Genomic DNA, 114,550 nt, shown 5'->3' on the forward strand with positions numbered 1-114,550 from the left:
ATGCTGGAGGTCTTCAACAACCTCTTCATGTCGATCGCCGAACAGATGGGCGTTACGCTGCAGAACACCGCCTATTCCGTCAACATCAAGGAAAGGCTGGATTTCTCCTGCGCCGTCTTCGACCGCCACGGCGCGCTGGTCGCCAACGCGCCGCACATGCCGGTGCATCTCGGCTCAATGGATCGCTCGGTCGAAACCATCATCCGGCTGAACTCCGGCGACATCCACCCCGGCGACGTCTTTGCGCTGAACGCACCTTACAATGGCGGCACGCATCTGCCCGACATCACCGTGGTGACGCCGGTGTTTTCCCTCCCCCTTGAGGGGAGGGTGGCCGCGCAGCGGCCGGGTGGGGTCCTCTCAGAAGGCACCACAAGAGCGTCGAGCACTGCCGCAACGACCCCCTCCGGCGGCTCCGCCGCCACCTCCCCCTCAAGGGGGGAGGAAGTAATCTTCTACGTAGCCTCACGCGGCCATCATGCCGATATCGGCGGCACTGCCCCCGGCTCGATGACGCCGCTTGCCACCACGGTCGACGAGGAAGGCGTGCTGTTCGACAATTTCCGCGTCGTCGATCGCGGAAAATTCCGCGAGGCGGAGCTGCAAACGCTGCTCACCGACCACCCCTACCCCGCCCGCAACCCGCACCAGAACATCGCCGACCTAAAGGCGCAGATCGCCGCCAATGAAAAGGGCGTGGCGGAACTGCGCAAAATGGTCTCCCATTTCGGCCTCGATGTCGTCGAGGCCTATATGGGCCATGTCCAGGACAATGCCGCCGGAAGCGTGCGCCGCGTGCTGGAAAGGCTGCCTAACAGCTCGCAGTATGAATACCCGACCGACACCGGCCAGGTGATCAAGGTGAAGATCACGGTCGACCGGCAAAAGAGCGAAGCGACCGTCGACTTCACCGGCACCTCGCCTGTCATGAAGAACAATTTCAACGCGCCCGAGCCCGTCGCCCGCGCCGCCGTGCTCTATGCCTTCCGCGTCATGGTCGAGGACATGATCCCGATGAATGCCGGGTGCCTCAGGCCCATCAACATCATCATCCCCGACGGCTCGATGCTGAAGCCGGCCTACCCCGCAGCAGTCGTCGCCGGCAATGTCGAGACCTCGCAGCATGTCACCAACGCGCTGTTCGGAGCCATGGGCGCCATGGCCAATGCGCAAGGCACGATGAACAACCTGACCTTCGGCAACAAGCAGTACCAGTATTACGAGACGATCTGCTCCGGTTCGCCGGCCGGACAGATGAACTCCGGCCGCGGCTTTGCCGGCACATCCGGCGTCCACACCCACATGACCAATTCGCGCCTGACCGACCCGGAGGTGCTGGAATTGCGCTTTCCCGTGCTGCTCGAGGATTTTCACATTCGCGAAGGCTCCGGCGGCAAAGGCAAATGGGATGCCGGTGACGGCACCAGGCGCACCATCCGTTTCCTCGAAAAGATGGAATGCGCCATCCTGTCCTCGCACCGCAACCGCCCGCCGCAAGGCCTCGACGGCGGCGGTGACGGCGAGGTCGGCTCGACCAAGGTCCGCCGCCAGGACGGCAGCGTCGAGACGCTGAAGGCCTGCGACCAGACCGTGCTCGACGCCGGCGACGCCGTCATCCTGACGACGCCGACACCCGGGGGATTTGGCAAGGCCTGAACTCGCGTCAACAGGCTGTCACCCGCCTGTCATGCCCCTGAGTTACCCGCTTGCGGCAAAGCAAATGGGGAATCACTTTGCCATGACGGACGTCTCCTCGGATCTCGTTTTTCGCCGCGGCAAGGAAGTTGGAAAAGCCGTCTACCAGAACCGCCCGCTGTCGAAGGCCGGCATCTCGGAGCGGCTGTTCGCCCTCTTGTTTTCCGGTCTCGTCTATCCGCAGATCTGGGAAGACCCTGAAGTCGACATGGAGGCCATGCAGCTTGGCCAGGGTCACCGCGTCGTCACCATAGCGTCGGGCGGCTGCAACATCCTCGCCTACCTCACCCGCTCGCCTGAACGCGTCGATGCGGTCGACCTCAACGCCGCCCACATCGCCTTGAACCGGATGAAGCTGGAGGCGGTGCGGCATCTGCCCTCGCAGGGCGATCTGTTCCGTTTCTTCGGCGCCGCCGGCACCAGCCACAATTCGCAAGCCTATGACCGCTTCATCGCGCCGCATCTCGACCCGGTCAGCCGCCACTATTGGGAGCGTCGCAGCTGGCCCGGCCGCCGGCGCATCACCGTCTTCGACCGCAATTTCTACCAGACCGGCCTGCTCGGCCTGTTCATCGCCATGGGCCACCGCATCGCCAAATTCTTCGGCGTCGATCCCGCCGGTATCATGGCGTCGAAGAGCCTCGCCGACCAGCGCCGCTTCTTCAACGAAGAGCTGGCGCCGGTCTTCGACAAGAAGCTGTTGCGCTGGGCTACCTCGCGCAAGGCTTCGCTGTTCGGCCTCGGCATTCCGCCGGCGCAGTACGATTCGCTGATCACCTCGGGCGATGGTTCGATGGCCAGCGTGCTGAAGGCCCGGCTGGAAAAGCTCGCTTGCGATTTTCCACTGAAGAACAACTACTTCGCTTGGCAAGCCTTCGCCCGTCGCTATCCCAATCCGGGTGAGGCCGCCCTGCCCGCCTATCTAGAAGAGGCCAACTACAAGGCGATCCGCAACAATGTCGATCGCGTCGGCATCCACCACGCCAATCTGATCGAATTTCTGGCCGGCAAGGACGCAAGCACCGTCGATCGTTTCGTCCTGCTCGACGCGCAGGACTGGATGACGAACGACCAGCTCAATGCCCTTTGGTCGGAGATCACCCGCACCGCCTCGGTCGGCGCCCGAGTCATCTTCCGTACCGCCGCCGAGCCCAGCCTGCTGCCGGGCCGCGTCTCGATCTCGCTGCTCGACCAGTGGACCTACGAGGACGAGGCCTCGCGCGACTGTTCGGCCCGCGACCGCTCGGCCATCTATGGCGGCTTCCACCTCTATGTGAAGCGCGCGGCATGAGCGCGAGCGAGCTGCCGGCCGACCATGCCGAACTGATGGACGGCGTCTATCGCTGGCAACGCCATATCTACGACCTGACCCGCAAATACTATCTGCTTGGCCGCGACCAGATGATAGCCGGGCTGGATGTGCCGGCGAATGGCAGAGTGCTCGAACTTGGCTGCGGCACCGGCCGCAACATCGCGCTTGCCGCCCGCCGCTATCCCGACGCCCGCCTCTACGGCCTCGACATCTCGGCCGAGATGCTGGAGACGGCGAGCAAGGCGATCGGCCGCGACGGCCTGTCCGGCCGCGCCGTGCTGGCGCGCGGCGACGCCACCGATTTCGACGCCAAGACGCTGTTCGGCGTCGAGCGCTTCGACCGCATCTTCGTGTCCTATTCGCTGTCGATGATCCCCGGTTGGGAAAAGACGGTTTCGGCAGCCCTTGCGGCACTCGCGCCCGGCGGCTCGCTGCATGTCGTCGATTTCGGCCAGCAGGAAGGCTTGCCCAACTGGTTCCGGACATTGCTGCGCGGCTGGCTCAAGAAATTCCATGTCACCCCACGTGAATCATTGCGCGAAGTCTTGGAATCGGAATCTCGGCGAACCGGCGCAAGCTTCTGTTTCCGCGCGCTTTATCGCGGCTATGCCTGGCTGGCGGTCGTCAAGATCGCGCACTCTTACCTCCCCCTCGATGGGGGAGGTCGCGCTGAAGGCGCGGGTAGGGGTGAAGTGCCAGGCACCCCGCCCGGCGCTACGCCCCCGCCCTCCCCATCAAGGGGAGGGTAAAGGGAGCTAGCGCAGTGCCTTCATCAGCGCGCCGACCATCACCTGCGGCCGGTAGCCGAGCTTGGCCGGCGTCAACCCCAGCCGCACCACCACCAGTTGCTCCGACGGGATGATGGCGACCGTCTGGCCGTCATGGCCCTCCATCCAGTAGGTATCGTTGGGCAGGCCGGCGGCGACGCCGGCGCCGGGATTTCCTTCGTCCCCCGGGGCTTCGATCCAAAGTTGCCCCTTGCCGTAGACTTTCGAGGCCGGTGCCGGTTCGCGCATCCAGTCGACGAAACCGGCCGGCAGGATCTGGTTGCCGTTCCAGACGCCGCCCTGCAGCAGGAATTGGCCGAACCGCGCCCAGTCATGCCCCGTGGCATAGAGGTAGGATGAGCCGACAAAGGTACCCTCCTCGTCGGTTTCGAGCACCGCGCTTTGCATGCCGAGCGGCCCGAACAGCGCTGTCCTTGGCCACATCAGCGCCTTGTCCTTGTCGCCGATAGCATCCTGCCACAGCCGCGACAGCATCACCGCCGTGCCGCTCGAATAGGAAAAGACCTTGCCGACGTCGCCGGTCAGCGGCTTGGCCTCGGCGAAGCCCGCCATATCCGGTTCGAGGTAGAGCATGCGCGTCACATCGGCGACGTCGCCATAATCCTCGTTGAACTCGAGCCCGCTCGACATCGCCATCATGTCGGCAAGGCTGATGGCGGCGCGGCCGTCCGCCTTCCATGAGCCGAACAGACCCTGATTGGTCACCGCCATCTTGCCGTCCTTGACCAGCGTGCCGACGAGCGCGGCGTTGACCGTCTTGGTCATCGACCAGCCGAGCAGCGGCGTTTTCGCCGAAAAGCCCTCGCCATAACGCTCGGCAACAATGCGGCCATTTTTGACCACCACCACGGCGCGCATGCCGATGCCGGTCATCGCCGCACCGTCGAGGATCTTGTTGATTTCGGGATTTTGCGAGGCGTCGACTCGATCTCCCCTGGGCCACAGATCGCCCTTGGTGGCCGCCGACGCCTCGGCAGGGATTGACGTGCGCCGTGCCTCGCCGACGTCGCCATCGGGAACCGAGGCGCAACCCAGGCCGGCGCGCGCAACGGCAACGCTCTTGCCGAGGAAGCCAAGCAGCCCGGCCGAGACGGTCCCCCTGTTCTTGTCGACCGACACCTTCATCAGCCTGAGAAGCGGATGGCCGGGCGCCTGCACGTCGATGGCAAGCACCTCATTGGGATCACGGCCGGCGATAAAAACATTCGAGCAGACAATCTTGGCGGAATAGCCGGAACCGACGCGGATCAGTTCGGGCGGCGCGACGTAGAGCCAGGCAAACAGGGCGGCTATGGCCAACACGACCAGGCCGAGCAGCCATTTGATGATCTTCACGGCGATCCGCATCTTTCCGTCCCTGCTTTTCCGCTGCCCGTGGCTTGCGGCCCGATTTATGTCATCGATTTGCCGCCATTGCTTCCGCAAAATCGGTGTTCTTGTCGAGCGCCGTCAACCTGTTAACAACCATGATCGGCGATCACTGATGCATGTCGCCCAAAAGTGCGCAGCGGTTTTGGGACGACGACATGCACGAAAATAGCGTATCAGGCGATGCTGTGGGGCGATCGCCTGAGGGGCACCTGCAACGACAACCCAACAGCGACCGGCTGATTCCGGCTCGGGAAATGCGATGCGCCGTTTCGCGGCCCTCATCACGTTGACGCTGCTGGCCGCCTGCTCGACCGCCGGCGATCTCGTGCCCTCGATATCGCCATCCAGCAGCCCGACGGTTGCCGTGCGCGCACCGCGTTTCGAAGACTCCAAGCCGCATGAATGGGATAGCGGCGCGCCTTGGAACTATGCCGTTCACGGAACCGACGTCTCCAAATACCAGACCTCGGTCGACTGGCCGACGGCCAAGGCCAGCGGCATCTCCTTCGCCTTCATCAAGGCGACCGAGGGCGGCGACCGTTTCGACGAGTATTTCAACGAGCATTGGTCGCGCACCAAGGCCAATGGCATTCCGCGCGCGGCCTACCATTTCTTCTATTTCTGCACGCCTGCCGCCACCCAGGCGCGCTGGTTCATCCAGAACGTGCCCGTCGACCGCTCGGCCATGCCGCCGGTGCTCGACATGGAGTGGAACCCGCAATCGCCGACCTGCCGGCTGCGCCCGGATTCAGCGACGGTGCGGGCCGAAATGACCACCTTTCTCGAGATGATCGAGCGGCACTATGGCAAGAAGCCGATCATCTACACCTCGGTCGACTTCTTCGACGATAACGACCTTGCGACCTTCCGCGGCTATCCCTACTGGCTGCGCTCGGTGGCCGGCCACCCCCGCCAGAAGTACGGCAGCCACCCTTTCACCTTCTGGCAATACACCGGAACCGGTATCGTGCCCGGCATGAACGGCAAGTCCGATATCAACGTCTTCAACGGCACTGAGGCAGCCTGGAAAAAGTGGCTGCGGCAGAACACCCGTTGACACCGGCTCTGCCGCCTGCTTTTCGACGTCCCATGCGCACCTACCTGCAACCACTGGGATATCCACGCCGGAAACAGTCGAGGAGCCGACTGCGCTCCGGGCTGCTCGCGGCCCTGCTGCTCGGCGCTGCGGCGATGCCGGCGGCGGCGCAGGAATGCGGCGGCGACTTCGAAACCTGGAAGCAAGGCGTGGCGGCGGAAGCCAAGGCAGCCGGTGTCGGCGCTGTCGGCCTTGACGCGCTGGAAGCCGCCACCATCGACGACAAGGTGCTCGCGCGTGACCGCGCCCAGGGCGTCTTCGCCCAGACCTTCATTCAGTTCTCCAACCGCATGATCTCGGCCTACCGGCTGAAGCAGGGCGCGGCCAATCTGAAGAAATACGCCGAAATCTTTGCGCGCGCCGACCAGCAGTTCGGTGTCCAGGCGCCGATCATCACCGCCTTCTGGGGGCTGGAGACCGATTTCGGCGCCGTACAGGGCGATTTCCACACGCTGAGCGCCTTGGTGACGCTGTCGCATGACTGCCGCCGCCCGCAGCTGTTTCGGCCGCAACTGGTGCCGCTGTTGACGCTGATCGATCGCGGCGTCGTTCCGGCCGACGTCACCGGCGCCTGGGCCGGCGAGATCGGCCAGACGCAGATCCTGCCTTCCGATTATCTCGCGCGCGGAGTCGACGGCGACGGCGACGGCATCGTCGACCTCAGGCGCAGCGTACCCGACGTGATCATGACCACGGCCAACAAGGTGCTGTCGCGCGGCTGGAAACGCGACCAGCCCTGGATCGAGGAAGTGCGCGTGCCCGAGGACATGCCCTGGGAGCAGACCGGCCGCACCAACAAGTTGCCGCTGTCGCAATGGGCCGCCTGGGGCGTCACCAATCCCGATGGCACGCCGCTGATCGACAATGGCCTGAAGGCCGGCCTGGCGCTGCCGATGGGCCGCAAAGGTCCGGCCTTCCTCGCCTACGACAATTTCGACGTCTATCTCGAATGGAACCAGTCCTTCACCTACGCGCTGACCGCCGCCAACTTCGCCAGCCGGCTGGCCGGGGCAAAGCAGTTCGACCCGCGCAATCCCGAAACCGGGCTCAATGGCGACCAGATGAAGGAATTGCAGACCAAGCTCGAAGCCAGGGGCTATGACGTCGGCACCGTCGACGGCATTCTGGGCACCAACACCCGCGAAGCCATCCGCAAGGAACAGATGCGGCTCGGCATGCCGGTCGACGGCTGGCCGACGCCGGAGCTTTTGGGGAAACTGTGAGTAGAATCTGCCCAAGCTGGGTTCCTTATTCCCTACTCCTTGCCCGGACGAAGTCGATAAATGCCCGCAAAGCCGGGGGGACGTGCCTCGAACTCGGGTGATACAGGAAGAAGCCTGGAAAGCTGGGCGACCAGGGCTCTAGAAATCTCATCAGCCTGCCCGCATTGATCCAGGACTGGACCTGATAGTCGATCATGTAGGCAACGCCTGCTCCACCCAGCGCCGCGTTCAGCATCAGCTCGGTGTCGTTAACAGTCAGGCTGCCCTCGACGGCGATTTCCAGAGACCGTTTGCCGCGCGCGAACTCCCATCGATAGAGGTTGCCGCCACCAGGCCACTGGAATGTTATGCATTGGTGCTGATGCAACTCCTGCGGATGGCGCGGTATGGCCCGATTTTCGAGATAGACGGGAGCGGCCACCGCCGCCATCTGCAAATCCCCGCTCAGTTTCACTGCCACCATGTCCTTCTCCAGCCGCTCGCCAAGCCTGATTCCGGCATCGAACCGTCCTCGAACAATGTCGGTCAGCGTATCGTCGACGATGACGGTCAGCGCGATATCAGGATAGGCGCGTTGGAAGTCGCCAAGGATCGGGCCGATGAACCGCACCGCGGCAACACGCGGCACGTTTATTCGTAGCGAACCCGCCGGCCGATCACGCGCGGCTTGAATGTCCGCTACGGCGCCCTCCAGCTCTTCGAACGCAACGGCAAGGCGCGCAAACAGCGTCTCGCCGGCACCAGTGGGTGAAACACTACGCGTCGTGCGATTCAGCAACCTGATGCCGATGCGAGCCTCCAGTTGCCGAATCGACTGGCTGAGCGCCGGCGGGGAAACACGCAGCCGGGCGGCGGCGCGGACGAAACTACGCTCTTCCACGATTGCGGCGAATGCCTTGAGCTCGGCGAATTCAGAACCGCGCATTGTGTATCCCTAGATTAACAAGCTAGTCAGATAATAGGCCATTATCTGATCAGTTGCATGGCCCTATTTCTCGACTAGCGGACCCGTCAGATGAAACCGGCACGGGCCTGAATGATTGAAGGAAACGTATCATGCCCAAGTCCTTGCAAGGCAAAACCGCACTCGTCACCGGCAGTTCGCGCGGCATTGGGCGAGCCATCGCCGAAGGACTCGCCTCCAAGGGCGCTGCCGTCGTCGTCAACTATGTCGGCAACCACGAAGCCGCTGACGAGGTCGTGGCCGCCATCGCCGGCAGGAGAGGAAAGGCGATCGCCGTCCAGGCCGACATATCAAGCGTCTCGGATATTCATCGCCTGTTTGACGAGGCTGAGAGTGAGTTCGGCGCGATCGACATCGTGGTTGCCAATGTCGGCGTCGCCGTCATCAAGCCTCTGACGGAGGCAACCGAAGCCGATTTCGACCATGTCTTCGGCACCAATGCCAAGGGCACCTTCTTCGTGCTTCAGGAAGCAGCGCGCCGTGTGCGAAACGGTGGCCGCATCATCGCGGTCTCCACCGGCGGCACCAAGATGTTCTTCACGCAAACGGCGCTCTATCTCGGCAGCAAGGGCGCCGTCGAACAATTCGTCCGTGTGCTCTCGCGTGAACTCGGACCGCGCGGCATCACCGTGAATGCGCTGTCGCCTGGCTTCACCGACACGGACCTGCTTCCCGAGCGCGATCGCGCCGTGGCGGCCGGCATGTCTCCATTTGGCAGGATCGGCGCGCCCCGCGACGTTGCCGATGTCGCGGTCTTCCTGGCCAGCGACGAGGCCCGCTGGCTGACCGGCGAGAATATCCAGGCCGGTGGAGGCGTCGCCTAATCCGCCATTGTCTCCAGGCTGGCGAATCCCTGCGGCGCATCGCCTTCATCGAAGGGTGTCGTCACCTCGACGAAGGTATCGGGATAAAAGCCGTTGAAGCGGGTTCTCAGCGACAGCGAATAGGCACCGATATGGCCGATCTCGATCCAGTCGCCGGTGTCGACGGTTTCCGGCAGCCAGAACGGCCGCGACAGGATGTCGACGGAATCGCAGGTCGCGCCGCAGACCTTGAACGGCACGATGTTCTTCTCCTCGCCATTGCGCGAGCGGATCGCCGGATCGGGGATGAAGCGGGCCGGCAGTGTGATCTTGCCGGTCCAAGAATCCGACAGCGACGCCCAGATGCCGTCATTGATGTAGAGCCGCTTGCCCTTGCGCAGCAGCACCCGCACGATCAGCGACAGGCAGCGCGCCACGATCACCCGGCCGGGCTCGGCCACCAACGGGATCTGGTCGAACTGGTATTCCCTCAGGTCGCCCGACAGCCGCGACATGATCTGGCCGAGCGACGGCATCTCGATCTGCTTGCGATTGGGGTCATGGCCGTACTCGGCGGGAAAGCCGCCGCCGACATCGAGGCCCGCAATGTCGAAGGTCAGCCGGTTGCGCACCCAATCGGCGGAGGCCAGTGCCCGTTCATAGGTGTCGGGATCCTCGATCTGGCTGCCGACATGGAAGCACAGGCCGACCTTGTAGCCGGTGCGGTTGAGCCGCTCGGCGAGTTCCACCGCATAGGCCGGCCCGGCGCCGAATTTCTTCGACAGTTCATAGGCCGCCGAACCCTTGGTCTGGATTCGCACGAACACGCTGATGGAGCCCGGATCGATGTCAAGCGCCCGCACCACCCGCGTCAGCTTGGTGATCTCGTCCTCATGGTCGAGCGAAATGACCCGGATGGCGTATTTTTCCAGCGCAAGCTTGATGTCCGACTGCGCCTTGACCGGATGCATGTAGAGCATCTCGGCGTCGGGTGAGACGGCGCGCACTGCGGCGAACTCGCCGGGCGAGGCCACATCGAAAGCGGTGACGCCGGCTTCGACCAGCGCCTTCAGCACGATCTGCTCGCCATTGGTCTTGACTGCGTAGGCGGTCTTGCCGGGAAACATGCCCATGAACTGTTTGGCATCCGCCTTCAGCACCTGCGGGCGAAAGCAGTAGACCGGATCGTCCGGCCGAAGCGCCAGCGCCGCCTCGCGGGCATTCTCGAATCGCTGCATGGACGAATCCCCTGACTTCTCGGCTGCGCACAATTAATCCAAGCTAGCGGCCAAAGAAAACAATTCTGTGTCTGGCGGGCACTGACCCAGCGGCGCACCCTCCTGGCAGCACTGTTGCCAGCAATCAGGTTTCGGGTGGCTCTTGTCGCCGGACCCGATATGCCTTCTGCCTGAGTGGCTGGCATTGATGCCGCGGGGAAGGACGTTCACGATGGCAATAGCCACGACAGCCGTGCAGCGCGGACCGATGACGCTGAGGGACTGGGGACAGCTTCTGCTGCTCGGCGCCATCTGGGGCGGCTCGTTCTTCTTTGCCCGCATCGCCGTTGCCGAAATGCACCCGCTGGTGCTGGTGCTGTTTCGCGTTGCCATCGCGGCCATTGCACTGCAGCTCTATCTCGGCATTCGCGGTCCGTCCTTCCGTCTCGCCTTCCCGCATGCCGGCCTGTTTTTCCTTTTGGCGCTCGCCAACAATGTCGTCCCGTTCTCGCTGATCTTTGCCGGCCAGACCGCGCTTGGCGCCGGCGTCGCCTCGGTGCTCAATGCGACGACGCCGTTCTGGACGCTGATCCTCGCCAACGCGCTGACAGCGGACGAAAAGCTCTCCTGGAACAAGCTTGCCGGCATCGGGCTCGGCATTGCCGGCACCGCTGTCATGATCGGCCCCGGCCTGCTGGCCGGGCTCGGCGGCCCGGTCTGGGCGAAATTCGCGCTGATCGGCGCTTCGCTGTCTTACGCCGTCGCGCTGATGATTGCCCGCCGCTTCAAGGGCGTGCCCTCGCCGGTCATCGCCACCGGACAATTGACGGCGTCGACCATCATCATGATCCCGGTGGTGCTGCTCACCTATGGCCCGGCCGGCCTGTTCTCGGCCTCGCCGCCGGTCTGGACGGCGGTGCTGGCGCTGGCGCTGCTCTCCACCGCCTTCGCCTACATCCTCTATTTCAACCTCGTCGCCTCGGCCGGCGCCACCAACGCCTCGCTGGTCACGCTCATCGTCCCGGCCAGCGCCATCCTACTCGGCCTCCTGTTCCTCGGCGAGCGGCTCGCTCTGTTCGAGTTCTGCGGCATGGCACTGATCGCGCTTGGCCTGGTGACGATCGACGGGCGGTTGTTTGGTCGGCGCTAATGCCTGTCGACCAAAAGTGCGCAGCGGTTTTGGGACAACGACGCGCTTTAGGTCTGGTAGCGCTGCCATGCCTCGCTTTCGCCACGGCGCGTCACAATTTATTCACAGGCTGCCAGCGGCTTTTGCCGAAGAGTTTCAACGCTTAACGACAGGTGGCAGGTCGCAAATTCCACAATCGCGTCGCATTGCAGCATATTTTCCGCTTGCCTGTGGCACAAATGCCCCTAGACTCCACCCATAGCTCTTGAAGAGGAGACTATGACATGGGACTTACGAGGCCAATCAACGCATTGATGATCTGTGCTGCATTTGCCTTCATTGGCGCCCTTATCATAGGTGTTCTTCCGTAACCGCCGGAGCGGAAGAACAGCAGCAATAGCCCACAAATTCGAAAGGCCGGGTGTTTCGCCCGGCCTTTTGCATTTCAGATTTCATACCACGATGAAGCTCAGGCGGCGGCGGATCCAGCTGCCTCTGTTTCGTGGGAGCGGATGCCGATCATATGGCAGATGGCAAACACCAGGTCGGCCCGGTTCATGGTGTAGAAATGGAAGTCGCTGACGCCGCGCTCGACGAGATCGAGCACCTGCTCGGCCGCCACGGCAGACGCCACGAGCGCATGCGTCTGCGGATCGTTGTGCAGCCCTTCGAACCGCTCGGCCAGCCATGCCGGCACCAGCGCGCCGCAGCGTGCCGAGAAATTGGCGACCTGGGTGAAATTGTGCACCGGCAGGATGCCGGGCACGATCGGGATGTAGATGCCGGCGCGGCGCGCCTTCTCGACGTAACGCTCGTAGAGATCGTTGTCGAAGAAGAACTGGGTGATCGCCCGCGTCGCGCCATTGTCGGCCTTGCGCTTCAGCATGTCGAAGTCGGTGGCAAAGTCCGGACTTTCCGGATGCTTTTCGGGATAGGCCGAGACCGAGATGTCGAAATCGCCGGCGTCCTTCAGCGCTCCGACAAGTTCGGCGCCATTGGCATAGCCATCGGGATGCGGCCGGTATGCGGTGCCGACGCCGGCCGCCGGATCGCCACGCAAGGCGACGAAGCGCTTCACGCCCATATCGGCGAATTCGCGGACCACGGCATCGACCTCATGGCGGGCGGCGTCGACGCAGGTCATGTGAGCCGCCGGCGTCAGCGTCGTCTCGTTCAGGATGCGCTTGATCGTGCGCGCTGTGCGTTCACGCGTCGAGCCGCCGGCGCCATAGGTCACCGAGACGAATCTCGGCTTCAGCGGCTCCAGCCTGGTGACGGTGTCCCAGAGCCTGGCTTCCATCTCGTCGGTCTTCGGCGGGAAGAACTCGAAGGAAACGCGCACCTTGTCGCCGATGTCGGGACGGCGGGAAAAGCGGAACTGGTTCATCAGGCGATTTCCCCCATAGGGTACGCTTTGGTGGGTTGGGTGTCATTTGAAGGCTCGGCCATCAGCATGCGGCGGTCGCGGCCGAGCCACAGCTTGACGGTCAGCCTGGCTTCGTTGCCGCCGCGCGGCTCGAATTCCTGGGCATCCTCGAGATCGAGCCCGGCCTCGGCAAACCATTCGGAGATCTGGCGGTCGGAAAAGCCCAGCCTGACATGCGCATGCTGGTCGCGCAGGAATTCCAGCGCATGCGGCGCGAAGTCGACGATCACCAGCCGGCCCGCCGGACGCAGCAGCCGCGCCGCCTCGCGAATGGCGCGTGCCGGATCGTCGAGATAGTGCAGCACCTGATGGATGGTGACGAGGTCGAAGGCGTCGCGCTCGACCGGCGGCGCGAAAATGTCGCCTTGGCGGACCTGCGCATTGGCGATGCCTGCCTTGTCGAGATTGGCCCGCGCCACCGTCAGCATTTCCCGCGACATGTCGATGCCGACACCGCGCCGGTAGAGCGGCGAAAATATCTCCAGCAGCCGCCCGGTACCGGTGCCGAGGTCGAGCATCGACTGGAATGGCCGCTTGCCGACCAGCTTGAGGAGTGCGGCTTCCACGGCGCGGTCCGGCACATGCAGCGAGCGGATGTGATCCCAGCTGGCGGCGTTCTCGGAGAAATACTCGGCGGCACGGTCCTGCCGCTTGCGCTTGACCGATGCCAACCGCTCGAGATCGCGCTCGACCTGCGGATCGGCGCCGCGAATGCCGGAGACCAGCCCCATGACGAAGTCGCGCGCGGAATCCGTATCCGACAGCCGGAAGAAGGCCCACGAGCCCTCCTGGTAGCGGCCGATCAACCCGGCCTCCAGCAGCAGCTTCAAATGCCGCGACACCCGCGGTTGCGACTGGCTGAGGATCTCGGTGAGGTCGGACACGGTGAGATCGCCGCGCGACAGCAGCGCCAGGATGCGGAGCCGGCTCGATTCGGCCGCAGCCTTCAACGTATCAACCATCGTATCGAGCGAAACATGCATCGGCGCGTTCTCGTTGAAAAAGATATAAACATATGTTTATGTCAGCTTTGACGACATGGCAAGGCCTATGTCGCATCCTGACAAGAAAATGCCGCACACATGATCCCCGCCTGAGAGAACCGCTTTTCCCTGACGATCAGCTGGAAACTTGTGCTAGGGCGAAAGCCATGTTCGAGAAGCGCGACGGCGAAAAGCTCCTGCAGGCCGACCCGGCTGACATGCCGGCGGATGGCCATATCGTGTTTATCGGCCGCATCGCCTCGCCATGGACCACGCGCGAAAGCTGCCCGAAGAACATGCGCGCCGCCCGCGAGACAGGACAGGCGGCCACCGTTCTCATCGACCCACCCTATCGCGACGGCCTGCTTGCGCTGGAGCGGGCCAGCCACATCGTCCTCCTGTCCTGGCTGCATCACGCGCCGCGGGCACTGATTGTCCAGAGACCCCGCCATGCGGCTGAGCCGAAAGGCGTTTTCTCGCTGCGCTCCCCTGCCCGGCCGAACCCAGTCGGGCTGCATATCGCCAGGCTGATCGCCGTCGACATCGACCACGGCCGCATCGCCATCGACGCCATCGATGTGCTCGACGGCACCCCGGTGATCGACATCAAGCCCTATTTCGCCTCGACCGACGCCTTTCCCGAGGCGACCATTGCCGGGCGTGACGAAAAATGAGCGCGCCCACCGGCCGCCGCCGCGCCATCGCCAAGGCGCTGACCGCACTGCTGCCCCTGGCGCCCTATGCCGATATGGAGAAAATCCGCACCGAGGCCGGCGCCGTGCACATGAAGACGCTGCCGCCGGGCATCGCGGTCTGGCTGGCGACGATCGCCCATATCAGGCACGGCCATACCGACTATGAAAAGCTGCTGGCCGAGGGCTATGACCGCGACTCGGCGCGGTTCTTCGTCATCGAGCAAACAAACATGGTGCTGACCCGTTGGCGCGCCACGCGCCTGCTCGATGCAGAGGACGAAGAGGAATAACTTCAGCTACCGTCGCTTCAATACGGCAACCGCATTGTAGGGCTGGCCGTCGGCCTGGCCAACCCAGGTCCAGGACAGGTTCCCTTTGAAAAATCGGACGGTGATGCCGCCACCGTCGATGCACTTGTCCTGGCCGTAGCTGATGTTTTCCCGGTATTCCGCCGAACTGTCGTCGCGAGAAATCTGGGTCAACGATCCGCCGCAGCCGAGCGACGGATAGTCGATCGACGCGGCGCCATCGCCGATTGTCATTGCGATCGCCCAATCGGCGCCGGCAGCACCGGCCGGACTTTGATGACCGCTGCCGGTCCAGACGCCGTTGAGCCCCGCCGCGTTGACCACGCAAGGCACGTTCTGAAAGATCGGCGTCAGCTCGCTGCCCGTCTTCTCGCAACGATAGGTCTGGCCGTTCTGGCACAGCGCCTCGCCCTCGCGAGCGCATTGCGCGAAGGCATGGCCAGTGACGAAGACGAGGAAAATTGCAAAGCTGATGGTCCGAAAAGATCTGCCCATTTTGCCCCTCCCGGCCGGATATTTTCAAGCCGGACCATAGGGCATATCGAATGTGCTACCTAGGACAAACAGCGATGGTTGGGTGGCCCTATGCCGCCTGCAGGGGACCACTAGCTTGAATCTGCCGCATCAAGCCGAAGGGACCAATCGCCATGAACCGAAGCGCAGCAGCCGGTAGCATTGTGCCATTGCCGGCTTTGTCGGATCGCCATATCGATCCGCATTCTTATCCCGACGGCATCGCCTTTCTCGATGGTCAGTATCTGCCGATGTCGCAAGCCAAGATCTCGGTGCTGGATTGGGGCTTTCTGCATTCCGACGCCACCTACGACACCGTGCATGTCTGGGACGGGAGCTTCTTCCGACTCGACCTGCATCTCGACCGCTTCTTCGCCGGCTTGCAAAAACTGCGCATGACGATCCCGTCCGACCGCGATGGCGTGGCCGAGATTCTGCACAATTGCGTGGCGCTGTCGGGCCATCGCGCCGCCTATGTCGAAATGCTGTGCACGCGCGGCGCCTCGCCGACCTTCAGCCGCGATCCGCGCCAGGCGGTCAACCGCTTCATGGCCTTCGCAGTTCCCTTCGGCTCGGTCGCCAATGCCGAGCAGTTGCGGCGCGGCCTGCATGTCGCCATTAGCGACAAGGTGCGCATTCCGCCGGTCTCGATCGATCCGGCGATCAAGAACTACCACTGGCTCGACCTCGTGCGCGGCCTCTACGACGCTTATGATCGTGGGGCCGAAACCGCATTGATTCTCGACTTCAACGGCAATGTCGCCGAAGGCCCCGGCTTCAACGTGTTCTGCGTCAAGGACGGCAGGCTGTCGACGCCCGCTGTCGGCGTGCTGCCCGGCATCACCAGGCGCACCGTCTTCGACCTCTGCGCCGAGGCAGCGCTTCCCACCACGGCCGTCGACGTCAGCGTTGCCGCGCTGAAGGCTGCCGACGAAGTCTTCATCACTTCCACCGCCGGCGGCATCATGCCGGTGACAGTGATCGACGGCGCTGCTGTCGCCGACGGCAAGATAGGCGGGATCACAAAGCGCTTGATGGCGCTCTACTGGCAAAAGCATGACGACCCGGCCTGGTCGAGCCCGGTGCGCTATCCCTGACCGGCGAAGGTCCTGCTCCACACGATGTCGTGACCAAAAAGATTCCCCCTCGCCTCTGGAAATTCGCTCGACGCACCGTATATCGCGGAAGCGGAGAAGCCTCCGCTTCCAGTTCACGGCCCGCATGGGCAAGGATTCCACGTCATGACAAGCAAGGTTTGGTTCATCACCGGATCGTCGAAAGGCTTTGGCCGAGTCTGGGCCGAGGCCGCACTCGCTCGCGGCGACCGTGTCGCCGCAACCGCGCGCGATGCCGGCACGCTCGCCGACCTCGTCGCGAAATACGGCGATAATGTCGCCGCGATCAAGCTCGACGTCACCGACAAGAAGGCTGTCGATGCGGCCATCGCCGAGGCGCACAAGCGCTTTGGCCGGCTCGACGTCGTCATCAACAATGCCGGCTATGGCCATTTCGGCGCCATCGAGGAAGTCAGCGAACAGGAAGCCCGCGACCAGATCGAAACCAATGTGTTCGGCGCGCTCTGGGTCACCCAGGCGGCTTTGCCGATCATGCGGGCGCAGGGCTCCGGCCATATCATCCAGATCTCGTCGATCGGCGGCGTCAACGCCTTTGCCTCGCTCGGCCTTTACCATGCCTCGAAATGGGCGCTCGAAGCCTTCAGCCAGTCGCTCAGCATCGAGGTCGCCGAATTCGGCATCCATGTGACGCTTGTCGAACCGGGCGGCTTCTCCACCGATTGGTCCGGCGCCTCGGCCAAGGTCTCCAAAGCGATCGAGGCTTACGCGCCGGCCCGCGCCAAGATGGCGGAACGCCGCGCCAACTCGGTCGCCGGCGACCCCGAGGCCACCGGACCGGCGATGCTTGAAATCGTCGACGCGGCCGAGCCGCCGCTGCGCGTCTTCTTCGGCGATGGCGGCCTGCCGATGATCAAGCAGGAATACGCCAACCGCATCGCGCTGTGGGAAAAGTGGACTACGTTTCCGTCGAGGCGCAGGGCGCCAAGAAGAACCGCAAGGCGGCCTGAGCGCGTCTTGAAATCCGGCTGCGTCGCCCCGGCGGCGCAGCCCTTGCCCTAGCCCGGTGCTAGGATCGATAAATCCACTGCTCGGGCACGCGCACCGAGATCTCTTCCCCTGTTGTCATACGACCCGGTTTCTCGACCCAGGCAACGAGGCCGCGCAGCCGTTTCGCCGCCTTCGGGAAGGCCAGCGCGCCGGCCTCCGGATCGGCCATCCCGGCGTTTTCGGCAATCGAACGTCCGGCAAGCCGGCAAGGTCCGTTCTGCGCATCAACCTTGATCGTCACGCCATCTCTGAAGAACAGCAGCGTGCCTGACGGCAGCATCGAGAGATGCGGCACGCCTTCGATCAGCAGATTGGCGCCGATCCATTCCGGCTTGATCTCGGCCAGCCCCATCCGCTCGGCAACGACGCCGAGTTCATTCGCTGCTACGATTGATATCTGCCGCTCGTTGCGGATTTCGGTGCCGCGCGGATACCAGGGTTCGCGACCGCCGGAACGACGGGTGGCGCCGGCGTGGAAGTCGCCGTCGATGCCTTCGAAACCGAGTTGCAATCCTTCCACTGGGCGCGTCTGGAAGTGATTCGACGGTGCGGCGTAGAGCGCCGTCACCCTGGCTACGAGTTTTCGCGCTGAAATGATCTCGATCGGAGCCTCAGGGAAAAGATCCAGCATGGCTTACTCCTTGTGCAAGGTCGCATTAGCGATAGCCATGAGCCCGGTCCAGTCCAAAGCAATGATGATCCGATCAAGCGGGCTGATGGCAGCCGATCACGATCTTCTTACCGCGGATCGCATATCCTATCGTACTGCGCCGCATTGCCGCCGTGCTGCACCGGTCTCATGGTGAGACAAGTCTGCGGAGGTTTCCATGCGTCCCGGGACTGCAATCGCGCTGCTTTGGCTGATCTGGGTCGTGTCCTGGTTTCTAGCCGCCTTCTGGGCCGACCCGGCGAAAAAGCGTGCCGGCATCCAGGAGGAGCTTCGCTATCGCGCTTTGTGGTTGATCGGCGCGGTGCTGCTGTTCATTCCCGCGCATGGCTATGCCGGCCGGCTGCGATTCTGGTTTCCGACCCTTGCCGAAGCGTGGATCTGCGCAGGGCTTGTTGCCGTTGGCCTGTTGTTCGCCTGGTGGGCGCGGTTGCATCTCGGCCGTCTCTGGTCGGCTTCGGTGACGGCCAAGGCCGAGCACCGTGTCGTCGACACCGGTCCCTACAGAATGGTCCGCCACCCGATCTATACCGGACTGCTTCTGGCGATCCTTGCCACAATGGCGGCCAAAGGCACGGTCTGGGGCATCGCCGGCGCGATTCCTCTCACCATCGGCATCGTCATGAAGGCAAGGCTGGAGGAACGCTTTCTGCGCGGAGAACTCGGCAACGCCTATGACGATTATGCCCGCAGCGTACCGATGCTGGTGCCGTTCATGCCGGCCTGATTACAGCATCCGCAAAAGCGCGCCGCCGATCGAATAGCCGGCGCCGAAGGCGCACAGCACGCCGAAATCGCCGGGCTTCATGTCGGCGTGGTTTTCCGACAGCGCGATGATGGCGCCGGCGCCGGCGGTGTTGCCGAGCCGCTCCAGCACCATCGGCGCGCGGTCGTGGTCGACCTCGTGGCCGAAGGCCAGTTTCAGGATCATGGCGTTCATGCGCGCATTGGCCTGATGCAGCCAGAAGCGCCTGATGGCTTGCGGCGTCAGCCCGTGCTCGGCGAGGAATTCGACAATGAATTTGTGGCCGGCGACGGTGACTTCCTTGAACACCTTGTTGCCGACCTGCTTGATCAGATTGCCTTCGAGGTTGATCATGTAAGGATCGTCCTGGGCGGTGCGGGTGTGATAGCCCAGATTGGTGCGGATATTGTTCGACATCTGCGTCCAGGTGCGCGTGTCCAGCACCTCGAAGCGCCCCGGCCGCTTCTCGCCCCTGGCCAGCCCCTCGACCAGCATCGCCACCGACGCATCGCCGAAGATGAAATGCGTCTGCCGGTCGCGGAAATTGAGATGGCCGGTGATGATCTCCGGCGTGACCACCAGCACGCGTTTGTGCGCGCCCGCCCGCACCAGATTGGCCGCAATGTGCAAGGCGGCCGCGGCCGATGAACAACCAAGCCCCATGTCGAAGCCGGCGCCCTTGGTGCCCAGCGCCTCCTGCATTTCGATGGCGATCGCCGGATAGGGCCGTTGCTGGTGCGAGGCCGAGCAGATCACCAGGTCGATGTCGGACGGCTTCAGGCCGGCATGGTCGAGCGCCTTCCGGGCCGCGGCCACTCCAAACTCGGCCTGCAGCGACAGCGCATCATCGGGCCGCGCCGGAATGCGCGGCGCCATGCGGGTCGGATCGAGAATGCCTTCGCGCTCGATGACATGCCGGGTCTGGACGCCTGAGGCATGGACGATGAAGGCGCTGTCGGATTTCTGCAGCAGCGTCTCATCCGGGCCTTGCCGGCGCGCATTCTCCGTGTCGACCCAAGCGTTGAAACTGGCGACCAGTTCTTCATTGGTGATCTTGGCTTCAGGGATTTCAACGCCGATGCCGCTGATGATGACGCGATGCATATCCAGTCCGTCCATGCGCAGGCGTTGTCGTTCTCATGTGAACGACCAGGGGGCGCGACACAACACTTTTCTCACCCCACCGGTTTACGCCGGCTTAAACCATAGGCTGTGGCCGGATGTCATCGGGAGTGCTAGCCGGCCCGCTTGGCGACGATGAAAATGCGCGGGAAGCGCAGCAGCACCTTGCGGTTTGCGGTCTTCGGATAGGCCTTGGCAATTTTGGCCGTGTAGCTGTCGAGGAAGATCTTGCGCTCGTCGGCGTCCAGCGGATCGAGGAAAGGCTTCAGCCCCGTCGACTTCACCCATTCGACGATCGCCTCGGCGTCGGTCAGCGGATGATTGTAGGCCGTATGCCAGATATCCACCCGGTCGGAGAGCGGCGACAAGAGATCATAATAGAACGACACCGCCGGCAGCGGTCCGCGCGCAGCACCTGCCATCTTGGCGGCGAACGGCATTTCGGCGGCCGTCTCGCGCATCACCTGATGCGACGGCTCAAGCAGATTGTCGGGCATCTGGACGGCGAGCGCGCCACCGGGGGCGAGAAAGCCCATCAGCCGCTGAAACACTACCGGGTGGGTGGGCAGCCACTGGAATACCGCGTTGGCGAAGATGACGTTGACCGGCTCGGCCGGTCGCCATGTCGAGGCATCGGCGAGGTCGAAATTGACGCTGGGCAGGCGCGCCTTCGCCTTCTCGATCATGTCGGGAGAGGTGTCGAAGCCGCTGATATCAGCATCCGGCCAGCGCTCGACCAGCAGCTCGGTCGAATTACCCGGGCCGCAGCCGATGTCGACCACCCGGCGCGGGAAATCCACCGGCACCTGCGCAACAAGATCGCGCGCCGGCCGTGTGCGCTCATCCTCGAATTTCAGATATTGGGCGGCTGACCAGTCGGTCATTCAAGCTTTCCTCGTATCAGTTGAGAAATTCGCCGCCCCGGTTGCTCCCTTACCGCGTCAGCCTCTTGTAGGTCATCCTGTGCGGGTTGACGGCTTCGGGGCCGAGACGACGGATCTTGTCCTGCTCGTAGTCCTCGAAATTGCCCTCGAACCATTCGACATGACTGTCACCTTCAAAGGCCAGGATGTGGGTGGCCAGCCGGTCGAGGAACATACGATCGTGCGAGATGATGACGGCGCAGCCGCCAAAGTTTTCCAGCGCGTCTTCGAGCGCCGCCAGCGTTTCGGTGTCGAGATCGTTGGTCGGTTCGTCGAGCAGCAGCACATTGCCGCCGGTCTTCAGCATTTTTGCCAGATGCACGCGGTTGCGCTGGCCGCCGGAGAGGTTGCCGACCTTCTGCTGCTGGTCGCCGCCACGGAAGTTGAACGATGCGCAATAGGCGCGGGTGTTGGCTTCGAACTTGCCGAGCTTGACCACTTCGGCGCCGCCCGAGATTTCTTCCCAGACGGTCTTTGACGGATCGAGCGCATCGCGGCTCTGATCGACATAGCCGAGCTTCACCGTTTCGCCGATGCGGACAGAGCCGGCATCCGGCGTTTCCTGGCCGGTGATCATGCGGAACAGCGTCGTCTTGCCGGCGCCGTTCGGGCCGATGACGCCGACGATGCCGCCTGGCGGCAGCTTGAATTCCAGGCCTTCGATCAACAGCGTGTCGCCAAAGCCCTTCGACAAGCCTTCCGCCTCGATCACCACATTGCCGAGCCGCTCGCCATGCGGAATGACGATCTGCGTATCGCTCGGACGCCGCTTGTCGGCTGCATCCAGCAGCTCCTGGAACGCCTGGATACGCGCCTTGGACTTGGTCTGGCGGGCTTTCGGGCTGGACTGGATCCACTCGCGCTCGCGGCCGATGGCGCGCTGGCGGGCGTCGTCCTCGCGACCTTCCTGCTTGAGGCGCTTGGCCTTGGCTTCGAGGTATTTGGTGTAGTTGCCCTCATAGGGAATGCCGCGGCCGCGATCGAGCTCGAGGATCCATCCCGTGACATTGTCGAGGAAGTAGCGATCGTGGGTGATGATCATCACGGCGCCCGGATAGGCGCGCAGATGCTTTTCGAGCCACGCCGTGGTTTCGGCGTCGAGATGGTTGGTCGGTTCGTCGAGCAGCAAGAGGTCGGGCTGACGCAGCAGCAGCTGGCAGAGCGCGACGCGGCGGCGCTCACCGCCCGAAAGCTTGGTGACCTCGGAATCCTTGGGCGGGCAGCCCAGCGCTTCCATCGCCATCTCGACCTGCTGTTCGAGATCCCACAAATTGAGCCGGTCCATCTCGTCCTGGAGCTTGGCCGACTCGTCAGCCGTCTCGTCGGAGTAGTTCATCATCAATTCGTTGTAGCGCTCGATGATGGCGGTCTTGGCGGCGACGCCTTCCATGATGTTCTCGAACACCGTCTTGTTGGCATCGAGCGCCGGCTCCTGCGCGAGATAGCCGACGGTGGCGCCTTCGGCGAGCCACGCTTCGCCGTTCCACTCCTTGTCGAGCCCGGCCATGATCTTGAGGATCGTCGACTTGCCCGAGCCGTTGGGGCCGAGGATGCCGATCTTGGCGTCGGGATAGAAGGAGAGATGGACATTCTCAAGCACCTTCTTGGTGCCATAGGCCTTGTTGAGGCCGGCCATGTGATAGATGAACTGGCGTGCCACGCGCGCTTTCCTTGATGATTGACCGAAAATGTCGGATTGAATGGAGGTTGGCCGCTATGTAGGCGATGCCGGGCCGAACGGCAATCGCTTTTGCCATTTCAAGCCGGGTGTACACCGCACGTTAAGTTTTCCGCCGGTTGTAGGGAGCGTTGAAATCCCCGGTTAACCCTTCAGCGTCAAAACAGGATCGATCGCTGGCCTGTCGCGATCGAAAGTAGAGATCGGACCGAAGGTAGTGCTGAACAGTTTCCTGCTCCTTGCCGAAGCGGTCGTCTACTTCAGCGTCATGGTCACGCTGTTCCGCTTCAGGGATCGCATCGGCCTCGGCGTCTTCGTCTGCGCGCTGGGCGCCATGCATTTCCTCGAAACCTATCTCGCCAGCGTCTTCTATGTCGCCCTGCCCTTCGGCATGGTCTCGCCAGGCTCGGCGGTGCTGTTTTCCGGCAAGCTGGTGATGCTGCTTCTGCTCTACATGAAGGAAGATGCGGCCACGGTGCGCCAGCCGATCTATGGCCTTTTGCTCGGCAACGCCTTGATGATCGGGCTGGTCCTGATCCTGCGCCTGCACGATATTTCAGCCCTTTCCGACGGCAAGCTTCCCGATATCGGTTTCATCGACCAGTTGGGCTGGCTGATGGTGTGGGGCACGACGCTGCTCTTCATCGACGCCATCCTGATCATCCTGCTTTACGAAAAGCTCGGGCGTTATCTGCGCAAGGCGCCGTTCTCCCGCATCCTGATTTGCGTCGCCTGCGTGCTCACCTTCGACCAGGCCGGATTTTTCACCGCCCTGCATTTCGTAGCAGGCGCACCGATTGCGGTCTTCTTCGGCGGCTGGTTGGCCAAGATGGGTGCCGCTTTTGCCTACAGCGCCATGCTTGTCGCCTACCTCAGATGGTTCGAAACGCGTCAGGTCGTGGCACCCCGCGGGCTGTCCGACGTCTTCGACACGTTGACCTATCGCGAGCGCTACGAAGCCCTGGTCGAACATGTCGGCCGCGACGGCCTCACCGGCCTGTTGCACAGGGGACGCTTTGACAGCGACGGCGAACGTCTGGTTGCCGTCAGCCTGCGCACGGCCCAACCGCTCAGCCTGCTGATCGTCGACGTCGACCATTTCAAGTCGATCAACGATCGCTTCGGCCATGCCGAGGGCGACAGGGTGCTGAGATCGATCGCCCAGGTGCTGACCCAGGCGGCCGGCGCACACGATCAGGTTTTCAGGATCGGCGGCGAGGAGTTCGCCATCCTTTGCTCGCAGCCGCATGCGGTCGCCAGGTTGCTCGGAGAAAACCTCCGCCAGGCCGTCAAGGCGTGCGTAAACCGGTTCGACATCAGCGTCAGCGCCGGCATCGCCACTGTCGATGAGACCGTAGGCTCGCTTGCCGATCTCTTCGCCCTTGCCGACGAGCGTCTCTACAGGGCCAAGTCCACCGGGCGTGACCGCGTCGTCGGCGAAGCGCATGACGATGCCGAAGACCTAACTGCGTGGACATTGCCCACGCGTGGCGTCAGCGGATAAGGCTGTCAGCTCCGCTTGCGCTGCTGCAACGCGCCGACCGCAACTGAAACGGCTATCAGCGCGATGGCCAGCCATTTCAGCACGGTGATGATCGGACTGGCATCGATGTCATAAGCGATGAACAACAGAATGCCGGGCACCAGCAGGCCGCACATGACCAGCATGATGCGGTTGATCTGCCAAGACACTTTTGCTGCCAGCGCTTCGTCACCGGCTTCGCCGACAAGACCGGCGCGCATCTCCCGAGAGATGGCCAACGCGCTCGACAGGCGCATGGAGATCGGCAAGCCGAGCCCGATTATGAGGAAGGCACACGCCGCCAGCAGAGCCGAGAATTTGAGCGCGCTGGTGTCGGCCGGCACCGGAAACAAAAGTGTCGCCAGCGGCAGGAAGACACAGACGATGCCGAGCGCGGCAATGGCGATGAAGATCGCGGCATTGACCCAAGTGAACAGCTGGTAGCGGCTTGCCCCGATCGGCGCGGCAAGCACGCGCATGCGCGCCCACTCGGCATCGGTATAGGAAAAGCCCGGCCATTCCATGCGGCCGTCTTTAATGGCGGTCATCCCCCTGGCCCAGAAAGCCAGCCGCGCCAGCGCGCCTGATGTCATGCCACTCATCGCCACCCCCGCCGAATGAAACACATCCAGACCATATCACCGCGTCACTGCCAAGCGACAGACGGATATCCTACTGGAACCCGGCCGCATCGACCGAGCCCTTCGGACAGCCCGCCTTGGTCGTCGGCGCCGAGGCGAGCATGAGAGTGCCCAGCGAACTGTCGGGGCCGATCGGGCCGGTCAGGCCGAGCGTCAGCTCGCCGATCAGCCGCCTGCCGCTCGACGGATCGACCAGGCAGGAGACACGCACCCGCGCGCCCGACCCGGCGCCGAAGGCGCTGTCGAAGGCGCTGCGGATCTGGTCCGAAGTCAGCTGCTTGCCGACATTCCTGGTGAAGAGCTCGCGCACCGGCGAGGCATTCACCGCCCGCATCAGGTTCAGCGCCTCGGCAAAATACTCCTGCTGGCTCTTGCCGTAGCAGGTGCCGTGCTTGATCCATTCATGCCGTTCGAGCTTGGAGGCGGTGCCCGGCATAACCTGGTCGAGCTCGGCGCGCGTAGCGGCATCGAGATCGACCGGCGGCAGGTCTGCCCAATGGGCCGGATTGTCATTGGCCTTGTCGCTCGCCGGCACCTGGCAATAGAAATTGCCGTTCGGCTGCGGCCAGAGCCCATGCAATGTGAAATGCGACGCGTCGAAGCCGCCCGCCGTCTGCGCCTGGCATTCGGGCTTGCTCGACTTGGTTTCGCAGAAGGCCGGCTGCCAGCTCAGCGCGAAAACATATTCGGGTTTTCCTGAAGCCGGCGCCGCAGGCTTGCCCTGATCGGCGGGCGCGGCCGGCTGGGCGGCTGCGCTGCCGCCGGTGACATGACCGCAGCTGATCTTGACCCAGCGACGCTCAGGATCGGCGCCCGGCACGCGGATGAGGTAATGCGTCGGCGCATCCTTGTTGCCGGCCAGGAGGTCGTAGCTCTGTCCAGTCGTTGTCGCGATATTGCCGGGGTTCTTGCCGCTCTTGATTGCCTGCGTTGCTGGACAGGCAGCATCGGCCACGAAGGAGCCGCTCATCTTCACATCGGCGCGCGCTAGGCCGACACCGCCCAGCGCCACCAACACCGCACCCCATATCGCCGATATCCGCATTCCAGCACTCCTAGCGTTTCATAGCGCAAGCTAGAAACGTGTGACATGTCAGAATTACGATTTCTTTCGTCCGCCGCAAAAAACAATCGCTCGGTCGATCAGACCCCGCCCTCCTCGACCCGCTTCGTCAACATACGCAGCAGATCAAGCGCGGTCTCAAGCACGCGAGGCTCGATGCCCTCGCTGATGCGGTTGGCCCAGACATGCTGGCGCGTGCCGATATCCCTGATCGCGGCCCGGCCCGCATCGGTCATCGCCAGGAGCTTGGCGCGGCGGTGCGCCGGGTTGTCCGCATAGGCGGCGAGCCCTTCGGCGGCCAGAATGTCGGCAAGGCGCTGCACGCTCTGACGGGCAAGCCCCATGTCGCGGGCAATGTCGGCCACCGATTTTGGCTCCTTCAGCACCGCGCCCAGAACCTGCCAGCGCGCCGCCGTCAACCCGGCAGGCTCCGCCAGCCGGTCGGCCGCGTCGAGAAACCCGCCATTCAGCCGGAACACGGCAAGCACCATTTCGGTGAGCACATCTCCGGCTTCGGTCCTGCTTGTCATTTCTGGCCGGCCTCGATGGTGGAAACGAAAGTGTTGACGGCTTCAGCCACCGCCTCCGGCTTGTCAAGCATCACCCAATGGCCGGAACCGGCGACGGTTCTGTGGCCAATTCCGCTGCGCAGCCGAAACAGGGCCGCCGCATTGTCATTGGCCTCCGTGGCCAGCACGAAGATCGGTCCGTGATAGGCGTCGAGCGTCGGTTCGGGATTCCATTCCGCCAGCGCCTTGCCGACGCCTGCCCGAGCCGCCGGATCGACCACCGCCGCATCGGCGATGACCTGTTTGCGGACATCTGGTTTGGAGCCGGCGATCGAGGTGTAATAAGCGCTCAGGACATCGCCGCCGTTTGGCCCCGCCAGATCGCGCACGAACCCGTCGCGAATCTCTTTGGGCAGGGCGCGCGGATCGGTCGCCGGATCGATCAGCAGGATGCCGGCAACACGGTCGGCATGGCCGGCGGCATAGGCGAGCGCGGCCCCACTGCCGCCGCTATGTGCAACGAGGACAAACCGCTTCAGGCCGAACGCATCGGCCACCGCACCAATATCGTCGGCACGGCCATCATAGCCGTAGTCGGCATCAGCTGCAGGCGCCGATGCGCCATGGCCGCGAAAATCGAAGGCGACCGCCTCACGGCCACCTGCGGTGAGCTGCATCACCCGGTTCCACTGTGTGGCGCGGCTGCAATCGCCATGCGCGAACAGGATCGGCAGGCCGCCGCCGGATTTGATGTCGTAGCCGGCAAGCTGGCCCTGCGGGCCGGCAATGGTTGAGGTCTTCATGGTCGTCTCCCTGGTCTGGCTGGAAGCAATGCCGGGCAGGAGCATTGCGGATGAAAGGCTCGCCAGCAGAAACGCGCGGCGCGAAACGGTCGAAACGGTTTTCATGCTCATGTTCCCGATGTAATTTGACAGCATGCTGTCATATAGCCAAATTGACAGCACACTGTCAATAGTGACGCCGGCTGATTTCGACCTCCCCTTGACGTCGGTCACGCCGTCGCCCAACAGTCGCCAAGGGAGCGAGACATGGCATTTGACAAGCAGACGACGCTGGCCTCACCGACCGGGGCCACGCTCAATCTCTATGTGAAGCACGCGGGGGGCTCTCCACGCGCGGTAGTCCAGGTCAATCACGGCCTGGCCGAACACGCCGCGCGCTATGCCCGCTTCGCCGATTACCTCAGCACCCGCGGCTTTCATGTCTACGTCCACGACCATCGCGGCCATGGCGCGACCAAGGCGCCCGATGCCCCGCTCGGCAGATTCGCCGGCACAAGCGGCCCGGCCAAGGTGATCTCCGATGTCGACGCAGTCCACGATTTGATTGCGAAGGAGCAGCCCGGCCTGCCGGTCATCCTGTTCGGCCATTCGATGGGTGCGTCGGTGGCGCTCAACTACCTGCTGGCGCACTCGCCGCGCGTCCACGCCGCGGCGATCTGGAACGGCAATTTCTCACAAGGCCTGCTTGGTCAGCTTGCACTCGCCATCCTCGCTTATGAGCGCTTCAGGCTCGGCTCCGATGTTCCCTCACGCGTCTTGCCCAAACTGACCTTCCAGGCCTGGGGCAAGGCGGTGCCCAACCACAAGACGCTGTTCGACTGGCTGTCGCGCGACGAGGCTGAAGTGGCCAAGTACATTGCCGACCCGCTGTGCGGCTGGGATGCCTCGATCTCGATGTGGCGCGACGTCGTGGAGATGACGCAGAAAGGCGGCATGGATGCGGGCTTTGCCGGCATCAGGCGCGACCTGCCCGTCAGCATCGTCGGCGGCGAGAAGGATCCGGCCTCCGAGTATGGCAAGGGCATCGATCATCTCGCCAAACGCATGCGCGCGATGGGCTTTTCGAATCTGGTTTCAAAAATTTACGCCGACACCCGCCACGAAAGCCTGAACGAGGTGAACCGCGACACCGTCATGAACGATTTTGCCGCGTGGGCCGATGGTGTGTTGAAACGCTGACATCGCTGGCCCACCGCAAGGCCCGTGACAGCGGCATCCCGGGTTGATAGAGGCTGCGGTTCCGACCCGTTTTAGGTGATTTATGGCTGAACCTCCGCTGAAAGGCGTCCGCGTCGTCGAACTCGCCCGCATCCTGGCCGGCCCGTGGGCAGGACAATTGCTGGCCGATCTCGGCGCCGATGTCATCAAGGTCGAGAGCCCCGATGGCGGCGACGATACCCGCAAATGGGGTCCGCCCTTCGTCATGAGCCATGATGGCGAGAACCTGTCGGCCGCCTATTACCACTCCTGCAATCGCGGCAAGCGCTCCATCGCGGTCGATTTCTCGACGCCCGAAGGGGCCGAGACGGTGCGCCGGCTGGTTGCCACGGCCGACGTTCTGATCGAGAACTTCAAGTTCGGCGGCCTCAAGAAATACGGGCTCGATTACGAGAGCCTAAAGGCGATCAATCCAAAGCTCGTCTACTGCTCGATCACCGGCTTCGGCCAGGACGGGCCTTACGCCCCACGCGCCGGCTATGATTTCATCATCCAGGCCATGGCCGGCATGATGTCGATCACCGGCGAGGTCGGGCGCGAGCCGCAAAAGGCCGGGGTCGCTATTTCCGACATCTTCACCGGCCTCTATTCGGTGATCGCCATCCAGGCAGCGCTTCGCCATGCCGAAAAGACCGGCGAAGGCCAGCATATCGATATGGCCCTGTTCGACACGCAGATTTCCGCACTCGGCAACCAGAACCTCAACTATCTCGTCTCCGGCAAGGCGCCGGTGCAGATGGGCAATGCGCATATGAACATCGCGCCCTATGAGGTTGTCCCGGTCAGGGACGGTCACATAATCCTGGCGGTCGGCAATGACGGCCAGTTCGCCAAATTCTGCGCCGCCGTCGGGCTCGACCATCTCTCAGCGAATCCCGATTTCGCCACCAATCCGGCCCGCGTCGCCAACCGGGTGAAGTTGCGCGAGCACTTGATCGAGACGCTGAAGAATTGGGATCGAGACCCGTTGCTGGCCAAGCTCGAAGCGGCAAGCGTGCCGGCGAGCCCGATCAACAATATCGGCCAGATGTTTGCCGACCCGCAGACGATCGCACGCGGCATGCGCCTCGACCTCGACGATGGCCATGGCAATCGTCTGCCCTCGGTGCGCGCGCCGATGGTGATGTCCGGCACACCGCTGGTCTATGAACGCCCTTCGCCACGCCTTGGCGAACATACCGAAGAAATTCTTGCCGAACTGGAGAAGTCTGGACGATGAAGACCGGTGGACAACTGATTGTCGACGCACTCGAGGCGAACGGCACCGACCGCATCTTCTGCGTGCCCGGCGAATCCTATCTCGCGGTGCTCGACGCATTGCATGACTCGCCCATCCGCACCATTGTCTGCCGACAGGAAGGCGGCGCCGCCATGATGGCCGACTGCCAGGGGCGGCTGACCGGCCAGCCCGGCATCTGCTTCGTCACCCGCGGCCCCGGCGCCACCAATGCGTCGGCCGGCATTCACATTGCCATGCAGGATTCGATACCCGTCATCCTGTTCATCGGCCAGGTCGCCAGCCACGCCAAGGAGCGCGAGGCTTTCCAGGAGGTCAACTACAAGCGCTTCTTCGGCGACATCGCCAAATGGGTGGTGGAGATCGACGATGCCGCGCGCATCCCCGAACTCGTCACCCGCGCCTTTGCTGTCGCGACATCGGGCCGCCCCGGCCCCGTCGTCGTCTCGCTGCCGGAGGACATGCTGACCAGTCTTGTCGACGCGCCCGCGGCCTTGCCGCACACGCCGGTCGAAACCCGGCCCGGCGAAGCCGAACTCGATGCTTTGGAAAAGCTTCTGGCCAAAGCCAAGCGTCCCTTCGTCATCCTCGGCGGCACACGCTGGGACGAGGAAGCGGTGGCACGTATGCGCACCATTGCCGAGGCCTGGTCGCTGCCGGTCGGCTGCTCCTTCCGCCGCCAGATGCTGTTCGACCATCTGCACCCGAACTATGCCGGCGATGTCGGCATCGGCATCAACCCGAAGCTGGCCACCGCCATCAAGCAGGCCGACCTGGTGCTGCTGATCGGCGGCCGCATGGGCGAGATGCCGTCCTCCGACTATACGTTGCTGAAGAGCCCTTACCCCGACCAGACGCTGGTCCATGTCCATGCCGATGCCGGCGAACTCGGCCGCGTCTACCGGCCGACCCTGGCGATCAACGCTTCGCCTTCGGCCTTCGTCGAGGCTTTTGCCAAGCGCAAGCCAACCTCCACGCCAGCCTGGGCGGATGAGACAGCGAAAGCACACGCTGCCTACCTCGACTGGTCGACGCCGCCTGAGACCGGCCCCGGCCCGGTCCAGATGGGGCCGATCATGAACTATCTGGAAAAGATTTTGCCCGATGACGCCATTTTCACCAACGGCGCCGGCAATTACGCCACCTGGGTGCACCGCTTCCACCGCTTCCGCCGCTTCGCCACCCAAGGCGCGCCGACCTCCGGTTCGATGGGTTACGGCACCCCGGCTGCGGTCGCCGCCAAGGCGCTCCATCCCGACCGCACCGTGATCGCCTTTGCCGGCGACGGCTGCTTCCTGATGAACGGACAGGAATTCGCTACCGCCGTGCAATACGACCTGCCGATCATCGTTATCGTCGTGAACAACGGCATCTACGGCACCATCCGCATGCACCAGGAGCGCGACTATCCCGGCCGCGTCGTCGCCACCGATCTTAAGAACCCTGACTTTGCCGCTCTTGCCCGCGCCTATGGCGGCCACGGCGAGACGGTCGAGAACACGGCAGATTTTGCCCCCGCCTTCGAGCGGGCCCGCGCCAGCGGCAAGCCGGCGATCGTCGAAATCAGGCTCGATCCCGAGGCGATCACGCCGACGCGGACGATGACGCAGATCCGCGACAAGAGCTGAGTGCCGACAAAGGGTATAGGCCGAGTTCCGTCACACACCCCTCTGTCCGGCAGGACAGAGGGGGGTGCTGTCCCGCCGACCTTCGTCAGCAGTCAGACCGCTGCCAGCGCCTGCGTCAGGTCGGCGATAAGATCGTCCGGATGCTCGACGCCGATCGACAGCCTGACCGTCGTCTCCAGCACGCCGATGCGCTGGCGCACGTCGAAGGGGATGCCGGAATGGGTCATGGCCGCCGGGTGGCTGGCGAGTGACTCCGTGCCGCCGAGGCTCACCGCCAGCTTGAATATTTGCAGCCCGTTGAGAAAGGCGAAGGCCGCCTTCTCTCCGCCTTTGATATCGAAAGAAAATGTCGAGCCGGCGCCGCTGCATTGCGCTTTGTAGGCCCGTCCCGCTGCCGTGTCCTCGCCCAGGAACGGCAGGTAATGCACCTTCTCGACCTTGGCGTGATCGCGCAGGAATTCGGCCACGAGCCGCGCATTGTCGTTGGCGCGCTCCATGCGGATGGACAGCGTCTCCAGCGAGCGGCCGAGCATCCAGCAGGAATGCGGGTCGAGTTGCGTGCCGATGGCGCCGCGCAGCGCCTTGATCGGCTTGGTCACCGCCTTGCTGCCCATCGCCGCACCGGCGATCAGGTCGGAATGGCCGCCGACATATTTGGTCAGCGAATAGACGGAGACATCCGCGCCATGTTCGATCGGTCGCTGGAACACCGGGCCGAGCAGCGTGTTGTCGCAGACGATGATCGGCGTTGATCCTTGGCTTGCGCCGATCTCGTCGGCAAACTTCCGGATCAGTGCGATGTCGACCAGGCTGTTGGTCGGATTTGACGGCGTTTCGATGAGAATGACCGAGACACGCCCCTTCGCCACCGCTGCATCAGCAGCGGCCCGCACCGCCTTCTCGTCGACGCCGTCGGCGAAGCCGACCGCGCCGATGCCGAAGCCGGACAGCGTGCGCGTCAAAAGCGTCTCAGTGCCGCCGTAAAGCGGCTGCGAATGCAAGATGACATCGCCCGGGCGGGCATAGGCGAGCAGCGTCGTGGCGATCGCCGACATGCCCGACGAGAACAGGATGCAGGCGTCCGTTCCCTCATAGACCGCCAGCCGGTCCTCGACGATCTCCGAGTTGGGATGGTTGAAGCGCGAATAGACCAGGCCGGACGCCGTGCCGCTCGGCGGCTCCTTGCGGCCGGATGTGTAGTCGAAGAAGTCGCGCCCCTCCTCCGCCGATTTGAACACGAAGGTCGAGGTCAGGAACACCGGCGGCTTGACGGCGCCCTCCGACAGCTGCGGATCGAAGCCATAGCTCAACATCAACGTTTCCGGATGGAGCTTGTGGTTGCCGATGTGGGTTTTCGACGGGCGCGGCGCGGTCATGGCTTTTCCTGCATCTGGAGGAGTCTCGTGCAGCAATTTATGCGATCCCGGTCCACCAGTCCTTGCTATTTTCGGCCTCGCATGGCTGCATCCCGGCAACAAATTGCCGAGCGAGAGCAAAAGTGCAGCAGAAGATAGCCGACGATTTCGACCGCAAGATCCTGCGCGAGCTGCAGGCCGACGCCCGCATCACCAACAATGAGCTTGCGGAGCGCATCGGCCTGTCGCCGTCGCCATGTTTGAGGAGGGTACGCCGGCTGGAGGAGGCCGGCATCATCAGGGGCTATACCACGCTGGTTGATCCCTCAGCCTTCGGCTGGAACATGGTCGCCATCGCCACCGTTCGGCTCAGCCGCCAGAACGAGGACGAGATCGTCATGTTCGAGGACGCCATCCGCGGGTGGGAGGAGGTGCTGGAATGCCACCTCGTCACCGGGTCGCGCGACTATGTGCTGAAGGTGGTGACCGGCAGCCTCGAACAGTACGAGCGCTTCATCAAGGAAAAGATCGCGCGGCTGAAATGCGTCGCCTCGATTGAGACCAGCTTCGTCATGAACACCATAAAGGAACGGCGCCTCTGACATTTGGTCAAAGGCGCCGCTCTCGAGGTCGAAATTGCCTGGCCAGGCTTATTTGATCGCCTTGTCGGTGATGGCCGTGGTGTAGGCGCCGGTCGGCGCCTTGGTGATGATCTTCTGGTCGAGCAGCGCCTTGGCGGTGCGCTCGTAGGTCGCCGGGTCGAGCTTGCCGTCGGCATTGTCGATCAGCTTGGCGACTTCGCTCATCATCCGCTTCTGGTGGTTTTCGTCCTGGCCACCGCCGTCCATGACAATGCCCGCGGCCTCGTCATTGTTGTCGATGGCATATTTCCAGCCCTTCATCGAGGCGCGCACGAAACGCACCATCTTGTCTTCGAAAGCCGGATCCTTGAGCTTGTCTTCCGAGGCATAGAGCCCGTCCTCAAGCAGGTCGTTGCCCATCGCCGAGTAGTTGAACACGGTGAGCTGGTCCGGCTTGTAGCCGGCATCGATCAGCTGCCAGTACTCGTTGTAGGTCATGACCGAAATGCAATCCGCCTGCTTCTGGATCAACGGCTGCACGTCGAAGCTCTGCTTCAGAACCGTGACGCCATCCGGGCCGCCTTCGGTCTTCAGGCCGAGCTTGTTCATCCAGGCGTAGAATGGATATTCGTTGCCGAAGAACCAGACGCCCAGCGTGTGACCCTTGAAATCGGCTTCGGTCTTGATCGGGCCGTCCTTCGGGCAGACCAGCTCCATACCGGCCTTCTTGAACGGCTGGGCGATGTTGACCAGCGGCACGCCCTTTTCGCGCGCGGCGAGCGCCCCGCCCATCCAGTCGACGATGACGTCGGCGCCACCGCCGGCGATCACCTGCTCGGGTGCGATATCGGGACCGCCCGGCTTGATGTCGACGTCGAGGCCTTCTGCTTCATAAAAACCCTTGGCCTTGGCGACATAGTAGCCGGCAAACTGCGCCTGCGTGACCCATTTCAGCTGCAAGGTCACCTTGTCGGCGGCCATTGCCTGGAACGCGGCCAGCGACATCGCGCCGGCCAGCATCGGAATGATCAGTCTTTTCATGTTTTTACCCTCTGAAGTTAACACCCGAACCCACCGCCCTATCCACCACGGACAGAGGGATGCCAAAACGTGACGGCTCTCTCGACGAGAGCGACCACGCCATAAAAGACCGAACCCGCCAGTGCTGCAACTGCGATTTCGGCCCAGACCATATCGATGTTCATCCGCCCGACCTCGGTCGAGATGCGAAAGCCCATGCCGACCACAGGCGTGCCGAAGAACTCGGCGACGATGGCGCCGATCAGCGCCAGCGTCGAGTTGATCTTCAGCGCGTTGAAGATGAAGGGCGCTGCCGCCGGCAGCCGGAGCTTCAAGAGTGTTGGCCAGTAGCCCGACGCATAGGTGCGCATCAGGTCGCGCTCCATATGGCCGGAGGCGGCAAGACCGGCAACCGTGTTCACCAGCATTGGGAAGAAGGTCATGATGATGACGACCGCGGCCTTGGACGGCCAGTCGAAGCCGAACCACATCACCATGATTGGCGCCACACCGATGATCGGCAGCGCCGAGACCATATTGCCGATCGGCAGCAGACCGCGGCGCAGGAACGGCACGCGGTCGGCCGCAATCGCCACCAGGAAGCCGGCGCCGCTGCCGATGACATAACCGAAGAGCACCGCCTTGAAGATGGTCTGCCTGATATCGGCGCCGAGCACCGGCAGGGAACTGGCGATGCGCACACCGATGGCGCTCGGCGGCGGCAAAAGGATGAAGGGAATGCCGGCGCCACGCGTCATCGCTTCCCATATGATCAGGATCCAGGCGCCGAAGATCGCCGGGATGATGAGGCGCAGCGCCATCCGCGCCCCTTTTGCCATCGGGCGAAGCCCCGACAGCACCGCCACACAGCGCCATGCCAGCAGCCAGGCAGCGGCGAGCAGCAGGAAATACGGCGCCAATGCCGTGCCTTCGAAACCTGTAATGCCCGAGATCAGCATCCAGGCGACGAGATGAGCGCCGATGAACAGCACCGCAGCCTCGGCCAGCGGCGAAAATCTGATCATCGAGATCAGCCCTGCCAGCACGGCCAGGCCGATCATCGGGGTCTTTATCCCGAAATAGGGGTAGTCGAAGCTTGCCGTCGGGTCTGCAAGGGCGGCCGCTTCCGGCTTCGACATCGCACCGAGCGCGACGGCGACGAGGCACAGCGCAACGGCCAGCACGGCTTGCCAGGAGGGCTTCAGCCAGTTCATGCCGGCCTCCCGCCCATGGCGCGGTCAACGAGGCGCCCGGCTATGCCGACCACCATGACCAGAAGGGCCGCCACCACCGAGCCCGCCACAAGGGCGGACCAGATGTCGATTGACTGGCTGTAATAGGCACCTGCCAAAAGCTTGGCGCCGATGCCGGCGACAGCACCGGTCGGCAGTTCGCCGACAATGGCGCCGACCAGGCTCGCCGCCACCGCCACCTTCATCGAGGTGAACAGGAACGGCACCGAGGCCGGCACCCGCAGCTTCCAGAAGGTCTGCGAGACACTGGCATTGTAGGTGTGCATCAGGTCGAGATGCATGAGTTCGGGCGAGCGCAGGCCCTTCACCATGCCCACCGTCACCGGGAAGAACGACAGGTAGGTCGAGATCATCGCCTTTGGGATCAGACCGCTGATGCCGATCGCCCCCAGCACGACGATGATCATCGGCGCCACGGCCAGAATGGGAATCGTCTGGGAGGCGATGATCCACGGCATCAGGCTGCGGTCGAGCGTCGCCACATGCACGATGCCGACCGCGATGACGATGCCGAGCGCCGTGCCGAAGGCGAAGCCGAGCAACGTCGACGACAGGGTCACCCAGGCATTGTAGACAAGGCTGCGGCTCGATGTGATGGGCCGCAGGAAGGTGTCCTCGAAGAAGTTCACCGCCACCTGATGCGGCGCCGGCAGCGTCGGCTTGGGCTGCGACAGCGTCTTGCCGATGATTTCGACGGTGTCGTGGGTTTCCCCGGCGCGCCGGTCGAGGTCGCGCTGGAAGGGCGCGTTTAGGATGACGGCGAAGACATACCAGAGCACCACCACGCCCAGGAGGATGGAGGTCACGGGGATGAGTTTTTCGCGGAAGGTGTCCATCTAGCGCGCCTCGCCAGCGGGGCGCCCTCCTCTCCCCAACGGGGAGAGGGTGGCCGGAGCGAAGCGGAGGTCGGGTGAGGGGGTAGAAATCTTTCCGTCGAGACAAGCCAAGATCGTATCCAGGACCGCTCGGCGCTCAGCCAAAACTTCGTGATTCCAGAAGCGCAGAACCGAATAACCTTGTCCGTTCAGCCAGGCTGTCCTGGCGGGATCGGTCAGTGATTCCGCGTGTTGGCTGCCATCAAGTTCGACAATCAGCCCCTGCTCGCGGCAGACGAAGTCCGCGATGAAAGGTCCGAGCGGCACTTGCCGCACAAATTTGTAGCCGTTGAGATGACGTCCTCTCAATTCCCCCCAAAGCCGGTATTCAGCTTCGGTCTCGTCAAACCGCAGCTTTCGGGCGCGAGCGGTTGCCCCGACATTTCTCTTGGTCGGATCCGTCGGCGCCGCCCCCTCACCCGACCTCCGCTTCGCTCCGGCCACCCTCTCCCCGTTGGGGAGAGGAGCCAGCCGGTCGTTCGCCCCCTCAATCATCATAGCTGTGCCCTGCCCTCAAGCCATCGCGTACCCTGGCCGCGATCGCCAAAAATTCCGGCGTCTCGCGGATGTCCAGTGGCCGCTCCTTTGGCAGCGTCGATTCGATGATGTCGGTAACCCGACCTGGGCGCGGCGACATGACGACGATGCGCGTCGACAGATACACCGCCTCGGGGATGGAATGGGTGACGAAGCAGATCGTCTTGTTGGTGCGCGCCCACAATTCCAGAAGCTGTTCATTGAGATGATCGCGCACGATCTCGTCCAGCGCGCCGAAGGGCTCGTCCATCAGCAACAGGTCGGCGTCGAAGGCGAGCGCGCGGGCGATCGAAGCGCGCTGCTGCATGCCGCCGGAAAGCTGCCAGGGGTATTTCTTCTCGAAGCCGGAGAGGTTGACGAGCTCCATCGTGCGCTTGATGCGCTCGGCCTGCTCCGCTCTCGAAAGGCCGATGACCTCCAGCGGCAGCGCCACGTTACGCTCGATCGTGCGCCACGGGAAAAGGGCTGCCGCCTGGAAGACGTAGCCATAAGCGCGTTTCTCGCGCGCCTGTTCCGGCGTCATGCCGTTGACCGAGATCGTGCCCGATGTCGGTTTCTCCAGATCGGCGATGACGCGCAGCAAGGTGGTCTTGCCGCAGCCCGATGGGCCGATGAAGGAGACGAACTCACCCTTGCCGATGGTCAGGTCGACATTGGAGAGCGCCTCTACCGGACCGTCATTGGTCTGAAAGGTAAGGCCAAGTTTGCTTGCCGAGACGACGGCTGGCGATTGTCCCGTCATCGCTTGCTGCCTGCCTCTCGCAGCCGCCCAGGATGAAATGCCGTTGCATTCGCGTTGATGTTGCTTTCCACTCGTCCAATCCCACCCACTCGACGCCCGGAGCCTTGCCGATGTCGCCCAAACCCACTTGTCACCTTATCCGTCCTGAAAGCACTTATGAAGGCAAGCAGGGATTGACCTATTTTGCCGGCATTGCAGCCGAGACGGTCGGCTCGTCCGGCATCTGCATGCATCTGCTCACCCTGCCGCCCGGCGCCCGCGCCAAGGCGCATCTGCATGAAAGCCATGAGACGGCGATCTATGTGCTCTCGGGCGAGGTCCACACATGGTATGGCGACAGGCTCGAGAACCACATCGTCGTCAAGGCCGGCGACCTCTTCTACATCCCGGCCGGCGTACCGCATCTGCCGGCCAATATGAGCAACGCCCCGTCCTCGGCCGTCATCGCCCGCACCGATCCCAATGAACAGGAAAGCGTCGTCCTGTTGCCGGAGCTGGATGCGCTGGTGGCCTGACGCTGACGGGACTGCCGTCATTTGCACCGCGCCACTTCGCCCATGACATTGCCGTCCTCGTCGGCGACCGTCAGCTTCTTGGCGTTCTTGGCGCTGCGCTTGATGGTGAATTTGGTCGGCTCCTGTCCGTCTTCACCTTCGGCCTCGCATGTCGCCGTCACCACCAGCGAACCATCAGCCTGCGCTTGCTTCTCCGTGAAGGTGCAGGCGCTGGCGGCGGTGACCAATGCCTCGTCGGTCAAAAGCAGCATCCGATCGGCGGCGACTTCCTGGCCGTTGCGGTTGATGCAGCCATATTTGTCCCCATAGGGTTTCGTCAGGTCGATGCCTGCCGCAAGGGCCTGACCCGCAGCCAGAACGACTACCATCGCAACAGACGGCCCCAAACCGCGCGCGCTCATTCCCCCAGCTCCAACGTCACGAACACGGTTGCAACGGCCCCATTTCTTCAAGACCGGGAATGGTCACGAAGAACCCACCCTCGCCCTTGTTGGTGACCACAACGGTTTCAGCCGTCGTCCCCGCCTCGCCTTCGGCGGAACAGGTCGCATCAAGTGATTGCGTGCCCGGCGCCCACGTCAATTGCTGCGCGAACCGGCAGCCGCTGCCATAGGTCTCGATGCCCTCGGCGGTCAGCACGATATAATCGTCGCGGCCCTGAAAGCCGGCCTTTGCAAAGACACAACCGGCATCGTTGCCCCAGAAGCCCACCAGCCTCTCGGCCCCTGTTGCCGGACCAGCGACCACCATCGCCACGACCAGTGAAATGAGCGCCCCCGGGCTCCGCAACGTCAAACGCCTGTCGCCGGAATGCCGGTGCGTTCGACCTTGCGCGGCGCGGTGATGTCCTTCCAGGTCGATAGAGCCCGGTTGACCGCCGCGTTCGGCTCGCGGGCGACGAATTCGCCATGGCCGGGCTTGGCCTTGACCTCCGCTTCCTCGACCGACAATTCGCCGCGCGAAAAGACGAAGCGCGGCAGGCCGGTCACCTCAAAACCTTCGAAGACGTTGTAGTCGATCACCGATTGCTGCTTCTTCGAGGTGATGGTCTTCTTGGCGCTGGGGTCCCACACCACGATGTCGGCGTCCGCGCCTTCGACGATGGCGCCCTTCCTAGGATACATGTTGAGGATCTTGGCGATGTTGGTCGAAGTCACCGCGACGAACTCGTTCATCGTCAGCCGCCCGGTGTTGACGCCCGTCGTCCACAGCACGGGCAAGCGGTCTTCAAGCCCGCCAGTGCCGTTCGGGATCTTGGTGAAATCGCCGACGCCGTTGCGCTTCTGCTTGGTGGTGAAGGCGCAGTGGTCGGTCGCCACCACCTGCAGCGATCCCGCCTGCAGGCCGGCCCACAGCGAATCCTGGTGCAGCTTGTTGCGGAAGGGCGGACTCATGACGCGGCGCGCCGCATGGTCCCAATCCTTGTCGAAATACTCGCTTTCATCCAGCGTCAGATGCTGGATCAGCGGCTCGCCGAAAACCCGAATGCCCTTCTGGCGGGCGCGGCGGATGGCTTCGTGGCTCTGCTCGCAGGACACATGCACGACATAGAGCGGCACGCCGGCCATGTCGGCGATCATGATGGCGCGGTTGGTCGCCTCGCCCTCCACTTCCGGCGGCCGCGAATAGGCGTGTCCCTCGGGGCCATTATTGCCGGCGGCGAGCAGCTTTTGCGACAGCGCCGCAACCACGTCGCCATTCTCGGCATGAACAAGCGGCAGCGCGCCGAGATCGGCGCAGCGCTGGAACGACGCGTACATCTCGTCGTCGTCCACCATCAGCGCGCCCTTGTAGGCCATGAAATGCTTGAACGAGGTAATGCCTCTGTCGACGACGGTGGCCATCTCGTCGAACACCTGCTTGCCCCACCAGGTGATCGCCATGTGGAAGGAGTAGTCGCAGGCAGCCTTCGAGGTCTTGTTGTCCCACATCTGCAACGCTTCCAGCAGCGACTGCTGCGGCGCCGGCAGGCAGAAATCGACCACCATCGTGGTGCCACCGGAAAGGGCCGCACGCGTCCCGGACTCGAAATCGTCGGCCGAATAGGTGCCCATGAACGGCATTTCGAGATGGGTGTGCGGATCGATGCCGCCCGGCATGACGTAACAGCCGCTGGCGTCGAACTCATGGTCGCCATGCAGGTTCGAGCCGATGGCGACGATCTTGCCGTGCTGCATCAGCACATCGGCCTTCCAGGTGCGGTCGGCGGTGACGATGGTGCCGTTTCGGATGACTTTGGTCATTGTCGTGTTCCCTTGTTCTCTTCGCGCTTCTTGTGAGCGTCGTTTTGAATACAGATCTTAGTTCACGCCACGATCCCCGCTGTCTCTACCACCGCATGGAACAGCACGTCGGCGCCGGCGCCGGCCCATTCCTTGGTGATTTCCTCAGCCTCGTTGTGTGACAACCCGTCAACGCAGGGGCACATCACCATGGCGGTCGGCGCAACGCGGTTGATCCAGCAGGCGTCGTGGCCGGCGCCGGAGACGATGTTGCGGTGGGAATAGCCGAGCCGATCGGCGGCGTCGCGGATCGCCTTGACGCAGCCGGCATCGAAGGTGACCGGATCGAAAGCGCCGACCTGCTCGACCTTGTACTGGATGTCGAGCGCCTCACAGATTGTGTCGATGCCTTCGCGTATGCGCCCATCCATCGCGTCCAGCACTTCCTTCTCGGGCGAGCGGATGTCGATGGTGAAGACGGTGCGCCCGGCGATGATGTTGCGCGAGTTCGGAAACACCTCCATGTGGCCGACCGCGCCGACGGCGTCGGGCTGGTAGTCCATGGCGATCTCGTGCACCAGTTCGATGACCCGAGCCATGCCGAGCCCGGCATTACGGCGCTTGGGCATCGGGGTCGAGCCGGTATGCGCCTCCTTGCCGGTCAGCGTTACCTGCAGCCATTTCAGGCCCTGGCCGTGGGTGACGACGCCAATGTCGATGCCTTCGTCCTCGAGGATCGGCCCCTGCTCAATATGCAGTTCGAAGAAGGCGTGGATCTTGCGATCACCGACTTTCTCGGTGCCTTTCCAGCCGATGCGCTCCAGCTCCTCGCCAAATTTCCTGCCCTGTTTATCAGTGTGCTGATACACGTCCGCCTGATCGAGCACACCGGCGAACACGCCGGACGCCATCATAGCCGGGGCAAAGCGCGAGCCTTCCTCATTGGTCCAGTTGGTAACGACGATCGGATGCCTGGTCTGGATGCCGAGATCGTTAAGCGAGCGAATAATCTCCAGCCCGCCGAGCACGCCGAGCACGCCGTCATATTTGCCGCCGGTCGGCTGCGTGTCGAGATGGCTGCCGACATAAACCGGCGGCAGGCTGGGATCAGCGCCTTCCCGGCGGGCAAACATGGTGCCCATTTCGTCAAGCCCCATTTCGAGCCCGGCCGCCTCGCACCAGCGCTTGAACAGATGCCGTCCCTCGCCGTCCTCGTCGGTCACGGTCTGGCGATTGTTGCCGCCGGCAATACCGGGGCCGATCTTCGCCATCTGCATGATGGAATCCCACAAACGGTCTGAATTGATTCGCAGATTCTCGCCTGGGGCGGCCATGCTCTAAAACCTCATCGGTTGCGGGGCGGCGGCGTCCCCCTCCCCCTCGAGGGGAGGGTGGCCGCGAAGCGGTCGGGTGGGGTCGCCCGCGACGCGCGCGACCTTCTCTTTGACCACCTGCGCGACGTGCCAAGCGCTGTTTATGACATCGGGCTCGTCAACACGGAAGACTTCAAATCCGAGCGATCGCAGATAAGCATCGCGAACGGCATCGTGCCGACTACCCCTGTCGTGTTCGTGCATGTCGCCATCGACCTCAACGATCAGCTTCACCGCCAAGCAGGCAAAATCCACGATGTACGGGCCAATCGGGCACTGACGGCGAAACTTGATGCCGGCTGATTTCAGGTCCCGCAGTTCATACCACAGCAGCGATTCTCCCTTGGTCGCGTGAATTCGAAGCGCTCGCGCCTTTTGGCGCATTTCGAAGCTCACGCGGGTACGGGGCATCAGGAGCGGCCTCGGAACAAAAGAGCAGGTCGGCGTCCGGTCGCACCGACCCCACCCGACCGCTTCGCGGCCACCCTCCCCTCGAGGGGGAGGGCTATCCGCGCCCGGTTTGTCAATCGATCGCCCTCAGCACTTCTCTGACATGGTCGATCAATTCGTTGATCTGGCCCTTGGTGATGATCAGTGGCGGCGACAGCGCGATGATGTCGCCGGTGGTGCGGATCAGCGCGCCGCGCTCGAACGCCTTGACGAAGGCCGAGAAGGCCCGCTTGGTCGGGCTGCCGGCGATCGGCGCCAGTTCGATCGCGCCGATCAGGCCGATATTCCTGATGTCGATGACATGCGGCTCGCCCTTCAGCGAATGCAGCGCATCTTCCCAGTAAGGCGCCAGTTCCTCGCCACGGGTCAGCAGGCCTTCTTCCTTGTAGGTGTCGAGCGTGCCGAGTGCCGCGGCGCACGCAATCGGATTGCCCGAATAGGTGTAGCCGTGGAAGAACTCGATCATGTGCTCGGGGCCGGTCATGAAGGCGTCGTGGATTTCCTTCTTCACGAACACCGCGCCCATCGGGATGACCCCGTTCGAGACGCCCTTGGCGGTGGTCATGATGTCGGGCGTGATGCCGAAATAATCCGCAGCAAACGGCGCGCCCAGACGGCCGAAACCGGTGATGACCTCGTCGAAGATCAGCAAAATGCCGTGCTTGGTGCAGATCTCGCGCAGCTTCTGCAGATAGCCCTTCGGCGGCAGGATGACGCCGGTGGAGCCGGCGACCGGTTCGACGATGACGGCGGCGATGGTCGAGGCGTCATGCAGGGCAACGATGCGCTCCAGCTCGTTGGCGAGTTCGGCGCCATATTCCGGCACGCCCTTGGAGAAGGCGTTCTTTTCCGGCAGATGCGTGTGCGGCATGTGGTCGACGCCGCCGAGCAGCGTGCCGAACATCTTGCGGTTGGTGACGATGCCGCCGACCGAAATGCCGCCGAAATTGACGCCGTGATAGCCGCGTTCGCGGCCGATCAGGCGGGTGCGCGCGCCCTCGCCCTTCACACGGTGATAGGCGATCGCCATCTTCAGCGCGGTTTCCACCGATTCCGAACCGGAATTGGTGAAGAAGACATGGTCCATGCCCTTGGGCGCGAGGTCGACCAGGCGGTTGGCCAGTTCGAACACGATCGGGTGACCCATCTGGAAGGCCGGCGCATAGTCGAGTTCGGCGGCCTGATGCTGGATCGCCTCGGTGATCTTGGGACGGCAATGGCCGGCATTGACGCACCAGAGGCCGGCGGTGCCGTCGAGCACCTTGCGGCCGTCGCTGGTGGTGTAGTGCATGTCCTTGGCGGACACGAACATGCGCGGCGCCTGTTTGAACTGCCGGTTTGCCGTGAACGGCATCCAGAATGCGCTGAGATCGTTCGGCGTGACTTTCAGCCGGTTGGACATGACCAAGACTTCCCCTTGTAACCTGTTTCGGTGCGGCTAACGCTTGGTCTTTCCAAAGCTTGGTCTTTGCTGCGTTTTCATGCTACGCAAATTTTTGACCGATTGGACAAACGTTAGCACCGCCCTGTCGGCGGTCAAGGGATTACTAGCGGAAATGCGGCCTGCGAAGTGCGCTCCACGGGTAAGAGAAAAACTGGTCCAGAGAATTGGTCCAGATGACCCGCTCGGCCAAGGCTTGCAGGGGTGAGCGGCGCCATGGAAGGCTCAGCCCCTCGCCGCACCCGCATCCAGCAGGAAAAGCGCGAACTGATCCTGGAGGCAGCCCTCGAAGTCTTCTCCGCCAACGGCTTTCGCGGTTCGACCATCGACCAGATCGCCGAGGCCGCCGGGATGTCGAAGCCGAACCTGCTCTACTATTTCCGCCGCAAGGAAGACATCCACGAAACGCTGATGGAGCGGCTGCTGGCGACGTGGCTGGCGCCGCTACGTGAACTCGACGACATCGGCGACCCCCTGACCGAGCTCAGGAGCTACATCCGGCGCAAGCTCGAAATGGCGCGTGATTTTCCCAGGGAAAGCCGGCTGTTCGCCAACGAGATCCTGCAAGGCGCGCCGCGCATCATGCCGCTGCTGGCGGGTGAGCTGAAAACGCTGGTCGACGAGAAGGCCAACGTCATCAAGGGCTGGATGCGCGCGGGAAAAATCGCCCGCACCGATCCCTGGCACCTGATCTTTTCGATCTGGGCGACGACGCAGCACTATGCCGATTTCGATGTCCAGGTCCGTGCCGTGCTCGGCGCCGATCGCGGCGGCGACGGCCGCTTCGAGGATGCGGCGCGGTTTCTGGAGCAGTTGTTCATTGATGGGCTGAAGCCGAAGGGCTGACCTTGGGCGTCAGGCGCTGCGGCGCTCCGCCGGCATCGCCTCAAGCAAATTCTGCAGCTTCTCGATCGAATTCTGTTCGGCCAGCGGCGTGTAGACGATCAGCTTCATGTCCGAGCCGTCGTCGATCGACAGGCTCATATGCTCGAACGTCATGGCGCCGGCGCTCGGATGTCGGACATGTTTCACCCCCGACAATCGGCGTGCCACGTCGCGTTGCGGCCACCAGTCGCGAAACTCCGGACTTGAGCGCGTCATAAGCACGATCAGCCGCTCGAAATCCGCATCGCCCACATAGCGGGCGCTTTCCGCCCGGAACGAGGCCAGCACGGTGCGCGCCAATTGCTCCCAGTCAACCAGCAGGCGCCGGTGATGCGGATTGGTGAACACCATGTGGACGATGTTGCGGGCGTCGCCCTCTAGCAGGCCATAATCACCGAACACCGCTACCGCCGCCGGATTCCAGGCCAGCACATCCCAGCGCCGCCCGACGACATAGGCCGGCTGCAGCACCAGGCTCTCCAGCATATGCATTAGCGGGCCATCGACCTTTTCCGGCGCAGCCACGCGGTTCTCCGGTTGCTGGCGGCCTGCCAGGATGAACAGATGCCGCCTTTCAACGGCGTCGAGGCGCAGCGCTTCGCTGAGCGCCGCTAGCACCTCCACCGAGGGTCTGACCTCGCGCCCCTGCTCTAGCCATGTGTACCAGGTGGTGCCGACGCCGGCGATCATCGCCACTTCCTCGCGACGCAAGCCTGGCGTGCGTCTCCGCAGGCCGGTCGCGATGCCGGTGGCGGACGGCGTCAATCTTTCGCGGCGCGAGCGCAGGAAGGCGCCAAGCTCGCGCCGGCGGCTGTCTTCAGCGGAGTGCGTGGGGGCATCCATGAGCGCTATTATAGCAGTATTGATACCAGGATAAAGTTTGAACTGTTTGGGCTGGGTCAGGCGCCCCATCTTCCATCCAGAGAGATGGAGGCTCTGAATATGGATCTGAAAGACAAGACAATCCTCATCACCGGTTCGACCGACGGCGTCGGCCGTGTCGTCGCGCAAAGGCTGGGCGCCGGCGGCGCGCGCGTGCTGGTGCATGGCCGTGACGCGGCTCGCGGCAAGGCAACCGTCGCAGAAATCGAATCCGCCGGCGGCAAGGCCGAGTTCCTCGCCGCCAACCTCGCCTCGCTAGCCGAGGTCCGCCGCCTGGCCGAGGCCGTACGCGCAAAAACCGACCGGCTCGACATCCTCATCAACAATGCCGGCATCGGCACGGCCGGCGCCAAGCGACAGCTCAGCGCCGACGGCTTCGAACTGCGCTTTGCGGTCAACTATCTCGCCGGTTTCCTGCTGACCTCGGAACTGCTGCCGCTGCTCAAGGCGAGTTCGCCGGCGCGCATCATCAACGTCGCTTCGGCCGGCCAGCAGGCGATCGATTTCGGCGATGTCATGCTGACACGTTCCTATGACGGCGTGCGCGCCTATTGCCAGAGCAAGCTGGCGCAGATCCTGTTCACCATCGACCTGGCCGGAGAGTTGAAAGGCAGCGGCGTCACCGTCAACGCTCTGCATCCAGCGAGCTACATGAACACCACCATGGTCCGCCAAGCCGGCGTAACGCCATGGAGCTCGGTCGAGACCGGCGCCGACGCCATTCTCAACCTCGCGACATCGCCCGCCCTGGAGGGCCGCAGTGGCCTCTATTTCGATGGCCTAAAGGAATCCCGCGCCGAAGCACAAGCCTATGACGCCAAGGCCAGACAGCAATTGCGAACCCTGAGCCTCGACTTCGTCGGCCAAGTCTCCGCAAAATCGAAGGAACAGCATTCATGACCGGCAAGATCGAACACACGGTCGTCATCGGCGGCTCATCCGGCATCGGCCTCGCAACGGCGCGAAAACTGCTGGGCCCAGGCATGAAGGTGACCATCACCGGACGAAGCCAGGACAAGCTCACCAGCGCCTGGAAGAGCCTCGGCGGCGCCGCCGAAAAAGCTGCCTTCGATGCTTCGAAGCCGGATGAAGTCCGCCATTTCTTTGGGGAACTCGGACCGTTCGATCACCTCGTGCTGGCTGCCAGCGGCGGCAAGGGACTTGGGCCGTTCGAAACCCTCGATCTCTCAGACATCGCCGGCGGCGTCGACGAGAAAGTCAGGCCGCAGCTGTCCTGCCTGCAGGCTGCCTTGCCGACGCTCAACAGATCGGGATCGGTCACTTTCATCTCGGCGGTGTCGGCACAATTGTCGGCGCCCGGCGTGGCTGGCATTGCCGCCGTCAACGGCATGCTGTTGACGGTGGTGCCGATCCTGGCGGTCGAACTGAAGCCGCTGCGCGTCAATGTCGTGGCGCCCGGCGTCATCGACACGCCGTGGTGGGATTTCCTGGCCGAAGACCAGCGGCAGGCGGTGTTCAGCGAATATGCCGGCAAAACCCCGGTGGGCAGGATCGGCCGCGCCGAAGACGTCGCCGGCGCAATCGCCTTTCTAGTCTCCAACGGCTTCATGACCGGCCAGGTGCTGACCTGCGACGGCGGCCTGCGCTACGCGGCGTGACCTTACAGCGACTGCGCGATCAGCGTGAGAAGGCCTCCGGCCAGTGCGACGTTGCCTACGAAACCGTTGATGCGCGACGCCCGGTCCGGGCCATGATGGTCCCAGAAATTGTGGAACATCGGCGTGGCGACGATGAGAAACAGCAGCAGCACGGCGCAGGCGGTCGCAGTCCACAGGCCGGCCATCAACAGCGCGCCGGCAATGGTCTGCAGGACGATGCCGGCCCACAACGCCAATCTCGCCTGCGGCACGCCGCGCGCGGTCATCAGCCCTGTCAGGAAGGTCTCGTTCTGAACATTGCGCAGGCCGGCGCAAACGAAGGCGCCGCCGAGCAACAGGCGGCCGAGAAACAAAAAGGTCGAAGGCAAATCGACAGGCATGAAATCTTCCCCGTACTTAAGCATGAAACAGGTGGAGCGCCGCCCTTTCCACGGCGCTCCATGACTAACCGGACGGTCAGGCTGCTTTGGCAGCCGGCATCGGGTGAATGGCGTGGAACGGGATGCAGAGCCGGTTCCAGGTGTTGATCATGCCGATCGCGACCGACAGCTTGACCAGTTCCTCTTCCGAGAAGTGCTCTAGCGTGCGGGCATAGAGTTCGTCCGAAACGCCATTGTTGGCGATCAGGGTCGTTGCCTCGGTCCAAGCAAGCGCCGCGCGTTCGCGCTCGGAAAACAGCGGCGATTCCTTCCAGGCCGAAACCAGATAGAGCCGTGTCTCGGTTTCGCCATCGCGCCTCGCCTCGCGGCTATGCATCTCGACGCAGTAGGAGCAGCCATTGATCTGCGAGGCGCGGAGCTTGATCAAATGCAGCAGGCTCACTTCAAGCCCGCATTCGTCGACCGCCTTGTTGAGCGCCGACACGGCTTTCATGATCTCAGGCGCCTTGGCGAAGAATTGCAGTCTCTGTTTCATCGTCTTTCCTTTCACATCTGTTTGCGGGGGATTAAATCTGTTTGGTCGAAGCGGGTTTCTGCGGCCGCTGATGGCGCGCCACAAAGGCACAGCTGGCGGCAAACGATCGCGGATCGCCTTCGGCCTTGTAGTCAGCCACGATGTCGGACAACCGGGTTTCCGCGAGAGCGGCACGATAGGCACGCTCGGCTTTCAGCATCGCGGCATTGATGCCGCACGGCTTCACATAGGCCGAAGCATCGATCTTGACCGGGCCGCGCTGGCGGATCTCGCCGCAGCGGAAGGCCGGCTCGCGACCCTCGACCGCAAGCACGATATCGAGCAGCGTGATGCGCTCGGCCGGACGCGCCAGCCGGTAGCCGCCCGCCGGTCCCGGCACCGATTCCAGGATGCGCGCAGCAGTCAGCTGGTTCAGATGTTTCAGCAGATAGCTCGGCGACAGGCCGAAGGACTCTGCCAAAGCAGCACCCGGTATCGTGCTGTTGCCCTCCACGCTGGCCAGTGTGGCCGCGCAATGGATGGCCGCTTCTACACCCTCGCCCAGTTTCACGATGTTGCGCTCCTATTCATGGATATCTTTTATCCTAGATAGATTTTATCTGCAATAGTAAAATGAAAAACGGCGCTCGAAAGCGCCGCTTTTTTCTTCGACCCGTTCCTTACTCTGCGGCCACCTTGGCCATCGGGTTGTTCGGGTGCGTCGTCCAGTTGGCATAGATCGGCGACACCGGCTTGCCGGTGCGCTGGTCCATGACGCCGGCGGCCAGCGGCTCCATGGTGATGCAGTTCTCGACCGGGCAGACATTGACGCACAGATTGCAGCCGACGCATTCGGCCTCGATCACCTCGAAATGCCTGACGCCGTCGACCATGTTGGTGATTGCCTGGTGCGAAGTGTCCTCGCAGGCGATGTGGCAGCGGCCGCATTTGATGCAGGCGTCCTGGTCGATATGCGCCTTGGCGATGTAATTGAGGTTGAGATACTGCCAGTCGGTGACGTTGGGCGTGGCGCGGCCGACAATGTCGTTGAGCGAGGCGTGGCCTTTCTCGTCCATCCAGTTTTCGAGACCGGCGATCATCTCCTGCACGATCTTGAAGCCGTAAGTCATCGCCGCCGTGCACACCTGCACATTGCCGGCGCCGAGCGCCATGAATTCAGCCGCATCGCGCCAGGTGGTGATGCCGCCAATGCCGGAGATCGGCAGGCCGCGCGTTTCCGGATCGCGGGCGATCTCGGCCACCATGTTCATGGCGATCGGCTTCACCGCCGGGCCGCAATAGCCGCCATGCGAGCCCTTGCCGTCGATGGTCGGCTGCGGCGCGAAACTGTCGAGGTCGACGCCGGTGATCGAGTTGATGGTGTTGATCAGCGACACCGCGTCGGTTCCGCCGGAGAGTGCGGCGCGCGCCGGCTTGCGCACATCGGTGATGTTCGGCGTCAGCTTGGTGATGACAGGCATGCGGGTGTTGGCCTTGCACCAGCGCACTACCATTTCGATGTATTCAGGCACCTGGCCGACAGCCGCGCCCATGCCGCGTTCCGACATGCCGTGCGGGCAGCCGAAATTGAGCTCGATGCCGTCGGCTTCGGTCTCCTCGACCACCGGCAGGATCGCCTTCCAGCTTTCCTCGACGCATGGCACCATCAGTGAGACGACGATGGCGCGGTCGGGCCAGTCCTTCTTGACCTGTTTGATCTCGCGCAGATTGACCTGCAAATCGCGGTCGGTGATCAGCTCGATATTGTTGAGGCCGAGCAGGCGCCGGTCGGCCCCCCAAATCGCGCCATAACGCGGGCCGTTGACGTTGACCACCGGCGGACCTTCTTCGCCCAGCGTCTTCCACACGACGCCGCCCCAGCCCGCCTTGAAGGCGCGGATGACATTGTAGGCCTTGTCGGTCGGCGGCGCCGAAGCCAGCCAGAACGGATTGGGCGATTTGATGCCGACGAAATTGTTGCGAATGTCTGCCATGGGTCTTTCTCCTCTGGCCGTGGCGGGCTTACCGCCACCTTAAAGCGTTGCCTATCGGATCATTCCTCGCATCGAAGAAAAACCGATGGCGGTTCACCTTCGACCGTTACCGTGATCTGGTCCGGATCGCCCTTGCGCGCTTCCAGCCCGACCATTTTTTCATCCATGCGCACGGTCTCGTCCCCGTTGAGATAGACGCTGGCGCATGAAATCCTTGTCTCAACATGATCGCCGCTTGGCGGCCCGGATGTCCATTGGCAGATCGTGTGCTCGCTGAAGCCGACACCGGATGCCTCGACGGACATCCGCTCTTCACCCTTCGCGTCACACCATTGCGTATAGAGCCAATAGTCCGGTGAAGCCGCCGGCATTGCCGCGGTGCCGATGACGGCAGCGAGGATCGGCGCGATCATCGCAGTGCCCGGTTGATCAAGCGGGTCGGCTTTACCGAGGCCAACCAGAACGGATTGGGCGATTTGATGCCGACGAAATTGTTGCGGATGTCGGTCATAACTCTCTCCGCTAGCTACAGATCACAACAAGAGTCATCTGAACTGCTACAGGCTCACTCGAAACGTTTCGGACGACGACCTGCCACACATGGTCGCTAAACGGATAACTTGCCGATACAACCAACGCAGTAGGGTTGGCCGGCGGGATATCAAGCGCGTAACCTCCAGAGATGAGCTCCTCGTTCCCGCACCCAAGCATAGGAGAGAACGCCTCCCCTGCGCGAACGTCCGGTTGATCAAAATATCTGGTCACACGATGAGCCGCCGAGGCGTTGGCAGAAAACAGCAACAGGCTCGTGCTTAAAGCTCCAACGAACTTGACGACGTTAGGCATTCCAGCTTCCTCCAGCCAGTGCCCGGTTGATGCTCTCCGCCGCGTCGCGGCCTTGCGCGACGGCCGAGACCGTCAAATCGTCGCCGCCGAAAATGCAGTCGCCGCCGGCCCAGACATTGGCGAGCGAGGTGCGGCCTTCCGCGTCGACCTTGATGCGGCCGGCTTCGAGTTCGATCGCAGCACCGCTGCCGTTAAGTGCCGCCGGCACAAAGCTCTGGCCGATCGCCTTGAACACCTGGTCGGCGGTAAGCGTCAGCGTCTCGCCCGTGCCGGCAAGCCTGTCCCCGTTCATGGCGGTGTATTCGAGCTCGATGCCCGACACTTTGCCAGCCTCGGCGATGACCCGCTTCGGCTGCAGCCAGTGGCGGATGGTGACGCCGTTGGCGGCTGCCAGATCCTGCTCGAACTCGGAAGCGTTCATGTGTTCCTGGCCGCGCCGGTAGCAGATCGTCACCTCCTCGGCGCCGAGCAGCTTCGACTGCACCGCGGCGTCGATCGCCGTCATGCCGCCGCCGATGACGACGACGCGCCGGCCGACCGGCAGGCTCGCGAGATCGCTGGCCTGGCGTAGCTCGGCGATGAACTCGACCGCATTCACGACGCCATCGGCCTCCTCGCCATCTGCGCGCAGCGCGTTGACGCCGCCAAGTCCCATGCCAAGAAACACCGCATCGTAATTCCGGATCAGATCCGACAGCTGGTAGTCGCGGCCGAGCGCCCTGCCGTTCTGGATATCGATGCCGCCGATCCCCGTGACATAGTCGACCTCGGCCTGGGCGAAATTGTCGATGCTCTTGTAGGCGGCGATGCCGTATTCGTTGAGGCCGCCGGCCTTCGGGCGGGCTTCCAGTATGGTCACCTCGTGGCCATGGCGGGCGAGCCGGTGCGCCGCGGCTAGGCCGGCCGGACCGGCGCCGACCACGGCGACCGACTTGCCGGTCGATTCAGCGCGCGAATAAAACTGCTTGTGCTCGGCCATGGCGACATCGGTGGCGTAGCGCTGCAGGCGGCCGATCTGCACCGGCTTGCCTTCCGCCACCTCGCGCACGCAGACCTCTTCGCACAGCGTCTCGGTCGGGCAGACGCGGGCGCACATGCCACCCAATATGTTCTGGTCGAAAATCGTCTTGGCCGAACCGATCGGGTTGCCGGTCGATATCTGGCGGATGAACAGGGGAATGTCGATCGAGGTCGGGCACGCATTCATGCACGGCGCATCGTAACAGAAATAGCAGCGGTCTGATTCGACCAGCGCCTCGTGGTGATCGAGCGGCGGATGCAGGTCGGAAAAATTCTCGGCGTACTGGTCGGCGGCAAGCCGGCCGCCGGCAATGCCGTCCTTGAACTGGCCTTCTGGCATCGTCAGTTCCCCATGTTTTCGTTTTGGGAAAGGCTAGCACGTTTTATTTTTTTATCAATTGGTCAATTTTCGACCCAAGCCGCTGAAAAGACTAGCTGATAATATGATTTAGTTGCTCATGTTATGAGTGACGGTTGCGTCCTCAAAGAGGGGAGCGCGACAAGCTCCAAGTCGCGGCAAGCTGTTCCAGGCCAGCGCGAAATGATAGGGCGCTTGAGCACGATGCGCGGCTTTCATTCAACGGAGAAGACGATGACCGATGATAGGGAGACGGCTCACCGGTGGGAGCCCGTGGGAGATTTACCTCTGGCTGCCTGTCAGGTGTGGCGTCTAAAATCCGACAATAACTTTGAGCTGACCGTCGAAGGCGACTTCGGGACATCGAAACGAACTCTCAAGATCGATTTTCAAGGGGTAGTAGCCCTGGCTGCCCATGATGACATGCTGGGACTGACCAAAATCCGTGCGGACACCTCGATCCCATTGATTGGATCTGGCAGGCAAGCCTCCTACAGGTGGCCGATCCTGCGAGTGGAGAACTCGCATTGGTTGCGATCGACACTTGGCCCGACAGTAGACTGTACGCATTTTCTGCTGCTCAGTCTCGAATGCACGGTTGAGGTCATTGCTCGTGAAGCCACTCCTTCTTGGATCTGATCACCCGAGGAGCGAAACGCCTTGAAACCGCATACGCTCCGGCACAGGCCAAGATTGGTGGCTGTTCGCTACGAAGGTGCCAGCTGTAGGCTGGCATCTGAGGGGCCGCCATGAATCGACCTGATCTCGTCGGCAACCAGTTGCTGCAGCCGCCACAGATTGCGGTCGCGGATGCCGAATTCCTCGAGGTGGCTGACGGTGTTGTAGAGATATTCCGCACCCGAGCCGACATGGCCGCAGGCCCGCGCCAACACCCGCGCCACCCGATCTAGCGGCTGCCCAAGCGAGGTTCCCCTGCCCGTCACCCCGACCCAGAAGCCGAGCGCCCGTATCCGGCCCTGCTCCGTGCGCACGGGAACCCACCGGACCGAGCTGACACTCTCATGGTCGTCGATCTCGCGCCGCAACAATCTTTCGATCTGCTGCGGCTTGTCGCCGTCGGGCAGGCGGTAGATGACGCCGTCGCATCGGCCGCCGCGTTCGAGCGCCATCATCAGCCCCGGCTGCGCGACGCTGCCGCGCCAGCGCACCATGTCGAGGCAGAAGGAGCGATGCCAGCCAAACGCAGTGGCGCGCTGGCGTTCGACGGGCTCGAAAGCCGGCTTCCAGATCAGCGAGCCATAGGCGAACACCCATAACGGCCCCGCATCGGCTTCGTCGGAGAGCCGTAAGGCAAGCGTGCGAAAATCCTCATCGTTCAGCTGCGTCCAACTGCAGTCGGGTCCGGGATCGACCTCTTCGCGATGACACAGTGACACAAGCTCAGGCGTGAGCGACATAAGGCGCATGAAACGACTACCCCTCGTTTGCCCAAGGAAAGTCGAAAACCGCCGCACGTGCAAGGCGTCGGTGGGGCGAAGTGCGGAACGATGTGTCAACGCAGCCGTTGAATTTTCTCCGGTTCGCTGTCGGATTCGCGTCGCTGAAAACGTCCTTTGATGGATCGGACGACGATCTATGCATAGGTGAGGAGACCGAGAATGCCGAGATCCCCAATGCCCTTCTTCTGGTACGAGTTGATGACCAGCGACCTCGATGCGGCGCAAGCGTTCTACACCAGCGTGGTCGGCTGGCGGGCCGAGCCCTTCGACAAGGCGCCCGGCATGCCGCGCTATATCGTGGTGAACTCCGCCGAGCGTGGCGTCGGCGGGCTGATGACCCTGCCCGAGGAAGCAGCCAGGACGGGTCTGAAGCCGGCCTGGTTCGGCTATATCCACACCAGCGATACCGATGCCTCGACCGAGGCACTGAAAGCCGCCGGCGGGGCTGTTCACCGCGAACCCGACGACATTCCCGGCGTCGGCCGCTTCTCCGTCGTCGCCGACCCGCAAGGCGCCGCCTTCATGTTCCTGCAGCCCAGTGGGCCCGACCAGCCCGTCCTTCCGGCAACGACGCCGGGCCATGTCGGCTGGCACGAGCTTTATGCGGCCGACCGCCAGAAGGCCTTCGATTTCTACTCAAGCCAGTTCGGCTGGACCGATGCCGGTAGCATGGACGTCGGCGAGATGGGCATCTATCAGACCTTCTCGGCCGGCCCTGAATCCGGCGGCGGCATCATGAACAAGCCGCAACCGCTGCCGGTGCCGGTCTGGCTGTTCTACTTCAATGTCGGCGCCATCGACGCAGCCGCCAAACGCGTCACCGACAATGGCGGCAAGATCGTCATGGGTCCGATGCCGGTTCAGACCGGCCAATGGATTGCCCAGTTCACCGATCCGCAAGGCGCCTATTTCGCGCTGATCGCGCCGGGCCGCTGACCCCCTCCGGTACTCGCCTGCACGGAAACTGCTCTCATCGCACTGCCGGTGCGATGAGAGGCGCGTCCGGGCGCGGTCACTCCGGCGCCAGCACCGCGACTTTGAGGTTCTCTTTCCTGGCGCCGCTGAGCTGGATCGTGGCTGCGCCAGGCGTCAGCTTGAAGCGCACGCTCTTGCGGATGCCGGGGCAGGTCTTCACGCCGCTGAAACCCGCTGATTTCACGGCTTGGCCATCCTGAATGACGTCGACCCAGGCCTCCTCGGACAGGCTGATCTGGAGCTCTCCTTCCGCTGGCACGGCCACGTTTGCCGTCGCGCCGAACGTGCCGGCTGCCGGCGCGCGTTGCGGTGAGACCGTGAAGCTGACCGCATCGACGGGCTCCAGCGCCATATCCGCGGCTTCGCCGAAAGCAAGAGAGGCACCGGACTGCGCGGCGGGCGCTGCCGGAAACAGTTCCTGCTCGCGTGTCACCGGCCATTTGAAGGCATCGCAGCCAGCATCAGCGGCCATGGCGAAACTGGTGCTTGCGAGGATTGCGAACAGGCTGATGGCGGCTTTTTTCATTGCGAAGGAACCCGTCTGGTTTGGAGTGTCTACTCGCAGATATACAACCTTAACGAGATCTATGCAACCATAACGAGAGCAAATTTCGAAGTCAGACTGGAAATAATTGCAATCACCGATTGTTGATGACAGGCCATGGGAAGTGAATGGTCCAGCGCCGGGTGATGATTTATGGCCGGGCCACATGGTTGGAAAAATGGAGTTTAGATGAAGCTTTTTGACGGTCTCGCCAGATTTCAGCCGCAGGCACTCGGCGTCCTGCGCATCATGACGGCCCTGCAGTTCCTCGAGCATGGCTCGCAGAAACTGTTCAATTTTCCGGTCAGCGCCGAGCCTCACGCTCTTAGCGGCCTGACGGCGACGGCAGGCATCCTGGAGTTCGCCGGTGGCATCCTGCTGGCGCTCGGTCTGTTCACCCGCCCGGTCGCGTTCCTTCTGGCCGGCGAGATGGCCATCGCCTATTTCATGGCGCACTATCCGCGCGACTTCTTCCCGGTCAACAACGGCGGCGATGCGGCGATCTCCTTCTGCTTCATCTTCCTCTATCTGGTGTTTGCCGGCGCCGGCGCTTTCGCGCTCGACAACCGCCGCAGCACCTGACGCGCCTAATGCATGTCGCCCAAAAGTGCGCAGCGGTTTTGGGATAACGACTTGCACCAAGAATCTGAAGCGCCTCGGCGAAGCCGAAGCGCTTCAGGCGCGCATTCGCTCGAAGTTCGCGTCAAAGAGCGGCGCTGCCTGAACGCGCGCCGCGTGGCGCTTGCCCAAAAGTTCGATTTCGAAGCCGTCGCTCTTGTCTGCGATCTCCTTCGGCACATAGCCGATGGCGACGGATTTCTTCGAGTGATGCGCATAGCCGCCCGACGTTACCCAGCCGCGCACCGCGCCATCGTACCAGATCGGCTCGTCGCCGATGACATCGGCATCGTCGGCATCGAGGATAAATGTGCGCAGCCTGAGCTTGCCGCCCTGCTTGCGCTCGGCAAGAGCGCCGGTTTTACCGATGAAATCGGCATCCTTGCCATAGGCGACGAAACGGTCGAGCCCGGCCTCCAGCGGCCCGTAGATCGGCCGGTATTCGCGCGCCCATGAGCCGTAGTTTTTCTCCAGCCGCAGCCCATTGAGCGCGCGCGAGCCGAACAGGCCGAGGCCGAATTCCTCGCCTGCCGCCATCAACGCCTGGAAGGCAGCGCGCTGATATTCCGGCGCCACCCAGATCTCGTAGCCGAGATCGCCGGTGTAGCTGACGCGGCCGACCAGGCACGGCGCCGTGCCGATGTCCATTTTCGCGACCGCCATGAAGGGGAATGCGGTGTTGGCGACATCCGCGCGGCTGACCTTTGCCAGCACCTCCCTCGCCTTGGGCCCCGCAATGGCGAGGCCGGTCAGCCTCTGGCCCAGCGCCTCTATGCGCACTGAGCTATCCGCAGGTAAATGCGCCTCGAACCAGCGCATATGATATTGCTCGGCAATGCCGGAGCCGGCGATGAACCACTCGGTCCCGTTGGAATTGGGGGCACCGATATTGGCCAGCGTGAAATCGCCGATGAGCTTGCCGTCATCCTTCAGCATCGGCGCCAGCGTCATGCGGCCTGGCTTGGGCAACTTGCAGGCAAAGATCAGGTCGAGCCAAGCGGCCGCCCCTTCTCCCGTCACCTTGTATTTGGCGAAGTTCGAAATCTCCGCCAGGCCGACGCTCTCACGAACCGTCGCGACCTCATTGGCGACATGGGAAAAATCGCTGGACCGCCGCCACGAGAACTCGTCCCTGACACCCTCGGGCGCAAACCATAGCGGCACTTCCAGCCCATAGGACACGCCCCATTGCGCGCCCTTGGCCGATAGCAGATCGTAGATCGGAGTCGTCTTCAGCTGCCGCCCCGCGGGCAGTTCCTCATTGGGGAAGCGGATCGAGAAGCGGCGCGAATAGTTCTCGCGCACCTTGGCATTGGTGTAGGCCATCGTCGCCCAGTCGCCGTAGCGCGCGACATCCATCGCCCAGATGTCGGCGCCGGGATCGCCCTCGATCATCCAGTTGGACAGCGCCAGGCCGACGCCGCCGCCTTGTGAAAAGCCCGCCATGACGCCGCAGGCGACCCAGAAACCCGGTAGCCCGCGCACCGGCCCAACCAGCGGATTGCCGTCCGGTGCAAAGGTGAAGGGCCCGTTGATGATCTGCTTGATGCCGGTCCTCTCGAAGGCCGGGAAATGCCGGAAGCCGACCTCGAGCGACGGCGCGATGCGGTCGATGTCCGGCTCCAGCAGTTCATGGCCGAAATCCCAAGGCGTCTGGAACTCGGACCACACCTTGTTGGCCTTCTCATAGGTGCCCATCAGCATGCCGCCGCGCTCCTGGCGCAGATAGAGCTCACCGTCGAAATCGACGGCGTGGATGATCTCGGTGCCGGTCTTGGCGTTCCACGCCGCGACTTCCGGCATATCCTCGGTGATCAGGTACATGTGCTCCATGGCCAGCACCGGCAGTTCCAGCCCGACCATGCGGCCGACCTCGCGCGCCCACAGGCCGCCGGCATTGACGACATGCTCGGCCACGACCTCGCCCTTGTTGGTGATGACCCGCCACATCCCGTCGGGCCGGCGCACAATGTCTTCCACCTTGGTGAAGCGCTCGACCTCGGCGCCAAGCTTGCGCGCGGCCTTGGCGTAGGCATGCGTCACACCGGAGGGATCGAGATGGCCGTCTTCCTTGTTGCGAACGGCGCCGACGAACTGCTTGGGATCAATCAGCGGCATCAGTTCAGCCGCTTCGTTGGCCGATATTTCCTCGAGATCGATGCCGAGGTAACGCCCTTTGGCAACGACGCCGCGCAGCCAGTCGAGCCGCGCCTCGGTCGCCGCCAGCAGCACGCCGCCGGTCAGATGCACGCCGGTCGCCTGCCCCGACAGCTCCTCGATCTCCTTGTAGAGCGAGATCGTGTATTTCTGCAGCTTGGCGACGTTGGGGTCGCCATTGATCGTGTGCATGCCGCCGGCCGCATGCCAGGTCGAGCCCGAGGTCAGCTCGTCGCGCTCCAGCAGCACGACATCGGTCCAGCCATGGCGGGCCAGATGGAACAGCACCGAACACCCGACGACGCCACCGCCAATGACCACGACCTTTGCATGCGATTTCATGAGTTTTTCTCTGTTATCAATGAGTTGAGGAGATAAGGTGAATCAGAAAGGCAGCGCCGCGCGCCGACGCTGAAAAAGTCACGGTCCGCCCTGCCCGATCGCTTCCTTGCGCCTGGCCATGTATGCCTCCAGCGCCTCGCGCACGGCGATGTCCATCACCGGCTCGACATAGTCTTCCAGCGCCTTCTTCCACAGCCGGGTCGCGCGCGCCGTGGTGTCGAGGCCGCCGGCTTCCTGCCAGGCCTCGTAATTCTGCCAGTTGGACAGCATCGGCTGGTAGAAGGCGGTGGCATAGCGTTCCAGCGTGTGCGGTTCGCCGAAGAAATGGCCGCCGGTCGGCACCGCGCCCAGCGCCTCGACAGCAAGCTCCGCCTCGTCGACGACGATCGGGCGCAGGAATTCCATCATGTGCTGGATCATCTCGACATCGATGATGAGCTTTTCGAACGATGCCGTCAGCCCGCCTTCCTGCCAGCCGGCGGCATGATAGACGAGGTTGCCGTGGCCAAGCACAGCGCCCCACAGCGCCATCAGCGTCTCGTAGGCGCCTTGCGCGTCCGCCGCATTCGATGCCGACCCCGGTGTCGTGCGGTAGGGCAGATTGTAGCGCCGCGCCAATTGCCCCGAGGCGATGTTGGCCTTGGTGTTCTCCGGCGTTCCGAAGGCCGGCGCGCCCGACTTCATGTCGACGTTGGAGGTGAAGGCGCCGTACATCACCGGCGCGCCGGGGCGCACCAGTTGCGTCAGCACCACGCCGAACAGTGCTTCGGCATTCTGTTGCGCCAGGGCGCCGGCGAGCGTCACCGGGCTCATCGCGCCCATCAGCGTGAACGGCGTCACCGCCACCGACTGGCCGAACTCAGCCATGGTCATCAGCCCTTCGGCCATCATCTCGTCGAAACGCCGCGGCGAGTTGACCGAGATGATGGTGGCAATGCCGGGATCATCGCGCATCTCGTCCAGCGTCAGCCCGCGCGCGATTGCCATCATCTCGATGCCGTCCAGCGCCCGGCCTCGTCCGATCGCCGAGACATGGAAAGATTTGTCGGTCAGCGTCAGATTGTTGAAATAGGTATCCATGTGCCTGGTGTTCGCCGGCAGTTCCACCGGCGCGCAGACCTGGTTGCCGAGCATGTGGATGCAGTTGAAATGCTGAGCCAGCCGGGTCAGATCGGCATAGTCGTGCAAGTTTCCAGCGCGCCGGCCGCGCTCCATGTCGTGCACATTGGGCGGCCCGGCGACGAGGGTGAAATTGATCGTGTTGCCGCCGAGATGAATGGTGTTGGCGGGGTTGCGCGGCGTCAGCCGATAGCTGGACTGCGTGGTCTTCAGCGCCTCGGCGACAAGGCCCCGGTCGATGCGGACATTCGCGGTCGCATGGTCGACTTTTGCGCCCGCCTTCTCGAACAGCGCCAGCGCCCGCTGAGACATCACCTCGATGCCGAAATTTTCCAGAATATGCATCGACGCCTGGTGGATCGTTTCGACCTGGTCGACTGAGAGCATCGCCATCGGCGGATAGGGATTGGTCACCCGCCGCAGTGGAAGTTGCGGGATGGCGGCGGGCCCCCGGTTGCTGGTTCGCTCCGCGCCGCGCTTTCGTCTTGGTTCATTCATGCCTGGCATCAGAGCGCCGGCATCCGGATATCGCTGTCAGAAATCCGCCCTTCGCGGGCGTGATTTTAGCCAAGGCGGCATTTTTGAATTCGTATGGAGACAGAGGCGACGCAAAAGGTCGGAATAATGATACAGGTCCCACTCAGCGGAGCCGGGCCGGCAAGCCGTTAAGAAACGCCGCAAGATTCCCTTTATGATTTCAGCCTATCCGTCTTCCATGCGTAGTTCGAATTTGAGTAAAATTGTAGCGGTTGGCGTGCTGCTGGCTTTGCCGGCCTGCGCGACGCCGCCCAACCATATCAACAATGTCTGCGCCGTCTTCGACCAGAACGACGGCTGGTTCGACAACTGGCAGTCGGCCGCCGAGCGCGCCTCGCAGAAATACGGCCTCCCTGTCCCCGTGCTGATGGCGACGGTGCGCAAGGAATCCGGTTTCAAGAGCAATGCCAGGCCGCCGCGTACCAAACTGCTCGGCTTCATTCCGTGGAAACATGTCTCGTCGGCCACCGGTTTCTCGCAGGCGCTCGACGGCACCTGGTCGCAATATCAGAGCGAAACCGGCAGCTGGGCGGCGCGGCGGACCAAGTTTGCCGATGCCGTCGATTTCGTCGGCTGGTATCATTCCAAGACATCAGACACGTTCGGCGTCGCCCGCAACGACACCTACAATCTCTATCTCGCCTACTATCTCGGCTGGACCGCCTACGGCCGCGGCAACCGTGGCGATGCCGGCGTGCAGGGCTATGCCAGGGCGACCGAAAAGATGGCCCGCGACTATGCCGAACAGCTGCAGCAATGCGGCAACTGACGTTGCCAAGCGGTCTTGCAGCCACGCAGTTTGCGATCGAAGCAGAACTCAGCCATTCATTCGCTTGGGATCAGGTGGAGGATCGACCTCCCTCCCTTTACCGCTGCCGTCGACAGCTTTCGGTCAAACGTCGCCAATTGGCCGTCACGCGCCTTGGCGAGTACCAACAAATAGCTATCCGTTACCTGTGCCGGGGTGAGGATCCTGGCTGCATCGATGTCGTTGGAACCGACAAGGCTGATCTCGTCAGGCCAGAACTGATGTCCTGAAAGGGCATGCAGCTTGCCGACAATCTGCGCCACCACGGCGGGCGAACCCGGAGAATTGGGGTATTTCGGGTTGCTTACAATCCTGATGACGCCATTCTCGGTAATGGGACATGTTGCCCATGATAAATGCCCGGTGGATTGAAACCACCGATGGGCATCTTCATGCGCGACGTGAGCCGGATCGATCAACGCAATCAAGACATTGACGTCGAGCAGGAAGGTCACGGCAATTCGTCGCGAAGCGCATTGACCATTTCGAGATCGACCATCGGGCCGTCGGGCCGCGATGCAAGCAAGGGGATGCCGTTGCGTTCACCGCCGGTCGGTGGCCTGCGCAGTGAGCGGCGAGCCAGATCGGAAATGACATCGCCAACGCTGCGATCCTGCTGTCGCGCCATGGCCTTGGCCGCAAGTAGGACATCGTCATCGATTGCAAGTGTGGTTCTCACAATATCATCGCGCATCAAACATCACGCATCACATAAAGCAATGGACAGCAATATTCAAGCGAACGTAGCCTGTCGTTCCTTGAGCTATGGCGACGCTGCGGCAATGCGCCAACGAGCGGCATTGCCTCTATGGCTGGTCAGCTCGGCTTCTTGCCATGCGGGCGCTTCGGCGGTTCGCCGGCGAAACCGGGGCCGATCCCATCCGGTGCGTCTTCCGGCACGCCCTCATGCGCTGCGTGTTCCCTGTCGAACTTGATCACCGGCTCCATCGTCGCCAGCACATCGTCCGACAGCCAGCACAGGCTCATATGGCCATCGCCGAGATGCTTCACCGGCGGCACCTTGGTCTCGCACAGATTGTCCGGCACCAGCCTCTTGTAGCCGCAGCGCGTCTGGAACGGGCAGCCGCTCGGCGGGTTCATCGCCGACGGGATATCGCCTTCGAGCACGATGTGCCGTTTGACCACGCTGGTGTCGGCGATCGGGATCGCCGACAGAAGCGCCTCGGTGTAGGGGTGGTAGGGCGGCGCGAAGATCTGGTCGGTCGTACCCTGCTCGACGATGTAGCCGAGATACATGACGACGACCCGGTCGGCGATGTAGCGCACGACGGACAGATCGTGACTGATGAACAGCATCGTCGTCTTGTTCTTGCGCTGGATGTCCATCAGGAGCTCGGTCACCGCCGCCTGCACCGAGACGTCGAGTGCCGACACCGGCTCGTCGGCCACCACCACCTTGGCATCGCCGGCAAAGGCGCGCGCCACGCCGATGCGCTGCTTCTGGCCGCCTGAGAGCTGACGCGGCTTGCGCGTCTCGAAGGCCCGCGGCAGCTTCACCAGGTCGAGCAGCTCCAGCATGCGCTTGCGCCGCTCGGCGACATTGTTGCCGACTTTGAATTTTTCCAGCGTGCGGATGATCTGCGAGCCGACGGAGTGGCTGGGATTGAGCGTATCGAACGGGTTCTGGAACACCATCTGGATCGACGACACCGTTTCGACGCTGCGCTTCTCGATGCCGGTCGACTGGATCTCCTTGTTGCCCAGCGTCACTGTGCCGGCACTTGCCGTCTCCAGCCCCAGCAGGACCTTGGCCAGTGTCGACTTTCCACAGCCGGACTCGCCGACGATGGCGACGGTCTCGGATTCGCGCGCCATGAACGAGATCGTCTCATTGGCCTTGACGACGCGGCCTTCGCTGGAGCCGAACACTTCGCTGCCGCCGACCTTGTAGTATTTTCTCAAATCCTCGATCTTGAGCACCGGGGCGCCGGGCACGACCTTCTCATTGACCTTCTTGGCGCCGGGAGGCAGCGCTTCCCAGTCGATCTCGTTGAAGCGCACGCAGCGCGAGAAATGCCCTTCGTGACCGGCGACCTCGATCATCGGGATTTCGGCGGCGTTGCAGACGCCCTCGACGAAATGGTGGCAGCGCGGCCCGAAATTGCAGCCCTTGGGCCGCTCATGCGGCAGCGGCAACTGGCCGGGGATAGAGATCAGCGGCCGCGAATTCTTGTCGGCGCCCGGCAGCGGAATCGAGCGGAACAGCCCTTGCGTATAGGGGTGACGCATCCGGTCGAACACGTCCTTGATCTTGCCGGTCTCGACCGCTTCGCCCGAATACATCACCGTGATGCGGTCGCAGGTCTCGAGGATGAGGCCCAGATTGTGCGACACGAAGATCATCGACGTGCCGAACTTCTCGCCCAGCCCCTTGACCAGTTCGACGATGCCGGCCTCCACCGTCACGTCGAGCGCCGTCGTCGGTTCGTCGAGCAGAAGCAGCGCCGGCTTCGACAGCAGCGCCATGGCAATGACGATGCGCTGCTGCTGGCCGCCGGACAGCTGGTGCGGATAGGAACGCATCATGCGTTCGGGATCGGGCAATCTCACCGAGCGCACCATTTCGAGCGCCCTTTTGTAAGCCTCTTCCTTCGACACCTTGTCGTGGATCAGCGGCACTTCCATCAATTGCTGGCCGACCTTCATCGCCGGATTGAGGCTCGCCATCGGCTCCTGGTAGATCATGGCGATCTTGTTGCCGCGGATGGAGCGCAACTCCTCGTCGGACAGCTCGCCCATGTCCTTGCCCTGGAACTTGATCTTGCCGCCGACAATCTTTCCGATGTTGGAGAGGTCGCGCATGATGCCGAGCGACACGGTCGACTTGCCGCAGCCGGACTCGCCGACGATGCCCATGGCTTCGCCCGGCATCACCGTGCAGGAAAAGTCCATGACGGCGGGGATCTCGCCCTTGCGGGTGAAGAAGGAGATCGACAGGTTCTCGATCTCGATGATCGGCGCAGCGCTTGGCCCAAGGGTCGGCTTGCCGGGATTTCGAACTGCCTCATTCATGGGTCGCTCCAATCCTATTTTCATGCTCGCGGGACCCGCAGATCAGTCTTTCATCGATTGTTCGCGCAGCGAGTCGGCAAGCAGGTTCAAGCCCAGCACGAACGACATCAGCGCGATTGTCGGCGGCAGCGCCGGGTGGATGAACGAGCGCAGCAGGCGGCTGGCGTCCTTGATCGCGGTGCCCCAATCCGGGCTCTCCGGCGCCAGGCCCAGCCCGAAATAGCCGAGCGTGCCGAGCAGGATCGTGGTGTAGCCGATGCGCAGGCAGGCATCGACGATCAGCGGTCCGCGCGCATTGGGCAGGATCTCCCACAGCATGATGTACCAAGGCGATTCACCGCGCGTCTGCGCCGCCGCCACATAGTCGCGCGTCTTGATGTCCATCACCAGGCCGCGCACGATGCGGAACACGCCGGGGCTGGAGGCGAACACCACCGCCACGAAGATGTTGAGCTGGTTGGGATCGATGTGGATGATCTTGAACGGATCGGCGTCGAACACCAGGCCGGCATAGACCCAGCCGCCGATGATCAGCGTCAGCCCGAGCAATATATAGAGGCGGTCCGGCCGGTTCTTGTAGCGGGTCCAGAACAGCACCGAAAAGAAGATGATCGGGAACAGGAAGAACAGCCCGGCCATGGCGTAGGGGATCGGCGTATCCATGATGCCCGGCGTCACCAGCAGGTAAAACAGCAGGATCACCGGGAAGGCCAGCACCAGATTGGCTAGGAACGACAGCACGGTGTCGATCCGGCCGCCATAGTAACCGGCGGGCAGACCGAGCGTGATGCCGACCATCAGCGCGAAACCGGTCGCCGCCGGCGCGATGATCAGCACGATCTGGCTGCCATAGACCATGCGCGAAAAGACGTCGCGGGCGAGCTTGTCGCCGCCGAAATAGTAGATGAGTTTCGATACCGGCTCGAGCGCGCCCGGCAGCGCATCCTTCATGATCGGGACCTGGGCGAGCGGATCGAAGGGCGCGACGGTCGACGCGAAGATTGCCGTGAACAGCCAGAACAGGCAGATGCCGACACCGACTATGCCGACGCCGCTATCGAACAACTGGCCGTAGAGGCCGAGCCTTTTCTTGTAGGTGAAGCTCACCCCCATCACCAGGGCAAGCCCTAACCAGACCGGCCAGAAACGCCCAATCACGCCGAGCACGACATTGAAGGCACCGATATATTCGACCTGCATCTGCCCCAGCCCCCTATTGAACTCTGATACGCGGATTGAGGAACGCGTAGCCGACATCCGAGATGAGCTGCGTGATCAGCACGATGAACACCGACACCAGTGAACAGCCAAGCAGCAGATCGATGTCGTTGTTGCCGGCGGCCTCGACCAGCGTGTAGCCAAAGCCCTGGTAGCGGAACATCACCTCGACGATGACGACGCCGGTAAGCAGCCAAGGAAATTGCAGCATGATGACGGTGAAGGGCGCGATCAGCGCATTGCGCAGCGCGTGCTTGACGACGACGCTGCCGAAGGAAAGCCCCTTCAGCCGGGCGGTGCGGATATATTGCTGCGTCATCACCTCGACCATCGAGGCGCGCGTCATGCGGGCGATGTAGCCGATACCGTAGATCGCCAGCGTCATCACCGGCAGGGTGAAATTGTAGAAGGTGATGCCCTGGCTTGCCGAGGCGGCCGAACCGTTGAGCCAGCCGAGCCAGGAGGCGAAGATGACGGTGAAGATGACGCCCGACACATATTCGGGCGTCGCCGTCGACGCGATCGATGCGACGGACAGTGTTCGGTCCGTTCGCGAGCCCTCGCGCATGCCGGCCAGGATGCCGATCAGCAGCGAAATCGGCACCATCACCAACAGCACGCAGAGCATCAGGATACCGGTGGCGGCGAGTGCGGGGAATAGCTTTGACGCAACGGTGGTTTTGAACTTGGTCGAGCAGCCGAAATCACCTTCCAGGATGCCGGAGAATTTCGGCTCCAGCGGTTCGTTGCAGAAGGAGAAACGCTGCGTCGGCTTGCCGGTCGCCGGATCGGTCACCGGTTGCTTCGGGACGACGCCCAGCCATTGGCCGTAGCGCACGAAGAAGTTCTGCCGGTAGCCATGGTTGACCAGCCAGCTTTCGAGCTGTTCGGCCGATGTGTGCATTTCGGTCTGGCTGATCGCCAGCTTCTTCAAATTCGGCTCGAGGTTGATCAGGAAGAAGACGATCATCGTCAGGCACAGCATCGTCAATGCCATGGTGCCGAGACGCCGGATTACGAAAGAAAGCATGGCGGTCCCCTGCCGGTCTGGTTGGGGTTGGAGCCAGTTCGAAAAACCAGCTTTGCCGTTGCCGGCAGAGTTGGCCGTCAAATCGGCACTCGGATGCAATCAACCCAGTTTTATTGAACGGTCTTTCAGGAGAGTCCGCAACTTTTGCTGCGGCGGCTTCCGGTTCTGGGCCATGCGAGGCGTGACGGGAAGGAGCGAAGTGCCCCTTCCCTGACGTTCCGATCACGCCTGGTCGAGCCAGACCTTGCCGTAGTCGCGCTCGAAGGTCGGATGCATCTTGTAATTCTGCACCGCCTTGACCGAGTGGCTGTAGAGCTTGCGCCAGTATGGCTGGATCATGATGCCGGAATCCTGCAGGATCTGCTCGATGTCCTTCATCATCTCCTTGCGCTTGGCCGCATCGGCAACGGCCAATGCTGCATTGAGCTTGGCATCCCATTCGGGGTTGGAATAGGCCGACTCGTTCCACGCCTCGCCGGTGCGGTAGCCGATCGCCAGAACCTGGACGCCGAGCGGGCGCATGTTCCAGTTGGTCATCGACAGCGGATACTTGGTCCAGTCGTTCCAGAACGTCGAGCCCGGCAGCACCGTGCGCTTTACCTTGAGGCCGGCGTCGCGCATCTGCGCGGCGATGGCGTCGCCGGTATTCTTGTGCCAGTCTTCGTCGACCGTTATCAGCTCATGCTCGAAGTCGGCCTGGCCGGCTTCCGCCATCAGCGCCTTGGCCTTGGCCGGATCGCGAGCGACTTTGGGCAGCTCGTAATATTCCGGGTGGATTTGGCAGACATGGTGGTTTTCAGCCACCGTGCCGGCATTTCCGTAGCCAAGCTGCAGAACGACATTGTTGTCGACCGCCAGTTGCAGCGCGTTACGCACCTTCTGATCGCCGTAAGGCTTGTTGTTGATGTTGGTGCGGCACACGATGGTCGACGCGGTGACGATTTCGGACTTGACCAGGTCCAGTCCGTCGAGGATCGACACATAGTCGGCCGAGGTCTCGAAATTGGTATGGACTTCGCCGGCCTCGAAGGCACTGACCATGGCTGCCGGATCGGTGCCGTAGTCGACGAATTCGATGCCGTCGAGGAACACCTCGCCGTCCCACCACTTGTTATCCTCGCGGCGCTTGTAGACCACCTTCTGGCCGACATCGTAGGAGACGAGCTCGAACGGACCGGTACCGATCGGGCAGGCTTTGAAGTCGCCGCCCTTCTCGTCGAAGCTCTTGTGGACGATGAGACCGGGATAATCGCACATGTTCGGAATGAGCGCGATGTCGGCCTTGCCGAGCTTCAGCTTGACGGTGTGGTCGTCAACCTTGGTCACGGCGCTTTCGTCGAGTTTGTCGTCCTTGACCAGCGTGCCGAGACGGCCAGGCATCGAATTGCCCTCGGCCTTCTTGTCGGCCCAGCGCTTGAGATTGAAGATGACGTCATCGGCGGTGAAGGCATCGCCATTCGACCAGGTCACACCCTTGCGCACATGCAGCGTGTACTCGGTGGCGTCGTCGTTGACCTCCCAGCTCTCCAGAAGGTACGGCCGGAACGTGTATTCGCTGGTGTACTTGACCAGCGGCTCAAGCGCCTGGCGCTCGGCATTGGCGATTTCCGACCAGTCGGCCTTGCGCGGATCCTTGGGATCCTTGACCCATTGCGCGACTTTAAGGATGCCACCCTTCTTGCCCTGCACCTCTTCGGCCCTGGCTTGGGTCGGCACGGCTACGCCGAGCATGCCGTAGGCCATCGCAGTCGACGCGCCGAACACGCTCGCCATGGCGAGGAACTCGCGGCGATCGACTTTGCCTGCCTTGGCTTCTTCGGCCATGGCCAGGATGTGATCGGGAACGCGATCGCCATTACTCTTGTAATTTGTCATACCTTAACTCCCATTGTTGGCTTTCCGCCTTTTAACATTCCGCATCCCTGCCGTGATGTCAAAGACGGCATGGCTACGGAACCTGTTAGGGAATGTGCAACTTTGAAAAGGGAGCGGTTCGCGTGATAACGACAGACTTGGCGCAAAAGTGCTAGCGCGCCCAGATTCCGCCGGAATCTGCTTAGGCGAGTATTGATACATTTGGGCGGGTTGAGACAGCGCCAGTTCCGGCGGCGGTAAGGGCCAGGAACTCAATATTCCTTTTCGTAGAATATGCCGCCCTTGGCCTCGCCGCCATCATTGGCCTCGCCGCGCAGCTTGACGCCGCGTCCGACATTGAGGTCGATCGTCGCCTTGCCCGACCCTGGCCTGTCGCCTTTCTGGATCGTCACATAGGTGCGGTCATTGAGGTACTTGCCCGCCGACACGGCGGTGCCGCCCTGGTCATCGGTGGTCACATCCAGGTCGTCGACGCCGATTGCACTGCGCAGGTTTTCGAGCAGCGAGGTCGAGCCGCCGACGCCGGCCAGTTGGCCGGCGGCCTCGGCCAGCTGCGCGATCTGCAGCGGCGACAGGTTCGACATAGAGCGGCCGAAAATCAGCTGCGCCAGCACCTCGTCCTCGGGCAGCGCCGGCACCGATGAGAAGTCGAATTTCGGATTGGTCGCTTCGCCCGAGACGACGATGGTGACGGTGGCGCTGGTCGTGGTCGATGTCGCGGTCAAGTTGAGGTAGGGCACCAGCGAGCCCGAAAAGCCGACCGTGCCTTCGGTAAAGGTCAGCCGTTTGCCGAGAATCGACAGCCGCCCACGCTGCAAGGTGAAGGTGCCGACCGCCTGCGGCGAAGCCGCCGGGCCGGTCAGCCTCAGCGAACCGCCGAACTCGGCATCGACGCCCCTGCCCTGGATGAAGATCTGGTTCGGCGCATTGACCGTGACGTCGAGGACAAGCCCACTGCCGCCACCACCGCTGGCCGCCGCCGGTCGCAAGGCCTTGTCCTGCGCCCGCACGGAGGCGGGCGCGTTCTTGTGCTTGACACCGAGCGCTGCCAGCGAGCCCGGCAGCTTATCGGGAACGGTGATGACGGTCTTGGCCAGATTGACGGTGCCCGAAATCACCGGCGCCGAGGTGAGCGGCCCCTTGATGGTCAGGTCGCCGCCGAGATTGGCTGTCACCACCCTGCCGTCGGTATAGCGGCCGTCAACCAGCTTGATAGACAAATCGGCTGGGAAACCTTGCGCCGGATTGATGCCGAGGGTGCCGGAGGCCGACAGGCTGCCGCGTGTCGACAGCGTGCCGGTCAGCCGGTTGATCCGGGCAACGCCGTTGCCGATCGAAATGTCGGCGGCAATGTCGTTGACGGCAAGGCCGGAGCGCGCGTCGACCAGGCGGGCGCCCGACGTGCTGACCGTGCCGCCGATCACCGGCGACGCCGCCGGGCCGCGCATCTGGATATTGACGTTGGCGGTGCCGCTGAGCGACAGGCCTTGCGCCGCAAGCTTGGCGGCCAGGAAGGAAAATGGCACCTTGCCGTTGAAGTCGAGCACCAGCGCTGGTGTGCCGGCCGTCGTCACCGTACCGCCGCCCTTGAGGCCAAGCCCGGCGCCGTCGCTGATGTCGGCGTTGAAGGTGAGCTTCTTGCCGGCGAATGTTCCCGACGAAGAGATATTCATGCCGCCAAGACCGGCGCTGCGCGTCTGCGAGGTCTGCACCCCACCAGCATCGATATCGAAGGCGACAGTCGGATTGCCCGGCGCGCCGGTTACCTTGACTGTTCCCGAAATCGAACCGGCGGCCTGGAGGCCCGGCGAAAAACTGTTGGCGAGTGAGGCCGGCACCTTCGACAGCGCGGCGCTGATGTCGAGTGCCTGCCCGACCTTGCCGGTCACCGTCGCCGTGCCGCCACCGAGATTGAGCACCAGCTTGTCCAGCGTCGTGGTGCCGTTCGCGATGCTGACGGTCGAGGCCTGGGCGATGGCCGCCTTGATGCCCTGCACCGTGGCCTGGCCGGAAGCGAGTTCGATGGCGGTGGTGCCGCCAGCCACCTTTACCCTGCCCGCGGCCTTCGCCGGAATGCCCTTGACGGTGGCGCCGCCGGAAAACCCGGTCCAGTCGCCGTCGCGCTTCAAATCGACATCGATGCCGCTGATGGCGGTGCCGCCGGAAATGACGCTGTCGGCGCGGATTTTTCCCGAGATGACCGGCGCGGCGAGATAGTTGGCGACCAGCGCATCGATCGACACCGTCTTCGCCTGCAGGTCGCCGCGCGTGATCGAAGCGGTCGCAGCCTTGACGGCGACGTTCGGGCCATCCGCGGTCTTGGAGAATGCAATAGTGCCGCGCACATCGCCTTCGGCCTTTTCCAGCGCCAGCGCCGCCAGCGGTCCGATATCGGGCAGGTCGAGCGCGATGGTGCCGACCGGCACGAAAGCCTCGTCGAGCGCAAGGTCGCCGGAGATCTTGTTGTTGCCGAGCGACAAAAGCAGCTCGTTGATGGCGCTCTTGCCGTCGGCCGTCGCCAGCACCGCATTGCCTTGAAGCGCCTGCCCCGCGACATTGCCGGTCAGTTGCACATTGGCTGCCGGGTTCGCGGCATCGGCCTTGCCGGTCGCAATCAGCTTAAGTCCGGTGATTTCGCGTTCCGCCACCAGCAGGCGGTCGCTGTTGACCGTCAGCGACAGGTCCGGCGCCAGGCTGGGCCCCTGCGCGTTGAGTGCAAAGCTGATCGCGCCTTTGGCATCTTTCGACAACAGCGAGATGTCGGCCAGTGCACCCGTGATATCTGCGCTGAGCTTGTTGTCGGCGAGACTGGCCTGACCGTCCGCGGTCAGTGCGCCCGACGCCAGTCTGACCGGATTGGCGCTGACATTGCCATTGGCATCCCGCTTCAGCGTGGCGCTGAGCTGCGTGCGCTCTGCCAGCACGCCGCGCGCCGCAGCCGGCAATGCCGCGGACAGCACGTCGGCGTTCAGGTTGAGGTCGATTGCTCCATCGGCAAAGCCGACACGGCCATTGAAGGCACTGCCCAGCGCATCGGCCTGCACCGAGCCGCTGTCGATGGTAATCGCATCGGCCGCCAGGCTGCCCGCGACCTTGGCGGTGACTTTGCCGGCGATCAGCGGCGCGATGGTCGGATTGTCCAGACCGATCTTGTCCGCCGTCACCGTGCCCGAGATCGGACCGGTGCGGCTTCTCACATCGAACGCGTCGGAATGCAGCGCCAGCGAGATGCCCTCGACCTTGGTGAAATTCGTCGCCACCGACGGCAACACCGCCGAGATATCGAGCTTGGCTTGCGCAGCCTGCCCCGCCGCCTTCACAGACAGCGCCTGCAGTTCGAGCTTGATCGGGCCTTCCACGCTGCCGAACGCCAGCGGCAGGCTCGGACCGGAAGAGGTCAGGTCGAGCGCGAAATCGCTGGCGCCGTTCGGGTTGAGGGTGCCGGCCGCCTTGCCGGAGATTTTCTCACCCGAAAGCGTCGCCTGGTCGAGCACGACGCCGCCGGCCGCGGAATAGCTGCCGGCCGCATCGACATCGAGCGGCCCGAGCCCGGCCTGACGGGTCTGGCTGGTCTCGGCGCCGGCCAGCTTTGCATCGAAGTGGATGTCGGGATTTGCCGACGGCCCGGTGATTTGCGCCGTGCCGTCGAGCGTGCCCCCGGCATCGAGGCCGGGTGAAAAGCCATTGGCAAGCGCAGCCGGCAGCGCCGAGAAGGTCGCCGCCAGATCGAGCGTCTGGCCCGCCGTGCCCGACAGCGTCACCGAGCCGCCGCCGAGATCGACTACCAGCCTTTGAATGTTGGTTATGCCATCGGCAATGGTCAGGCTCGACGGCTCGGCGATCGCCACCTTGATGCCGCGCACCGTCGCCTCGCCGGACGCGATCTCGACGCTGGTCGCGCCGCCGGCAATCTTCGCCCGCCCGGCAGCTGTCGCCGGAATGCCTGATATGGTTGCGCCGCCGGTGAAATTCGTCCAGTCGCCGTCACGCTTGAGGTCGACGCCGATGCCACTGACGACGGTCGTTCCCGAGGTCACGCTGTCGGCCTTGATCGTGCCGGAGATCGCAGGGCTGTTGAGATAGTTGGCGATCAGTGCGCTGACGGTGACTGCCTTGGCTGCCACATCACCGCGCGCGATCGACACGCTGGCTGCATTGATGGTGACGGTGGGCGCCTCGCCGTCTTTGGAGAACACCACGGTGCCGCCGATATCGCCGGCCACCGTCTGCCCGGCCAGCGACGCCAGCGGCGCGATGTCGGGGGCGGAGATCGTCAGCGTCCCCAGCGGCAGGAATTTTTCATCGAGCGCGAGGTCGCCCGACACCTTGTTGTCGCCCAGCGCTACGCTGAGCCCCTTGATGGAGCGCTTGCCGTCGCTCGTCACCAGCGCCGCCTTGATGGCGAGCGGCTGTTCGTCGACCGCGCCGGTCAGCGAGATATCTGCGGCCGGGCTCACAATGTCGGCCTTGCCCGATGCGGTCAGCTTGATGTCCTTGACCGTGCGGCCGGAGGCCGTCAGGCTGGCACTGTCGGCCGAAACCGAGAAATCCGGTGCGTTGCGCGCGCCGCTTGCCGTCAGCGCGAAATCGACCCCGCCGGCGACCGGCACCCCGACCAGCGAAGACAGCACCGAGACGTCGCCGAGCTTGCCCTTGATGTCGGCCTGGATATCGCTGCCTTGCGCGCTGGCGGTGCCGCTGGCGCTCAGCGAACCGGAAGTGAGTTCGATCGAGTTGGCGGCGAAAGAGCCCTGCGGATCGCGCGTCGCGGTCGCCGAGAATTTGACCCGTTCGCCAAGCAGCGAACTGATCTGCGGCGGCAGCGCCGTCGACACAGCATCGGCATTCATCTTGAGCGTCATGGCGAGATCGGCCAGCGTCACCTTGGCCGTCAGCCCGGCATTGAGAGCATCGCTGCGCAGCGTGCCTTCGTCGAGCGAAATCTCGTCCCTGCTGATCGAACCGGCAAGAGAGGCCGTCAGCTTGCCGGTGATCAGCGGCGCCAGCGTCGCCACGTCGGTCTTCAGCCCGGCGGCCGCCAGACTTATACTGACCGGGCCGCTGCGGCTCTCGATGTCGAAACCGTCGGAATGGATCTTCGCATCCAGATTGTTCACCTGAGAGCCGCCGGCAACCACCGAGACCAGTGAAGCGCTGGCGTCAATCATCGGCGCCTTGCCGTCACCGAAGGCGCGCGCGGTCACATTGTTGATGGCCACCATGATCGGCTGCGCCTGGGTACCGACATTGACCGTGACCGGCTTGGCTTTGGCCACGAGTTCGACCGAAAGGTCGCTGGCGCCCTTGGGGTCGACCATGCCGGCAGCGGTCCCATGAACTGCGTCGCTCTCGATCGCAGCGCGCTCGATGTCGACGCCGCCGGCCGCGGTCGCGGTGCCGGCTAGGTCGAAGCTGGTCTTGCCGGCAAACAGCGACTTGAACCGTTCCGGCAGGAAGCCTTCGAACGAACCGTCGCCCTTGGCCTCGATCCGGTTGCCCTTGTCGGTCAGCTGGTGCCGGCCGGTGAGCTGGGTAACGATCTGACCGTCGACCATAAAGGTGCCGATGCCGCTCCAGTTGGCCAGCGGCCCGGTGCCCGAGACGACGATGTTGACCGGCGGCGCACCGGGTAGCTTGAGCAGGTTGGCGATGATGCCGCCGGCCGGCTCGGAAGCCTTGAGATCGAGGTCGAGCTTGTTTTCATCCGGCGCGAAGTGGATGTTGGCGTCGACATTGCCTTGCTTGCCGTCATGGCGGGTAACGTTGAGCACCGTCTGGATCGCCAGCGGCGACGCATCGACCTTGGCCGATCCCTTGGCCGCAAGTTCGGCAATGCCGCTGCCGGCAAGTTGCTGGCCGAGCGCGATCTCCGGCAAATCGATCGCTTTGATATCAAGCGAAACCGGCAGGCCACCCGACCCGCTCTGGCTCGGCTCGGTGCTCGCCACAGGCAGCCGTGCCAGTTCTATCCGTTCGGCCGCTATGCGGTCGGCGCTGAAATTCTTCGACAGCAGAGCCAGCGGCGACCAGTCGACGGCCACCCTGCGGGCCACCAGCCAGGCGCCCTCGCGGTCTTCCAGCACGACATGGTCGACCGTCAGCGCGCCGGACCAGATACCGTTAATGCCGCTGACCGTGACTTTGCTGTCCCTTGACGAGGCCATGTCAGAGATGATGCCGGCGAGATTTTCGCGGCCGCGCTCGGTCTTGGTCAGCACGACCAGCGCGCCGATGCCCGCCGCCGCCACGATCAGCAGCGTGTAGAAAAACAGGCGAAGGATGCGTTTCAAAATCTTCATCGTCAGAACGCCTGTCCGATCCCGGCATAGATGCCGAAACGCGGGTCGCCACGGTCGCGGTTGAGCGGCACGGCGGCGTCGATGCGTAGCGGCCCGAACGGCGTGATGTAGCGCAGGCCAACGCCCGCGCCGACCTTCACGTCGGAAAAGTCCGGCGTCGCTGTGGTCGAGACAGTGCCGGCGTCGACGAACGGCACGATGCCGATCGTGTCGGTCAGCGCAATGCGCATTTCGACCGATGTTTCGAAGAAGGAAAGCCCGCCGATCGGCTGATTGTCGATGTCCTTCGGTCCGATGCCCTGATAGGCATAGCCCCGCACCGAGCCGCCACCGCCGGAATAGAAGCGCCTGTCGGCTGGAACGTTCTGAAGGCCGGTGCCGACGATCGAACCCAGCGCGACGCGTTCGGCAAGCACGAATTTCGAGGCCGTGTCGAGCGACTGATAGGCCGACCCCTCGCCCCTGAGCTTGAGGAAGGCGGCGCCGCTCAGAATGTCGTAGCTCGGTTCGGCATAGGCCAGAACCCTGAAGCCGCTGGTCGGATTGAGCCGGTTGTCCCTGTTGTCATAGACATATTGCAGCGGAATGCTGGCGATCAGGTATTTGTGCTTGCCGAAGGCGTCCGTGATCCTGGAATAGTCGAGCGCGATTTCAGCCGAAACCGTCTGCTTCTTGTCGATCTCATAGGACAGGCCGGTGCTGCCCTTGACCGAGAAATGGTCGTAGGCATCGGGATGTTCGAGCACGGTCTTGACGCTGGCGATGAATTTCGAAGCCGGCCCGACCACGCCCGGCTTCTCGAACATGATGCCGGCATTGTAGTTGAGCTCGCTGAGATCGTTGCTGCCGATGCCGCTGATCTTGCCCTCGATGCGCAGCTTTTCGGCCCGGCCGAACAGATTTCGGTGGCCCCAATAGCCTTCCAGGCCTAGCCCTTCGGTGTTGGAGAAAGTGCCGCCAACGCCGAAATAGCGTGGTTTGCGCTCGCTGACCTGAACGCCGATCGGAATGTTGCCGTCGGCGTCGAGACTGTCGGCTTCCTTCAGCGTCACGCTGTTGAACACTTCGAGCCTCAGCAGCCGGTCGCGGGCATCGTCGATCTCGTCAGGCGAATATTGCCGGCCGCGTTTCAGCCCGGTCATATATTCGGTGAACTCGCGATCGACCTTCTCGGTGCCGTCGACGGTGGTGTCGCCATAACCGGCAACCGGCCCGGCGGCCACCGTCAGCGTCACGTCTAGCGTCGAGGTGGTGTGCTCGGCCACGACCTGCCTGTCGGTGATCCGGGCCAGCGGCCGGCCCTCCTGCTTCAGCGCCCGCACGATCAGCGCCTCGGCCTTGAGCACGGCGCCCGAGCCGGCATCGCCGCCGGCTATCAGGCCGAAATCGGCGCTCGCCAGCCCGGCGGCATCGCCCTCCAGCCGAATATTGCCGAGCGTGAATTTGGGCCCGCTCGAGATGCTGATCACCACCGGGATCGGCTGCGGACCCGTAAATTCGGCATCGGGCGGCAAATCGTCGAGCACCTTGCCCTGGATGGTGATGGTGACGACGCCTTCATAACGGGCGTCGGCAGAAAGCGCGGCGACCAGCTGTTCGCGGTCGCTACGCGCCTTGGCCAAAAGGCCGAGCGAGCCGGAAACCGGGCGGTCCTCGTCGGATTTCAGCGACGAGGCGTTTTCGAGCTTCTTAACCAAGTCCTCGTCGGCATCGGGCGCTTCGATGGTCACCGCATAGCGCAGCGGGTCGACGATATCGGCGTCCTCGTCATTCGAAGAGCCCCACAATTTGATGCCGAAGAGCTCGAAGGCGGCCGCCGACCCCGATTCGGCAACGAGCACGCTCGAGCACGCCAACGCCACAATCAGCGCGCGCGAAAGCGTGCGCCGTGGCGCACTTACCTTCGACATCTGCGCTTCATACGCCGGCATCAGGACAACCTAGGTTACAAAACTAAAATTGGAATGAAGTTTTGAAGCGCTCGTAAAGGGGCCACAATCCAATTGTCTGAAATAGGTAGGGCTTGGAATTCACACCTTCTGCGTTTTCGCAAGAAAGCGTGATCCCTTTCCCCTGGATGAACTATCGGCATACCGGTCATTGGCCGGTTTGGGAACCGTTGGCGGGCGGAAACCTGCCCGTCCTCGTGTTGACAAGCTTGACTGAAGCTTGAACATGCCGCGGACGTAGCAGTGTCTGGAGGGTGTTATGGCAATGCGCGCGGCGGCTCGTGGTCTGTCGATCTTGATTCTTCTCATTTTCGCCTGGGGGTCTGTAGCGCAAGCGGCCGAAGCCCGCCGGGTGGTGACCTCAAATAATTCCGACTATTTCGGCTTCGATCTCAGATCGGACCAGAATGTCAGCCTCGATCAGTGCAAGACGACATGCCTCGGCGACCCCGCTTGCCGCGCCTTTACTTACAACAACAGGGCCAAATGGTGCTTCCTAAAGTCCGACTATAACCAGTTGAAACCCTTCAGCGGCGCGGTCGCGGGCAAGGTCGTCAATGTCGATGGCGACCCCGATATCGGCGCCCCGCCGGAACTCGCCTTCTTCCCCAACTGGATGGCCGACCAGGCCCAGCAATACCGCAACAAGCTGACCGATCCGGCCTATGACAAGCCGACCGACGGGCTGGAATCACTCCGCGCCGCCGCCGAACAGGCTGCACTGACCGGCGACCATGGCCAGGCCATGAACAAATACGAGGCCACGGTCTCGGTCCTGCCTGACGACGGCCAGCTTTGGCTCGGTCTGGCGCGTGAAACGCTTGCCATACAGCCGGCCAGCGGCACCTCCGAATCCTACAATCTGCCGGTCAAAGGCACCTCCGCCGCCATCAACGCCTACAAGTTGCTGCGCACCACCAAGACCCGCGCCGAAGTGCTGGCGCTGCTCGGCGCCGGCCTCGACCGCCGCGATCTCTACCGTCCAGCCCTGCAGGCTTATGAAGCCAGCCTCGCGCTGGTCAGTTCGCCGGCGGTCAAGGCCGAATATGAGGATCTCAAGGCCCGCAAGGGCTTCCGCGTCATCGATCACTCGATCGACGCCGACACCAGCGCGCCGCGCATTTGCGCGCAGTTTTCCGAGGAGCTGGTCAAGACCGGCGTCGACTACGCCCAGTTCGTCACCGTCGACAACCAGCCGCCCAAGGGCGTCGAGGCCAAGGACAAGCAGATCTGCGTCGAAGGCCTGGAACACGGCCAGCATTACGAAGTGACCTTCCGCGCCGGCCTGCCGGCCGCCATTGGCGAGGTCACCGCCGCTCCGGTCGTGCTGTCGATCTATGTGCAGGATCGCGCGCCGTCCGCCCGCTTCACCGGCGACAGCTTCGTGCTGCCCGCCGGCGCCCGCCGTGGCATCCCCATCGTCACCGTCAACATGAACACCGCGCAGATGAAGCTCTACCGTATCGGCGATCGTTCGCTCGCGCAGCTTCTGTCCGGCTATCAGTTCCTGAAGCAGCTCGACGGCTATGATATCTCCAGCATTTCCGACCAGATGGGTGAGCCGGTCTGGCAGGGGCAGCTCGATATCGCCAACGACCTCAACAAGGACGTCACGACTTCGTTCCCGGTCGACGAAGCCTTGCCGCAGCGCAAGCCCGGCGTCTACGTGCTGACCGCGCAAGCGGTAAATGAAAATGACGAGGACAATTACAATTCGCTTGCCACGCAGTGGTTCGTCGTCTCCGACATCGGCCTGTCGTCCTATACCGGCCAGGATGGCCTCAATGTCTTTGCCCGCTCGCTCGGAACCGCCAAGCCGATCGCCGGCGCCGAACTGACGCTGCTGGCCAGGAACAATGAAATCCTCGGCACAGCCACGTCGGACGCCGAAGGCCATGCTGTCTTCAACCCCGGCCTGACGCGCGGCGACGGCGGCATGGTGCCGGCCGTTCTGATGGCCAAGCAGGGCGACAACGATTTCGTCTTCCTCGACATGGGCCGCGCCGGCTTCGATCTGTCCGATCGCGGCGTCGCCGGACGCGCCGCACCGGGCGCGCTCGATGTCTATGCCTGGACCGAACGCGGCATCTACCGCGCCGGCGAGGATGTGCATGTCGCAGCCCTTGCCCGCGACGTCGCCTCCAAAGCGGTGGAAAACCTGCCGCTGACCTTCATCTTCACCCGTCCCGACGGCGTCGAGAACCGCCGCATCGTTGCCGATGGCGTCTCGGCCGGCGGCTATGCCGTCGACCTGCCGCTGGAAGCCAACGCCATGCGCGGCACCTGGACGGTGTCGATCTATACCGATCCCAAGCAGGCGGCCGTTTCCAGCCAGATGTTCCTGGTCGAAGACTTCGTGCCGGATCGCATCGAGTTCGACATGAAGTCCGACAAGCAGGAGATCGCACAGGGCGAAACCGCCAACATCGACATTGACGGCCGCTTCCTCTATGGCGCGCCGGCCGCCGGCCTCGCGCTCGAAGGCGAGCTGACGCTGTCGACGGCGCGCGACTGGGACCGTTTCGCCGGCTATTCGTTCGGCCTTGCTGACGAGCAGTCGGCCGAGCCTTCGGTCACCCCGTTCACCGGTCTGCCGGTGGTCGGCGACGACGGCAAGGCGACCTTCCCGGTCACGGTCGACCAATTGCCCGCGACCACCAAGCTGGTCGACGCCAAGGTCACGGTTCGCATGCGTGAAACCGGCGGCCGCGCCATCGAACGCTCGCTCAACATCGGCATCCGCCCGCAAGGCCACATGATCGGCATTCGTCCGGATTTCGCCGACAATGAGGTGCCGCAGGGCGGCACCGCCAAGTTCAGCCTCATCGCGGTCGACCCCGACGGCAAGCGCGAGACGCTGAAGGGCGCGCAGTGGTCGCTGGTCAAGGTCGAACGCAATTACCAGTGGTACCGCAACAACAACTCGTGGAACTACGAACCGGTCACCTTCACCAAGTCGATCGCCAACGGCCAGGTCGATCTCAGCGCCGATGCCGAGGCGACCGTGACGATGCCGGTCGACTGGGGCCAGTACCGGCTCGAGATCGAGACTGCCGATCCCGAGGGCCCGGCGACCAGCTATGAGTTCGACGCCGGCTGGTATGTCTCCTCGACCTCCACCGAAACGCCTGACGGGCTCGAGATCGCTCTCGACAAGGACAGCTATGCCGTCGGCGACGTGGCCAAGCTGAAAGTGTCGCCGCATTTTGCCGGCGAACTGCTGGTCACCATCGGCGCCGACAAGCTGCTCAAGACCGTCACGGCAACCGTGCCGGCCGGCGGCAGCACGGTCGAGATCCCGGTCGGTGACGACTGGGGCGCCGGCGCCTACATCACCGCAACCCTGTTCCGGCCCGGCGATGCGCAGGAAACCCGCATGCCGGCGCGCGCCATCGGCGTAAAATGGCTGACGGTCGACCCAGGCTCGAAAAAGCTCGCCGTCACCCTGACGCCGCCGGACAAGACGATGCCGCGCCAGCAGCTGTCGATCCCGGTTTCGGTCGCCGGCGTAGCGCCGGGCAGCAATGCCTATGTCACGGTCGCTGCCGTCGATGTCGGCATTTTGAACCTCACCAACTACAAGGCGCCGGATCCGGAGGGCTGGTATTTCGGCCAGCGCATGCTCGGGCTCGAAGTCCGCGACATCTATGGCCGTCTCATCGACGGCTCGCTCGGCACCACCGGCAAGCTCAGGACCGGCGGCGACGGCGCCTCGATGCAGCCGCAAGGCAGTCCGCCGACCGAAAAGCTGGTCGCCTTCTTCTCCGGCCCGGTCCAGCTCGACGCCGACGGCAAGGCAAGGATCGACTTCGACATCCCGCAGTTCAACGGCACCGTGCGCGTCATGGCCGTCGCCTGGACCAAGGAGGCCGTCGGCCATGCCACGACCGATGTCATCGTGCGCGATCCGGTGGTGATCACTGCCGGCCTGCCCCGCTTCCTGGCGCCTGGAGATGCAGCTATCATGCGGCTCGACGTCGCCGACACCGACGGTCCGGAGGGCGACTATGCCCTGTCGATCGCCACGACCGGCGACCTCTCGACCGGCGACAAGCCCTTGCCCGAAAAGCTGACGCTGGCCAAGGGCAAGCGCCAGACGCTGACCGTGCCGCTGATTGCACATACGGCGGGCAATGCCTCGATCACCATCAAGCTCGCCCATGGCGACGGCACCGCCGTCGAGCAGACGCTGTATGTTCCGGTGCGTCCGGCGCAATTGCCGGTCACCACCCGTCTGGTCGTCGACCTCAAGGGCAATGGCGGCTCGCTGCGCGTCGACAAGGAGCTGCTCGCGGCAAGCCTGCTCGACGGCGCCTCGATCAGTGTCGGCGTTTCGCAGGCTGCCGCCTTCGACGTGCCGTCGCTGCTGATGACGCTCGACCGCTACCCCTATGGTTGCGCCGAGCAGACCACCAGCCGCGCCATGCCGCTTCTCTACGTCAACGATCTGGCGTCCGGCGTTGGCATGCAAAGCGATCCCGAACTGCACGGCCGCGTGCAGGCCGCCATCTACAAGGTGCTGAGCTACCAGGCTTCGGCCGGCAGCTTCGGCCTGTGGGGTCCGGGCTCCGGCGATCTGTGGCTTGACTCTTACGTCACCGACTTCCTGACCCGGGCGCGCGAGCAGAACTACGACGTGCCGGCGCTGGCGATGAGCCAGGCGCTGAGCAATCTGCAAAACTCGGTCGGTTACGACCAGGACGTCCAGGATCGCGGCAGCGAAATCGCCTACGCGCTCTATGTTCTGGCCCGCAACAAGAAGGCCTCGGTCGGCGATCTGCGCTACTACGCCGACACCAAGCTCGAAGCCTTCTCGAGCCCGATGGCCGTCGCCCAGTTGGCGGCTAGCCTGGCGCTCTACGGCGACGCGCAGCGTTCGGAAGCAACCTTCCAGACGGCGCTGCAGCTGGCCAAGTCGACCACCGAATACGACTACTACCGGTCCGACTATGGCTCGCGGCTGCGTGATGGCGCCGCGATCCTGGCGCTCGCCGCCGAATCGAAGCCGGTGCCGACCATCGTGCCGGAGCTGATCCGGCTGGTGGCAAGGGAACGCGCCGATGCCCGCTGGACCAGCACGCAGGACGAGTCCTGGATGCTTCTGGCGGCCCGCGCGCTGAAGTCGGGCAACAACTCTATCACGCTGTCGGTCAACGGCGCGCCGCATGCAGGTGGATATTCCAACCACCTCAGCGGCACCGACATTGCCGACAGCCCGCTGACCATCGCCAACACCGGCGCCACGCCGCTGCAGGCGGTCGTCACCACGGTCGCCTCGCCGGTAGAGCCCTTGCCGGCCGGCGGCGACGGCTTCACCATCGACCGCACCTACTACAAGCTCGATGGCACCGAAGCCAACGTCACCGAGGCGACGCAGAACGAACGCTACGTGGTCGTGCTCAAGGTTTACGAGCAGAACCGCTGGCCTTCGCGCCTGCTGATCACCGACCTGTTGCCGGCCGGCTTCGAGATCGACAATCCGGGCCTTGTCTCCAGCGCCCAATTGTCGAACTTCACCTGGCTGGCGCAAACGGACGCAGCCCATCTCGAATTCCGCGACGACCGTTTCGTCGCGGCATTCAATCCCAATGACGGCGATGGCGACCGCAACATCATGCTGGCCTACGTCGTGCGTGCGGTAACGCCGGGCACCTATGCCCATCCGGCAGCCACGGTGGAGGACATGTACCGGCCGCAATATTCGGCCCGCACCGCCACCGGCATGATGGAGATCAAGGCGCCGTAAGGCGCCTTGACGAAGATGAACACGCCGATGTCCGCTACCATCTCCTTCTCCCCGCTATGCGGAGAGAAGGAGCCGGCAGGCGGATGAAGGGCACCACCATGCTCTCCAGAAAATTTCTCCGTCGAACAGGCATCGCCGCCGCCTCCCTCGTCGGCTTTGCGGCGATCGCTGCCGCTTCTCTCTGGGAACTCGACCGCGCTTTTCCGCCGCCGCTGCCCGGAAGGCTCACCGTCTCCACCGAGGTCCAGGACCGCGACGGCCAGCTGTTGCGCGCCTTCGCCACGCCGGACGGTTACTGGCGGCTCGACACTGATCTCGACCAGGTCGACAAGCAGTTCGTCGACATGCTGGTCACCTATGAAGACAAGCGCTTCTGGGACCATGATGGCGTCGATGTGCTGGCGCTGGCGCGCGCCGCCGGCCAGTTCGCCACCAGCGGCCATATCGTCTCCGGCGGCTCGACCCTGTCGATGCAGCTTGCCCGGCTGATCGAGCCACGCGAAAACCGCAGCCTCGGCTCGAAGATCAAGCAGATGCTGCGTGCCATCCAGATCGAGCGGCGGCTGTCTAAGCAGGAGATCCTCGAACGCTACCTGACCTTGGCGCCCTATGGCGGCAATCTCGAAGGCGTGCGCGCCGCCTCGCTTGCCTATTTCGGCAAGGAGCCGAAGCGGCTGACGGTTTCGGAAGCAGCCCTCTTGGTGGCGCTGCCGCAATTGCCGGAAAAGCGCCGGCCCGACCGCAATCTCACCATTGCGCATGCCGCCCGTGACCGCGTGCTGACCCGCATGGTTTCGGCTGGCCTGCTTGGCGAGCGCGAGGCCGCGCGCGCCGCCCTCGACGATGTCTCGGGCCTGCGCCGCAAATTGCCGGCGCTGGCGCCGCACGCCGCCTACGCCATGCTGCCCAAGGCCGTGCCCGGCAAGCCACTGCAGCTTACGATCCGCAAAAGCGTCCAGCAAGGGCTGGAACAGGTGGCGCGCGATGCCGCGATCAAGCTTGGCCCGCGCCTGTCAGTCGCCATGGTGATGGCGGACGCACGCACCGGCGACATTCTTGGCGAAGTCGGCTCGGCCGATTTCTTCGATGCCAGCCGCTCCGGCTGGATCGACATGACCAGGATCGTGCGTTCGCCCGGTTCGACGCTGAAGCCGTTCATCTATGGCCTCGCCTTCGAGCAAGGGCTGGTGGCGCAGGAAATGCTGATCGAGGACAGTCCGGTCGATTTCGGCGGCTACCGGCCAAAGAATTTCGACATGGGCTATCAGGGGGATGTCTCGATCCGCCAGGCGCTGCAGCTGTCGCTCAACGTTCCGGCGATCCGCGTGCTCGACTCGGTCGGCCCGGCACGGCTGATGGCGCGCTTCCGCCAGGCCGGCGTCAGCCCCGTGCTACCGGTCAACGAGGCGCCGGGCCTCGCCATCGGCCTCGGAGGCGTCGGCGTAACGCTGCGCGATCTCGTCCAGCTCTATACCGGCCTCGCCAATGGCGGCAAGGCAAACACGCTGCATGACGGCACCGAGCCGGCCAATGCCGAGCGCACCACCGCCACCATCCTCGACGCCCAGGCGAACTGGCAGATCACCGACATGTTGTCGGGCGTGAAGCCGCCCGAGGGCGCCTTGCAGCGCGGCATCGCCTACAAGACCGGCACGTCCTACGGCTACCGCGACGCCTGGTCGGTCGGCTTCGACGGCCGCTACGTGCTGGGCGTCTGGGTCGGCCGCGCCGATGCCGGCGCCGTGCCCGGCCTGTCCGGCTATGTCTCGGCCGCCCCCATCCTGTTCGAGGGCTTCGTCCGCTCCAGCCTTGCAGCGGCACCGTTGCCCAGCCAGCCGGCCGGCGTCGTCAAGGCCAGGCGCGAAGACCTGCCGGTGACCCTGGCGCGCTTCGGGGCCGGCGCCGACGGACTGGTGCAGGCAGGCCCGACTGAACCGGCGCCGACGATCATTTTCCCGCCCAACGGCGCCCGCGTCGATCTCGCCACCAATTCCGCCGAGGCCTCGCCGCTGGTGCTGAAACTGCAAGGCGGCCGCGCGCCGTTCCGCTGGCTGGCCAACGGCAAGCCGCTCGTCGGCATCGACCGCCGCCGCACCGCGACCTGGCTGCCCGACGGCGCCGGCTATTCGACGCTCACCGTCATCGACGCCGTGGGACGCGCGGCAAGCGTGAAGGTGTTCGTTGAATAGATGGCGCCAAGCGATTCAGGGGATTGGGCTTCTTCGCCTGAAACCCGGCGCGAGGCACCCCCCTCTGGCCTGCCGGCCATCTCCCCCGCAAGGGAGATTGGCAGCTTCGGCGCCGCGCTCATTCAGCAACGTTGAAAATTGGCGAAAGCCGCAGCAACATCTGATCTCCCCCCTTGCGGGGGAGATGGCCGGCAGGCCAGAGGGGGGTGTGCCGAAGCGCTTGCATCGAGGATTGGCCTTAGCCGTATCCATGTTCGTTTCGACTTGCTCCCCCGCCGACGCCGATCCCGTGCCCGCCGGCTTCGTCCGCCTGGCCGATGTCGATCCCTCGATCCGCCAGGACATCCGCTATGCCGGCCTGGAAAATTTCCTGCATCGCAAGGCCGATGGCTACGACGCCCCAATCTGCATCCTCACGAAGCAAGCTGCGCAAGCGCTGTCCGGTGTGCAGAAAGCGCTCGCCGCCGATGGCCTGACGCTGGTCGTCTTCGACTGCTACCGCCCGGCCCGCGCCGTTGCCGACATGGGCAAATGGACCAGAGAGGGCGGCCCGCCCGATCCGCAATGGTACCCTCAGGTGCAGCGCGGCGACCTCATCGCCAAGGGCTATATCGGCGAATTGTCCACCCATTCGCGCGGCTCGACCGTCGATGTCGCCATCGCCCGCAGCGACGGCAAGAACAAGTCATCCGCCGCTTGCGGCGCGCCCGGCGCCGGCACGCTCGATTTCGGCACCAGCTTCGACTGTTTCGACCCGGCAAGCGAAACCGCACATCGCCCATTGGCGGCAGAAGCGGCGGCAAACCGCAAAAGGCTGCTCGACGCCATGCGCGCCAGCGGCTTCAAGAATTATGCGCGCGAGTGGTGGCACTACACGCTCCGGGATGAGCCGTTTCCAAAGCTGCGCTTCGATTTTCCTATCACTGCGGGCTGAACCGCCCGGTGCTACACCGAGCCTTCCCTCGCTCGGCCTTGCTTCTGCGGTGTCAGCTCCTAGATAGCGTCAAACCGGCCGGATTTGGGTTAGACCAATATGAGGAAAATATTTCCTTCCGAGACCCAATATCGGCGAAAATTTCCTTCGAGCGGACAAAAAAGGCAACGTTGAATGCATCTAATTTCTATCAATTCGATAGAGTTCAGCCGTCATCAACGGAGGCGGGAATGACCAAACCTCATTTCAAGAAACTGCTCGGCGCACTGGTCGCCACATCGATCCAGTTCGGCACGCTCGGTTTCGCGTTTGCCGATACGACCATTCTGAACGTGTCCTACGACCCGACACGCGAACTCTACAAGGCCTATGACGAAGCCTTCGTCGCACACTGGAAGGCCGAGACCGGCGAGACGGTCACGATCCAGCAATCGCATGGCGGATCGGGCGCCCAGGCCCGCGCCGTGATCGACGGCCTCGATGCCGATGTGGTCACGCTGGCGCTTGAGGGCGACATCAACGCCATCGTCACCAAATCGAAGAAGATCAATCCGGACTGGCGCAAGAAATTCGAGAACAATTCAGCGCCGTACACCTCGACCATCATCTTCCTGGTCCGCAAAGGCAACCCGAAGGGCATCCACGACTGGAGCGATCTGGTCAAGGACGGCGTCCAGGTGATCACGCCGAACCCCAAGACCTCCGGCGGTGCGCGCTGGAACTACCTTGCCGCCTGGGCCTATGCCAACGCCAATGATGGCGGCGACGAAGCCAAGAACAAGGAATTCGTCGGCAAGCTCTACGCCAATGCTCCGGTGCTCGACACCGGTGCGCGCGGCTCGACGGTCACCTTCGCGCAAAAGGGCATCGGCGACGTGCTGATCGGCTGGGAAAACGACGCCTATCTGGCGCTCAATGAATTCGGAGCCGACAATTTCGAGATCGTCTATCCCCCGACCTCGATCCTGGCCGAGCCGCCGGTGGCGATCGTCGACGCCAATGTCGATGCCAAGGGCACCCGCAAGGTCGCCGAAGCCTATCTCGGCTGGCTCTATTCCAAGGAAGCCCAGACGATCATCGCCAAGAACCACTATCGTCCGGCCAAGCCCGAGTTGGTGGATGCGGCTGACATTCCGAAGACGCCCGAAATCAAGCTGATCTCCATCGACGATCCGCTTTTTGGCGGCTGGAAGAAGGCACAGCCTTATCATTTCGGCGACGGTGGTATATTCGACCAGATCTACAAGCCGGCCCAGTAGGATTTAGATCAGGACGACATGACCATAGCACCCGCCAAGGCGGGGTGGCGATTCAGACAGCCGAGTGTCATTCCGGGTTTCGGATTGACGCTCGGCTTCTCGCTTGCCTACCTCACGCTCATCATCCTCATTCCCCTGTCGGGCCTGATCTGGCGCTCGGCAGCCCTCGGCTGGACCGATTTCTGGGCGATCGTCACTGACCGCCGGACCATCAACGCACTCGAAATCAGCTTCGGCACAGCCTTCATGGCAGCCGCCGTCAACGTCGTCTTCGGCACGCTCGTCGCCTGGGTGTTGGTGCGCTACCGTTTCCCCGGCCGCCGCGTCGTCGACGCCATGGTCGACCTGCCCTTCGCGCTGCCGACGGCAGTAGCCGGCATTGCGCTGACCACTCTTTATGCGCCCAATGGCTGGATCGGCCATCTCCTGGCGCCGCTCGGCATCAAGGTCGCCTACACGCCGCTCGGCATCGTCGTGGCGCTTGTCTTCATCGGCCTGCCGTTTGTCGTGCGCACGGTGCAGCCGATCATGGAGGAGATCGACAAGGAAGTGGAGGAGGCCGCCGCGACGCTCGGCGCCAACCGCTTCCAGATCATCACCCGCATCCTGTTTCCCGGCCTGGCGCCGGCCATCATCACCGGCTTCTCACTCGCCTTCGCGCGCGGCGTCGGCGAATACGGCTCGGTCATCTTCATCGCCGGCAACCTTCCCTACAAGTCGGAGATCGCACCGCTTCTGATCGTCATCCGGCTCGAGGAGTACAATTATCCGGCGGCCACCGCGATCGCGGCGATCATGCTTTTGCTGTCGTTCGTGATGCTGCTGGTCATCAACCTGGCGCAGTCATGGAGTCGCAAGCGCTATGGCTGACCCCGAGATCAAATCCTACGAACCGCATCACGAGAGCCGGTCGGCGGCGGTGACCGAAAGCCGGCCGGTGCGGCTGCTGCTGATGGCGGTGGCCTTCGCCTTCCTCGCCATCTTCCTGCTGCTGCCGCTGATCATCGTCTTCCACGAGGCGCTGGCGAAAGGCATTGGCGCCTACACGGAATCGCTCTCCAATCCCGATACGCGCTCGGCGATCCGGCTGACGCTGCTGGTGGCGGTGATCGCCGTTCCGCTCAACGTCGTCTTCGGCATTTCGGCTGCCTGGGCGATCGCCAAGTTCGAGTTCAAGGGCAAGGCTTTTCTAACCACGCTGATCGACCTGCCCTTCTCGGTCTCGCCGGTCATTTCCGGCCTGGTCTATGTGCTTTTGTTTGGCGCTCAGGGACTGTTCGGTGAATGGCTGAAGGCGCACGGCATCCAGATCTTGTTCGCCGTGCCCGGCATCGTGCTCGCGACCATCTTCGTCACCTTCCCCTTCGTTGCCCGCGAACTGATCCCGCTGATGCAGGAACAGGGCAACGGCGACGAGGAAGCCGCGCTCTCTCTGGGCGCCAATGGCTGGCAGACCTTCTGGTACGTGACGCTGCCCAACGTCAAATGGGGATTGCTCTACGGCGTGCTTCTGTGCAACGCCCGCTCGATGGGCGAATTCGGCGCGGTCTCGGTCGTGTCGGGCCACATACGCGGGCTGACCAACACCATGCCGTTGCATGTCGAAATCCTCTACAACGAGTACAACGCCGTCGGCGCTTTTGCCGTCGCTTCGCTGCTTGCCGGCCTGGCGCTGGTCACGCTGGTCTTGAAAACACTTCTCGAGATGCGCTACGGCGCCGAGATCGCCGCGACGCGCGGGCACTGACTAAATGCATATCGCCCAAGACTGGGAACCGGTTTTGGGACAACGACATGCACCAAATTACTGAGGGATCTACATGGAAGTTCGCGTTGCCAACGTACGCAAGGAGTTTGACCGGTTTCCGGCCCTCCATGACGTATCGCTTGACATCAAGTCGGGTGAGCTGATCGCGCTGCTTGGGCCATCCGGCTCCGGCAAGACGACGCTGCTGAGGCTTATCGCCGGCCTGGAGCGGCCGACGCGCGGAAAGATCTTCTTCGGCGACGAGGACGCCTCGCACCGCTCGATCCAGGAGCGCAATGTCGGCTTCGTCTTCCAGCACTATGCGCTCTTCCGGCACATGACGGTCGCCGACAATATCGGCTTCGGCCTCAAGGTGCGGCATGGACCGTCGCGACCACCGGCGGCCGAAATCCGCCGACGCGCCTCCGAACTGCTCGATCTCGTTCAGCTTTCCGGCCTGGAAAAGCGCTATCCGGCGCAACTTTCCGGTGGCCAGCGCCAGCGCGTGGCGCTCGCCCGGGCCATGGCCATCGAGCCCAAGGTGCTGTTGCTCGACGAGCCGTTCGGCGCGCTCGATGCGCAGGTGCGCCGGGAACTCCGCCGCTGGCTGCGCGAGATCCATGACCGTACCGGCCACACCACCGTCTTCGTCACCCACGACCAGGAAGAGGCGCTCGAGCTTGCCGACCGCGTCGTGGTGATGAGCCAGGGCCGCATCGAGCAGGTCGGCTCCGCCGACGAGATCTACGACACGCCGAACTCGCCCTTCGTCTACTCCTTCATCGGCGAATCGAGCATGCTGCCGGTCAAGGTTGAGAATGGCGAAATCTGGCTCGCCGACCGTCCGATCGGCGTGTCGGCGCCGCACGCACCCGAGGGCGATGCGACGCTGTATTTCCGCCCGCACGATATCGAACTGCTCGACGGCTGCAGCGGCTGCATCGCCGGCACGGTCGCCGCCAGCCGCCGCGTCGCCGGCACAAGACGCGTCGAACTGGAAATCGGCGGCGAGCGCCAGCGCGTCGAGATCGAACTGCCTGTGGACCATCCTGCGGCGCAGAAGAGCCGGGTGGCGTTCAGGCCAAGGCGCTGGAAGCTTTTCCCGGCGGCATAGACATCGATCCGGCGCTACTCCAGCCAGTTCTCGAGCGTCAGGCCCTTGATCCGACGGAACTCAGCGGTGTTGGCCGTCACCAGTGTCGTCCCCAACACACAGGCATGGGCAGCAATGAAAAGATCATTGTGGCCGATTGGCTGGCCTCTGGCCTCCAGCTCGGCACGAAGTGCTCCGTATTCGTTATCCATCGGCACATCGAGCGGCAGCACAGGTAACTCGGCGAGCAATTGCTCGACCTTGGCGAGCAGCTTGGCCGATCCCTTGCGGGCGCAGCCATAACGCAGCTCCGAGGCGACAACGATGCTGGTGCACAGGGCACCGTCTCCCGCGCGAACCGCCGTACTGGCGGCTTTGCCGGCCGGATTTCGGATCATGTCGCTGATGATGTTCGTGTCCAGCATGAACCGCATCAGAAGATGTCCTCGGGCCCCACGGGCGCATCATGAATCTCGGGAAAGTCGTCTTCAGGACCAAGCGGCGGCTCTTTCGCCCATTGGGCAAGGAGCGCGACGAGGCCGGGTTTGCGGACCGGCTCGATGATCAGCCGGTCGCCATCGCGGCTGATCAGGACCTTCTCGCCAGGCAGCTCGAATTCGACAGGGATGCGAACCGCCTGACTGCGGTTGTTGCGAAACAACTTCGCCTCCCTGGGCGGTGGTATCGAGTGACGGTGCTGCGGCATGGCAGCCTCCCCTGTCTGTTCCACTTGTATATGCCATTTGTATATGCCATTCGGCTTCGAATTGCAAACCACAGAAAACCCCAACGCACCGGCATTTCGCCTGGAATGAATTTTCGCCGATAACCTGCTTCAGCGATTTGTTTTTCGCTGCAACGCCATACGTCTGCCCCGTGTGCCTCGCAGTACACCCTCCGGCCCGGCTATGTTCTGGCAACGCATTGCACATCGGAGCCTGTTTTCATGAAGCGTTTTTTGCTAAGCGTCGCCACCGGCCTGGTCCTCGCCTCTTCGCCGGCCTGGTCGGCCGACAAATTGCTCAACGCTTCCTATGATGTCGGCCGCGAATTGTTCGCCCAGGTGAACAAGGCTTTCGTCGCCGGCCATCCGGGCGTCACCGTCGACCAGTCGCATGCCGGCACCTCGGCGCAGGCGCGCGCCATTGCCGAAGGCCTCGGCGCCGATGTCGTCACCTTCAACCAGGTCACCGACATCGACTTTCTGGTCAAGAAAGGCCTCGTCTCCGCCGACTGGCAGAAGGATTTCCCCGACAACGCCTCGCCCTTCTATTCGCTCCCATCCTTTCTCGTCCGCGCGGGCAACCCCAAGCGCATCAAGGACTGGAACGACCTCGTGCGCGACGACGTGCAGGTGATCTTCCCCAACCCCAAGACCTCGGGCAATGCGCGCTACACCTATCTGGCCGCAACCGCCTACGCCAAGGAAGCCTTCAAGGGCGACGACGCCAAGGTGAAGGAGTTCGTCACCAAGCTGTTCAACAACGTGCCGATCTTCGACACCGGCGGGCGCGCCGCCACCACCACCTTCGTGCAGCGCGAGATCGGCGACGTGCTGATCACCTTCGAGTCGGAAACGCGCGGCATCCGCAAGGAGTATGGCAACGACAAGTTCGAACAGGTCACGCCAACGGTCAGCCTGCTCGCCGAATTCCCGGTGGCGATCGTCGACAAGGTCGCCGACGAGCACGGCAGCCGTGACCTCGCCAAGACCTATCTCGACTTCCTCTACACGCCCGAGGGCCAGACCATCGCGGCTGAAAATGGCCTGCGCGCCCGCAACGCTGAAGTCTCGGCAAAATACAAGGCCGACTTCCCCGATGTCCGCCTGCTGACGGTGGAAGACGTCTTTGGCGGCTGGGACAAGGTACAGAAGGAGCACTTCGCCGCCGGCGGTCTGCTCGACCAGACCTATGGCAGCCGCTGATATCAGCAGCGTTCGACCTCACCTCACAAGAAAGCCGGCGCTTTGCCGGCTTTTTCGTTTTCGCGCGCCGACAAACGGCTTTCATGCGGAGTCTGTCGCGATCGGCGAAAAACGTTACAAAGAATGAACGCCTTTGTGCCTAACGTCTCAACCGGGCGGCTTGTTCTACGCGAAACCGGGTTGTTCAGGCGAAACGTCATGATTTGCACACAAACAACCGCCAGATGCGGGTGGTTGGGGTTTTCATGAACTGAAGCGGGCATGCTTACCAAAAAAGGCAAATACGGCCTCAAGGCCCTCGTGCATCTTTCCGGCCTGCCGGTCGGCCAGCTTGCATTCGTCAACGACATCGCGATCGCCAACAACATCCCGAAGAAATTCCTGGATGCCATTCTGGGCGAGCTGCGCAATGCCGGTTTCGTCCTCAGTCGCAAGGGCAAGGAAGGCGGTTATCGCCTCGCCCGGCCGGCTTCCGAAATCAAGATCGGCCACGTCGTGCGCGTGCTGGACGGCCCGCTCGCTCCCATACCCTGCGCCAGCCGCACGCAATACCAGCGCTGCGAGGATTGCGACGAGGCGACCTGCCAAGTCCGGCACATGATGCTGGAAGTGCGCCAGGCGATCGCCGAAGTGCTGGACAATCGCAGCCTCGCCGCCATGCGCGACGCCGACAATGATGATTTTCCGGTCGAGCTGACATCGCAGATCTAAATTAGAGCATGGTCCCGAAAAGTGGGAACCGGTTTTCGGACAAGATCATGCTCAAATGAGAGTCCTCAGACCAGGCCGAGCTTGCCGGCCAGGCCGACGCGCTGGATCTTGCCTGTGGGACCCTTGGGTATCTCCTGAAGAAACAAGATGTGGCGCGGCACCTTGAACTCGACAATGCGGCTGCGCGCGAAATCGCGTATCTCATCGGCGTCGGCGATGGCGCCCTCGGCCAGCACGATAGCCGCACCCACCTCCTCGCCGAGCATGGCATGCGGCACGGCGAAGGTCACCGCCTGCGCCACCAGCGGATGATCGAGCAGCACATTGTCGACCTCGAGCGGCGAGATCTTTTCGCCGCCGCGGTTGATGATCTCCTTCAGCCGCCCGGTGATCTTCAGATCGCCATCCTCGTCGATCAGACCCTGGTCGCCGGTGCGGAACCAGCCATCGCTGAAGGCAGCTTCATTGGCCACCGGATTGTCGAGATAGCCATCATGGATGTTGGCGCCGCGCACCGCGATCTCGCCCTTTTCACCCGCCGGAAGGATCGTCCCCTTGTCGTCCAGGATCGTCACCTGCGGACCCGCAGGCAGGCCGACCGAGCCTGGCTTGCGGCGCGCCGGCGGCAAGCCATTGGATGTCATCTGGTGCGCCGCCTCGGTCATGCCATAGGCCTCGACCACCGGACAGCCGAAGACGCGCTCGAGGTCGCGGAACACGGTGTCGGGAAGCGCTGCCGAAGACGAGCGGATGAAGCGCAGCCGCGCAGCCGCGATGGTTTCGCCATTGCGGGCGGCGCGCGCCAGGATCGCCTGATGCATGGTCGGCACCGCGCTGTACCAGCTCGGCCTGAAGTCGCCCAGCCAGCCGTAGAATTTGAGCGGGTTGAAGCCCGGCGTGCAGACAACAGCGCCGCCGACTGCCAGCTGTGCGCTGAGCGCCGCCATCAGCCCGTGAATGTGGAACAGCGGCATCACGTTGAGACAGATATCGTCTGCCGAAAGCGCCAAGGTGCGGGCGATGTTGGCCATTGATGCCTGCAGATTGCGCTGCCGCAAGCCGACGATCTTCGGTCGCGCCGTGGTTCCCGACGTGTGCAGGACCAGCGCGAAATCGTCCGGCCCGTTGAGCTGCATATCGTCGAGGCGAGCCTCGCTGGCAGCCTCCACCTCGGCGTCGCCCGCCAGCAGAAACTCGCCGGCCTTGGCGCCGTCAGTCACGACGACGTCGAGCACCGCAATGCCGTGCCCCTTTGCGGCGTTGCGCGCGGCATCGCCCATGCCTTGTCCGCACAGCAGCAGCTTCACATCGAGATCGCCGAGATAGAAGCGGAATTCGTCTTCGCCGTAAGCCGGATTGAGCGGCGCCGCCGTCGCCAACGCCGAGACCGCCAGGAAACAGGCCGCCATTTCCGGGCCGTTGGGCAAGACGATGCCGACGGCCGTGCCGCGGGCAACGCCACGCCTGGCGAGATCGCCGCAGAGCTTGTCGACAAGATTGACGAGGCCGGCAAAGCTGAGGGATGGCCGGTCCGGCGCCATCAGCGCCACCGCAGCCGGCTGCCAGGGCGCCAGTTGGGGAAGTGCTACCGATAGGGCCTGTTTCAAGTTCGAACCCTGAATGGCGTTCACCATGGCCTTGCCGGCGCCGATTGCGCGCCCGTGGCAGACGCAGTAAAGCGATTTCCGGACGCACGCAAGAACAGGTGGACACCGATCGGATGAGGCTGCCGTGGTTGGGAAAATCCCGGAAAGCCGACCGGACACCATCTTCCGCCGTCATTTATCATACGGAAATCATCGCCGACATCCTGGTGCCCGAACGCGCCGAGCATGTCCGCTTCTTCAGCCGCAAGCAGGTCCGCGCCGGCAAGTTGCGCACCTTCAACAACAGGGATCTCCGCGAGCTGCTGCTGGCCGCCTTTTATCTCGGGGTCGCGGCATTGCTACCGGTCAATTGGTGGGCCGCGATCTGCAGCCGCGTATCGGGGCTGCGCCTCAAGCGCCATATCCGCAAGGATTTCGTGCGCTACGCCGCCGCGACGCGCGCCGTGCTCGGCAATGGCATCGATGCGCAAAGGCAGTTCAGGGCCTTGCTCTGCGCCAACCACCGCCGGCGTTTGCTGCTTGCCGCGCATCTCATCGGTCGCCGCTGGTCACCTGATATCCGGCTGGAGGGCCTGGAAGGCCTGCAAGCGGCGCTGAAGCGCGGCCACGGCGCTATCATCTGGTGCGATCAGTTCACGACCCAGACCATCATCGGCAAACGCGCTCTCCATGAAGCCGGCATCGAGACACACCAGCTCAGCGTCAGGGCTCACGGCATATCCGATTCGACCTTCGGCTTGCGCTTCCTGAACCCGCCGATGGTTCGGGTCGAGAACCGTTTCCTGAAAAGCCGGATCATGTTCGACCGCAGCGACGCCTACCAGGTCACCGGCCGGATCCAGAAGATCCTTGGCAGCAACGGCGTGGTGTTGGTGACCAACACGGTGCATGCCGGCTCGACATTCACCGAAGTCGGCCTTGGCGAGAGCGGCTGGACCCACCTGGCTTCGGCGCCGACGAATTTCGCTGCCAGAGGCAAGGCGGCGCTGTTTTCCATGTCGACCTTCGAGACCAATCCGTTCCGCCAATACCGCGCCGTCCTAAGTCCCGAACTGGTGCCGGCCCCGGCAGAGGCCGGCGAGCCCGCGACCAGAGCCGGCGGCGCCAAGAACATGGCGCTTCAGGCCGAGTACATATTGCTCAAGCGCGACCGCTTGCTGGAGGCGCTGAAACTCTATCCCGAGCAAATGATGGTCTGGTCAGGCCATGACCGGTTCACCGAACGGCCGGAAACCGCCTTGCCCGACGAGGGTGGTTCATGATTTTGCGCCGGCCAGCAGGCTGGCAACGGCGGTGACGATTTCAGCCACTGGAAGTGTGGCGTCGGCCGTCAGCGCCCGCTCGTCGGCGCCAGGCGGTTCAAGGATGGCGAACTGGCTTTCGACCAGGCTTGCCGGCATGAAATGGCCCTTGCGGTTGGCGACACGCTGCTTGGCGGTTGCGGGATCGATCTTCAGATAGATGAAATCGATATCCCGGCGGAAGCCACGCAGACGATCGCGGTAGCTGCGCTTCAGCGCCGAGCAGGCGGCAACCACGCTTTGGCCGCTGCCGGTCAGGTCGGCGATCCGCTCGCCGATGGCATCGAGCCAGCCCTCACGCAGTTGATCTGTGAGCGGCTCGCCGCTCGCCATGCGGGCGACGTTTTCGGGTGGGTGCAGCCTGTCGCCTTCGACAAAGACGGCCCCTTCCTCTGCTGCCAATGCTTTGCCGACAGCCGATTTTCCGCAGCCGGCGACGCCCATCACCACAATGGCCCGAGGCACTGAGCCGGTAGCGCCCATTGGCGCCTTTGCGGTCTTTTCGTCCATGGTCAGCGGCTTGCCGGCGCGCGGCCGTAGAGCAGGAGCATGGCGACGATGACCAGGCCATAGACGATCTGCCGCCCCGCCTCCGGCATCTGCATGACCGAGAGTATGGACTGCAGGAGGGTGATCAGAATGACACCGGCGACGGTGCCGAGATAGGAGCCGCGGCCACCCAGGATGGAGGTGCCGCCCAGAACCACGGCGGCGATCGACGGCAGGAGATAGGCATCGCCCATCGATTGCGCCGCCTTGGAGGCATAGCCGGCGAGAAGCACTCCGCCAAAGGCGGACAGCCCGCCTGAGATAGCGAAGGCGATCATCACCACGCGCCTTGTATCGATGCCGGAGAGATAGGCGGCACGCTCGCGGTTGCCGATGCCGTAGACGGTGCGGCCGAAGCTGGTGCGGGACAGCACGAACACCATCGCGGCACCAATCAGGGCCCAGATGATGACGGCGTTAGGCACGCCTGGAATGGTAAAACCTGTCGCAAGATAGCGCATGGCGCCGGTGGCCGAATCCTGTGGCGAGTAGCCGCCGGTATAAACGACCATGAGCCCCTGAGCGACAGCGTTGGTTGCGAGCGTGATGATCATCGAGGGTATGCGCAGATAGGCGACGCCAAAGCCGTTGACGATGCCGATCAGCACCCCGCAGAAGATGCCGAACGGGATGGCCAGCGCCACACCGATCGGGCCATAGGCCGCAGCCGCACACGCCATCATCGCGCCCGCCGCCACCGCCCACGGCACCGACAGGTCGATCTGGCCTAGCAGGATGACCAGCATCATGCCTGTGGCGATGACGCCGAGGAACGAGGCCACCTTGAGCTGCTGCAAGAGATATTCAGGCGACAGAAAGCTCCTGGAATAGAGGCTGCCTAGGAACAGCAACAGCACGATGCAGGCGAAGGCCGTCAGCACCGCCGGATCGGCGCGGCGGATGAATTTCGGCATGCGGCCGGCTATGCCGCCCAACGTCGTTTCGCTCACAGGAACCACTCCAGCCGGTTGCGGACCCGAAACAGTGCGAAGGCGCCGAGGCTGACCGCAACCAGCAGGATAACGCCCTGGAACAGTGGCTGCCATAGCGGGTCGAAATCGAACACGAACAACAGGTCGCCGATGGTGCGGAAGGCCAGCGCGCCGAAGATGGCGCCGATGGCGCTGCCTTTGCCGCCGAACAGCGAGACGCCGCCCAGCACCACCGCGGCAATCGAAAACAGCGTATAGGCGTTGCCACTGACATAGGCTGCATCGCCGGTATAGGTGAAGAAGGTCAGGAACAGTCCGCCGATCGCGGCCAACAGGCCTGCGAGCGCGTAGGCAGCGAACTTGCCGCGCCTTATCGGCACACCGGACATGTAGGCCGCCGTCTCCGAGGATCCGGCCGCATAGGCCGCGCGCCCGAGCACCGAGCGGCTGAACGGTACCCAGACCACGAGCACGACGGCGAGCAGCACGACCAGGCTCGCCGGCACCACGCCCAACAGGCGTCCGGTCAGCGCGTCGGCGAGACCTTCGTTGACCGAACCGCCGGGAAACGGCCTCAGCAGCAGCGCGATGCCGAAATAGACCGCACCCGTGGCGATCGTGGCGACGATCGGCTGCAGGCGGCCGTAGATGACGATGGCGCCGTTGATCGCCCCGCACAGGAACCCGGTGCCGAGCACGGCGATGACGCCGAAAGCGGTCTCGAGGCCGGTGCCGATGACTAGCCAGGAGGCGAGGCAATTGGTCAGCGTGAAGATCATGCCGACGGAGAGGTCGATGCCGGCGGTGATCACGACCAGTGTCTGCGCCATGGCGACGAAGGCGAGCAGCACGCCCTTGTTGGACGCCGTCTGCACGACATTGGCGGTGAAGCCCGCCGGATGGTTCGAGGTGTAGATGACGAACATGACAATGAATATGCCGAGTGCCATCAGTGTTCCGCGCTGCTCGGCCAGCCAGTAGCGCCACTCTTTCACGCGTCCGCTCCCTGTCTTGCGCCGGCATCGTCTCTCGCGCCGTCATCGCCGTGGATGTTGAGCGCGCTTGCAATGAGCGCCCGCTCGGTGATCTCGGCCCCGACCAGCTCGCGCTTGACCGCGCCGTCATAGAGCACCAGCACGCGGTCGCAGCAGCCGATCAGTTCGTCATAGTCGGTCGAATAGAACAGGATCGCCGCCCCCGCATCCGCCAGCTTGCGCATCAGTTGATAGAGTTCCTGCTTGGTGCCGACGTCGATGCCGCGCGTCGGATCGTTGAGCAGGATGATACGCGGCTGGCGCATCAGCCATTTGGCGATGACCACCTTCTGCTGGTTGCCCCCCGACAGCGCACCGACCGGAATGTCGAGGCCGGCCGTCTTGATCGCCAGCAGCCCGACCATGTCGTCGATCAGCCGCTGTTCGGCGGCGCGGTCGATGATGCCGGCCTTGGACAGCCGGTCTAGGGCGGCAAAGGAGAGGTTCTCGCGCACCGTCATCGGCAGCATCAGGCCTTCGGTCTTGCGGTCCTCCGGGATCAGCGCCATGCCGATGCGGTCGTCGCGCGCCGCTTGGGGGCTGGCGATCGAAACAGGCTTGCCGTCGATAAGGATCTGGCCGCCGAGGCCGCGCAGCACACCGAAAAAGGCAAGCAGCAATTCGCGCTGGCCCTGGCCGTCCAGGCCGCCAAGGCCGACGACCTCGCCTGCCCCGACCGTCAGCGAGACATTGTCCAGCCGGTCCGTCCAGGACAGCTTGCGCGCCTCCAGCACAGGAACGGCGGCGGCTGCGGTGCGCGCGGGTTTGGGCGGGAAAATATGGCTGTATTCGCGCCCGATCATCAGTTCGACGACTTCGTTGTCGCTCTTTGTGCCTGCCTTGTAGCTGGCGACATTGCGGCCGTTGCGAAACACCGTGCAGTGGTCGGCAAGCTCGGCGATCTCGTTCATGCGGTGCGAAATGTAAAGCAGCGCCAACCCTTCCGAGCGCAACCGCTTGAGCACGCTGAATATCCTGGCGACGTCCGTCGCGGTCAGCGCCGAGGTCGCCTCGTCGAGGATCAGGATGCGCGGCTTCCTGGCCAATGCCTTGGCAATCTCGACCATCTGTCTTCTTGAAAGCGGAAGATCCTTGACCAGCGCCAATGGATGGATATCGGCCGCACCTGCGCGTGCCAGCGCATCCTCGGCAATGCGGCGCTGCGCCTTGCGGTCGATCATGCCGAAACGCTTCGGCGGATCGGAGATGACGATGTTGTCGGCAACGCTGAGTTCGGGAACCAGCGACAGCTCCTGGAAGATGCAGACGATGCCGGACTTGTTTGCAGCAGCAGGCGAAGCGAACGTCACCTCGCCGCCGTTCAGCATCATGCGGCCTTCGTCGGGCGCGACGACGCCCGCCATGACCTTGATCAGCGTCGATTTGCCGGCGCCGTTTTCGCCGAGAATGGCGTGGATGCTACCGGACGCGACCGAAAGCTCGGCCTTTTCCAGCGCCCGCACACCACCATAGCGCTTGGATATGCCTTCCATCCGGAAGAGCGGAACCGCACCGTCCATCGGCCCTCCCGAGGCAGTTTGACTTCAAGGGATATCGAGTGGCCGGCGCCGCGGAGATCCCGCGGCGCCGGATATGCCGCCTATTGGTCAGCCCTATTGGTCAGCTTTGGTCTGGCCCATGATTTCCTGCGCGGTGAAATTGATGCCGCAGGTCGGGAAGGAATTGCCGACGAAGAAATTGTCGGACTGGTCGGGGAAGAAATCCTGACCGGCCTTGAAGTTCGGATCCTCGACGATCGCCAGCGGCAGTTTCACCGCCTGCGGCACGACGTTGCCTTCGAGCGCGGCAATCGCCGTCTTGATGGCGACCGCGACCTGCGCCGGACCGGTGCCAGCCGATGAGCATTTCAGCCCGTCACCGGCATGTGCCGCGCAGAACTTGCGGAAACCGTTCTCGGTCTCCCCGCCGAACGGCACGAAAGCATGCTTGGCATCGATCATCGCCTGCACGATGCCGGTGTCGCCGCCTTGCCCGGTGATTCCGTCGAACGGACCGTTGGTGGCAATGGCGTCGGCCGTGGCCTTCTGTGCCACGCCGTCGTCCCATTTGCCGACCACCTCGGTGACGTCCCATTTCTTGCCGGAGGCATCGAGCGCTTCATGGATTCCGTTGTGACGGTCGGTGTCGACGGAAGTCCCGGCAACGCCGCGCACTTCGAGCACCTTGCCGCCATTCGGCACATGGCCGACCAGCCATTTGCCCCACAATTCGCCAAGGCCCTTCTGGTCGACATTGACGTTGATGGCGTCCTTGGTATCGAGAATATTGTCGAAGGCGACGAGGATGACGCCAGCTTCCTTGGCGCGCTTGATGACCGGCCCGAAAGCGGTCGGGTTCTGGGCGTTGACGACGATCGCGTCATAGCCGGAATCGATGAAGTTGTTGATCGCCGAAATCTGAGCCGGCACGTCCTCGCCGGTCGAGACGACCTTGAATTCCTTCAGTTTCGCGGCGACCTCCGGCTGGGCCGCATAGGCCTTGGCGGTCTGCACCATCTGGATGCGCCAGGTGTTGGCGATATAGCCATTGGCGAGCGCGATGCGGTATGGGCCGTCTTTCTTGGGGAACTTGAAGAACTGCGTATCGGCCGCCCAGGGCGCAAAGCAATCCGGCTCAGCCGACGGGCCCTTGACAACTTCCGGGTCGGCCATGGCCGACGAACTCAGCATGACGAATGCAGTGGCGGCAACGATGCCACCAACAAGTGACTTGATCATCGATATTCCTCCCAGTTGTAGTTTTATTTGCTGCTGCTTGTTAATTTGATGCTGTTTGTCGTGGTGTGTTTTCCACGCCTGCCGAAGGCCCTCCAGCCTGGCCGGCGCCACGTCTCAAGGGCCCGAAGCCGGCCCGATCCCCTCCCCCTCGCCGCTTCACAGGCGAGAAACGAAACTAGCATATTATACATAATAAACAAGCATGAGCTGTTGCTTATGTATAATAAACAGGGGCGGCCTTTCATCAAAACGTCTGCCCGACGAAAATGGTAGCGCTACCATGACGTTGTGTAAAGCACCATTTGCTGAGGCCGGCCAAAGCGTGTTCAACGTGCGGTGCTCTCGCGGGGCTTGAGTTCGAAACCGAGATCGACGACCCGCTGCTCAGGCCTTCGTCCTGCGATCGCCGCCAGCGCCATGGCGACAGACCGACGGCCGATTTCATAGCGAGGGGTGCGGATACTGGTGAGCGGCGGGAACGCCGCCTGCATCATTTCGAGGTCGTTGAAGCCGACAATGCCGATTGTTTTCGGCACGTTGAGCGCGGCGCTATGGCATTCGAACAAAACGCCGAGCGCGATGTCGTCATTGTTGCAGAAGACGCCGTCGAGCGCCGGCATCTTGGCCAGCGCATCGCGAAGCAGCTCGCGGCCGAGCGTCACGCTGGACAGTAGCGGCGTGGTGGTGACCAGCCGCGGGTCGAACAGGCCGGCCTTCTCCATTGCCGCGCGATAGCCGGCAAGCCGCCGCTGCGAGCGCGGGTCCATGCGTGCGCCGATGAAGCCGATCCGCCGGTAGCCCGCCTCGATCAGATGCTCGGTCGCGGTGCGGCCGCCGTCGAAATGCGAGAAGCCGACCAGCATGTCGACCGGATCGGGCCCGGTCTCCATCACCTGCACCACCGGGCAGCCCGCGCTCTCCAGCAGCTTTCGCGAGGTCGGCGTCTGGTCGATGCCGGCCACGATCAGCGCCGCCGGGCGCTGCGGTGCGAACACCTGCAGCAGGCGCTCCTCCTCGAGGCCGGAATAATGGGTGTTGCCGAGCTGGACGCGGAACGGGCCGTCCGACAGGCTGTCATAGATGCCGCGCACCACTTCGGCGAAGACGTTGTTGGTCAGCGACGGCACCAGCACGCCGAACACATCGGCGCGCGCCGAGGCCAGCGCCCGTGCATTGGGATCCGGGACATAACCGAGTTCGTCGACGGCGGCCTGGATCTGGCGCCGCAGATCCTGGCTGACGCGTTCCGGTTCGCGCAGCGCCCGCGACACGGTGATGGCGCCGACGCCGGCCTTGCGCGCCACATCTGATAGGGTCGGGCGGCCGCCCCCACGACGCGAGCGCGGCTTGGTCATGGACATCCTCCACATGCCGGGCCCCGGCCGCTGCGCCCTTGCGAAACCATGTTCAGCTTTTCCACTGCCACCATGCCAACCGGCTGCTGCCGCACCCACTCGCCTGCTGGCGTCGCGCAGCCAATCGCCCTTGTCAAGCAACAGGGCAATCCTGCCTAATTAAGCCATCAGGGCAGCACTGCGTTTTGCTTTCCACAGCAGCAGCCCGATCGCCACTATGTTCAGCAAGTTCCACGCGATCCCGTTGAGGAACGCGGCGGCGTAAGAGCCGGTCAGGTCGTAGATCCAGCCCGACATCCAGCCACCGATCGCCATGCCGAAGATGGTCGCCATCATGACGATGCCGATACGCTGGCCGGCCTCCCTGGCGGGCAGGTATTCGCGCACGATGATGGCATAGCAAGGCACGATGCCGCCTTGCGACAGGCCGAACACCAGCGACACGACATAGAGCGAGGCAAGCCCGTCGAACGGGATGTAAAACAAGAGCGACAGGCATTGCAGCACGGAACCGAAAAGCAGGGTTTTCACGCCGCCGATGCGGTCGGCGACAAAGCCGGAGGCGAGCCGGCTGACGACGCCCGCCGCCATCATGATCGACAGCATGTCGGCGCCATGCGCAATGCCGTAGCCAAGATCCATGCAATAGGCGACGATGTGCACCTGCGGCATCGACATCGCCACGCAGCAGCCGAGACCGGCAACGATCAGCAGCACCTGTAACGCCGCCGGAGACAGCGAAATCGACTGCACTGTCCGGCTTCCGGGTGAACCGGCGGCAGCCGCCGCCGGAGCAGCGCGCCGCAACAACAGCACCAGGGGCACCATGGTGACTAGGCAGAAGACACCGATGCCGGCATAGGTGAAGCGCCAGCCCTCCGCCTTGATCAGCGTCGGCATGATGGTTGGCCAGAGCGCTCCGGCGAGATAGTTGCCAGCCGCCGCCGCCGTGACGGCGACGCCGCGCCGACGGTTGAACCAGTGCGAGATGTCGGCGATCAGCGGCCCGAAGATCACCGATGTGCCGACACCAATCAGCACGCCCTGGGCAAGGGTGAATTGCAGGATAGAGGTCGACAACGCGGCGAGCAGCAGGCCGGCGGCGAGAGCCACCGAGGATAGCAGTGCCGGGATCCAATACCCCATGCGATCGACCGCGCGGCCAACCAGCACATTGCCGGCGGCGAAGCCGACCATGGTTGCGGTGTAGGGCATCGATGCCGCGGCGCGGTCAACGCCGAACTCGGCCTGCACGGCCGGCAGCACGACGACGACGGCCCACATGCCGACCGCACCGATCGTCGCCAGCAGCATGGAGATGGCAAGCCGCATCCAGGCGTAGCTGCTGTCGATGCCGGGGCTATCCGCCTGATTGGCGACGATCGGGGTCAAGGCGTTTCCTGTCTACGGTCCTGGGAAGTCGATCGTTGTGTCGCCACTATCGGCGCATTCACCGCGACGGGCAGCGCCACAGGGCCATGATCCGTGGCTCCAGCGGCCCGGCGACTTTCTCGGGAACCGGCGGCGGCCTGCCCGAGTTTTTGCGACAGGAAGGAGTTTTGTCATGACCGCGAAAAAGAAATGGTCGGCCGAGGTGACCGAGCACAGCGATGCGATGGACCTCGAGGACCACATCTTCGAAGCCGACGACGCCAGGAAGATCGCGGCCTCGCTCAAGCGCTCGGCCGAGCACAGCGACCGCCGCAAGGCCGAGCCGTTTCAGTCGGCCATGTCGATGCTGAATTTCTACATCAACCGCGCCGGCAAGAACCTGCCGCAGGCGCGCCGGAAAGTGCTCGAGGACGCCAAGGACGAACTGCGCGCGGCCTTCGGAAGGCCGCAGCAGGATTAATGCATGTCGCTCAAAAGTGGCGCCGGTTTTGAGACAACGACATGCATAAAACGAAGACATAAAGCGCGTCGACTTAGTCCGTTCAAACGGGAAGCGCTTTTAGCGCTCCCGATTGGTTCTGCCAAATTTACCTCAACTGGACCTAGTGACAGGTCCTCTTTCCCCTCAGTTTGCCGGCCTCGGCTTTGTGGTTCCCCGAGCCTTTGAAGTAGCGGCATGACGGTCAAGATCGGCATCAATCCAATCACCTGGAGCAATGACGATGTTCCCGCACTCGGCGGGGATACGCCGCTCGCGACATGTCTGTCGGAAACCAGGCAGGCCGGCTATCGCGGCACCGAACTCGGCGGCAAATTCCCCAGGCGAAGCGACGAGCTTGGACCGATCCTGTCTTCTTACGGACTGGAGCTCGTCTCCGGCTGGTATGACGGCCGCATTCTGGACCGCACGGTCGACGAGGAATTCGCCGCCATCACCTCGCATCTGACCCTGCTGCGCGACCTCGGCGCCAAGGTCGTCGTCTATGCCGACACCTCGCGCGGCCGTCATGACGGCATTTTCGCGCCGATCTCACAGCGTCCGCGCCTCGCTGACGGCGAATGGACTGCCTATGGCGAGAAGCTGACCGAACTCGCCGACCGCATGGCTGCCTTCGGCGTCGGCATGGCTTTCCATCACCATATGGGCACCATCGTCGAGAGCGATGACGAGGTCGACAGGCTGATGGCCGCAACCGGCAAGAGCGTCGGCCTGCTGTTCGATACCGGCCATTGTCTGTTCTCAGGCGGCGACCCGGCCTCCCTCCTGAACCGGCATCTCGACCGCATCGTGCATTTCCATTGCAAGGACGTCCGCGCGGCCGTGCTGGAGAAGGCACGGCGCGAGGACATGAGTTTCATGGCGGCAGTGATTGAAGGGATTTTCACTGTGCCCGGCGACGGTTCCGTCGATTTCCTGTCGCTATTGAAGCCGCTGGCCAAGCGCGGCTTCGAAGGCTGGATCGTCGTCGAGGCCGAACAGGACCCGGCCAAGGCACATCCCTTGACCTATGCCACGAAGGGCTACGCCTCGCTTCTCGCCACGGCCCGCAAGGCCGGGTTCGAGGTGGCTACACGAGACATGGCCTGACCACCGCCGGGGGGCTGGTGGTTGGGCCGGTTGGGCGCGCGCCTCGGTAGGGGTAGCGACGCGAAAGCGCCCGGCGATCCGCGCCGCCGCCCTCCCTTGGCGGCGCGGATCGCACAGTTCTTGGCATCGAATTTTCGACCCCGGAGTTGCCGGCCCGGCGTTTCCAGCTTGAGGCTGGCGACGAGGCATGCCTTGATGCGGATGGAGGAGCGACATGGCATTCGAGGCGGCACTCGGCATGGAACGGCTTTGCACCATCCGTGAGATCGCCGAGAAGGCGGAACTCGGCGCGGCAACCGTTCACCGCGCGCTGAAGAACAGCCGTGAGGTCCGTCCCGCAACCAGACGGCTGGTGCTGGAGACTGTCTGCCTGCTTAACGAAGAAAAGATCGCCCGCGCCGCCAGGTTCGTCGGAGACTAGCTTGGCCGACCATATGCGCCTTTCCCTCGACATCATGTCGGTCGACCGCGGCTCGGACGAACCGATGCACCGACAGATCTATGGCGCCTTGCGGCGCTTCATCCTCGACGGCCAGATTCAGCAGAACACGCTGCTTCCTTCGACACGCTCGCTGGCCGAGGATCTCAAGGTCGGCCGCAACACGGTGATCGCCGCCTACGACCAGCTGCTCGCCGAAGGTTTTATCGAGGCGCGCGCCGGGTCCGGCACCTGGGTGGCGCCGATCCAGCAGAAACGCCCGCCGGCCGCGCTGCGCGCCGGCCTCGCCGCCCCGCAAAAACTTTCGCGGCGTGGCCAGACCATCGTCAACGGCCCGCAGCCGCCGCGCAATGCCGGCGTCATCAACTTCCATCCCGGCGTGCCGGAAACCGCGTCCTTCCCCTTCACCATCTGGTCGAGCCTTCTGGTGCGCAATGCCCGCAGCCGCGACGAGAACTTGCTCGGCTATATCTCCTTTGCCGGCCATCCCGGTCTGCGCCAGGCCATCGCCTCGACCATCAGCCTGTCGCGCGGCATCAACTGCACCGCCGACCAGGTCATCATCGTCACCGGCGCGCAGGCGGCACTCGACCTCGCTTCGCGCGTGCTGATGGACGAAGGCGACCATGTCTGGATGGAAGAGCCCGGCTATCTCGGCGCCAAGAGCGCCTTTCTCGCCAGCGGCGCGCAGCTTGCGCCCTTGAAGGTCGATCGCCTTGGATGGCATCTCGCAGACCCAGAGCTGCCGCCGCCGCGCCTGATCTATGTGACGCCATCCTGCCAGTGGCCGTTCGGCACCATCATGCGCATCGAGGAACGGCTGCAGTTGCTCGACATCGCCGAGCGCCACGGCGCCTGGATCGTCGAGGACGATTATGACGGCGAGTACCGGTACCGTGGCCGGCCGGTGCCGGCGCTGCGCGGCCTCGATCATGCCGACCGCGTCGTCTATATTGGTTCCTTCGGCAAGACGCTGATCCCGGCGCTTCGCATCGGCTATCTCATCGTACCCCGCGAACTGTCCGTGCCCTTCGACCGTGCCGTCTCGATCACCGGCCAGTTCGCGCCGCTGATCCTGCAGGCGACGGTCAACGACTTCATCACGCAAGGCTATTTCGCCACACATCTGAAACGCATGCGCCGCCTTTATGCGCGCCGGCAAGCCAATTTCGTCAAGCTGTGCCAGGAGCATCTGGCCGAATGGCTGACAGTGACCGAGAACGATTCCGGCATGCAACTGCTGGCCAGTTTTGTCCGACCCTACAAGGACAGTGACGTCGTCGCCGCCGCCGTCAAGGAGGGCCTCGACGTGCAGGGCATCTCGATCAACTACCATTCGAGCGAGCCGGAACACGGCCTGCTGCTCGGCTATGCCGCGATGGACGAACGCCAGATCCTGCGCGCGGTGCTGGCGTTGCGCGCTGCCTTCATGCGGCTGGACCGGCAATAGGCCGATCCAGCGCTGAGCGCTTCAATTCACACTATCGAATTTCTGCAGATCGACGGGCGCTGCCTTGCGCACCTCGACATCGTCCAGCGAGGCATTCTCCAGCGCCACACGGGCCGCCGCATCGATGTTATGGATCATGTCGTCGATGTCGGCGTCGCCATGCGCCGGATTCATCGCGATCATCACCGTGCGGTTGAGGATGTCGAGAGAACCCTTGCCGAGGTCGTCGGCATAGGTCAGCCGCAGGCCCTTGTTTTCCGGCAGCGTGTACGGATTGAGCGCCGGATGATGCGCGCCCTCATGCATCAGCACCTGGTCCCACTGGGTGAAATTGTGGCGGCCGGTCTTGCCGGCAATGACGCTCGGAATGGTCTTCGAAAAAGTCTGCGCCGCCTGTTCGCTGGGCAGCAGATACATCACCTGCGCCGCGCAATCGTCGTCGGGGCTGTTCATCGGCGACGGCGTCAGACCGAGATTGCCGAGATGGCGCGTGCCGGCCAGCACCTTCTTCTTCTCCGCCCGCATCGCCTCGATGATGCCGTCGAGACGGTCGAGCTGGACATTGAGCATCGCGCCCATCAATTCCGAGGCGCGCGCGCCGATGCCGGCGAACGGCTTGATGCTGTCGCTGCGGCCCTGCCAGTAGAAGTGGCAGGGGTCGATGGCGCAGCGCGCCCGCTCGGCCACTTTCGGATAGCTGGTGGCGATGCCGCCGCCCTCGCCCGACGTCATGTTCTTGAAGTAGTTGAAGGAGTAGGCGCCGGCATGGCCGATGGAGCCGAGCTTCTTGCCCTCATAGCCGCCGCCAATGCCCTGGCAGACATCTTCCAGCACGAGCAGACCGCGTTTTTTAGCGATGTCCATGATCGCGTTCATGTTGCAGGCCGCACCCCACATATGTACCGGGATGACCGCCTTGGTGCGCGGGCCGATGGCGTCGCGCAGAGCGGCCGGGTCGATGGTCAGGCTCTCGTCGATGTCGACAATGACCGGAATGGCGCCGACCGACAGCACTGCTGTGGCGGTCGCCATATAGGTGTGCGCCGGCACCAGCACCTCATCGCCCGGGCCGATGCCGAGGCCGATCAGGCCGGCGGCGAGCCCATAGGTGCCGCTGGCGGCAAGCGCGAAATGCTCGACGCCGAGATGCCTTGCATAGCGGGCCTCGAAGCGGTTGCACTCGCTGTTCTCGCCATAGCGAAACAGCGCGCCCGAGCGGATCACCCTGGCAATGGCTTCGATCTCTTCTTCGCCGGCGGTGTACATGGCAAGTCTCCACATCGCTTGATGGTGTGAAAGCAGTACGCCTGCGGCCGCCGTTTGAAAGAACCACTCCGCTGCGATCGGACCAAGCCATCCTGCTCACGTCGGAGCGGCGTTTAGCGCCGACTGTGGGCATATCGAATGAAATCGACATTCCAGAATGCAGGCCCGCGGAAAAATCGTACCCATCCGAATTCGTCGAAGTGGCCCTGTCGGAAAGCCCGCGTTGGGCGTTCCATCGCGTCCAGTTGGGCAAACGGTCGGTTCCATGCAGCACGGGACACACTTTGGAAGACCCTCGAAACCGGGGTGCCGGCAAGATGGTGGCCGGCAAGATGGTGGCCGGCAAAACGGTGGCCGTCCATGACGCGACAGCTCGTCCTGCATGAAGACGATGTCGGCATGTGCCATGGCGCCAACAGCGCCTTCCTCGAACTGACCGCACTGGGCGCCTGCAGCTCCGGCGCCGTGATGGTGCCGTGCCCATGGTTCCCTGAGATGGCCGAAGCGGCAGCCGCCGATCCCCGGCTCGATCTCGGCGTCCACCTGACGCTGAACAGCGAAAAGCAGCACTACAAATGGCGGCCGCTGACGTCGCCGTCGCGCGCGGCCGGCCTGACGGACGAGTTCGGCTATTTCTGGCCCGATGTCGCGACCACCCGCCGCAAGGCAGCACCGCAAGCGGTGGAAACCGAGCTTCGCGCCCAGATCGACACCGCCTACCGCGCCGGCATCGACGTCACTCATCTTGACGCCCATATGGGGGCAGCGCTGTCGCCGGAGTTTTGCGACGTCTACATCAAGCTCGGCCTGGAATATCGGCTGCCGGTGCTGTTGACCAAAACGCTGTCGGCCTATTCGCCCAACGACAATCTGGTCGGCGTCACCGAAGCGGCGTTCCAGCGCGGCGTCACTGGAGCCCGCGCCAAAGGCTTTGTCATCTTCGACGCCGCCATTCAGACGACCTGGGGCCGTCCACGCTCCAAGCCGATAGAGCCAGCCTACAAGGCATTGGTCGAAGGGGTCCGTGAAGGCCTGACCTTCTTTTGCCTGCACTTCAACGCGCCGGGCGAGCTCGAACTGATCGAGCCGCGCTCCGCCTATATCCGCACCGAGGAATATGAACTCTTCCGCGACCAGGCTTTTCGCGACTGGCTCGGCGCGCAGGACATCGACATCATCGGCATGAAGCCGTTGCGCGAGGAACTGCGTGCACGGCTCGGGGCATCGACACCGGCAAAGGCCCGCAAAGCGGCCACCCGGTCAGCGCCGTAAGCCGATCCGTCGGCCAACAGCGCAAAGAGGGAATTGGAACTGCAACGACAATGGGAGAATGACATGAAGACTGTTCTGAAACTGGCGCTCGGCGCGCTTGTCTCGATGAGTATGCTGGCGGGCGTCGTGCAGGCCGCGGGCCTAAGGACCCGAAGGATGTCCGCATCACCTTCGTGGTGCATGGCTCGGCCTCCGATCCCTACTGGTCGGTGGTCAAGCGCGGCGTCGACGATGCGGCGGCGCTCACCGGCGCCAAGGTCGAATATTATGCGCCGCAAGTGTTCGACGTGGTCGAACAGGCCCGCCTGCTCGACGCGGCCATCGCCACCAATCCCGACGGCATCGCCGTCTCCATTGCCGACGCCAATGCGCTTGGTAAATCGGTCAAGGCCGGCCTTGCCGCCAACATTCCGATGGTCGTCCTGGATTCCGGCGAGAAGGAAGGCGCCGAACTCGGCACCTCTCTCTACGTCGGCACAGTCTCCGAATATGATTCCGGCAAGAAGGCGGGCGAGCGGCTGGCCAAGGAAGGCACGCTCAAGGTCGTCTGCATCAACCACGAGGTCGGCAATGTCAGCCTCGACCAGCGCTGCCAGGGGTTGAATGACGGGCTGAAGCCGTCAGGCGGCGGCACCGAGGTGCTTACCGTGTCGCCCGATCCGGCCGACATCCAGCGCCGCACCGAGGCCTATCTGTCGGCGCATCCCGACACCCAGGCCGTCTTCGCGCTCGGCGCCACCGCCGCCAATCCGCTGATCCCGTTCTTCCGGCAGAAGGAACTGTTCGGCAAGATCAAACTCTACACCTTCGACATCAGCCCCGAAGTCCTGGATTCCGTCGTCGCCGGCGAAATGGGCTTCGGCATGGACGCCCAGCAATATCTGATGGGATACCTGCCGGTGATCTATCTGGTCGAGCATGCCACACATGGCTTCTGGCCGCAGAACAACGCCTACACCGGGCCGCTGTTCATCGACTCGCCCGACAAGGCCAAGGCGATCCTGGCGCTCGCCAAGGACGGCATCCGCTAAGGCAAGACCAAAACGGATCGGGGAGCCGCCATGCGCTCCCCGTCTCTGGTCGAGATTGCGAAGTGAGCGATTGGGGAGCCTAATGGCTGTTGTGGAAGACAAGGCGATACCTCCAGAAGCGCCGGCCCCCGGGGTACTGGGCAAGGACCGTTTCGGCATGACGTCGAAACGGGCTGCCGGCACTGACGAGCGGCTGGCCAGCACCGGCCGGCTGACGCAATGGCTGCGCCGGCCCGAAGCCGGTGCCGCCGGCGGCCTCATCGCCACCATCATCATCTTCGCCCTGCTGCCGGGTGCGTCGAACCTCTATTCGCTGCAGGGGTCGATGACCTTCCTGACGCTGGCAGCCGAACTCGGCATCATCGCCACGGCCGCAGCCCTTCTCATCATCGCCGGCGAGTTCGATCTCTCCGTCGGCTCGATGGTCGGCTTCGCCGGCGTCGTCATCGGGCTGACGGTGAAATATTGGGGCCTGCCGCTGTGGGGCGGCATCGCCTGCGCCTTCGCTGTCGCCATCCTCACCGGCTACGTCAACGGCCTGATCGTGGTGAAGACCCGCCTGCCCTCCTTCATCGTGACGCTGGCGTCGCTCTACATCCTGCGCGGCCTGTCGATCGGCATCACCCGCGCCGTCACCGGCCGCACGCAGATCCCCTACATCCTCGACGGCGCACCGGACCCGGCAACCGCGGGCCTGTTCAACGGCCATCTCCTGACCGGCTTCTTCCAATGGATGGGCACGCAAGGCTGGATCGCCACCCGCACCGACGGCATTCCCTTCGTCGTCGGCATTCCGATGTCGATCGTCTGGTGGCTCGGCCTGACAGCGCTTGCCGGCTATGTCTTGACCCAGACCAAATACGGCAACTGGATATTCGCCACCGGCGGCGACCTCAATGCCGCCCGCAATGTCGGCGTGCCGGTCGACCGGGTTAAGATCGCGCTGTTCATCTACACCGCCTGTGCCGCGACCTTGCTTGCCACCATCCAGGTGATGGAGGCCGGCTCCGCCGACACCACGCGCGGCCTGCTCAAGGAATTCGAGGCGATCATCGCCGCGGTCATCGGCGGCGTGCTGCTGACCGGCGGCTACGGCACCGTCTATGGCGTGCTGTTCGGCGCGCTGATCTTCGGCCTGGTGCAGATGGGCATCTTCTACACCGGCATCGACACCGACTGGTTCAAGGTCTTCCTCGGCATCGTCATTTTGATGGCCGTGCTGGTCAACAACTACATCCGCCTCAAGGCGCTCGGACGCGGAGGCGGCAAATGACCTACCCAAACCCATCCCCGGCCATTCAGCCAGCCATGGAATTACGTGGTGTGTCGGTCAATTTCGGCTCGGTGCGCGCGCTGCAGGATATCGACATCAAGGTCTATCCCGGCGAGGTGCACTGCCTGCTCGGCGACAACGGCGCCGGCAAGTCGACACTGATCAAGGTTCTGTCGGGCGTGCACCGGCCGACCAAGGGCGAGATTTTCGTCGACGGCAAGCCCGTCAGCTTCCGCAGCCCGCGCGACGCGCAGGACCTCGGCGTCGCGACGGTCTTCCAGGACCTCGGCATGATCTCGCTGATGTCGATCACGCGCAACTTCTTCCTCGGCCGCGAGCCGACCAGAAGCCGCCTGCCCTTCTCGCGCTTCGACAAGGAGCGCGCCAACACAATTGCCCGTCAGGCGATGGCCGATATCGGCATCGACGTGCGCGACCCGACACAGGCAGTCGGCACGCTGTCGGGCGGCGAGCGCCAGTCGGTGGCCATCGCGCGCGCAGTCCACTTCGGCGCAAAGGTGCTGATCCTTGACGAGCCGACCTCGGCGCTCGGCGTGCATCAGGCGGCCATGGTGCTGAAATTCATCATCGAGGCGCGCATGCGCGGGCTGGCGGTGATCTTCATCAGCCACAACATCCACCACGCCTACCCTGTCGGTGACACTTTCACGCTGCTCAACCGCGGCCGCAATCGCGGCACATACGCCAAGTCCGAGATCTCGCGCGACGAGGTGATTTCCATCATGTCGGGCGGCGAGGATCTGAAGGCGGTGGAAGCTGAGATTGCCGGGCTCTTGGCGCAGATCGGCAACCGGCCGGCCGCCGCACCCTGAGCCTGGAACACTTTGCAGAGAGTAATAACAGCATGAGCAGGATACGCGTTGGCGTCATCGGCGCCGGCATGATCTCGCAGGTCGAGCACATTCCAAACCTGTTGCGGCTCGGCGACCTGTTCGAACTGGTCGGCGTTGCCGACCCGTCAAGGATTTCGCGGGAATATGTCAGCGAAATTCACGGCATCGCCAATTTCGAAACGCCGGAGCAACTGTTCGACCATAAGCTCGACGCTGTCGTGATCGGCTCGCCCGACCCGCTGCATCACGAGCAGGTGCTGGCCGCACTCGGGCGCGGCCTGCATGTCTTCTGCGAAAAGCCGCTCTGCTATTCCCCGGCGGAAATCGCCGAGATCATCGCCGCGCGCGATAAGGCCGGCAAGGTCATGCAGGTCGGCTATATGAAGCGCTTCGATCCGAGCTACCGGCTGGCGCTGGCCTCGCTGCCCGGCACGGCAAAGACGTTGCGGTCCGTCTCTGTCGAGGTCAACGATCCCGACGCCTGGCCGTTCATCGCCCACCAGCGCTACAAGCGCGGCAACGATATTCCCAAGGACCTGATTGCCGCCGCTCAAAGCAAGCAGAAACAACAGGTCGAACGCGCTATCGGCCAGCCTTTGAACGATCTGGCTTTCCGTGGATTTATCGGCGCTTACAGCTCCGCCTTGATTCACGATGTGAATGCCGTACACGGCCTGCTCGACGCGCTCAGCGTGCCGGATGGCGAGGTCGTCGGCGCGCAGATCTTCGCCAATGGCGATGGCGGCCAGGGCGCAGTAAAACTGCTCGACTGCCAGGCGCTGTGGACGATGACGCATCTCACCGTGCCGAAGCTCGCCGACTACAAGGAACGCATCACGCTCTTCTTCGACGATGCCAGCCTTGAGCTCGAATTCCCCTCGCCCTGGCTCAACCATCATCCGACCCGGCTGACTGTGAAGACCTCGGACGGCCACACACTGTCGACAAGGGATCTGCGTGCCGGCTACGGCGAAGCCTTCGTCGAGGAACTGCGCGGCTTCTGGGGTGCGATCGTCAATGGCGACGAGGTGGTCAACCGCCCCGAGCACGCCGCCCGCGACCAGGCGCTGCTGGTCGCGCTGACCAGGCAGCACCTGGCCACTTCGCAGGCCGGCTGAGCGCTCGCAGGATGTGTTGAGATTCAGGTCAGGCCGCGCCGAAAACGTTGGATTTCGAGAACCGGAGCGGAGCGTACTTAAGTACGTGAAGCGCGAAAGCCGGCGTTTGCAGGCCGGCCTCACCTGAATATCAGCATATCCTACCGGGTGTTGATGACGCCGTCGGTATTGGCGAGCAGCTTGCGCACCGCGTTGCGGGCCGCCTCCGGCCGCTGCAGGCGGATGGCCTTCTCGATCGCCTCGTGCAGTTGCTGTGCATGCTGCAGATCGTCGAGTTCGCGCGTCGTATAGGTGAACAGATGATCGAAGGCGGATTCGATCAGCACGCCGAGCGGCACCAGCAGATCGTTGCCGGAGGCGCGCAGGATGGCCAGATGGAAACGCGTATCGGCGCGCGTGCGCTCCTGCAGGCTCGGCGCCTCGCCCATCTCGCGGCAGGCCTGGCTGATCTCGGCCATCTGCTCTTCGGTGCGTCGCATGGCGGCGAAGGCAGTCGCTTCCGGCTCGATGATATGGCGGAATTCCTGCACCGTCTTCAGGAACACCTCACGGTCGGGCGCGGTCGCGTACCAGGCGAGCACATCGCGATCGAGCAGGTTCCAGCGCTCCCTGGGCTCCACCCAGCTGCCGATCTTGGGGCGCGATGCCAGAAGGCTTTTGGCCATCAGCATCTTGATCGCCTCACGCACCGCCGAGCGGCTGACGTTGAAGGTTTCGGACCATTTGGCTTCATTGGGCAGGATGGTGCCCGGCGGATAGTCGCCGCGCACGATCCGAAGCCCGATTTCGCTGGCCAGCGAGGCATGCACGCTGGTGCCGGGCATCCGGGTGGCGTCAGCCCGCCGAACGGCAGCCGGGCGCTCGGCTGTCTCAGTCTTGTCAGACTTCTTTCCCTTATTCGGCTTTCCGTCCCTCATGCATCCACAAAGTCCGGATTTCGAAAGCTGTCAAGCAGAGGGCCGGGCGCAGGCGGCAAAGCCTGTGGCTGTGCACAGATCAGGTTACAACCTTGCCCCAAAGCCCAATTTGCCAGACCTATTTGACGTATTTGCGCCAACTGTGCTCGGGACGGAAGCCGAGCATGTCCCTGGCCTTGCGGTTGGAAAGCAGCGTTTCATATTCGCCGAGCTTCGTCTTGACCGGCACGTCGGGATAAAACCGCTTCAACAGTTCCGCTGTCGGCAGGTCGGACGAGGTATCGTCATTGGCGGCGTTGAACACCTGGAAGCCGAGCCCGTCCGTTTCAACGGCGCGCAGCGCGATCTGGCCGAGATCGCGCGCGTCGACATAGCTCCAGGCGATGCGCTTGCGAAAGCCCGGATCGGCAAACCACTTCGGAAACAGCGAATATTCGTGCGGCTCGATGACGTTGCCGATGCGCAAGGCATAGATATCGGTGCCGTTGCGCTGCGCAAAGGCGCGCGCCGTGTGCTCGTTGACGACCTTGGACAGAGCATAGCTGTCCATCGGATCGACGTCGTATTCTTCGTCGAGGGGAAAATATTTGGGGTCGCGCG

At 63.4% G+C, this 114,550-nt stretch carries 101 protein-coding genes and 2 pseudogenes (2 of these 103 only partly in view); 44 read left to right on the forward strand and 59 right to left on the reverse strand.

Translation table 11 applies throughout. The features are described from left to right. The 3 genes and pseudogenes from NKI05_RS19010 to NKI05_RS19020 all read left to right on the forward strand — a co-directional run. On the forward strand, positions 1-1,656 hold the end of the coding sequence (locus NKI05_RS19010) for a hydantoinase B/oxoprolinase family protein (RefSeq protein WP_023815577.1). The gene continues 2,304 nt to the left of window position 1, outside the view; 1,656 of the gene's 3,960 nt are visible here — the last part of the coding sequence; its start codon lies off the left edge, out of view; the stop codon is at positions 1,654-1,656. Between the two features lie 31 nt (positions 1,657-1,687). Continuing rightward, positions 1,688-2,986 carry a BtaA family protein gene (locus tag NKI05_RS19015; RefSeq protein ID WP_031201832.1) on the forward strand — a complete coding sequence of 433 codons (1,299 nt, stop codon included), beginning with the start codon at positions 1,688-1,690 and terminating at the stop codon, positions 2,984-2,986. Further along, a pseudogene (locus NKI05_RS19020) lies at positions 2,983-3,639 on the forward strand (class I SAM-dependent methyltransferase); the annotation flags it as partial. The gene NKI05_RS19015 and the pseudogene NKI05_RS19020, both read left to right, overlap by 4 nt. Positions 3,640-3,762: 123 nt before the next feature. On the opposite strand, the gene NKI05_RS19025 reads toward NKI05_RS19020, so the two are convergent. Next, positions 3,763-5,142, reverse strand: coding sequence for a serine hydrolase domain-containing protein (locus NKI05_RS19025; RefSeq protein ID WP_023804320.1), 1,380 nt, complete (start codon positions 5,140-5,142; stop codon positions 3,763-3,765). A gap of 283 nt (positions 5,143-5,425) precedes the next feature. On the opposite strand from NKI05_RS19025, the gene NKI05_RS19030 reads away from it, so the two are divergent. Together NKI05_RS19030 and NKI05_RS19035 are read left to right on the forward strand one after the other, a co-directional pair. Next, positions 5,426-6,223, forward strand: a complete 798-nt coding sequence (locus NKI05_RS19030) for a glycoside hydrolase family 25 protein (RefSeq protein WP_023815578.1) — start codon at positions 5,426-5,428, stop codon at positions 6,221-6,223. Positions 6,224-6,255: 32 nt separating this feature from the next. Next, the gene (locus NKI05_RS19035) at positions 6,256-7,485 is read left to right on the forward strand and encodes a lytic murein transglycosylase (RefSeq protein ID WP_023668253.1); all 1,230 of its coding nucleotides are present in this window, start codon (positions 6,256-6,258) and stop codon (positions 7,483-7,485) included. 25 nt (positions 7,486-7,510) lie between these two features. Here the strand turns inward: NKI05_RS19035 and NKI05_RS19040 are convergent, their stop codons facing one another. Then, a complete protein-coding gene (locus NKI05_RS19040) occupies positions 7,511-8,410 on the reverse strand; it encodes a LysR family transcriptional regulator (RefSeq protein ID WP_023682153.1) in 900 nt (299 codons plus the stop codon). Positions 8,411-8,541: 131 nt separating this feature from the next. Between NKI05_RS19040 and NKI05_RS19045 the strand changes: the two genes are divergently transcribed. Next, positions 8,542-9,273 carry an SDR family oxidoreductase gene (locus NKI05_RS19045; RefSeq protein ID WP_023682154.1) on the forward strand — a complete coding sequence of 244 codons (732 nt, stop codon included), beginning with the start codon at positions 8,542-8,544 and terminating at the stop codon, positions 9,271-9,273. On the opposite strand, the gene NKI05_RS19050 is transcribed toward NKI05_RS19045, so the two are convergent. Next, positions 9,270-10,490, reverse strand: a complete 1,221-nt coding sequence (locus NKI05_RS19050; protein ID WP_023668250.1) for an alanine racemase — start codon at positions 10,488-10,490, stop codon at positions 9,270-9,272. The two genes, NKI05_RS19045 and NKI05_RS19050, sit on opposite strands and share 4 nt — an antisense overlap. Positions 10,491-10,701: 211 nt before the next feature. Here NKI05_RS19050 and NKI05_RS19055 point away from each other — a divergent pair, with 211 nt between their 5' ends. Further along, a complete protein-coding gene (locus NKI05_RS19055) occupies positions 10,702-11,619 on the forward strand; it encodes a DMT family transporter (protein ID WP_023682155.1) in 918 nt (305 codons plus the stop codon). 448 nt (positions 11,620-12,067) lie between these two features. Here the strand turns inward: NKI05_RS19055 and metF are convergent, their stop codons facing one another. Beyond that, positions 12,068-12,985 carry a methylenetetrahydrofolate reductase [NAD(P)H] gene (gene metF, locus NKI05_RS19060; RefSeq protein ID WP_023682156.1) on the reverse strand — a complete coding sequence of 306 codons (918 nt, stop codon included), beginning with the start codon at positions 12,983-12,985 and terminating at the stop codon, positions 12,068-12,070. Next, the gene (locus NKI05_RS19065; protein WP_023688015.1) at positions 12,985-14,007 is read right to left on the reverse strand and encodes an ArsR/SmtB family transcription factor; all 1,023 of its coding nucleotides are present in this window, start codon (positions 14,005-14,007) and stop codon (positions 12,985-12,987) included. The genes metF and NKI05_RS19065 overlap by 1 nt, the downstream gene beginning before the upstream one ends. A gap of 167 nt (positions 14,008-14,174) precedes the next feature. On the opposite strand from NKI05_RS19065, the gene tsaA reads away from it, so the two are divergent. Both tsaA and NKI05_RS19075 read left to right on the forward strand, forming a co-directional pair. Beyond that, on the forward strand, positions 14,175-14,681 hold the full coding sequence (tsaA, locus tag NKI05_RS19070) for a tRNA (N6-threonylcarbamoyladenosine(37)-N6)-methyltransferase TrmO (protein ID WP_023815579.1): 507 nt from the start codon (positions 14,175-14,177) through the stop codon (positions 14,679-14,681). Beyond that, the gene (locus tag NKI05_RS19075) at positions 14,678-14,992 is read left to right on the forward strand and encodes a DUF2293 domain-containing protein (protein WP_023668245.1); all 315 of its coding nucleotides are present in this window, start codon (positions 14,678-14,680) and stop codon (positions 14,990-14,992) included. The genes tsaA and NKI05_RS19075 overlap by 4 nt, the downstream gene beginning before the upstream one ends. A 6-nt stretch (positions 14,993-14,998) precedes the next feature. On the opposite strand, the gene NKI05_RS19080 is transcribed toward NKI05_RS19075, so the two are convergent. Next, positions 14,999-15,505 carry a hypothetical protein gene (locus NKI05_RS19080; protein ID WP_023682159.1) on the reverse strand — a complete coding sequence of 169 codons (507 nt, stop codon included), beginning with the start codon at positions 15,503-15,505 and terminating at the stop codon, positions 14,999-15,001. A gap of 152 nt (positions 15,506-15,657) precedes the next feature. On the opposite strand from NKI05_RS19080, the gene NKI05_RS19085 reads away from it, so the two are divergent. After that, positions 15,658-16,620 (forward strand): D-amino acid aminotransferase, encoded by a 963-nt coding sequence (locus NKI05_RS19085; RefSeq protein ID WP_023815580.1) that lies wholly within the window; start codon positions 15,658-15,660, stop codon positions 16,618-16,620. Between the two features lie 144 nt (positions 16,621-16,764). After that, positions 16,765-17,606, forward strand: a pseudogene (locus NKI05_RS19090) (SDR family oxidoreductase). Positions 17,607-17,665: 59 nt separating this feature from the next. Here the strand turns inward: NKI05_RS19090 and NKI05_RS19095 are convergent. Next, positions 17,666-18,277, reverse strand: a complete 612-nt coding sequence (locus NKI05_RS19095; RefSeq protein ID WP_352792906.1) for an MOSC domain-containing protein — start codon at positions 18,275-18,277, stop codon at positions 17,666-17,668. Positions 18,278-18,473: 196 nt separating this feature from the next. Here NKI05_RS19095 and NKI05_RS19100 point away from each other — a divergent pair, with 196 nt between their 5' ends. After that, on the forward strand, positions 18,474-19,040 hold the full coding sequence (locus NKI05_RS19100) for a methyltransferase family protein (protein WP_023815581.1): 567 nt from the start codon (positions 18,474-18,476) through the stop codon (positions 19,038-19,040). On the opposite strand, the gene NKI05_RS19105 is transcribed toward NKI05_RS19100, so the two are convergent. The 3 genes from NKI05_RS19105 to ettA all read right to left on the reverse strand — a co-directional run bounded on the left by NKI05_RS19105 (position 19,041) and on the right by ettA (position 22,763). Next, the gene (locus tag NKI05_RS19105; RefSeq protein WP_023815582.1) at positions 19,041-20,162 is read right to left on the reverse strand and encodes a beta-ketoacyl-ACP synthase III; all 1,122 of its coding nucleotides are present in this window, start codon (positions 20,160-20,162) and stop codon (positions 19,041-19,043) included. A gap of 131 nt (positions 20,163-20,293) precedes the next feature. Continuing rightward, positions 20,294-21,064, reverse strand: coding sequence for a trans-aconitate 2-methyltransferase (tam, locus tag NKI05_RS19110; RefSeq protein WP_023815583.1), 771 nt, complete (start codon positions 21,062-21,064; stop codon positions 20,294-20,296). A 49-nt stretch (positions 21,065-21,113) separates the two neighbouring features. Next, the gene (ettA, locus tag NKI05_RS19115; RefSeq protein WP_023725379.1) at positions 21,114-22,763 is read right to left on the reverse strand and encodes an energy-dependent translational throttle protein EttA; all 1,650 of its coding nucleotides are present in this window, start codon (positions 22,761-22,763) and stop codon (positions 21,114-21,116) included. Between the two features lie 235 nt (positions 22,764-22,998). Here ettA and NKI05_RS19120 point away from each other — a divergent pair, with 235 nt between their 5' ends. Then, positions 22,999-24,285, forward strand: coding sequence for a GGDEF domain-containing protein (locus NKI05_RS19120; protein ID WP_023705571.1), 1,287 nt, complete (start codon positions 22,999-23,001; stop codon positions 24,283-24,285). 5 nt (positions 24,286-24,290) lie between these two features. Here NKI05_RS19120 and NKI05_RS19125 read toward each other — a convergent pair whose 3' ends face one another. From NKI05_RS19125 to NKI05_RS19140, 4 genes are all read right to left on the reverse strand, one after another. After that, positions 24,291-24,905, reverse strand: a complete 615-nt coding sequence (locus NKI05_RS19125; protein ID WP_031194875.1) for a hypothetical protein — start codon at positions 24,903-24,905, stop codon at positions 24,291-24,293. 70 nt (positions 24,906-24,975) lie between these two features. Then, a complete protein-coding gene (locus NKI05_RS19130; RefSeq protein WP_023815584.1) occupies positions 24,976-25,989 on the reverse strand; it encodes a ribonuclease T2 family protein in 1,014 nt (337 codons plus the stop codon). Between the two features lie 98 nt (positions 25,990-26,087). Continuing rightward, positions 26,088-26,537, reverse strand: coding sequence for a MarR family winged helix-turn-helix transcriptional regulator (locus tag NKI05_RS19135; RefSeq protein WP_023815585.1), 450 nt, complete (start codon positions 26,535-26,537; stop codon positions 26,088-26,090). After that, positions 26,534-27,424: an alpha/beta fold hydrolase gene (locus NKI05_RS19140; RefSeq protein WP_196814903.1), complete on the reverse strand. Its 891-nt coding sequence runs from the start codon at positions 27,422-27,424 to the stop codon at positions 26,534-26,536. Before NKI05_RS19140 ends, NKI05_RS19135 begins: the two co-directional genes overlap by 4 nt. A gap of 141 nt (positions 27,425-27,565) precedes the next feature. Between NKI05_RS19140 and NKI05_RS19145 the strand changes: the two genes are divergently transcribed. From NKI05_RS19145 to NKI05_RS19155, 3 genes are all read left to right on the forward strand, one after another. After that, a complete protein-coding gene (locus NKI05_RS19145) occupies positions 27,566-28,498 on the forward strand; it encodes an alpha/beta fold hydrolase (protein ID WP_023725386.1) in 933 nt (310 codons plus the stop codon). An 82-nt stretch (positions 28,499-28,580) separates the two neighbouring features. Continuing rightward, a complete protein-coding gene (locus NKI05_RS19150) occupies positions 28,581-29,756 on the forward strand; it encodes a CaiB/BaiF CoA transferase family protein (protein WP_023815587.1) in 1,176 nt (391 codons plus the stop codon). Continuing rightward, entirely contained in the window at positions 29,753-31,402 is a 1,650-nt protein-coding gene (locus tag NKI05_RS19155) for a thiamine pyrophosphate-binding protein (RefSeq protein ID WP_023714796.1), read from the forward strand. The genes NKI05_RS19150 and NKI05_RS19155 overlap by 4 nt, the downstream gene beginning before the upstream one ends. 92 nt (positions 31,403-31,494) lie before the next feature. On the opposite strand, the gene NKI05_RS19160 is transcribed toward NKI05_RS19155, so the two are convergent. Then, positions 31,495-32,778 (reverse strand): cystathionine gamma-synthase family protein, encoded by a 1,284-nt coding sequence (locus NKI05_RS19160; protein WP_023688001.1) that lies wholly within the window; start codon positions 32,776-32,778, stop codon positions 31,495-31,497. A gap of 122 nt (positions 32,779-32,900) precedes the next feature. Here NKI05_RS19160 and NKI05_RS19165 point away from each other — a divergent pair, with 122 nt between their 5' ends. Further along, on the forward strand, positions 32,901-33,359 hold the full coding sequence (locus tag NKI05_RS19165) for an Lrp/AsnC family transcriptional regulator (RefSeq protein WP_023690839.1): 459 nt from the start codon (positions 32,901-32,903) through the stop codon (positions 33,357-33,359). 48 nt (positions 33,360-33,407) lie between these two features. On the opposite strand, the gene NKI05_RS19170 is transcribed toward NKI05_RS19165, so the two are convergent. The 5 genes from NKI05_RS19170 to NKI05_RS19190 are packed head-to-tail and all read right to left on the reverse strand — an operon-like array spanning position 33,408 to position 37,765. Continuing rightward, positions 33,408-34,379, reverse strand: a complete 972-nt coding sequence (locus NKI05_RS19170; protein WP_023682178.1) for an ABC transporter substrate-binding protein — start codon at positions 34,377-34,379, stop codon at positions 33,408-33,410. Positions 34,380-34,417: 38 nt separating this feature from the next. Beyond that, positions 34,418-35,572 (reverse strand): ABC transporter permease, encoded by a 1,155-nt coding sequence (locus tag NKI05_RS19175; RefSeq protein WP_023815588.1) that lies wholly within the window; start codon positions 35,570-35,572, stop codon positions 34,418-34,420. Further along, the gene (locus NKI05_RS19180; protein ID WP_352792913.1) at positions 35,569-36,447 is read right to left on the reverse strand and encodes an ABC transporter permease; all 879 of its coding nucleotides are present in this window, start codon (positions 36,445-36,447) and stop codon (positions 35,569-35,571) included. The genes NKI05_RS19175 and NKI05_RS19180 overlap by 4 nt, the downstream gene beginning before the upstream one ends. Then, positions 36,448-36,984 (reverse strand): endonuclease domain-containing protein, encoded by a 537-nt coding sequence (locus NKI05_RS19185; RefSeq protein WP_023815590.1) that lies wholly within the window; start codon positions 36,982-36,984, stop codon positions 36,448-36,450. Next, positions 36,974-37,765 carry an ABC transporter ATP-binding protein gene (locus tag NKI05_RS19190; RefSeq protein ID WP_023815591.1) on the reverse strand — a complete coding sequence of 264 codons (792 nt, stop codon included), beginning with the start codon at positions 37,763-37,765 and terminating at the stop codon, positions 36,974-36,976. The genes NKI05_RS19185 and NKI05_RS19190 overlap by 11 nt, the downstream gene beginning before the upstream one ends. A 110-nt stretch (positions 37,766-37,875) precedes the next feature. On the opposite strand from NKI05_RS19190, the gene NKI05_RS19195 reads away from it, so the two are divergent. After that, positions 37,876-38,280, forward strand: a complete 405-nt coding sequence (locus NKI05_RS19195; protein ID WP_031196380.1) for a cupin domain-containing protein — start codon at positions 37,876-37,878, stop codon at positions 38,278-38,280. A gap of 17 nt (positions 38,281-38,297) precedes the next feature. On the opposite strand, the gene NKI05_RS19200 is transcribed toward NKI05_RS19195, so the two are convergent. From NKI05_RS19200 to aptA, 6 genes are all read right to left on the reverse strand, one after another. After that, positions 38,298-38,681 carry a hypothetical protein gene (locus NKI05_RS19200; RefSeq protein ID WP_031197044.1) on the reverse strand — a complete coding sequence of 128 codons (384 nt, stop codon included), beginning with the start codon at positions 38,679-38,681 and terminating at the stop codon, positions 38,298-38,300. Positions 38,682-38,697: 16 nt separating this feature from the next. After that, positions 38,698-38,991, reverse strand: coding sequence for a hypothetical protein (locus NKI05_RS19205; RefSeq protein ID WP_245260000.1), 294 nt, complete (start codon positions 38,989-38,991; stop codon positions 38,698-38,700). 80 nt (positions 38,992-39,071) lie between these two features. Next, complete coding sequence (gene hydA, locus NKI05_RS19210; protein WP_023699634.1) at positions 39,072-40,523, reverse strand: dihydropyrimidinase; 1,452 nt, start codon at positions 40,521-40,523, stop codon at positions 39,072-39,074. A 62-nt stretch (positions 40,524-40,585) separates the two neighbouring features. Next, on the reverse strand, positions 40,586-41,836 hold the full coding sequence (locus NKI05_RS19215; RefSeq protein WP_023744579.1) for a Zn-dependent hydrolase: 1,251 nt from the start codon (positions 41,834-41,836) through the stop codon (positions 40,586-40,588). 3 nt (positions 41,837-41,839) lie between these two features. After that, entirely contained in the window at positions 41,840-42,286 is a 447-nt protein-coding gene (locus tag NKI05_RS19220) for an endonuclease domain-containing protein (RefSeq protein WP_023725396.1), read from the reverse strand. 112 nt (positions 42,287-42,398) lie between these two features. Then, positions 42,399-43,727, reverse strand: coding sequence for an omega-aminotransferase AptA (gene aptA / locus NKI05_RS19225; RefSeq protein ID WP_023815593.1), 1,329 nt, complete (start codon positions 43,725-43,727; stop codon positions 42,399-42,401). A 255-nt stretch (positions 43,728-43,982) separates the two neighbouring features. Here aptA and NKI05_RS19230 point away from each other — a divergent pair, with 255 nt between their 5' ends. Continuing rightward, positions 43,983-44,612, forward strand: a complete 630-nt coding sequence (locus tag NKI05_RS19230) for a TetR family transcriptional regulator C-terminal domain-containing protein (protein WP_023697053.1) — start codon at positions 43,983-43,985, stop codon at positions 44,610-44,612. 9 nt (positions 44,613-44,621) lie between these two features. Here NKI05_RS19230 and NKI05_RS19235 read toward each other — a convergent pair whose 3' ends face one another. After that, the gene (locus NKI05_RS19235) at positions 44,622-45,494 is read right to left on the reverse strand and encodes a helix-turn-helix transcriptional regulator (RefSeq protein WP_023697054.1); all 873 of its coding nucleotides are present in this window, start codon (positions 45,492-45,494) and stop codon (positions 44,622-44,624) included. A gap of 99 nt (positions 45,495-45,593) precedes the next feature. On the opposite strand from NKI05_RS19235, the gene NKI05_RS19240 reads away from it, so the two are divergent. Together NKI05_RS19240 and NKI05_RS19245 are read left to right on the forward strand one after the other, a co-directional pair. Beyond that, on the forward strand, positions 45,594-46,433 hold the full coding sequence (locus NKI05_RS19240; protein ID WP_023668209.1) for an SDR family oxidoreductase: 840 nt from the start codon (positions 45,594-45,596) through the stop codon (positions 46,431-46,433). After that, complete coding sequence (locus NKI05_RS19245; protein ID WP_023668208.1) at positions 46,430-47,152, forward strand: SDR family oxidoreductase; 723 nt, start codon at positions 46,430-46,432, stop codon at positions 47,150-47,152. The genes NKI05_RS19240 and NKI05_RS19245 overlap by 4 nt, the downstream gene beginning before the upstream one ends. A gap of 2 nt (positions 47,153-47,154) precedes the next feature. Here the strand turns inward: NKI05_RS19245 and NKI05_RS19250 are convergent, their stop codons facing one another. From NKI05_RS19250 to NKI05_RS19275, 7 genes are all read right to left on the reverse strand, one after another. Then, entirely contained in the window at positions 47,155-47,532 is a 378-nt protein-coding gene (locus NKI05_RS19250) for a DoxX family protein (protein ID WP_023815595.1), read from the reverse strand. A gap of 76 nt (positions 47,533-47,608) precedes the next feature. Then, positions 47,609-48,067, reverse strand: coding sequence for a carboxymuconolactone decarboxylase family protein (locus NKI05_RS19255; protein WP_023668206.1), 459 nt, complete (start codon positions 48,065-48,067; stop codon positions 47,609-47,611). 31 nt (positions 48,068-48,098) lie between these two features. Further along, entirely contained in the window at positions 48,099-48,617 is a 519-nt protein-coding gene (locus NKI05_RS19260; RefSeq protein WP_023668205.1) for an RrF2 family transcriptional regulator, read from the reverse strand. A gap of 109 nt (positions 48,618-48,726) precedes the next feature. After that, positions 48,727-50,040: an NAD-dependent dihydropyrimidine dehydrogenase subunit PreA gene (gene preA / locus NKI05_RS19265; RefSeq protein WP_023729383.1), complete on the reverse strand. Its 1,314-nt coding sequence runs from the start codon at positions 50,038-50,040 to the stop codon at positions 48,727-48,729. A 59-nt stretch (positions 50,041-50,099) separates the two neighbouring features. Then, the gene (locus NKI05_RS19270) at positions 50,100-50,453 is read right to left on the reverse strand and encodes a hypothetical protein (RefSeq protein WP_023668203.1); all 354 of its coding nucleotides are present in this window, start codon (positions 50,451-50,453) and stop codon (positions 50,100-50,102) included. A 109-nt stretch (positions 50,454-50,562) separates the two neighbouring features. Then, positions 50,563-50,886, reverse strand: a complete 324-nt coding sequence (locus NKI05_RS32265) for a hypothetical protein (protein WP_023729384.1) — start codon at positions 50,884-50,886, stop codon at positions 50,563-50,565. Further along, positions 50,879-52,246: an NAD(P)-dependent oxidoreductase gene (locus NKI05_RS19275; RefSeq protein ID WP_023815596.1), complete on the reverse strand. Its 1,368-nt coding sequence runs from the start codon at positions 52,244-52,246 to the stop codon at positions 50,879-50,881. Before NKI05_RS19275 ends, NKI05_RS32265 begins: the two co-directional genes overlap by 8 nt. A 213-nt stretch (positions 52,247-52,459) precedes the next feature. On the opposite strand from NKI05_RS19275, the gene NKI05_RS19280 reads away from it, so the two are divergent. Next, positions 52,460-52,903 (forward strand): hypothetical protein, encoded by a 444-nt coding sequence (locus NKI05_RS19280; RefSeq protein WP_155929634.1) that lies wholly within the window; start codon positions 52,460-52,462, stop codon positions 52,901-52,903. A gap of 68 nt (positions 52,904-52,971) precedes the next feature. On the opposite strand, the gene NKI05_RS19285 is transcribed toward NKI05_RS19280, so the two are convergent. Further along, complete coding sequence (locus NKI05_RS19285) at positions 52,972-53,691, reverse strand: gamma-glutamylcyclotransferase (RefSeq protein WP_023668199.1); 720 nt, start codon at positions 53,689-53,691, stop codon at positions 52,972-52,974. Between the two features lie 192 nt (positions 53,692-53,883). Here NKI05_RS19285 and NKI05_RS19290 point away from each other — a divergent pair, with 192 nt between their 5' ends. Beyond that, the gene (locus tag NKI05_RS19290; RefSeq protein WP_023668198.1) at positions 53,884-54,660 is read left to right on the forward strand and encodes a VOC family protein; all 777 of its coding nucleotides are present in this window, start codon (positions 53,884-53,886) and stop codon (positions 54,658-54,660) included. Positions 54,661-54,736: 76 nt separating this feature from the next. Here the strand turns inward: NKI05_RS19290 and NKI05_RS19295 are convergent, their stop codons facing one another. Then, positions 54,737-55,225, reverse strand: a complete 489-nt coding sequence (locus NKI05_RS19295; RefSeq protein WP_023668197.1) for a hypothetical protein — start codon at positions 55,223-55,225, stop codon at positions 54,737-54,739. Between the two features lie 207 nt (positions 55,226-55,432). Between NKI05_RS19295 and NKI05_RS19300 the strand changes: the two genes are divergently transcribed. After that, positions 55,433-55,825, forward strand: a complete 393-nt coding sequence (locus NKI05_RS19300) for a DoxX family protein (protein WP_023735991.1) — start codon at positions 55,433-55,435, stop codon at positions 55,823-55,825. Between the two features lie 93 nt (positions 55,826-55,918). Here NKI05_RS19300 and NKI05_RS19305 read toward each other — a convergent pair whose 3' ends face one another. Together NKI05_RS19305 and NKI05_RS19310 are read right to left on the reverse strand one after the other, a co-directional pair. Further along, entirely contained in the window at positions 55,919-58,360 is a 2,442-nt protein-coding gene (locus NKI05_RS19305; RefSeq protein ID WP_023804946.1) for a GcvT family protein, read from the reverse strand. A 78-nt stretch (positions 58,361-58,438) separates the two neighbouring features. Further along, entirely contained in the window at positions 58,439-59,977 is a 1,539-nt protein-coding gene (locus tag NKI05_RS19310; protein ID WP_352792924.1) for a trimethylamine methyltransferase family protein, read from the reverse strand. 217 nt (positions 59,978-60,194) lie between these two features. On the opposite strand from NKI05_RS19310, the gene NKI05_RS19315 reads away from it, so the two are divergent. Then, the gene (locus NKI05_RS19315; protein ID WP_352792953.1) at positions 60,195-60,785 is read left to right on the forward strand and encodes a transglycosylase SLT domain-containing protein; all 591 of its coding nucleotides are present in this window, start codon (positions 60,195-60,197) and stop codon (positions 60,783-60,785) included. A gap of 56 nt (positions 60,786-60,841) precedes the next feature. On the opposite strand, the gene NKI05_RS19320 is transcribed toward NKI05_RS19315, so the two are convergent. The 8 genes from NKI05_RS19320 to NKI05_RS19355 form a co-directional block, all read right to left on the reverse strand. Then, on the reverse strand, positions 60,842-61,279 hold the full coding sequence (locus NKI05_RS19320; RefSeq protein WP_352792926.1) for a TA system VapC family ribonuclease toxin: 438 nt from the start codon (positions 61,277-61,279) through the stop codon (positions 60,842-60,844). Next, positions 61,276-61,503 (reverse strand): hypothetical protein, encoded by a 228-nt coding sequence (locus tag NKI05_RS19325; protein WP_023668191.1) that lies wholly within the window; start codon positions 61,501-61,503, stop codon positions 61,276-61,278. The genes NKI05_RS19320 and NKI05_RS19325 overlap by 4 nt, the downstream gene beginning before the upstream one ends. A gap of 137 nt (positions 61,504-61,640) precedes the next feature. Then, positions 61,641-63,857: a dipeptide ABC transporter ATP-binding protein gene (locus tag NKI05_RS19330; RefSeq protein WP_023804942.1), complete on the reverse strand. Its 2,217-nt coding sequence runs from the start codon at positions 63,855-63,857 to the stop codon at positions 61,641-61,643. A 42-nt stretch (positions 63,858-63,899) separates the two neighbouring features. Beyond that, entirely contained in the window at positions 63,900-65,057 is a 1,158-nt protein-coding gene (locus tag NKI05_RS19335) for an ABC transporter permease (protein ID WP_023690814.1), read from the reverse strand. A 13-nt stretch (positions 65,058-65,070) separates the two neighbouring features. Beyond that, on the reverse strand, positions 65,071-66,105 hold the full coding sequence (locus NKI05_RS19340; RefSeq protein WP_023687977.1) for an ABC transporter permease: 1,035 nt from the start codon (positions 66,103-66,105) through the stop codon (positions 65,071-65,073). Between the two features lie 222 nt (positions 66,106-66,327). Beyond that, on the reverse strand, positions 66,328-67,980 hold the full coding sequence (locus NKI05_RS19345) for an ABC transporter substrate-binding protein (protein ID WP_023668187.1): 1,653 nt from the start codon (positions 67,978-67,980) through the stop codon (positions 66,328-66,330). A 251-nt stretch (positions 67,981-68,231) separates the two neighbouring features. Then, on the reverse strand, positions 68,232-74,279 hold the full coding sequence (locus NKI05_RS19350; RefSeq protein WP_352792929.1) for a translocation/assembly module TamB domain-containing protein: 6,048 nt from the start codon (positions 74,277-74,279) through the stop codon (positions 68,232-68,234). Positions 74,280-74,281: 2 nt separating this feature from the next. Then, the gene (locus tag NKI05_RS19355) at positions 74,282-76,210 is read right to left on the reverse strand and encodes an autotransporter assembly complex protein TamA (RefSeq protein WP_352792931.1); all 1,929 of its coding nucleotides are present in this window, start codon (positions 76,208-76,210) and stop codon (positions 74,282-74,284) included. A gap of 277 nt (positions 76,211-76,487) precedes the next feature. Here NKI05_RS19355 and NKI05_RS19360 point away from each other — a divergent pair, with 277 nt between their 5' ends. The 7 genes from NKI05_RS19360 (at position 76,488) to NKI05_RS19390 (ending at position 89,217) form a co-directional block, all read left to right on the forward strand. Beyond that, positions 76,488-81,974, forward strand: a complete 5,487-nt coding sequence (locus NKI05_RS19360; RefSeq protein WP_352792933.1) for an alpha-2-macroglobulin family protein — start codon at positions 76,488-76,490, stop codon at positions 81,972-81,974. Between the two features lie 83 nt (positions 81,975-82,057). Then, a complete protein-coding gene (gene pbpC / locus NKI05_RS19365) occupies positions 82,058-84,163 on the forward strand; it encodes a penicillin-binding protein 1C (protein WP_031205453.1) in 2,106 nt (701 codons plus the stop codon). A gap of 250 nt (positions 84,164-84,413) precedes the next feature. Continuing rightward, a complete protein-coding gene (locus tag NKI05_RS19370) occupies positions 84,414-85,097 on the forward strand; it encodes a M15 family metallopeptidase (protein ID WP_023815604.1) in 684 nt (227 codons plus the stop codon). A 230-nt stretch (positions 85,098-85,327) separates the two neighbouring features. Further along, a complete protein-coding gene (locus NKI05_RS19375) occupies positions 85,328-86,356 on the forward strand; it encodes a sulfate ABC transporter substrate-binding protein (RefSeq protein ID WP_023673082.1) in 1,029 nt (342 codons plus the stop codon). 18 nt (positions 86,357-86,374) lie between these two features. Continuing rightward, entirely contained in the window at positions 86,375-87,226 is an 852-nt protein-coding gene (gene cysT / locus NKI05_RS19380; protein ID WP_023815605.1) for a sulfate ABC transporter permease subunit CysT, read from the forward strand. Beyond that, positions 87,219-88,103, forward strand: coding sequence for a sulfate ABC transporter permease subunit CysW (gene cysW / locus NKI05_RS19385; protein WP_023690809.1), 885 nt, complete (start codon positions 87,219-87,221; stop codon positions 88,101-88,103). Before cysT ends, cysW begins: the two co-directional genes overlap by 8 nt. A gap of 73 nt (positions 88,104-88,176) precedes the next feature. Beyond that, positions 88,177-89,217 (forward strand): sulfate/molybdate ABC transporter ATP-binding protein, encoded by a 1,041-nt coding sequence (locus NKI05_RS19390; protein WP_023673079.1) that lies wholly within the window; start codon positions 88,177-88,179, stop codon positions 89,215-89,217. Between the two features lie 14 nt (positions 89,218-89,231). Here NKI05_RS19390 and NKI05_RS19395 read toward each other — a convergent pair whose 3' ends face one another. Together NKI05_RS19395 and NKI05_RS19400 are read right to left on the reverse strand one after the other, a co-directional pair. Continuing rightward, positions 89,232-89,630, reverse strand: a complete 399-nt coding sequence (locus NKI05_RS19395) for a type II toxin-antitoxin system VapC family toxin (protein WP_023725412.1) — start codon at positions 89,628-89,630, stop codon at positions 89,232-89,234. Next, positions 89,630-89,902, reverse strand: coding sequence for an AbrB/MazE/SpoVT family DNA-binding domain-containing protein (locus NKI05_RS19400; RefSeq protein WP_023687970.1), 273 nt, complete (start codon positions 89,900-89,902; stop codon positions 89,630-89,632). Before NKI05_RS19400 ends, NKI05_RS19395 begins: the two co-directional genes overlap by 1 nt. A 240-nt stretch (positions 89,903-90,142) precedes the next feature. Between NKI05_RS19400 and NKI05_RS19405 the strand changes: the two genes are divergently transcribed. Then, positions 90,143-91,123, forward strand: coding sequence for a sulfate ABC transporter substrate-binding protein (locus NKI05_RS19405; RefSeq protein ID WP_023752963.1), 981 nt, complete (start codon positions 90,143-90,145; stop codon positions 91,121-91,123). 261 nt (positions 91,124-91,384) lie between these two features. Beyond that, positions 91,385-91,834, forward strand: a complete 450-nt coding sequence (locus NKI05_RS19410; RefSeq protein WP_023673075.1) for an RrF2 family transcriptional regulator — start codon at positions 91,385-91,387, stop codon at positions 91,832-91,834. Positions 91,835-91,899: 65 nt separating this feature from the next. On the opposite strand, the gene NKI05_RS19415 is transcribed toward NKI05_RS19410, so the two are convergent. Further along, positions 91,900-93,441, reverse strand: a complete 1,542-nt coding sequence (locus NKI05_RS19415; protein ID WP_502898763.1) for an acyl--CoA ligase — start codon at positions 93,439-93,441, stop codon at positions 91,900-91,902. Positions 93,442-93,554: 113 nt separating this feature from the next. On the opposite strand from NKI05_RS19415, the gene NKI05_RS19420 reads away from it, so the two are divergent. After that, positions 93,555-94,703, forward strand: coding sequence for a lysophospholipid acyltransferase family protein (locus NKI05_RS19420; RefSeq protein ID WP_023815607.1), 1,149 nt, complete (start codon positions 93,555-93,557; stop codon positions 94,701-94,703). Here NKI05_RS19420 and NKI05_RS19425 read toward each other — a convergent pair. The 7 genes from NKI05_RS19425 to NKI05_RS19455 form a co-directional block, all read right to left on the reverse strand. After that, positions 94,698-95,252: a gluconokinase gene (locus NKI05_RS19425; protein ID WP_023673072.1), complete on the reverse strand. Its 555-nt coding sequence runs from the start codon at positions 95,250-95,252 to the stop codon at positions 94,698-94,700. The two genes, NKI05_RS19420 and NKI05_RS19425, sit on opposite strands and share 6 nt — an antisense overlap. Before the next feature lie 2 nt (positions 95,253-95,254). After that, positions 95,255-96,241, reverse strand: coding sequence for an ABC transporter permease (locus NKI05_RS19430; protein WP_023673071.1), 987 nt, complete (start codon positions 96,239-96,241; stop codon positions 95,255-95,257). Continuing rightward, positions 96,238-97,218 carry an ABC transporter permease gene (locus NKI05_RS19435; RefSeq protein ID WP_023815608.1) on the reverse strand — a complete coding sequence of 327 codons (981 nt, stop codon included), beginning with the start codon at positions 97,216-97,218 and terminating at the stop codon, positions 96,238-96,240. Before NKI05_RS19435 ends, NKI05_RS19430 begins: the two co-directional genes overlap by 4 nt. After that, positions 97,215-98,777 (reverse strand): sugar ABC transporter ATP-binding protein, encoded by a 1,563-nt coding sequence (locus tag NKI05_RS19440; RefSeq protein WP_023815609.1) that lies wholly within the window; start codon positions 98,775-98,777, stop codon positions 97,215-97,217. Before NKI05_RS19440 ends, NKI05_RS19435 begins: the two co-directional genes overlap by 4 nt. A 93-nt stretch (positions 98,778-98,870) precedes the next feature. Further along, entirely contained in the window at positions 98,871-99,995 is a 1,125-nt protein-coding gene (locus NKI05_RS19445; RefSeq protein ID WP_023682221.1) for a sugar ABC transporter substrate-binding protein, read from the reverse strand. A gap of 326 nt (positions 99,996-100,321) precedes the next feature. Further along, positions 100,322-101,350 (reverse strand): HTH-type transcriptional regulator GntR, encoded by a 1,029-nt coding sequence (gene gntR / locus NKI05_RS19450; protein ID WP_023682222.1) that lies wholly within the window; start codon positions 101,348-101,350, stop codon positions 100,322-100,324. 159 nt (positions 101,351-101,509) lie between these two features. Beyond that, positions 101,510-102,682: an MFS transporter gene (locus tag NKI05_RS19455; protein WP_050589244.1), complete on the reverse strand. Its 1,173-nt coding sequence runs from the start codon at positions 102,680-102,682 to the stop codon at positions 101,510-101,512. Positions 102,683-102,914: 232 nt separating this feature from the next. Here NKI05_RS19455 and NKI05_RS19460 point away from each other — a divergent pair, with 232 nt between their 5' ends. The 4 genes from NKI05_RS19460 to mocR all read left to right on the forward strand — a co-directional run bounded on the left by NKI05_RS19460 (position 102,915) and on the right by mocR (position 106,219). Next, complete coding sequence (locus tag NKI05_RS19460) at positions 102,915-103,202, forward strand: DUF3175 domain-containing protein (RefSeq protein ID WP_023673065.1); 288 nt, start codon at positions 102,915-102,917, stop codon at positions 103,200-103,202. A gap of 216 nt (positions 103,203-103,418) precedes the next feature. Further along, positions 103,419-104,330, forward strand: coding sequence for a myo-inosose-2 dehydratase (iolE, locus tag NKI05_RS19465; protein ID WP_023815610.1), 912 nt, complete (start codon positions 103,419-103,421; stop codon positions 104,328-104,330). 214 nt (positions 104,331-104,544) lie between these two features. Next, complete coding sequence (locus NKI05_RS19470; protein ID WP_023815611.1) at positions 104,545-104,751, forward strand: LacI family DNA-binding transcriptional regulator; 207 nt, start codon at positions 104,545-104,547, stop codon at positions 104,749-104,751. 1 nt (position 104,752) lies between these two features. Then, positions 104,753-106,219, forward strand: a complete 1,467-nt coding sequence (gene mocR, locus NKI05_RS19475; protein ID WP_245261866.1) for a rhizopine catabolism transcriptional regulator MocR — start codon at positions 104,753-104,755, stop codon at positions 106,217-106,219. Between the two features lie 21 nt (positions 106,220-106,240). On the opposite strand, the gene NKI05_RS19480 is transcribed toward mocR, so the two are convergent. Continuing rightward, a complete protein-coding gene (locus NKI05_RS19480) occupies positions 106,241-107,485 on the reverse strand; it encodes a DegT/DnrJ/EryC1/StrS family aminotransferase (protein ID WP_023815612.1) in 1,245 nt (414 codons plus the stop codon). Between the two features lie 360 nt (positions 107,486-107,845). On the opposite strand from NKI05_RS19480, the gene NKI05_RS19485 reads away from it, so the two are divergent. From NKI05_RS19485 to NKI05_RS19505, 5 genes are all read left to right on the forward strand, one after another. After that, on the forward strand, positions 107,846-108,757 hold the full coding sequence (locus NKI05_RS19485; protein ID WP_023815613.1) for a polysaccharide deacetylase family protein: 912 nt from the start codon (positions 107,846-107,848) through the stop codon (positions 108,755-108,757). A 164-nt stretch (positions 108,758-108,921) separates the two neighbouring features. Next, positions 108,922-109,788: a rhizopine catabolism ABC transporter substrate-binding protein gene (locus tag NKI05_RS19490; protein ID WP_502898764.1), complete on the forward strand. Its 867-nt coding sequence runs from the start codon at positions 108,922-108,924 to the stop codon at positions 109,786-109,788. 157 nt (positions 109,789-109,945) lie between these two features. Next, complete coding sequence (locus NKI05_RS19495; RefSeq protein WP_023815614.1) at positions 109,946-111,061, forward strand: ABC transporter permease; 1,116 nt, start codon at positions 109,946-109,948, stop codon at positions 111,059-111,061. Beyond that, the gene (locus tag NKI05_RS19500) at positions 111,058-111,894 is read left to right on the forward strand and encodes an ATP-binding cassette domain-containing protein (protein ID WP_050593919.1); all 837 of its coding nucleotides are present in this window, start codon (positions 111,058-111,060) and stop codon (positions 111,892-111,894) included. The genes NKI05_RS19495 and NKI05_RS19500 overlap by 4 nt, the downstream gene beginning before the upstream one ends. A gap of 32 nt (positions 111,895-111,926) precedes the next feature. After that, positions 111,927-113,033, forward strand: coding sequence for a Gfo/Idh/MocA family protein (locus NKI05_RS19505; RefSeq protein WP_023815616.1), 1,107 nt, complete (start codon positions 111,927-111,929; stop codon positions 113,031-113,033). 140 nt (positions 113,034-113,173) lie between these two features. Here the strand turns inward: NKI05_RS19505 and NKI05_RS19510 are convergent, their stop codons facing one another. Continuing rightward, positions 113,174-113,950 carry a FadR/GntR family transcriptional regulator gene (locus NKI05_RS19510; protein WP_023729409.1) on the reverse strand — a complete coding sequence of 259 codons (777 nt, stop codon included), beginning with the start codon at positions 113,948-113,950 and terminating at the stop codon, positions 113,174-113,176. A 118-nt stretch (positions 113,951-114,068) separates the two neighbouring features. After that, on the reverse strand, positions 114,069-114,550 hold the 3' portion of the coding sequence (locus NKI05_RS19515) for an NAD-dependent epimerase/dehydratase family protein (protein WP_023739923.1). Its footprint extends 409 nt past the window's final position; 482 of the gene's 891 nt are visible here — the last part of the coding sequence; its start codon lies off the right edge, out of view; the stop codon is at positions 114,069-114,071.

The organism is Mesorhizobium sp. M0771, from assembly GCF_040320155.1.
Lineage (GTDB): Bacteria > Pseudomonadota > Alphaproteobacteria > Rhizobiales > Rhizobiaceae > Mesorhizobium.

Excerpts from the sequence above, each read along its gene's own strand:
- NKI05_RS19015 (WP_031201832.1), top strand. The coding sequence starts at position 1,688 with ATGCCCCTGAGTTACCCGCTTGCGGCAAAGCAAATGGGGAATCACTTT.
- NKI05_RS19025 (WP_023804320.1), bottom strand. The coding sequence starts at position 5,142 with ATGCGGATCGCCGTGAAGATCATCAAATGGCTGCTCGGCCTGGTCGTG.
- NKI05_RS19030 (WP_023815578.1), top strand. The coding sequence starts at position 5,426 with ATGCGCCGTTTCGCGGCCCTCATCACGTTGACGCTGCTGGCCGCCTGC.
- NKI05_RS19035 (WP_023668253.1), top strand. The coding sequence starts at position 6,256 with ATGCGCACCTACCTGCAACCACTGGGATATCCACGCCGGAAACAGTCG.
- NKI05_RS19040 (WP_023682153.1), bottom strand. The coding sequence starts at position 8,410 with ATGCGCGGTTCTGAATTCGCCGAGCTCAAGGCATTCGCCGCAATCGTG.
- NKI05_RS19045 (WP_023682154.1), top strand. The coding sequence starts at position 8,542 with ATGCCCAAGTCCTTGCAAGGCAAAACCGCACTCGTCACCGGCAGTTCG.
- NKI05_RS19050 (WP_023668250.1), bottom strand. The coding sequence starts at position 10,490 with ATGCAGCGATTCGAGAATGCCCGCGAGGCGGCGCTGGCGCTTCGGCCG.
- NKI05_RS19055 (WP_023682155.1), top strand. The coding sequence starts at position 10,702 with ATGGCAATAGCCACGACAGCCGTGCAGCGCGGACCGATGACGCTGAGG.
- metF (WP_023682156.1), bottom strand. The coding sequence starts at position 12,985 with ATGAACCAGTTCCGCTTTTCCCGCCGTCCCGACATCGGCGACAAGGTG.
- NKI05_RS19065 (WP_023688015.1), bottom strand. The coding sequence starts at position 14,007 with ATGCATGTTTCGCTCGATACGATGGTTGATACGTTGAAGGCTGCGGCC.
- tsaA (WP_023815579.1), top strand. The coding sequence starts at position 14,175 with ATGTTCGAGAAGCGCGACGGCGAAAAGCTCCTGCAGGCCGACCCGGCT.
- NKI05_RS19075 (WP_023668245.1), top strand. The coding sequence starts at position 14,678 with ATGAGCGCGCCCACCGGCCGCCGCCGCGCCATCGCCAAGGCGCTGACC.
- NKI05_RS19080 (WP_023682159.1), bottom strand. The coding sequence starts at position 15,505 with ATGGGCAGATCTTTTCGGACCATCAGCTTTGCAATTTTCCTCGTCTTC.
- NKI05_RS19085 (WP_023815580.1), top strand. The coding sequence starts at position 15,658 with ATGAACCGAAGCGCAGCAGCCGGTAGCATTGTGCCATTGCCGGCTTTG.
- NKI05_RS19095 (WP_352792906.1), bottom strand. The coding sequence starts at position 18,277 with ATGCTGGATCTTTTCCCTGAGGCTCCGATCGAGATCATTTCAGCGCGA.
- NKI05_RS19100 (WP_023815581.1), top strand. The coding sequence starts at position 18,474 with ATGCGTCCCGGGACTGCAATCGCGCTGCTTTGGCTGATCTGGGTCGTG.
- NKI05_RS19105 (WP_023815582.1), bottom strand. The coding sequence starts at position 20,162 with ATGCATCGCGTCATCATCAGCGGCATCGGCGTTGAAATCCCTGAAGCC.
- tam (WP_023815583.1), bottom strand. The coding sequence starts at position 21,064 with ATGACCGACTGGTCAGCCGCCCAATATCTGAAATTCGAGGATGAGCGC.
- NKI05_RS19125 (WP_031194875.1), bottom strand. The coding sequence starts at position 24,905 with ATGAGTGGCATGACATCAGGCGCGCTGGCGCGGCTGGCTTTCTGGGCC.
- NKI05_RS19130 (WP_023815584.1), bottom strand. The coding sequence starts at position 25,989 with ATGCGGATATCGGCGATATGGGGTGCGGTGTTGGTGGCGCTGGGCGGT.
- NKI05_RS19135 (WP_023815585.1), bottom strand. The coding sequence starts at position 26,537 with ATGACAAGCAGGACCGAAGCCGGAGATGTGCTCACCGAAATGGTGCTT.
- NKI05_RS19140 (WP_196814903.1), bottom strand. The coding sequence starts at position 27,424 with ATGAAAACCGTTTCGACCGTTTCGCGCCGCGCGTTTCTGCTGGCGAGC.
- NKI05_RS19145 (WP_023725386.1), top strand. The coding sequence starts at position 27,566 with ATGGCATTTGACAAGCAGACGACGCTGGCCTCACCGACCGGGGCCACG.
- NKI05_RS19150 (WP_023815587.1), top strand. The coding sequence starts at position 28,581 with ATGGCTGAACCTCCGCTGAAAGGCGTCCGCGTCGTCGAACTCGCCCGC.
- NKI05_RS19155 (WP_023714796.1), top strand. The coding sequence starts at position 29,753 with ATGAAGACCGGTGGACAACTGATTGTCGACGCACTCGAGGCGAACGGC.
- NKI05_RS19160 (WP_023688001.1), bottom strand. The coding sequence starts at position 32,778 with ATGACCGCGCCGCGCCCGTCGAAAACCCACATCGGCAACCACAAGCTC.
- NKI05_RS19170 (WP_023682178.1), bottom strand. The coding sequence starts at position 34,379 with ATGAAAAGACTGATCATTCCGATGCTGGCCGGCGCGATGTCGCTGGCC.
- NKI05_RS19175 (WP_023815588.1), bottom strand. The coding sequence starts at position 35,572 with ATGAACTGGCTGAAGCCCTCCTGGCAAGCCGTGCTGGCCGTTGCGCTG.
- NKI05_RS19180 (WP_352792913.1), bottom strand. The coding sequence starts at position 36,447 with ATGGACACCTTCCGCGAAAAACTCATCCCCGTGACCTCCATCCTCCTG.
- NKI05_RS19185 (WP_023815590.1), bottom strand. The coding sequence starts at position 36,984 with ATGATGATTGAGGGGGCGAACGACCGGCTGGCTCCTCTCCCCAACGGG.
- NKI05_RS19190 (WP_023815591.1), bottom strand. The coding sequence starts at position 37,765 with ATGACGGGACAATCGCCAGCCGTCGTCTCGGCAAGCAAACTTGGCCTT.
- NKI05_RS19195 (WP_031196380.1), top strand. The coding sequence starts at position 37,876 with ATGTCGCCCAAACCCACTTGTCACCTTATCCGTCCTGAAAGCACTTAT.
- NKI05_RS19200 (WP_031197044.1), bottom strand. The coding sequence starts at position 38,681 with ATGAGCGCGCGCGGTTTGGGGCCGTCTGTTGCGATGGTAGTCGTTCTG.
- hydA (WP_023699634.1), bottom strand. The coding sequence starts at position 40,523 with ATGACCAAAGTCATCCGAAACGGCACCATCGTCACCGCCGACCGCACC.
- NKI05_RS19215 (WP_023744579.1), bottom strand. The coding sequence starts at position 41,836 with ATGGCCGCCCCAGGCGAGAATCTGCGAATCAATTCAGACCGTTTGTGG.
- NKI05_RS19220 (WP_023725396.1), bottom strand. The coding sequence starts at position 42,286 with ATGCCCCGTACCCGCGTGAGCTTCGAAATGCGCCAAAAGGCGCGAGCG.
- aptA (WP_023815593.1), bottom strand. The coding sequence starts at position 43,727 with ATGTCCAACCGGCTGAAAGTCACGCCGAACGATCTCAGCGCATTCTGG.
- NKI05_RS19230 (WP_023697053.1), top strand. The coding sequence starts at position 43,983 with ATGGAAGGCTCAGCCCCTCGCCGCACCCGCATCCAGCAGGAAAAGCGC.
- NKI05_RS19235 (WP_023697054.1), bottom strand. The coding sequence starts at position 45,494 with ATGGATGCCCCCACGCACTCCGCTGAAGACAGCCGCCGGCGCGAGCTT.
- NKI05_RS19240 (WP_023668209.1), top strand. The coding sequence starts at position 45,594 with ATGGATCTGAAAGACAAGACAATCCTCATCACCGGTTCGACCGACGGC.
- NKI05_RS19245 (WP_023668208.1), top strand. The coding sequence starts at position 46,430 with ATGACCGGCAAGATCGAACACACGGTCGTCATCGGCGGCTCATCCGGC.
- NKI05_RS19250 (WP_023815595.1), bottom strand. The coding sequence starts at position 47,532 with ATGCCTGTCGATTTGCCTTCGACCTTTTTGTTTCTCGGCCGCCTGTTG.
- NKI05_RS19255 (WP_023668206.1), bottom strand. The coding sequence starts at position 48,067 with ATGAAACAGAGACTGCAATTCTTCGCCAAGGCGCCTGAGATCATGAAA.
- preA (WP_023729383.1), bottom strand. The coding sequence starts at position 50,040 with ATGGCAGACATTCGCAACAATTTCGTCGGCATCAAATCGCCCAATCCG.
- NKI05_RS19270 (WP_023668203.1), bottom strand. The coding sequence starts at position 50,453 with ATGATCGCGCCGATCCTCGCTGCCGTCATCGGCACCGCGGCAATGCCG.
- NKI05_RS32265 (WP_023729384.1), bottom strand. The coding sequence starts at position 50,886 with ATGCCTAACGTCGTCAAGTTCGTTGGAGCTTTAAGCACGAGCCTGTTG.
- NKI05_RS19275 (WP_023815596.1), bottom strand. The coding sequence starts at position 52,246 with ATGCCAGAAGGCCAGTTCAAGGACGGCATTGCCGGCGGCCGGCTTGCC.
- NKI05_RS19285 (WP_023668199.1), bottom strand. The coding sequence starts at position 53,691 with ATGCGCCTTATGTCGCTCACGCCTGAGCTTGTGTCACTGTGTCATCGC.
- NKI05_RS19290 (WP_023668198.1), top strand. The coding sequence starts at position 53,884 with ATGCCGAGATCCCCAATGCCCTTCTTCTGGTACGAGTTGATGACCAGC.
- NKI05_RS19295 (WP_023668197.1), bottom strand. The coding sequence starts at position 55,225 with ATGAAAAAAGCCGCCATCAGCCTGTTCGCAATCCTCGCAAGCACCAGT.
- NKI05_RS19300 (WP_023735991.1), top strand. The coding sequence starts at position 55,433 with ATGAAGCTTTTTGACGGTCTCGCCAGATTTCAGCCGCAGGCACTCGGC.
- NKI05_RS19305 (WP_023804946.1), bottom strand. The coding sequence starts at position 58,360 with ATGAAATCGCATGCAAAGGTCGTGGTCATTGGCGGTGGCGTCGTCGGG.
- NKI05_RS19310 (WP_352792924.1), bottom strand. The coding sequence starts at position 59,977 with ATGAATGAACCAAGACGAAAGCGCGGCGCGGAGCGAACCAGCAACCGG.
- NKI05_RS19315 (WP_352792953.1), top strand. The coding sequence starts at position 60,195 with ATGCGTAGTTCGAATTTGAGTAAAATTGTAGCGGTTGGCGTGCTGCTG.
- NKI05_RS19330 (WP_023804942.1), bottom strand. The coding sequence starts at position 63,857 with ATGAATGAGGCAGTTCGAAATCCCGGCAAGCCGACCCTTGGGCCAAGC.
- NKI05_RS19335 (WP_023690814.1), bottom strand. The coding sequence starts at position 65,057 with ATGCAGGTCGAATATATCGGTGCCTTCAATGTCGTGCTCGGCGTGATT.
- NKI05_RS19340 (WP_023687977.1), bottom strand. The coding sequence starts at position 66,105 with ATGCTTTCTTTCGTAATCCGGCGTCTCGGCACCATGGCATTGACGATG.
- NKI05_RS19345 (WP_023668187.1), bottom strand. The coding sequence starts at position 67,980 with ATGACAAATTACAAGAGTAATGGCGATCGCGTTCCCGATCACATCCTG.
- NKI05_RS19350 (WP_352792929.1), bottom strand. The coding sequence starts at position 74,279 with ATGAAGATTTTGAAACGCATCCTTCGCCTGTTTTTCTACACGCTGCTG.
- NKI05_RS19355 (WP_352792931.1), bottom strand. The coding sequence starts at position 76,210 with ATGCCGGCGTATGAAGCGCAGATGTCGAAGGTAAGTGCGCCACGGCGC.
- NKI05_RS19360 (WP_352792933.1), top strand. The coding sequence starts at position 76,488 with ATGGCAATGCGCGCGGCGGCTCGTGGTCTGTCGATCTTGATTCTTCTC.
- pbpC (WP_031205453.1), top strand. The coding sequence starts at position 82,058 with ATGAAGGGCACCACCATGCTCTCCAGAAAATTTCTCCGTCGAACAGGC.
- NKI05_RS19370 (WP_023815604.1), top strand. The coding sequence starts at position 84,414 with ATGTTCGTTTCGACTTGCTCCCCCGCCGACGCCGATCCCGTGCCCGCC.
- NKI05_RS19375 (WP_023673082.1), top strand. The coding sequence starts at position 85,328 with ATGACCAAACCTCATTTCAAGAAACTGCTCGGCGCACTGGTCGCCACA.
- cysT (WP_023815605.1), top strand. The coding sequence starts at position 86,375 with ATGACCATAGCACCCGCCAAGGCGGGGTGGCGATTCAGACAGCCGAGT.
- cysW (WP_023690809.1), top strand. The coding sequence starts at position 87,219 with ATGGCTGACCCCGAGATCAAATCCTACGAACCGCATCACGAGAGCCGG.
- NKI05_RS19390 (WP_023673079.1), top strand. The coding sequence starts at position 88,177 with ATGGAAGTTCGCGTTGCCAACGTACGCAAGGAGTTTGACCGGTTTCCG.
- NKI05_RS19395 (WP_023725412.1), bottom strand. The coding sequence starts at position 89,630 with ATGCGGTTCATGCTGGACACGAACATCATCAGCGACATGATCCGAAAT.
- NKI05_RS19400 (WP_023687970.1), bottom strand. The coding sequence starts at position 89,902 with ATGCCGCAGCACCGTCACTCGATACCACCGCCCAGGGAGGCGAAGTTG.
- NKI05_RS19405 (WP_023752963.1), top strand. The coding sequence starts at position 90,143 with ATGAAGCGTTTTTTGCTAAGCGTCGCCACCGGCCTGGTCCTCGCCTCT.
- NKI05_RS19410 (WP_023673075.1), top strand. The coding sequence starts at position 91,385 with ATGCTTACCAAAAAAGGCAAATACGGCCTCAAGGCCCTCGTGCATCTT.
- NKI05_RS19420 (WP_023815607.1), top strand. The coding sequence starts at position 93,555 with ATGAGGCTGCCGTGGTTGGGAAAATCCCGGAAAGCCGACCGGACACCA.
- NKI05_RS19425 (WP_023673072.1), bottom strand. The coding sequence starts at position 95,252 with ATGGACGAAAAGACCGCAAAGGCGCCAATGGGCGCTACCGGCTCAGTG.
- NKI05_RS19440 (WP_023815609.1), bottom strand. The coding sequence starts at position 98,777 with ATGGACGGTGCGGTTCCGCTCTTCCGGATGGAAGGCATATCCAAGCGC.
- NKI05_RS19445 (WP_023682221.1), bottom strand. The coding sequence starts at position 99,995 with ATGATCAAGTCACTTGTTGGTGGCATCGTTGCCGCCACTGCATTCGTC.
- gntR (WP_023682222.1), bottom strand. The coding sequence starts at position 101,350 with ATGACCAAGCCGCGCTCGCGTCGTGGGGGCGGCCGCCCGACCCTATCA.
- NKI05_RS19455 (WP_050589244.1), bottom strand. The coding sequence starts at position 102,682 with ATGCGGCTTGCCATCTCCATGCTGCTGGCGACGATCGGTGCGGTCGGC.
- NKI05_RS19460 (WP_023673065.1), top strand. The coding sequence starts at position 102,915 with ATGACCGCGAAAAAGAAATGGTCGGCCGAGGTGACCGAGCACAGCGAT.
- iolE (WP_023815610.1), top strand. The coding sequence starts at position 103,419 with ATGACGGTCAAGATCGGCATCAATCCAATCACCTGGAGCAATGACGAT.
- NKI05_RS19470 (WP_023815611.1), top strand. The coding sequence starts at position 104,545 with ATGGCATTCGAGGCGGCACTCGGCATGGAACGGCTTTGCACCATCCGT.
- NKI05_RS19480 (WP_023815612.1), bottom strand. The coding sequence starts at position 107,485 with ATGTACACCGCCGGCGAAGAAGAGATCGAAGCCATTGCCAGGGTGATC.
- NKI05_RS19485 (WP_023815613.1), top strand. The coding sequence starts at position 107,846 with ATGACGCGACAGCTCGTCCTGCATGAAGACGATGTCGGCATGTGCCAT.
- NKI05_RS19495 (WP_023815614.1), top strand. The coding sequence starts at position 109,946 with ATGACGTCGAAACGGGCTGCCGGCACTGACGAGCGGCTGGCCAGCACC.
- NKI05_RS19500 (WP_050593919.1), top strand. The coding sequence starts at position 111,058 with ATGACCTACCCAAACCCATCCCCGGCCATTCAGCCAGCCATGGAATTA.
- NKI05_RS19505 (WP_023815616.1), top strand. The coding sequence starts at position 111,927 with ATGAGCAGGATACGCGTTGGCGTCATCGGCGCCGGCATGATCTCGCAG.
- NKI05_RS19510 (WP_023729409.1), bottom strand. The coding sequence starts at position 113,950 with ATGAGGGACGGAAAGCCGAATAAGGGAAAGAAGTCTGACAAGACTGAG.